Below are 115343 nucleotides of genomic sequence, written 5' to 3'. Positions count from 1 at the left end.
TCTCAGGGGTTAACCCCCGAGAAGGTGGGTTGCCCGCTCGGATTCTGGCTAGGCAACCCACCGACTGGGGGGTTAACCCCTCAAACGCCGGTACTCCGCTCCGTCAGGCGGCGAGGCCGACCGCTGCCCCGCCGTCGACGAGCAACTGGCTGCCGGTGATCCATTCCGCCTGGTCGGAGACCAGGAAGCCGACCGCCTCGGCGATGTCGGTCGGGATGCCGGCGCGACCCAGCGGCGTACCGGCGGTCATCGCCTCGACCGGGATGCCGAACCCGTCCGCGAGATCCTGGCGGACCTTGTCGCCACCCGGCGTCGCCACGTTCCCGGGGATGACCACGTTGAGCCGAACGCCCTGCGGCGCCAGCTCGGCGGCCAGGGTCAGGCTGTACCTCTCCAGGGCCGCCTTGGCCGCCGCATAGTGCGCGAGCGGCGGAACGACATCGAGCGTGACAGCTGACGAGATGTTGACGATCGCGCCCTTCGCCGTGACCAGGTTCGCCAGCAACCGCTGGGTGACCCAGACCGAGCTCAGGAACGAGGTGTTCAGCGAGCTCTGCCACGCCTCGTCGGGGATGGTCGCCGTGCCCGCCGGGTACGCCTGCCCCGAGGCCACGTTGTTGACCAAGATGTCGAGCTTGCCGTCGAAGTGCGTCAGCGTCTCCTCGGCGGCGACGGTCGCGCCTTCCGGCGTACCGAGGTCTGCCTGGACGTAGTGCACGCCGGCCGGGAGGTTGTCGACGGGCGTACGGGAGGTGGTGACGACGGTCGCGCCAGCGGCGAGCAGCTTGGCGACGATCGCCGCGCCGATGCCGCGGGTGCCGCCGGTGACGAGTGCCGTCTTGCCTTGCAGTGAGTAATTGACCATACGGTCCAGTAGACTTCCTTCAGGACCGATCGGTCAAATAACTGGGTATGCTGGCGCCATGGGCAGGCCGAGGAAGTTCGACGAAGCGCAGGTACTGCGGGCGGCGCGGGACGAGTTCTGGCAGAAGGGGTACGCGGCCACCTCGCTCGACGACCTGATGAAGGCGACCGGGTTGGGCAAGGGCAGCCTCTACGGCGCGTTCGGCGACAAGCACCAACTCTTCCTCAAGGTGCTGAGCACCTATGCGCACGAGACGGCCGATGGGGTCTGCGAATCCGTCGGCAAGGGCGACCGCGCCATCGACATCCTGCGGAGCTTCTTCGTCCCCGGACCACCCGACCCCGTCTCCGAGCACGACGGGCCGGTCGCGACCAACCGGGGCTGCTTCCTGGCGAACAGCACGACCGAGCTGGCCGCCCGCGATCCCGAGGTGACGGGATGCGCGCGGGCGACGTACCAGGCGGTGGAGGACTGCTTCACGAACGCGGTCGCGCGGGCGGTCGCGGAGGGGGATCTGCCCGAGGACACGAATCCGCGCGAGCTGGGCCGGCTGCTGCTGACGATCCAGCAGGGGCTGCAGTTCTTGCTCAAGACGGAGATGACGCCGGAGGCGATGCGCGAGGTCGGCCGCGCGACCGCGGACCGGCTGCTGCCGCTACCCGCCAGGGTGAGCTGAGCCTAGGGGCCTGCACTGGTGGTCAGAGAGCCGAGGCCACGAAGAGGTAGCGGTTCAGGCTGAAGAAGTAGCTCTCGCCGAGGCCGCGGAGATCCTCCGCCCAGGCGGTGGCCTCCAGTTCGCTCACCTTGGCACGACCAGGCACGAACGCCTCGACGATGTCGATCAGCCCCGCGCTGTACGTCCGCGCGTCGTACCCGATGTTGAGCATCGGCACGACCTGCTGATGGGTGACGGTGAAGCCCGCCTTGTCCAGCGAGTCGCCGAGCGTCCGCGGCAGATGCGGATCCTCGAGATGCTCCTCGAAGGCGGTCAGCACGCGAGCCATCCGGGCGTCGTCCGTGGATCGCCAGACGGTCGAACCCCAGTCGGTGTCCAGCAGGACCACGCGCCCGGCGGGGCGTAGTACCCGGCGGATCTCGTTGAGAGCACCCGGTACGTCGTCCAGATACTCGAAGACCTGGGTGGAGACGACCACGTCGAAACTCTCGGCGCCGTGCGGGATCCGCGCGGCGGAGGCGAGCTCCAGCTCGATCGGGGGCCCGTCTGGCACCTTGGCGCGAGTAGCGGCGATCGCGAGCATGCTGTCGCTGATGTCGATACCGCAGACCCGCCCGTCCGGTCCGACCTCGGCCGCCATCTCCGCGGCCAGCAGCCCCGGCCCGACGCCGACATCCAGCACCCGGTCGCCCGCCCGCAACGCGAGCGCGGCCCGCACCACCCTGCGCTGCTCGATCACGTCCGGTGTCGTGTAGACCGACTCGATCTGCCGCGATACCTCCGGATCGAACTGCAGGCTACTCATTCCCACGCCTAACCGTTCCGCCCATGCTCCACATCATGGTCCGCCGAACCGGTAAACGGGGAGACCAGACACACACGAACTCACTACGGTTGGCCAAATGATCGAGCTGCCCGAGACCTTCCTGGCGATGCCCCGCTGGTGGACCGAAGGCCGCGAATGGCTGGCCGGACTCCCCGCGGCAGTCGACAAGCAGTGCGAAATCTGGGCCCTCACGATCGACGGCCCCGTCTCCCACGGGTCGAACGCGATCGCCCTCAGAGTCACCCGCAACGACGAACAACTGGTACTGCGCCTGTCGCCGCCCGGCCCCGACGTCGCCAAGCACGCCCGAGCATTGCGCTGGTGGGACGGCCGCGGCACGGTTCGCCTGCACGACGTCGACCTCCCGCATGGCGCCCTGCTGCTGGAGCGACTCGGCGATTCCTTGCTCGACCAGCCCGTCGGCGAGGCGATGGCCGTCCTCGGCCGCTTGATGCGCCGGCTCGCCGTTCCCGCGCCCGCCGACGCGTTGTCGACCGCAACCATAGTGAGCGCCCGCGCGCCTCAACTGCAGGCGGACTGGCAGCGGCTCGGCAGACCTTTCGCCCCGGCGCTGTTAAGCGAGGCCCTCGCAGTCGCCAAGCACCTGTCGAAGAGCACCTCCGAAGGCCTCGCCGCCAACGGAGACTTCCACTCCGACCAGGTACTACGAGGTGCCCGCGAACCGTGGATCGTGGTCGATCCGTTGCTCTACCGTGGCGACCCGGAGTTCGATCTGACCCGGATGCTCCTGACGCGCGTCCACGAGATGGCCGACGACGCAGAGATCCGCACGCACTTCGCCACGATCGTGCGGGAAGCCGAGCTCGACTCCGAGCGAGCGCGCGACTGGGTGGTCTTCCGAACGGTCGACTACTGGCTCTGGGCGCTCGGCGCCGGCCTGACCACAGACCCAGAACGCTGCCGCCGCATGCTGACCGCCTTCCTCTAGGACAATTCGACCCCCCGTACTCGTGTCGCGGGCTGGCGCGTGGTGTCCACCACTGAAGGATTGACGCGTGCGCTGACCAGCTCGTACGAGCGTCGGCCCGGACGCCTCGCCCCACCGCGAGCAACCCCTGGTGCGGAGCGGAGTAGCTGTACACAAGGGCAGGAAGTAGTCGGGCGTTCGGCCGGGCGCCACGCTCACGGAGGCGGTGCCCGGCCGCAGTACGGGCACTACTTCCTGTCGTTATGCACACTTCCCATTCCGCAACAGGCTCTGTACTGACCACTGCTGCCATTAACGCAGGGCAGGGGCGCAGCGGTGCGGGGTGGACACAACGCCCACCCCGCGACACGACCACGGGTGGGGCCACACCTCTAACCGCAGGTAGAGCGCTTCGGCGGCAGTTGCCCGTCGATCAGGTATGACGCCATCGCGGCCTGGGCGCAGTTCGCGTTGAAGAACGCGGTGTGGCCGTAGGCGTTGGCCACCAGCAGATGACTGCCCTCGATCTGACGAGCGAGTCCCTTGGCCTGGGACAGTGGCGTCGATCCGTCGGTCGTGGTGGACGTGATCAGGATCGGCGGAATGCCCTTCACCGGCGTCGGCTGCCACGGGTTGCTCGGCTTGATCGGCCAGCCGGCGCACGCGGCAGTGATCGCCCAGCCCTCGACGGCCGCACCGACGCGCGGTGCGATCTTCTTGGCCAGCGCGATCCGGGCCTTCGCATCGGCGTATCCCGTCAGCTGACCAGGGAAGTCCATGCACGACACCGCGGCGTACTCCGTGCCCGGATCGCCCATGTACGTGATCTCCGCGAACAGCGAGCCATCCCCCTTGGCCGCCAGTGCGAGCCCCTGGGCGAAGGCGCCCCAGACATCAGCGGCGCGATCCACTCGCGGCAGCAGGCTCGGCAGGGACACCCGCATCGTGTCGCCCGCGACCGGTGCGTGATCGGGCACCGGCAGCGGAGTCTTGTCGGCCTTGGCGACCACCTTGTCCCACAGAGCGCGGACGTCTTGCCCGTGCAGTGCGCAGTTGGAGTCCGTATCGCACCACTCGGCGAACTTGTCGAAGCTCTTCTCCATCTCCTTCGCCTCGGCCAGCATCAGGCGGGTCGGCCCCTGGGCGTGGTCGAGGATCCCGTCCAGCACCATTCGGCCGACCCGCTGCGGGAAGAGTTGCGCGTACGTCGTACCGAGGTAGGAACCGTACGAGACGCCGAGGTAGTTGAGCTTGTCGTCGCCGAGTGCGGCGCGGAAGGCCTCCATGTCGCGAGCGGCAGTGCGGGTGTCGAGGTTGCGCATCAACTCACCGTGCTGCGCGAGGCACTGCTCCCCCGTCGCGCGACTGGAGGCGACCATCGCGTCGTACTCGGCCTTGTTCTTCGGAAACACCGGTACTCCGGGCCGCAGGATCGGCCCACAATCCAGCTTGCTGCTACCGCCCGAGCCGCGAGGGTCGAAGCTGACCAGGTCGTAGCGATCCCGGTACTCCGCGAAGAACTCGTCAGCCGCACCCTGCGCGAAGGCCTCCGCACCGGGACCACCCGGCCCACCCGGGTTGAACATCAGCGACCCGAGCTTGTGCGCCTGATCCTTCGCCGGCACCCGCGCTACCGCGATGTCGATCTTGGCCCCACCCGGCTTCGACCAATCCAACGGGACAGTCAGCTTGCCGCACTGCTCCACACTGCCCGGCTTGCACTCACTCCAGCTGATCCCGGCCGGCTTGGCGGTCGCCGCTGCCGCAGTACCGGGGATCAGCGCACCGATGATGCCAACGGCAACCACTGCCGCCGGAAGTCCTTTTTTCCAACGTTTTTCCATACCCACGAACCTAGGCCGCGGGGTGGGTAACGGGGCATCCCCCATCAGACGGGCCACCGGCCCCGACGAAAGTCGTACGTGCCCCTGACCCACCCCTGAGTCCTAGTGGGCCGGGGCGAAGTCGAGGAAGCCGATGACCTCGCGGATCTTGCCGTCCTCGGTAAGGGTGATGACGTCGGTGCCGCCTGCGACGGGGTCTTGGCCGGGGGCGGTCAGGTGCCAGGTCCAGCGGAGGCGGTTGTGGTGCTCCTCGACCTGGCCGGTGAGCGAGAAGGCGTGGCCGGGGAACAACTGGTGTGCGGTCTCGACCATCTTGGTCAACCCCTCGTGGCCGCTGACCTCGAAGCTCGGGTCGACGAAAGCGCCGTCGGCGGACCAGGTCTTCTCGATGATGCCGGCCCTCGTGTCGGCGTCGGCTTCGTTCCACATCGCGAAGTACTGGGTGGCGAGCGTGCTGGCGTTCATGGGTTTCTCCTCGGTTCGGTCGTTGCGATGACCAGAAGCTTGCCGCCGGATCCGGCAGTGGTCGATGACGTCAGAGGTAATGAGGGTGACCACCTCAGCGGTTACCGTCGGGACATGACCGCGACGATCGAGGAGACGTTCCAGCGCCCGGTGGGTGAGCTGTTGCGCGGCTGGCGGGAGCGCCGCCGGCTCAGCCAGCTGGACCTGGCCAACCGGGTCGAGGTGTCCACCCGGCACGTGAGTTTCGTCGAGACCGGCCGCTCCAAGCCGAGTCGCGAGATGGTGCTGCGGCTGGCCGAGCATCTCGACGTACCGCTGCGGGATCGCAACCAGCTGTTGCTGGCGGGCGGCTACGCACCGATCTACAGCGAGGCGTCGCTGCACTCCCCGGCGATGCTGGCGATCAGGGAGGCGCTGCGGCGGTTGCTCAAGGCACACGAGCCGTATCCCGCGCTGGTCGTCGACCGCTGGTGGAACATCATCGAGGCGAACGCCGGCATCGCGTTGTTCACCGAAGGAGTCCCGGCCGAGCTACTCAAAGCGCCGATCAACGCGCTGCGCCTCACCCTGCACCCCGACGGCCTGGCGCCGCGGATCGGCAACCTCCCCGCGGTCCGCACGAGCGTCCTGGCCACCCTCCACCGCCAGATCGCCAGCACGGCGGACCCCGACCTCCAGGACCTGTACGACGAACTACGCGGGTACTCCGGTGGCGAGTGCACCGACCTCGCGACGGCGGCCGAGGTCGTAGTACCGATGAAACTCCGGCACGGCGATCACGACCTCTCGCTCCTCACCACCATCGCCACCTTCGGCACCCCACTCGACGTCACCGTCTCCGAGCTGATGATCGAGTCCTTCTTCCCCGCCGACGAGAAAACGGCCGAGTACCTCCGGGACCTGTGATGCTGCCCGACGACCAGCTCGGCGACACCCGCGAACTGCACCTCGCCTGGCTGGACTTCTACCGCGAGACGGTCGAGCGGAAGCTGGCCGGGCTGACCGATGCCGAGCTCCGGACCAGCCGGCTCCCATCCGGCTGGTCCCCACTGGAGCTGCTGAAGCATCTCGTCTACATGGAGCGCCGATGGTTGCGCTGGGGCTTCGCCGCCGAACCGTTCGGCCAACCCTTTGCCGACTCCGGCGGGATCGACGACGGGCCCTGGCAGCTGGAGCCTTCGGACACCCTCGACGAGCTGCTGACGGCGTTGCGGGCCGGCGGTCTGCGGGCCCGGGAGATCGTCACCGGAGACCTGACAGCCAAGGCTGCGATCGGTGGCCGGTTCGGGGTGGAGGGCGAGCGGCCGACGTTGAACTGGATCTTGTTTCACGTGCTGCAGGAGTACGCGCGGCATGTCGGGCAGCTCGACATCGCACGCGAGCTGGCCGATGGAGCCACCGGCGAGTAGAGGTCGATTCTCTCCACTCGCCGGTGACTCCGTCTCCCTTTTCGGGTGGAGGCCTACCGGTGGTGGGAGGGAGTACCGGTGGGCATGGTCGGGGTGGCCGGCCAGCTTGGCTTGGTGGTGGGCCAAGACGGCTTGGGGAACGTCGGCTTCGTGGTCGGTACCGGCGGGAGACTCGGCTTGCCCGGCAGCGACGGACTAGTCGTCGGTACAGGCGGCAAGGTCGGCTTACCCGGCTTCCCTGGCAGGGAAGGCGTGCTGACCGGCGGAACCGTCGGGAGCTGTGGCTTGCCGGGGATCGACGGCGTCTCGGTCGGCACCGGGACGGGGGCGTCGACGCAGGGCGGCAGTTGCGGCTTGCCTGGGATCGACGGGGTCGGGACCGGCGGCAGTGACGGCTTGCCCGGCAGAGTCGGCTTCGTCGTCGGTACCGGCGGCAGAGTCGGCTTCGTGGTCGGGACCGGCGGCACCTTCGGCAGGTTGGGCTTGCCCGGGAGCGAAGGGGTCGGCACGGGCGGCAGCGACGGCTTGCCCGGCAGAGTCGGCTTCGTAGTCGGTACCGGGGGCAGAGTTGGCTTCGTCGTCGGTACGGGCGGCAGACTCGGCTTCCCGGGGATCGACGGCTTCGGCAGGTTGGGCTTGCCCGGCAGGGACGGCTTCGTGGTCGGTACCGGCGGCAGACTCGGCTTGCCCGGCTTCCCCGGCAGCGTGTACGTCGTGGTCGGGGTCGGGACCGGCGGCAGGCTCGGCTTCTCCACCGGCGGTACCTTCGGCAGGCAGTTCGGGTCCACCGACGGGGTGTTGGTGGGGAGCTCGACCGGTACCGGCGGCTTGCCGCCACCGGCCAGCAGGTTCTTCACGTCGGTGGGTCCCCCGACCGCGGCGGACACTGTTGCGACAGTGCCGGCGAGGGCAGTCACGCCCGCCGCGGCCAGTCCTCGGCGGAGCCAGGCGAGCCGGCGGCCGCGACGCATCAGGTCGGCCGGGTCGGGCTGCCAGGGCTCCAGGTCGTACTCGAGCGCGCTGCGCACCCGCTGCTCGTCGGTCATGCTTGTCCTCCAACGTTGGTGTCGATCAGGTCGGGTGCCAGACGCAGCTTGGCCAGCGCCCGGGACGCAGTGCTCTTGACGGTCCCGGGGGCCATGCCGAGCAACTCGGCGGTCTCGGCCTCGGAGAGATCCTGCGAGTAGCGCAGCGCGACCACAGCTCGTTCCTTGACGGTGAGACCCGCAAGCGCCGCAAGTACGGCCTCCCTGGTCTGCACCTCCGCGGAGAAGTCGGCGACCTCGCGGTGATCCCAGTCGTTGTCGACCGGGTCACTCGGTACCTCGTTCGACCAGTGCCGGCGAGACGCGGACAAGAACCGGTTCACCAGCACCCGGCGTACGTAGCTAATTGGGTCACCATCGAGCCGGTGCCACTTCGGATAAGACCGCATCAACGCTTGTTGCACGAGATCCTCGGCCGTGTGCCGATCCCCGCACAGCATCTCCGCGAACCGGAGCAATCGGGTCGACTGGGCCTGTACGAACTGCTCGAAGTCGGCGTCCGCGGTCCGGGTCATCGATTCTCCTCAGCTTCTGCCTCTGTCACACCCGTAAGAACCCGCTGGGTCACCGGTTAGGTTCTGTTCGTCACCAACTAATCTTCAGAAATTTATTCACGAGCTGTACAGGGGTGCGGTTTGTTTGTCACATTGGGTGCACCGGGTGCTGCACCCGGTGACCTTCACCGCCCCGGAGGTATTTGTCATGCATCTCACCGCCAAGATGCGAGCGGCGGCCTGTCTGGCCGCCGCCGTCGCCATCGCTCCGCTCGCCCTCGCGGCCGGACCCAGCTCAGCAAGCCTCACCAATCCCGTCAACGTGGCTGCCCAGCCCGTGGACGGCTCGACCAACGTGCGCGTCGACGGGCAGCGGATCATCCTCGGCGACGCCGCTGCCTCGATGGGATCCGTCGAGGTGCGCCAACGCTCCGGCATCGCCAACCTTGCTCCGGTCCACTTCACCGAGGCAACCTCAGCAGTCCTCGTCGACTACACCGCCGGTACGCCGGACCAGTCGACGGCTGAGGTCGACGTACGGGCCCTGGTCAAGGACCGGTGGTCGGAATGGACCCCCGCGAAAGCAGGCCGGCCGACCGCGCTGCCTGCCGCCAGCGACCAGGTCCAGCTCAGGATCATCGTGATCGCGCCGCCGCAGGGTGGCGACCCGTGGATCGGCGACGTCAGCGTGCAGCCCACGGACAAGGCGGCCGCGGGCCGGATGACGATCCAGGCCGCGCCGCTCAAGTCGCACGTCTTCGCGACTCGCGAGGGTCTGGTCGGCGGTACTACGGCCAACGGGCACGTGATCGCCAGCCGGGACCACTTCGTCGCGCTGCCGTCTCGTCGCGGCCTGGCGAACAACGGCTCGGGCAGCTACAGCGTCAAGGTGTGCACCGCGAGCCGATGCGCGTTCGAGCCGGTGTGGGACGTCGGGCCGTGGAACACCAAGGACGACTACTGGAACCCGAGCGCCACCCGGGAGATGTGGAAGGACCTCGCGCAGGGCAAGCCCGAGTCGCAAGCGGCGTACCAGAACGGCTACAACGGCGGGAAGGACCAGTTCGGCCGTACGGTCGCGAACCCGGCCGGGATCGACCTGGCCGACGGCGTCTTCTGGGACGCGCTGAAGCTCACCGACAATGCGTGGGTCGACGCGACCTACCTGTGGACGGGTGACGGCGGCCGCGGGACGGTCTCGATCACCTCGGGTTATCTGAACATCCGCAACTCCGCGAGCTCCGCCGGCGCGGTCGTCGGGATGGCAGGGAAGTCAGCGCAGGTGACGGTCGAGTGCCAGACCACCGGGCAGAGCGTCACGGGCTCGCAGGGCACGACCAGCGTGTGGCTGCGCGTGCATGCGGGGATGTACGTCTCCAAGGCATGGATCTCGGCTGGCACCTTCTCCACCTGCTGACCGCCGACGACCAGTTGGGCAAGCCCGGTTAGCGGTGCTGGAGGTCCGCCGGGGTCGGGCGCGGGAGCGACGTCGTACCGGCTGGGTCGGGCAGGGTTCGCCGGGGAATGAGGTGGAGGTCGGCGGCCAGGCGGACCCGGTCTCGGCCGGCGGCCTTGGCGGCATACATGGCTCGGTCGGCGCGCAGCAGCAAGTCGTCGACCGTGCTGCCGTCGGCCGGGTAGACGGCGACTCCGATGGAGACAGTGAGGCGGAAGGGGTCCGGGTCGAGATCGGGGTCGTCCAGTACCCCGGCGCACATCGCCGCGAGCGGGCTGGCCGCAACCGCCGAGCGCAGCCGGTCAGCCGTCACGGTGGCGTCGTCGAGGCCGGTGTCGGGCAGCGCGATCACGAACTCCTCGCCACCGAACCGGCCGATCACGTCCTTGGTCCGGATCGCCGAGCGCAGGATCGTCGCCACCGCGCGCAGCGCCTCGTCGCCGACCAGGTGACCGTGCCGGTCGTTGACCTGCTTGAAGTGGTCGATGTCGATCAGCAGCACGGCCATCGGCTCACGGTGGGTGCGGGACGTCCGGAGCATCTCCTCGGTCCGCCGGCGCCACCACTCGACCCGCCCGAGGCTGGTCTTCGGATCGATCTGCGCCTCGGTCTCCAGCTGACCGAGCAGCAGCGCGCGCTGGGCGGTGAGCGTGATCGGGATCGCCACGAAGGCGAACCACGGACTGACCAGCGTCGCTGCGGCGAGCAGGCAGCCGAGCGTGCCGGCCGTCGCGTCGACGCACAGGTCGTCCTTGTCGCCGATCGCGTCCTGCCGGCTGCTGCCCGGCACGATGAGCGAGATCGCCAGCCCGCAGAGCAGGGTGTCGGTGACGAGATAGGCGAGCGCGCCACCCGCCATCGAGACGACCACACCGAGATCGCTGCCGCCGGTGAAGTCCAGGGCGGACCGATAGACGGAGTGCGCGACGCCGACGGCGAGCACGCAGACACCGGTCGAGAAAACCCAGCGATAGGGGATGCACTTGCCGGCCCGGATCCGCCACCAGCTCCGCAGCAGCACCACGACCAGGATCGCCAGCGCCGGATGCAAGATGAGCGCGGCCGCGATCATCCAGGCCGGGGCGAGGTCCTTGTGCAGTGGGCCACCGCGGCGGCGCCGGCTCTCCACCCGGCGCGCGCCCTCGACCGAGATCAGGGCCGATGCGGTCAGCGCGAAGACGACCGTGAGCCCGCGCCACGACGCCAGCTCGGAGAACGCGTCGACGCCGTACGCGATCGCGGCCAGCTCCACGAGCACGACCACTCCGAGCGCTGGGACCGACAGCGTCCACAGCGCCCAGGAACGTACCGCTCGCCTACTCTGCGCAACCATTACCCTCACGGTACGTCGAGTAAGGGTTCGGTCCCAATCGGCGACGGCGCGCTGTGGATAACCAGTTGGAAACGAAATTCAATCGTTGAGAATTCAGTCGTTTGATCAAGGATCAATGATCGACGCACGCACGGTGACTGTTCCATCACCGTCGAATAGTGAACCGGTGAGACTCGAAAAAGGCGTCGTTGCGGTGTGAGGCGCCGCCGAAGGAGCCACTGTTCGAGACCCGGCCGACCGACCAGCAGCTCGCGCAGATCGCGGCCGACGCGGAGGCGCAGGAGAAGGGGTGCGCGGCGGCAGGCGGCGGGCTCCGGAAGTACATCAGCACCGCCGGTCGCGTGGCCGGACGCGCCGCCCGGCTTCCCGGAGATCGACGGGAACTGGTTCGACATCATCCTCGGCGGTTCGGGGTACCGGCCGGAGTGGGCGGTGAGTGGTGAGCTGATCGGGAAGATTCGCGACGCGGCGAACAGTCCCGGCAAGTTGCCCGCGCTGGGCACTGACGCGAGCAAGGCGCTGGCGGTGCTCTACGGGACGATCAAGGACGACTACAACGGTGTCTTCCCCGCCGTCACGTGTGAGGCGGACTGGCCGAAGGATCCGAAGGTCTACGAGGAGCAGTTGCGGCTTTTCCGGACGAAGTATCCGTACGGTCCGGGCGCGATGCAGGCCGGGCAGACCAACTGCACCTACCGCTCGTTCACCCCACCGGAGAAGTTGGTCGGGGATCCTGCCCGGCTCCCGCAGTAGCTGCGCGGGGGCGCCGCGTCCCGACGTACCGGCTGACGGTCAGCCGGGTGCCAAGACCAAGCAGACCGGCTCACTCGAGCAGCAGGCCAAGGCAATAGCCACCGCAGGCAAGCTGAAGAGAGGCTTCTAAAAGCAGTAGAGCGCGTCGCGGCCTAGTTGCCGCGACGCGCTTTGCTTCAGCGTTTGCGGCGGGCTGCGCCGAAGAGGCCTCGGACGATTTCGCGGCCGGCGGTGCGGGCGAATTGCTTGAAGGCCGACGAGCCGACGACCTGCTCGACCATGGACTTCTCCTGCTTCTGGGCGCGCGGAGCTGCCTTGGGCTCGGGGGCCGGCTTGTTCTTCGCCTCGGCTTCCGCTTGTTCGGCGCCGGCCTGGACCCGGGCGGCGAGCTTCTCGTACGCCGATTCGCGGTCGAGGACCTCGGTGTACTTCGCGTTACCCGCCGATGCCTGCACCGTTGCCGTCAGCTGCTCGGCCGACGCGGGCGCCATCAACGACTGCGGGGCCCGCAACCGGGTCCACGCAACCGGTGTCGGCGCACCCTTCTCGTTCATCACCGTGACGATCGCCTCGCCGATACCGAGCTGGGTCAGCACCTCGCCAAGGTCGTACGACGAGTTCGGGAAGGTCGAGACGGTGGCCTTGAGCGCCTTCGCGTCATTCGGCGTGTGCGCACGCAGCTGGTGCTGGACCCGCGACCCGAGCTGCGCCAGGACGTCGTCCGGCACATCCTTCGGCGTCTGGGTGACGAAGAAGACGCCGACCCCCTTCGACCGGATCAGCCGGACGGTCTGCGCGATCGAGCTCAGGAACGCCTTCGACGCGTCCGCGAACAGCAGGTGCGCCTCGTCGAAGAAGAAGACCAGCTTCGGCTTGTCCACGTCGCCGACCTCGGGCAGGTCGTGGTACAGGTCGGCCAACAGCCACATCAGGAAGGTGGAGAACAGTGCCGGCCGGTCCTGCAGGTTGGGCAGCTCCAGCAGGGAGATGACGCCCTTGCCGTCCTTGACCTGCAGCAGATCGGCGGTGTCGAACTCCGGCTCACCGAAGAACGCCTCGGCCCCTTGATCGGCGAACCCGATCAAGGATCGCAGGATCACGCCCGCAGTCGCAGCGGACAGCCCGCCGAGCTCCTTCAGATCGTCCTTGCCCTCATCGCCGGCCAGGTGCGTGATGACCGCGCGCAGGTCCTTGAGGTCGAGCAGCGTCAGGCCCTGGGAGTCGGCGTAGTGGAAGATCAGCCCGAGCGACGACTCCTGGACGTCGTTCAGCCCGAGCACCTTCGACAACAGCACCGGCCCGAACGACGTGATGGTCGCCCGGATCGGTACGCCGGTGCCCTGCCCGCCGAGCGCGTAGAACTCGGTCGGGAAGCCGGTCCCGGTCCATTCCTGGCCGATCGTCTTGGTCCGGGCCAGCAGCTTCTCGTTCGACTCACCTGGCTGCGAGATGCCGGACAGGTCGCCCTTGATGTCGGCCGCGAAGACCGCGACCCCCGCTGACGACAGCTGCTCGGCCATCAGCTGCAGGGTCTTGGTCTTACCGGTACCCGTGGCACCCGCGACCAGACCGTGCCGGTTCACCATCGACAGCGGGATCCGGACCGCCGCCTCGGGATTCGGAGTGCCGTCAACCAGAAGCGCGCCCAGCTCGATCGCCGGCCCCTCGAACGCGTACCCCTGCTTGACGGTCTCCACGACGTCGGCTGTCTCGGCCATCTCAACGTGCCTCTCGAACGAACGAAGGGAACATCTCCCCGTGCGTTCGAGATGCTAGTGCCCGACTCAGCGGATAACGACTACGTACACGGAACTCGCCGCGAAGGACCAGATCGTGGCCGACATCGCGGCCGAGACCCGGATGCAGCCGTGCGAGGCCTTGGCATTCGTGCCGAGCAGCCAGTCCGCGTGGATCTGGGCACCGTTCTTCTTGTACGTCGGGATCTGGTGGAAGCCGATCCCGCACGGCGCGAACCGGACGAAGTTGTTCAGGTAGAGGCTGCCGCCGTCGGTGTTCTTCTTGATCCGGGCCGCGCGACCGCACTTGGCGCCGCTCTTGTACGTCCCCGCCTTCAGGTACGTCGGGTTGTCGATGATGCCGCCCTGGCGCACCACCTTGCCCTTGGCATCGACCAGCCAGACCCAGTTCTGGCCCTGACTGATCACGATCCGGCGACCGGAGCCGGTCCCGGCCGGTACCGCCCGGACGTCACAGCGCTTGGCACTGGCCGCCAGCAGCCGCGAGTACGTCGTACTGGTGATCGTGCCGGTCTGGCTGAGCTTGTTGGCGGCCTGGAACCGCACTGTGGCCGCACTCGTCATCGCGCCGGCCTTGCCGTCGACGGGTCCCGGGGTACAGCCGAGCTTGGTCAGACGGGTCTGGGCCGCCTTGGTCTGGCTGACGGTGAGCGCGTCGGCCGGGATCGTCGTCCCGGCGACAGCCACGACAAGCGCGGCCGCTCCGACGGACAATCGGGTCAGAATCCTCATTTTTCTCCCCCTCTTTCTCCTTAACTCCATGAGACGCCCGAACACCCCTCGAGGTTGAGTCCTCAGCCCAACTTTTCCGGTGACATTCCTGACCTCTCACCGACCCCCATCCCCGGCTAGACTCCGGTGGGTGATCTTCAAGCGCGTCGGCGAGGAACGGCCTTACCCGGACCACGGGTACAAGCCGAAGGACTGGTCTGTGCTGCCACCGAGGCAGGTGCGGCTCGACCAGCTCGTGACCACCAAGGGCACTCTCGACCTCAACGCGCTGCTCGACGAGGACTCGACCTTCTACGGCGACCTGTTCGCCCACGTGGTGGAGTTCAAGGGCGAGATGTATCTCGAGGACGGTCTGCACCGCGCCCTGCGCGCGGCCCTGCAGCAGCGCCTCGTCCTGCACGCCCGGGTTCTGGTCGTGGACTGAATCAATGAGTCGGGGGACTGTCAGATGAGCGCACTCCAGGCGCAGCCACGGCCGCACTCGCGGATCCATTGGCGGACGCCGATCACGATGGTGGTGCTCCTTGGGGTGCTGGTCGGCGGTGGCTGGTGGGGCTGGAACTCGCTGACCCAGAGCAGCGCGGAGCCGACCTGTGTCGACACCCAGATGGCGAACGACCGGCTGACGCCCAAGCAGGTCTCGGTGAACGTCTACAACGGCGGCGCCAAGGCCGGTACGGCGGCAGCGGTGGCCAAGGTGCTGACGAAGCGCGGGTTCCACGTCAACAAGATCGCGAACGAGCCGAAGGGCGACAAGGTCGTCGGCGTCGTCCTGCGCGGAACGACGGTGAACGCGCCCGAGATGAACCTCATCGCCGGTCAGGTGAAGGGCAAGGTCAAGGCCGCCGCGGACGCCCGCTCCGACCACACCGTCGACCTCGTCGTCGGCGTCGGCTACCCAGGCCTGCGGGACGTCGGGATCCCCTCGATCGCCCTCCCCAAGAACAGCACGCTCTGCCTGCCAAGCATCCGCCCCACCCAGCCGATCCCCTCCGGCCAAAACCCGAACTGACCCCTCACGCATTTCGGGGGTCAGTGCTGTTCGCGGCCTCGTTCGCCGAACCAGCCGGCCAGGCGGCCGGCCCGGCTGACGGCGCGGAGGCGGCGGACCGTCTGGTCTCGTAAGGCGGTGGGGGCGACGACCAGGACGGCGTCGCCGGCACGTAGCACGGTCCGGCGCTCGGGTACGAACGCCTTGTTCGCCCTGATCACCAGCGAGATCGACACCCCCGGCGGCAGCCTCAGCTCGGCTACCTCGACGCCGGCCAGGCGTGACTCGCTCGGGATCTGCACCTGCAGCATGTCCGCGCCCAGCGACTCCAGCGGCGCGACGTCGATGTCCACCTCGTACGCCGCGTTGTCGTCGAGCACCCCCAGCCGCTTCGCCAGCCACGGCAGCGACGGCCCCTGCAGCAGCGTGAAGAACAGCACGAGCACGAACACCACGTCGAACACCCGGGTCGCCTGTGGCACCTCCTCCGCGAGCGGGATCGTCGCGAGCACGATCGGTACCGCGCCACGAAGCCCGGCCCAGGCGACGAACGTCTGCTCCCGCCACGGGATCCGGAACCACGACACCGACGCCGCGACGGCCGCGAACCGTCCGACCACGGTGACCGCGATCCCAATCACCAGCGCGAGCAGTACGTCGTTGAGCCCGATCCGCCCCGGCGAGGCCAGCAGGCCGAGCATCACGAACAGCCCGATCTGGGCCAGCCAGGCGAACCCGTCGACGAACGACCTGGTCGCGATCCGGTGCGGCAACTCCGCCCGGCCGAGGATCAGGCTGGTCACGTAGACGGCGGCGAACCCGGATACGTGGAGAAGAACGGTGCCACCGGCGTACGAGACGAAGCAGAGCGAGACGATCGCCAGCGGGTACAGACCGGCCGACCCGAGCGCCACCCGGCGGATCAGGCCGACGGCCGCCCAGCCGATCACGAAGCCGAACAGAGCGCCGACCACGAGCTCGTAGACGACCAGGCCGGCGAAGTACGGCAGGCCGTGCTCCTTGAGGCCGCCGGTGCTCACCAGAGTCACCAGGAGGACCGTGGGGGCGTCGTTGAGGCCTGACTCGGCCTCGAGCATCCCCCGGAGCCGCGGACGGACGTTGACCCGGCGCAGTACGGAGAAGACGGCCGCGGCGTCTGTGGGCGACGTGACGGCGCCCAGGAGCACCGAGATCTGCCAGTCGAGGCCGAGGACGTAGTGGGCGACGCAGGCGACCACACCGACGCTGACGGCCACGCCGAGAGTCGCCAGGACGACACCCATCGGCATCACCGGGCGGACCTCGTTCCACCGGGTGGTCAGACCGCCCTCGATCAGGATGATCACCAGCGCGGCGAACCCGAGCGCGTGCGCGAGCTGCGCGTCCTCGAACTGGATCCCGGCGCCGGACTCACCCAGCAGCAGCCCCATCGCGAGGTAGATCAGCAGCGACGGGAGCCCGAGCCGCCCGGACAACCGGACGGCGATGATCGCCACCAGCAGAACAGCAGCGCCGGCGAGCAGAATCCGGTCGAGCTCGGTGACATCCACAGCGGCCCTCTACTTCTCGGGTCGGGGTTGCAGCTTAGTGGAGCCATGCCTCCGGCAACGAATCAAAAGCAAGAACAAAAGCAAAGGCAGGAGGTGGGGAGGCGGAGATCGAGAACACGGGAGAAAGAAACGAGGACCCTGACGCATCACACAGCATCAGGGTCCTCGGCGTTGCTACCACCCGGGGGTGGTTGGCGGTGGCGGAGGGATTTGAACCCTCGGAAGGGGGGTACCCTTCACGCGCTTTCGAGGCGCGCTCCTTCGGCCGCTCGGACACGCCACCGCCGAAGAGGCTATCAAGACCTGTGCCCTGTGAAGAAATCGCGTAGCCGCGCACCCGCTTCGTCGGCCATCACGCCGCCGATCACCTCGGGCCGGTGGTTCAGTCTGCGGTCCCTGACGACGTCCCAGAGCGACCCCACCGCACCCGCTTTCTCGTCGTACGCAGCGAACACCAGCCGGTCCAGCCGGGACAGCACGATCGCGCCCGCGCACATCGTGCAGGGCTCCAGCGTGACGATCAGGGTGCAGCCGGTCAGGCGCCACTCGCCGACGTGCTGGGCCGCCTCGCGGATCGCGAGCACCTCGGCGTGCGCGGTCGGGTCGCCGGTCAGTTCGCGTTCGTTGTGCCCGCGGCCGATCACCTGGGCGTCGGCGTCCACGACGATCGCGCCGATCGGTACGTCGGCACTGGCGTGCGCCTTCTCGGCCTCTTCCAGCGCGAGGCCCATCAGCCGGGCGTACGCGCGGTGGGCGGGGTTAGCCAATGGCTTCGATCGCCTCGTGGAACTGGTCGCCGAAGCCGAGCGCCTCGGCGATCTCCTCGAGCATCTCCTCGGGGTACAGGTCGACGTCGTCGATCAGCGCGCCGAGATCCATCGCGCTCATCCCCAGGTCGGCGACGATGCCGAGGTCGCCGGCCGGCACCTGCTCGTCGTCGTCATCGGCCAGCGGGATGTCGAGCTCGTCGACGACCTGCTTGGCCAGCGGCCACTCGGTGGCGGCGGTGACGTCGGAGATCAGCAGCCGGGCCCGCCCGCCGACCACCCGGAGCAGGATGAAGAAGTCCTCGTCGACCGAGATCATCCCGACCACGCCACCGTCGCCGGGATACCGCCGCAGCGCCGAGACGAGCGCCGACAGATCCGGTTCACCCCGTAGTACCAGGGGTGCGACCAGCCAGTCCCCGTCCTCGGAGTAGGCAGCGACCGCGAAGTCGAGCTCGGTGGTGGTCATCGGCCCAGCCGTGGGATCAGACACCTCTGCATGGTCGCAGACTCCCGCCCGCCAGACGAGACAATTCCCCCACTCGACACAAATCGGCACCTCCCCGAGATCCCCACCTCACCCCGAACACTGTGAGGGGTTAACCCCCCAGACGGCGGGTTGCCCCCTCAGACTCTGGCTAGGCAACCCGCACTGTGGAGGGTTAACCCCTCACAGTGTTCGGGTCTGGACGGCGGGTCAGTGGTGGTACGTCGCGCGGCGCATGGCGGCCCGGATCTGCCGGACCCGGGTCCGGCGCGGGGTCACCCGGGCGCGGAGGGCGCGGGCTTCGTCCAGTTCGCGGAGGAAGGCCGCCCGGCGGCGGAGGCGGTCGAGCTGTTCGGGCGACTTACCGCCCTTGTCTGGCACGGTCTCGGGCACGGGCGGCACCGTCCTCGTCGGTTCGGCTCTACCCTTACCAGGGGCGCCCCGGGGCGGGGGCGGCTGACCTAAATCGACTGCCTTTCCATCCTAAAAGGGCACTAACTTCCCTGCGGCGAATCGCCGGACGGTAGCGTTCGCGGCATGCAGATCCTCGTCGTGGACCACCCACTCGTCGCCCACAAGCTCACCGCCCTGCGGGACGAGCGGACAGACTCGCCGACCTTCCGGCGGCTGACCGAGGAACTCGTCACGCTGCTCGCCTACGAGGCCACCCGGGACGTCCGGACCGGCCCGATCACCGTCACCACCCCGGTCGCGGAGGCGAAGGGCATCAAGCTCACCTCCCCCAAACCGCTGGTCGTACCGATCCTGCGCGCCGGTCTGGGCATGCTGGAGGGGATGACCCGGCTGCTCCCGACGGCCGAGGTCGGCTTCCTCGGGATGATCCGCAACGAGGAGACGCTGGCCGCCTCGACGTACGCCGAACGGCTACCGGAAGACCTGCACGGCCGGCAGTGCTACGTGCTCGACCCGATGCTGGCGACCGGTGGCACCCTGGCCGCGGCGATCCAGTTCCTGGTCGACCGCGGCGCCGACCACATCACCGCGATCTGCATCCTGGCCGCCCCCGAAGGCGTCGAGCGGATCGAGCGCGAGCTGGCCGACCTGCACATCCCTTGCACCCTCGTCATCGCGGGCATGGACTCCCACCTGAACGAGAAGGGCTACATCGTGCCCGGCCTGGGCGACGCCGGTGACCGCCTGTACGGCGTCGCCCAGTAGTCCCTGCTAGACGAGGTCGTTGCGGTAGAAGAGGTTGGCCCGGCGGTCGCCGGTGACGCCGGACGCGAAGCCGAAGTACAGGCGAGCGGTCGCGTCGGTCGAGCCGTAGACCGCCATCCCTTCGGCCTCGCGGTAGGTCAGGCTCTTCCCGGCCAGGGTCAGGAACGAGTCGACGAGCTTCCCGGCGTTGATGTCGTAGCACCACAGCTTCGAGTTGGCCTTGGTCTCGTCGGGCGCGCCCGGGTAGGCCTCGCCCTCCCAGAAGTACGCGTACGAGCCGTAGAGCGCCCAGCCCTGGAAGTCGATCCCGGACGTCAAAGCCGGCTGCTTGAACGACGCCAGCACCGTCGAGTAGTCGCCGGCCGCCGCGGCGGCGAGGCTGTAGACATTGATGTGCATCCCGTCAGACAGCGAGTAGCGCACCCCGAGCTTCCCGTACCGCTGGTCGACCGCGGGCGTGAAGACGCTCCCGTTGGAGACCGGCTTCCACTTGGTCACCGAGGATGCGCTGAGCGTCGCGCCGTTCTGCCACGGAAAACGGCAGAGCTGCCGCCCGCGCCCGTTCGCGGTGTCCACGTCGGTCTCGGTCCAGATGTACGACGTACTGCCGACGGCCTGGGCGCCGATCGAGACGGCATGGCCGAAGCCGTTGAGGTACATGTGGCCGAGCACGGTCCCGGAGAAGTTCAGCTGGCTCAGCGTGAGATCACCGCTGTTGGCCGGCGTTCCCGATCTGAGCTGGCCGGTGAACAGCCGGTTGTTCGGGGTGTCGAAGGCGAACGACTGCATCACCGTCGGACCCCACAGCGGCTTGCTGCGGAAGAACTCGTTGGTCGTCGCGCTCATCTTGAACCGTTTGGTCGGGGTGAGCGCGTCGGTACGGACAGGGCGGGCGGAGGCGATGGGGATTCCGACGGTGCCGGCGGCGAAAATCGCGCCGGCCCCGGTGAGCAGCCCACGGCGGGTGAGGTCGTCCATAGCCATTGACGGTAAGAGACTTACCGGCAACTGTCAGTAGTTCGAACAAATATTTCCGAGAACTGTTCAGGAATTCGCGGTGTAGTCGATCGGAAGGTCCGCCGCCTCGAGAGACACGAGCTGATCCGGCGTCGGCGCGGTAATCGTGGCCAACCGGTACGCCTGGCGTTCGGTCATCTGCTGGAAGATCTGCCGCGCCGACCGCCCGTTGCCGAAGCCCTCGCCCCGTGGCAGTACCTGGAACATCTCCGACAGCGCCGTCCGGGCGTCCACGGACAGCTCGTACTGATGCTCGCCCGCGTGGTACTCGAAGATGTCGACCAACTCGGCCGGCGTGTAGTCGTCGAACAGCAGCGTCCGGGTGAACCGCGACGACAATCCCGGGTTCGACCCGATGAAGCGGCCCATGTCGTTGACGTAGCCGGCCACGATCACGACCAGGTCCTCGCGGTTGTCCTCCATCATCTTGACCAGCGTCGCGATCGCCTCGGCGCCGAAGTCGTTGCCGATCCCGATCGGGGCCAGCGAATACGCCTCGTCGATGAACAGCACCCCGCCGAGCGCCTGGTTGACCGCGGCCTGGGTCTTCGGGCCGGTATGACCGACGTACTCGCCGACCAGCGCTGTCCGGTCCACCTCGACCAGGTGGCCCTTGCGGAGCAGGCCGAGCGCTTTCAGCACCCGGCCGTAAAGCCGCGCGACCGTCGTCTTGCCCGTTCCCGGGTTGCCGGCGAACACCAGGTGCCGGCTCAGCGGCGGCGCCGGCAGACCGGCCTCCTGCCGCATCCGGACCGCCTGCATCAGGTTCACCATCGACTGGACGTCGCGCTTCACCCGGCCGAGGCCGATCTGCTCCTCGAGCTCGGCCAGGACGTCCTCGAGCTTCTCGTCCTCGGGCGGCATGCTCTCTTCCAGCGTGCCCACCGGCCCGACCGGCGCCGCCTGCGCTCCCCCTGTACCGGCCGCCGAAGCAGGAGTAGCGGGCGCCATCGGAGCGCCGTCGACCGTGCAGTCCTCGAACACCGGGTTCGCGCCCTCGTCCTTCCCGACCGCGCCATCACAGTTCCGGATCCGCACATGCCGCAGCAGCGGAGTACAGGCCCTGCTCAGATGCAGTGCCGGGTACTTCGTACCGACGACGTCGCAATCCGCATACGTCCCAGCAGCCTTCTCGGCCAGGTAGATCCCGTTCTTGGCCACCCCGTTGACCCGCAACCCGGTCACCGTCGGAGCCACGCCGGACCAAACCACCAGGCCCGACCCTTCGCACTTCTCGATCGAGCTGCCGATGATCTCCGCGCTCGCGCCGGTCCCGATGACGATCCCGGCCGCCTTCGTCTTGCTGACCCGGACGGCGTTCAGCTGGACGTACCCGGATCCGGACAGCTCGATCCCGGTCCCGGTCGTCGCGGCCACCGAACACGTCTCCAGGCTGGTCGCGGCCGTCGACTCCAAGTGGACACCGATCGTGCCACCCGTGATCCGGCAGTCCTCCGCCTGCACCGTCGCCTCGTCCACGATCGACAACGCGGTCAGCCCGATATCGGTGATGCCACACGCGTCCAGCTCGACCTTCGACGTACCGGTCGCGTGGATTCCGTGCTCGGCGCCACCCCGGATCAAACAGTCGTCCAGCCGCACCGACGCCGAACCCGTCAGATGAAAGGCGCTGTACTTCGATCTGTCGACCCGGCAGTCGGTCATCGTCGCCTGGGCCCCGTCGGAGATCAGCAGCCCGTTCGCCCCGGAGTCGGAGACCACGCAACCCTTGGCGATCAGCTGAGCCTGATCCTGGACCACGAGCCCACTGGCCTGGGCGTCACGCAACCGGCAGTCGATCAGCTCGATGCGCGCCGACCCGCCGGCCTGGATGGCGGCTGCCCCGGCCTTGTCGATCGACAGCTCGGTCAGCAGGCCGGTCGAGCCGTCCTCGAGCAACAGGCCGGCCATCCCCGTCTGGCGCAGTACGGAGTCCGTGATTTTCACCCGGCTATCGCCCCGCAGCCGGAAGCCGTAGCCGGCGGTGTCGGTCATCCGAAGGCGGTTCGCCTCGAGGTAGGCGCCGCCGGACAGGACGACGCCGATGCCGTCGATCTTCTCGATCGTGGAGTCCTCGATCTGCGCCCGGACCCGGCCGGACAGGTGCATCGCGGCCAGCCGGCCACTGCCCAGCTTGGACCGGCGGACCAGTACCGAGGTCACGCCGTACCCGCTCAGGTCCGAGCCCTGACCCGCTTCGTTGCCTCTGGCATGGATCCGGCTACCGGTGACGACACAGTCCTCGATCAGCAGCCCGGCGCCGCCGGAGATCCCGATCGCCGGGGTGTCGCTGTCGTCGGCGGCGCGGATCAGCAGGCCGCGCAGGGCGCACTCGAGTCCTTCTACGACGATCGTCGGGTGGCCGCTGCCGGTGATGCCGACCAGGTCGACGCTGCCCTGTCCCTGCTCGGCGACGATCACCACCGAGCGGTCGAGGACCAGTTGCTCGGTGTAGGTGCCGGCCGCGACCACGACGGCGTCACCGGGGCTGGCGGCCTTGACCGCGTCAGAGATCCGGCGGAACGTCCCGCGGCCGCCCTTGGGGGCGACATACCTCGTCGTCACTGGCTCTCCATCAGTTCGTTCCCGGTCACGGCGCCCCGGTCTGGGGAGCAGTGGTCGGCGGCACCTGGACACCAGGCGGCAGAATCACTCCGCCGCTGGTCACCTGCGGCTGTGGCACGTTAACACTGGGCGGCAGGATCAGCGGCTGCGGATTCGGCCGCGACCACTCCGGGTTCATCGACGCCCGCAACACCGGGGCGAGCAACGACGCCATCCCCTTCTCGAAGAACTTGAGCCCGAAGCCGATTCCCATGTCGGCGATGCCGCCCTTCTGGAAGTACCGGCCGACGCTGAGCCCCATCCCGATCGTCCGCAGCATGCCGATGCTGTTGGCCACCGCGTAGCCGGTCGCGACCGACATCCCGCCCTCGGCCAGCGCCTGCCAGCCGGTCAGCTGCACGGTCTTGCCGTCCGGACCCTTGACGCCGAAGATCGCCGCGTTCATCGTGCCGTTCACGAACGCGGTGAGCGGCAGCATCATCATGCCGAAGCCGTAGTCGAAGGTGCCGCCGCGCCACTTGGCCGCGCTGGTGTTGCCGGCCCACTCGACCCCCCAGGACGCGCTGTTGTTGTTCGGCCGGTTGGTAGCCAGCTTGCCGCCGTCGAGGTTGCCCATCGTCTGCTTCAGGTCCCGCAGCCCGCCGCCGAGCCGGGTCTCGGTCAGGGCGGTACCAGCGACGGTCTTCAGGACCGTGCCGACCGCCGCGTTCATCAGCGCCTTGAGCGCGTCGTTGCCGGTGAACGGCTTGTTGTTCGCCTCGGCGATGATCGCCAGGATGATCACGCTGGCCGCGTAGTCGAGGATGAACTCGCTCGTGGCGGTGAGCAGCATCTTCTGGGTCAGCAAGCGCCCGTACGAGACGTAGTTGGACTCGATCCGCAGCGGACTGCCGCCCGGCTGCAGGGTCTTCGCGTCGAAGGTCCAGTCCGAGTGCAGGTGCCACGGCTGCCGCTGGGCGTCACCGATCCGGGAGTTCCAGCCGCGGAACTCGGTCATCGAGCCGCGGAAGTCGAACTCGTTCCCGGTCAGCGTGAGCCGCCCGTCGCGCAGCTCGAAGACCAGCCCGGTGTCGGACCGCTCGCCGACCACGCGGCCGTTGTTGTCCCAGATCTTCCACTGACCGTGCAGCTTGTCGGTCTCCAGATAATTCGCGCCCGACGCCGCACGTTCGCGGATGATCTTGTCGAAGTCGAACTCCTTCCACTGCGCCAGGTCGTTCTGCCCGTTGGCGCCCACGTGGTACTCGCGGACCCGGACCGGCCGGCCGTCACCGATGTGCTGCGGCGTCTCGAACCGCACCTCGTTCGGGTGCGCGGCGCCGTTCGGCGTGACATCGCGGAAGTGCGTCGATTGCGCGTTCCACTGGTCCGACCAGTTCGCGGTGCCGTTGCTCCAGCGCCGGTCGAAGGTCATCGCGGCGTCGGCCCGCTGGCCGAGCTTGTCGAACTCGGCGCTGTGCCAGTTGTCGCCCGACTTCCACGACTCGACGTACCGGCCCTCGTCCAGCAGGTTGCGATCGCGGACAAGGTTGCCTCTGGCATCGAAATCGCGGAACGAGTTGTCCCACGCGATCGACTGGTCGCGCGAGCCCTTGAAGTGGAACCGCTCGCCACCGACGCCGGTGGCGTTGCCGTTGACGTCCAGCTCGCGCCAGGCCCAGCGCGACCCGTCAGCCGGCCCGGTCGCCTCGATGTAGCGGATCGGCGGGTTGTTGCCGTGCGGCGGAACCTGGTGCGAGGAGCCGACCAGGTTGCCGTGCGCGTCGCGTTGCACCCAGACGTTGTTGTTCCGCAGTTCGGGGAACTCACGGACCTCGCCACCCGGCCGGCTCTGCCGGACCAGCACGAAGTCCGGCGCCTCGCCCTGCCGGTACGGGCCGGGCAGCTGCCGGTAGTCGCTCCAGGAGTTGTTGGTGTTGTCGAACACCCGCCAGCCCTTGGCGTCCCCGGCCTCCCACGGCAGCTGCGGGTTGGCGCTCGGGTGCGCCGTGGTCGGCGGCTCGACCTGGTCACCGACCTTCAGCTTCGTGCCGTCGTGCAGCTTGCCCTCGAACCGGACGAACCGGCCGTCCAGCCCGACGTCGACGATGGACTCGTCGCCCGCGACGTACCGAACGCCGTGACCCGGGTTGTTCGTGCCCGTGGCCTCCCAGCGGTAGATCTGGTACCGGGCGTCGTTGGCGACGTGCGACACGTTGCCTTCCGGCACCGGGTTGCGCTGGATGTAGTCGCGGAACCAGACCGGCGGCCGCTGCTCCCCGACCCGATGCGCGCTGAGGATGTCGTCGTTGAAGAGCTTGGTACCACTGCCGACCGGCTTGCCGGCCTTGCCCTGGATCTCCCAGCTGCCCGGCCGCTCCAGCCCGTTCGCACCGTTCTCGAGCTTGAACTCCTGGTACTGGTCGGCGTTGTCGACCTTGTTCCAGGTACCCCACTTCTGCTGCGCGATCTCATCGGTGGTCTGGCCGGGGAGCCTGACCCGGTCGGTGAAGCCGTCGCCGACCTTCTCCCAGGTGCGCTGACCCGAGCCGATCAGGGTGCCGTCGGCGTCGAACCGGTTCCAGGTCCAGTTGCCGTCGGCGCCGCGAGTGGCGATCACGTGGCCGGTGATCTCCTTCTCCGCCTTGCCCATCGGGCCGATCTGCTCGGCGATCGGGTTGTCGTACTTCTGCAGGCCCTGCTGGTAGTGGTGCACGTCCCGGCCGTTGTGGTCGATGTCGCGCCAGGAGAAGCCGCTGGTGTCGAACTCCCGCTTGCCCCAGTTGCTGAGCCCGCCGGCGTTGTCGTACGTCGCCCAGGTGGTGCGCCGGTTGAAGGTACCGAAGCTGAGCGTGTCCGTCTTGCGGAAGCTGTCCAGGATCTCGCCGCCCGGCAGCCACCGGCGCTCGAAGACCTGCACCTCCTTGGCGGACGAGCTGACCAGCTTGATCTGCCCGTTGCCAACCCCGGTCACCTCGACCTTGCCGCTGTGGAAGACGCCGTCCACCTGCGTTCCACCGGATCGCGTCCAGGTGCTGTTGAGCCGGTCGACGACATACCGGTACGGCGTCGCCTGACCGTTGTTGAGCACCGGGAAGCCCTGCTCGGTGAGCTGGCCGCCACGGTTGTACTGGTGGTACTCGCCGTTGCGCGGGCTGCCGTTCAACTGGATCTCGACCCTTGTGTTGCCCTGGGCATCGACCGTGGCGTGGTACCGGTTCGGCATCGCCGTACCGTGCGGGTCGACGAAGGTGACGACGCCGTTCTGGTCCCGGGTGACCCGGCCGCCGAGCTGGTTCGCTCCCAGCCCGTCGAGGTCGGTGACCTGGCGGACCGGAACGCCTTGCAGGTCGAAGATGTCCTGGCCGCCGGCCCGACCGACCGTGATCTCGCCGCGGACCGCGTCGAAGTCCACCTGGCGGCCGGCGATCGGCGCGTATTGCGCGTCCACCCGCTGCGCCCCGGCGGCTCCGATCTCGAGGAACCCGTCCTCGCCCGGCAGCCTGACCGCGACCCCGTGCGCCTGGTGCGCGCCGTCGCCGTCGTACACGTGGTAGTTGCCGTTGTCGAGCGCCCGGTAGCCGCCGCCCCCGCCGACCAGCTCGACCGTGCCGGGACCAGGCGCGTCCGCACGCGTCACCAGGCTCACGTTGCCGTGGACGTCGTGAACGACGATCAACTGCTGGTTCGCCTGGACACCCGGCTGATGCAGCGGGATCCGCCGGTTGATCGCCAGCCCGGCGTCGTCGAAGGTCCGCGCGATCCCGTTGGCCGGATCGGTGACCCGGACGCCGACACCCTGGACCACCTCGACCTGGTGCGGCAGCCGGGTGCCGAGGTCGTCGACGAGGGACAGTCCGCCGCCTTCCGCGCGATACGTGAAGACCGGTCCCGCGAAGTCGTCGTGCGCGACCCGGACTCCACTGCCCTCCAGGTGTCCGCCATTGCCGAACCAGCGGACGTCACCGACCGCGCCGTCGGTGACGACGATCTGGTCGTTCCCGAGCCGCGTGGCGTGCGTGTTCGGGATCGGGGTGCCCTGCAGGTCGACGAGCCGCGCACCGCCGGCTCCGTCGAACTCGATGAACCGGTCACCGCGGAAGCGGTTGCCATCGACAAGCGATCGGCCATCGCCCAGGTGCACGCCGTCGGCGCCGTACCGCTGCGCCTGGCCGTCGGCCCCGTAGACCCGGAAGCCACCGTCGTCGAGCCCCCGGACGACGAAGTCATCCGCCCCGTCGCCGATCAGCTCGAGCCCGCCATCAGGATCGCGGACGACGAACCGGTCGGGTGAACCGGCCAGGCCGAAGTGCTCCTCGATCAACTGGCCTTGGCCGTCGAAGTGGCTCGTCCGGTTGCCCACGGTGACCTGGTGGCCGGCTGGAGGCTGCGGTGAGGACCAGGCGCTCCCGCCGCCGACCAGGCGCGGCCGCTCGGCGATCGAGGCGGTCAGCAGGTCGTCCAACTGCTGCTGCAGACCGTCGAACTGCACGCCGTGCTTGGCGTCGAAGGCCTGCTTCGCGATGTCGAGGTTGTGCTGCGCGGTCTGCAGGTCGATCCGCGCCTGGTGGCCGACCGACAGTCCGCTCGACGGTCCGTCGGTGCGCGCTCCCAGTTCGTCGTACTTCGCCAGCGCGGCGCGGTAGTCGTTCTGGGCCTTCTGTACCGAGGTGAAGTCATCGATCCGCACGGTGAGCGCCGCGTCGGTGTCGCCGGGCCGGCGCAGTACGTCGATCCGGGCCATCGCGTCGGCTTCCCAGGTCTGGCTCATCGACTGAGCCGCCGGAGCGCCCTTCCAGGAAGTCGGCTCCATCCGCCCGGCGAACAGATCGCTGTTGTGCAGCACATTGCCGCGCAGGTCGGTGGCGAGGTGCTTGAAGTCGGTCTTGCTCCAGGTCTGGTCGAACGTGTTCATCCCGTCCGAGGCGACCGTGACGCGAACCGAGTCGGCGTCCGCGTCGCGCAGGACGGTGATCGTCAGGTCGTCGGCGTAGCCCGCCTTGCTGACGGTGATCGTGCTGGTCAGGCCGTCGGTGCTGAGAACGGACTTCGAGGTGACGTTCTCCAGCCCAGCGAACTTGCGCAGGTTGGCCGGCTCGAAGGACTTCGCGAAGTCCCCGAAGGCCGACTCCGACGACATCCCCGGCCACTTGGCGGTGATCATGGTGTCGTACGCCGACACCGGGATCTGCTCGGCCTTGACCGGGATGATCGTCATCCCGTTCTCGAACCGGTTCGGGTTGGTCCGCACCAGGTTGGTCGGTGCGAGGGTGACCTCCCACTGACTCTGGTTCCAGGCCCGGGCCTCGTCCGGCAGGGCCTGGTAGCCCGGCGGGTAGGACATCGACAGCTTGCCGTGCCCGGCCGGTACCTCGATCTCGAAGACGAACCGGTTGCTGGCGACGCCGTTCTTGGCCCACTCCTCCTGGAACTTGATGTTGTTCGAGGTCGAGCTGGGCAGCCGGTCGAGGAACTCGTCGGCCTGCGCGCTGACCGGGTCCATCGAGACACCCCGGTACAACGTGACGTCGGCGTCCGGGCCGCGCAGTCGCAGGTCGCTGGTGACGTCGGCGAAGTTCTTCGCCTTGCCGATCAGGGTGCCGTCCTCCAGCGCGAGCGGGTTCACGTACCCCTCGAAACCGCGCTTGGAGGTGAAGGAGCCGCCCATCACGTCCTTCATCAGGTTCTCGACGGCCTTGTTCTCAGCGGCCGCAGTGAGGTGCGTGCGCGACAGGTCGACCTGGTTGGTCCAGTGGACCGGGTTGCCGTGCACATTCGCCGGCAGTGTCGGGGCCGGCAGATGCGAAGTACTGGTCGGCGCCGGGCCGTGGAAGGAGCCGTCGCGGCCGTACCGGATCGGGCCGCCCGGGGTACCGACGAACAGCTCGTCACCGACGACCTTCATCGGCCAGACGCCACCGTCGTTGAGGCTGCCGTCCAGCTGACCCATCAGGCCCTTGAGGTTGGCGACCTCGCCGGCCAGCGGACCGTCGGCCAGGTGGATGCTGTGACCTACCAGGTTCGGCCGGCCGAAGCCCTTCGTGAACGTCCAGCTCGCCACCGTGTCGCCACTCGCGGCCAGCTGGGTGACGGTGATCTCCCGGCCGCTCACCGACCCGGTGAACTCACCAGCCCGGGTGCCGGTGAACTGGACCGTTCCGTTCTCGATCTGGTAGCTGACGCCACCACCCGGTACGTCGAACTGCCGGCCGGCGCCGGCCAGCTTCGGCTTCTTCGCCACCTGGCCGAGGTCGTCCATCAGCTGGTCGGGGTCCATCGAGTACTTGCGCTTGAACCCGAGCTTCGAGCCGTCCAGATCGGCCTGCGCCGCGTTCAGGTCCATCCGGACCTGGTCGCCCACCGAGATCCCGCCGCCGGAGGAGCTCCCGTCGGGGCGGGCGCCGTGCAGATCGGCGTTCAGCTCCGCCTGCTTCAGGTTGAACTCGTTCTGCCGGATCCGGGAGAAGTCCTCCATCTTGACGGCGATCGTCGCCTCGGTGTCGCCGGCCTGGCGGAAGACGTTCGCGTGGGCGGCGATGTCGGCGTTCCACTCCGCGCTGAACGGCTGCTTGTTCCACTCGGCCGGTTTCGACATCCCGACGAAAAGGTCGTTGTCGTGCAGCGTTCCGGCCCGCAGGTCGGTCGCGATGTTGCTGAACTCGGTCTGGCTCCAAGTCCGGTTCAGGCTGGTCTTGCCGTCGGCGGTGACGGTGACGTGAACCGAGTCGGCGTGCGGGTCCCGGGTGATCGTGATGGTCATGTCGTGCCCGGACATCCCCGGTTTGCTCACAACGATCTCGTGGACCAGGTTGTCGGTCGTCTTCGCCGTCGCCGTCACATCGGCCATGTTGCTGAACTTCTGCAGGTTCACCTGATCGAACGCCCGGCCGAAGTCGTCGAACGCGTCCGCCGAGGACATCCCGGCCCAGCGCTCGGCGATCAGATTGTCCAGCTGGCCGGCCGGGATCTGCTGCGCCCGGACCGGGATGACCGTCATCCCGTCCTTCACGAACGAGTCGCCGGTCCGCTCCAGCACGGTCGGCGACAACGTCACCTCGAACTGACCCTGGTTCCAGGCGGGAGCATCCCGCAGCCCCTGCTGGTAGCCCTCCGGGTAGGACATCGACAACTTGCCATGGGCCGGCGGTACGTCGATCTGGAACACGACCCGCTTGCCCGGGTCGGCGCCCTTGGCCCAGGTCTTCTGGAAGTCCCAGTTGCTCGATGTCGACAGCGGCAGCCGCTCGACGAACTTGTTGCCCTGGGCACTGACCGAGTCGATCGCGAGCCCGCGGTAGACCGTGGTGGGAGCGATCGGGCCGTCGAACAGCAGCCCCTCGGCCACCTCGTTGAAGGCACGCACGTCCTTCGTCAGGCCCTTGACCCCGGTCTCCAGCACAAAGGGGTCGACGAACCCGCCGTAGCCCTTCTGCGAAGTGAACCGCCCCTCGGAGACCAGCTGCATCATGTCGCCGATGTCGTCGAACTTGTCTGCGGCCGCCAGGTGCGTACGGGACAGGTCCGCCTGCGCCGTCCACCGGGCGAGGTCGTCGCCCTCCAAGTGGATCGGCGCGATGGCGTCGGCGATCTTGCCCTTCGCGCCGACGTCGACGCGAAGGAAGTTCCCCGTCCGGTCGTAGACCTGCGTCCCGTATGTTGACGGCACGCTGTACTCGCCGTCGCCGGAGCTGTACCTCACCGGCACGTCACCGCTGAGATCGTCGACCGCCCCCTGCCCGAACGAGCCGCCACGCCACTCGCCAGTGAGAGTCCGGCCGTCGAAGACGTCACCACCACCGCGCAGTACCAGCTGGTCGGTCTTCAGCATCGGCCAGCCGAGGTCGTTGAGCTCGTAGTTCAAGGTCCGAAGGACGTTGCCCTCGGCATCGACCTTGGTGACCTGCAGTGCCCTGCCGTCCAGCACGCTGCGGAAGTCGCCCGCGCTGTCGCCGAGGAAGTTGACCGAGTTGCCCTCGATCTTGAACATCGCGTCGCCGTCGGGGATCGGCAACGGCCGGCGCATCCCCGCACCGGGCAGCCGCGGCCGGTCCTTCAGCGAGTCGAGCAGCAGGTTGTCCAGCTGCTGCTGGATGCTGTCCACCTTCAGGCCGTGCTTACCCTCGAAGACAGCCTTCGCGTTGGCCAGATCGGTCTCAGCCGCGCGCAGCTCGAGGTGGACCTGCTCGCCGATCTCGGGCCGGGTGGAGGCGCCGTCCAGCCGGCCGCCATGGTGGGAGATGTCGTCGAGTGCCGCCCGAATGTTGCCCTGGGCATGCTCGACCTGGCCGTAGTCGACCATCCGGGCGTTGACGATCGCGTCGGTGTCGCCGGGCTTGCGGAAAACGTTCGCCTTCGCCGCCAGATCGTCTTCCCAGCCCTGGTGGAGTGCGCCCAGATCCTTCTCCCAGGCCTGGTTGAGGGCGGCCACGTCATTGTCCCAGGACCGGTTGAGCGAGGCCAGGTCGTTGCCCAGGCCCTGGTCGACCGCCTTGCCCTTGCCCTTGACATCGATGTGGACCGGCGGCGCTGCCTCCTCCGACCAGCGCGCGGGCTGCGGCAGGTTGGTGAACTGCTCGTTGTTGTGCAGCACACCGCCGCGCAGATCCGTTGCCAGGTTGGAGAACTGCTGACCGCTCCAGGTCTTGTCGAACTTGGTCAGGTTGTCGACGGCAACAGTCACCTGGACCGAGTCGGCCTCGGCGTTGCGGGTCACCGTGATGGTCATGTCGTGCCCGTCGAGGCCCGGCTTGCTGACGGTGATCTTGTTGACCATGCCGTCGGCACTGAGCACCGACTTCGAGGTGACGTTCTCCAGGTCCGGGAACTGCCGCAGCGCGTTCAGTTCGAACGACTTGGCGAAGTCGTCGAAGGCCGTCGCGGACGACAGCCCAGACCACTTCTGGTTGATCACGTCGTTGTACGCCGACGGCGGGATCATCTCGGCCTTGACCGGGATCACGGTGATCCCGTTGTCCAGCGTGCGGCTCGGCCCGGTCCGGACCAGGTTGGTCGGCGCGAGGGTGACCTCGAACTGGTCCTGGTTCCACGCCTTCGCCTCGCCGGCGCCCGGCTTGTACCCCTCGGGGTACGACATCGACAGCTTGTTGTGCGCGGGCGGTACGTCGATCTCGAAGACGACCCGGTTGCTGTTCACCCCGTTCTTGGCCCACTCGTCCTGGAACTTCACCGTGCTCGACGTGGACAGCGGCAGCCGCTCGGTGAACAGGTCTGCCTTCGCGGCCGCCGGGTCCATCGCCACCCCGCGGTACAGGGTGATGTTGTCGGCCGGGCCCTTGGTGAGCAGATCCTGGGTGACGGTGTGGAAGTTCTGCATCTTGCCGAGCAGCGTGCCGTCCTCCAGCGCCGTCGGGTTGACGAAGCCGCCGTAGCCCTTCTTGGAGGTGAAGCTGCCGCCTGCGACGTCCTTCATCAGGTTCTCGACCGGCTTGTTCGTCCCCGCCTCGCCGAGGTGCGTCCGGGACAGGTCCACCTGCGCATTCCAGCGGTTCGCGCCGTCGCCGGCCAGGCCCGGCGGCAGTTCCGGCCTGCCGAGCTGGTCGCCCTGGTGCACGCCGGGTCCCTGGAAGAGGCCCTCCCGGTCGTACTTGAAGACGCCACCCGGCGCGGCCACGACGATGCCGTCGCTGTCCGCCTTGACCGGCAGGCCGCCGCGGACGTCGTCGATGACGCCGTCGAGCTTGCCCGCGGTCCCTTGCAGGTCGAGGAACTTGCCCGCCAGCGGGCCGTCGCCGAGCGTCAGCGTCTCGGCGATCACACTCGGCCGGAAACCCGGCCGCAGCGTCCACGAGTGCACGACGTCACCCGTCGTACCGAGCTTCTCGACGTGCATGTTGCCGTCGGCACCGGTCTGCAGCCGGAATCCGTCGGAGCCTTCGCCCAGCTTGTAGGCCCGGCCGTCGCGGACCAGCTGGACGCCGTCGGTGCCCGGCAGGTCGATACCCCTGCCGGGCCGGCCGCTGGCTCCCAGCAGACCCGGGTTCAGTTTGAGATCCGACTGCTTGAGCGCGGCCAGCCAATCAGCCGTCGCGTCCGCGTCCAGGTTGTGCAGCTGGGTGAAGGTGGCCTTCGCCTCGACCAACTGCTGCTCGGCGAGCTGGATCTCGAGCCTCGCCTGGTCACCGACCGACGGCGCCTTCGACGAACCGTCCACCCGGCCGGTCTGCGGCCCGAAGTCGCGTTTGATCGAGTCGAGCTCGATCTGCGCCTTCTCGACGCCGGCCCAGTCGTCCATCCGCTGCAGTACCTGGGCGTCGCTGAGCCCGTCGGCGCGGAACGGCGTCGCCTTCTCCCAGGCCCACGGCTTCGGGAAGTTGGTGAACTTCTCGTTGTTGTGCAGGACGCCGCCGCGCAGGTCGGTGGCGATGTTGCTGAAGTCGGTCTTGGTCCAGGTCTGGTCGAACTTGTTCGCGCCGTCCGAGGCGATGGTGACCCGGACCGTGTCGGCCTTCGGGTCGCGCATCACGGTGATGGTCAGGTCGTGGCCCTCGAAGCCCGGCTTGCTCGCCGTGACCGTATGGGTCAGCCCGTCGGTGCTCTGGACGGCCTTCGCGGTGACGTTCTCCAGATCGGGGAACTGCTTGAGCGCGGACAGCTCGAACGACTTCACGAAGTCGCCGAACGCCGTCTCCGACGACATCCCCGGCCACTTGGCGTGGATGACCGACTCGTACATCGACGGCGGGATCTGCTCGGCCTTGACCGGGATGATCGTCATCCCGTTGTCCAGTGTCCGGTTCGGGCCGGTCCGGATGAACGTGGTCGGCGCGAGCGTCACCTCGAACTGGCTCGCGTTCACGGCCGGCGCGTCACCCTTCACCGGCTTGTAGCCCTCGGGGTACGCCATCGACAACTTGCTGTGGCCGGGCGGTACGTCGATCTCGAAGACGACCCGGTTGCTGTTCACTCCGTTCTTGGCCCAGTCGTCCTGGAACTTCATCGTGTTCGAGGTCGAGATCGGCAGCCGCTCGGTGAACGAGCCCGCCTTCGCGCTGCCCGGGTCCATCGACACCCCGCGGTACAGGGTGATGTTGTCCTCGGGCCCCTTGAAGGCCAGATCCTTGGCGACGGTCTCGAAGGTGTGCACCTTGCCGACCAGAGTGCCGTCCGACAGCGCGGTCGGGTTGACGTACCCGTCGAAGCCCTTCTTCGAGGTGAAGGAGCCGCCCGCGACGTCCTTCATCAGCAGGTCGACGGTCTTGTTCTCGGCCGCGACCGTGAGGTGCGTCCGGGAGATGTCGGCCTGCGCGTTCCAGCGGATCAGGTCGTCGCCGGCCAGGTGCGGCGGCGGGACAGCCTTCGGCAGGCCACCGGCCGCCGACGGGTCGAGCGCCCGGAACGTACCGGCCTTGTCGTAGGCCATCGGGCCTTGCGGCGAGGGGACGGTGAAGCCGTCGTCAGCGACCTTGACCGGCAGCTGGTTGCCCTTCAGGTCCTGGACCATCGCCTTGTCGAAGTTCCCGAGCTTGCCTTCCAGGCTGATCGGTTGCCCGTCGAACAAGCCGCCGTTCAGCGGGAAGGACTCGCCGATCTGGTTCGCCCGGCCGCCGAAGCCCAGCGAGTACGTCCAGGTGTGCGCGGCCTTGCCGCCGGCCCCGGTCTCGACGATGGTCAGCACCCGGCCGTTCATCGAGCTGCTGAACGCGTCCGCCTTCGGGCCGGAGAAGCTGACCTGGCCGCCGTTCAGCTCGAACTTCATGCCGGTACCGCCCGGCAGGTCGAAGCTGCGGCCGACGCCCCCGACCAGGCGCGGCCGCTCCTTGAGCGAGTCGAGCAGCAGGTTGTCCAGCTGCTGCTGGATGCCGTCGGGGCTGAGACCGTGCTTACCCTCGAAGGTCGTCTTCGCGGCGCTCAGATCGGCCTCGGCCGCCCGCAGGTCGAGGTGCACCTGGTCGCCGACCGCCGGACCGGTCGAGGGCCCATCGGCTCGGTGCCCGTGCACCGCGACGTTGTCCAGCGCGGTGTCGTAGTGGGCCTGCGCGCGCTGGACCTGACCGAAGTCGGTCATCTTGGCATTGACCATCGCGTCGGTGTCGCCGGGCTTGTGGAAGACCCCGGCCTTCGCCGCGAGGTCCTTGTCCCAGGCCGCGCTGAGCGGCTGGTTCTCCAGCTTGCCCTGCGCGTTGTAGTGGAAGGTGACGCCCTTCTCGTCGACCAGCTGCACGCCACCGTTGTCGAGCTTGCTGATCTTGACATCCGGCGCGATCTCCCCGGTCAGCGTGGTGGCCCGGAACTCGCCGCCCTTGGCGACCATGATGTGGTCGCCCGGCCGCAGTACGCCGTCGGTCTTGGTCAGCCGCAGACCCTGGTCGAGCACGATGCCGCCGCTGTCGAAGCGGGTGCTCTGGCCGGTCGCGGTGTCGGTGAAACGAAGGTTGCCACCGGCAAGGACATCCATCCGGCCGTCGGGACCGCCGCCGTACAGGTTGTAGCTGGTCATCCCCCCTTCGGTGCGCTCGACCTTGACGTAGACGCCGGGCCGGTCGGTCAGGCCGCTGAGCGGGATGTCGACCTTGCTGGCGATCGTGTTCGTGCCGATGCCGGAGTTGCCGATGTCGGCGCCCTTGGCCAGCGAGTAACCGGGGTTGTGCACTCCTGGGTTGTGGACTCCCAGGTCGCCCAGGTTGTTCGCTGCCGGGGCGGGCTGCGGGTGCAGCGGGACCAGCTGGGCGTCGGGCAGCCCGGCGTGCGGGTTCAGACCGTGCCCAGGGACACCCACATTGCCCGGGATGGCGGTGTTCACGGTGGTCGGCTGGAGCTGCAGGTCGGCGGCGCGGCTCGGCAGTGCGACCTGCTGGAGGTTCACGTTCGGCACGTTCGGCAGGTTCTGGACGCCGGCCAGGCTCGGGTTGTCGACCTTGACCGGGTTCAGCGCCGGGGTCTTGAGATCCCCGGCGCCGGCCAGGTGGACGTTGACGTTGACGTCGGTACCAGCGGGCTTGGCGGTGTGGATCGCCGGCGGCGTGACGCCCTGCGTGCTCGCGCCCGGGTTGTGGACCAGGTCGAGCGCGGCGTTGATCCGGTCGACGGCCGGCGGGTTCAGCGCATGCAGGCCGTTGAAGTTGACGTTGACCGGCGCGTTCAGGATCTCGTCGATGCTGACCTTGAAGTGATTGGCCTGGAAGCCGTTCGTGACCCCGTCGCCGATCGTGGAGCCGAAGTGTGGCGAGACGGCCGGCTGGTTGTTCCGGATCGCGGAGCCGGCCAGGTCGCTCAGGCCCGCGGAGTTCGCCGACGGGTTCGGGATGTGCAGGTTACCGATGTTGTTCAGCCCGGTCGACTGCACGTTGATGCCGTTCAGGTGCAGGGACGAGCCGAACTCCGGCGCACCGACGTGCGGCAACGGCACGTTGGCGACGATGCCGTTGGCGCCCAGCTGCGGGTTCTGCACATGCACCGGCGGCGGGGTCGCGCCGGTGGCGATGTGGATCGGCAGTACCGGCGTACCGACCTGGGGCTGGACCAGGTTGCCGACGATGTTGGCGGGCATCTGCGGCGTACCGATGTGCGGCGACGGGATGTTCGCGGCGATCGGGACGGTCGGGATGTTCGTCCCCGCGTTGGCCGGTATGTGGATGCCGTTCGGGCTCACCGTGGTCGGGGTGTGGATGCTGACCCCGAGGTCGCCGTTCTTGATCGCGCCCAGGTTGCCGATGTTGATGTCGTCGATCGCGGTGAACGCGTGGCCCGCGTTGAAGCCGGCCCCGGAGGCGTCGCCGATGCCCTTCACGTTGATCAGCGGGATCCTGATCTCGGGGGTGGTCAGCTGGCTCACGAACTTGGACCAGCCACTCCCGGCGCCCGCCCCGGTGTCGATCGGGATCGCGCTGATGCCCTTGCCGATGGCACCCGTCATCGGCATCCCGAAGAGGTTCTTGCCCTGGATGCCACGGCCGATCACGCCGACCTTGAGCGCCTGGGTGAAGGCCTGGAAGTTGGTCAGCCCGAGCGCCCTGAAGGCGCGGATCTCGTCCGCCGCGACCGGCAGGAAGATCCGGGTCCACTGCAGGTTGCCGAAGTGCGCGGTGACGAACTTCCAGGTGTTGGCGGCCCCGGTGGCGAACCCCTTGCCGAGGTTGCCCAGCCCGCGGAACAGCGTGCCGGGCAGGTTGGCGAACCCGGTACCGAGGCCCTTGATCCCGTTCAGCGCGATCTTGCCGAAGTTGCTGCCGAAGTTCCCCGCCGCGATCGGGAAGTTCCGCAGGTTCTTCACCACGAACAGGCCGGTCTCGCGGATCGCGATGTTGGCCAGCATCGGCATGCTCTTCAAACCGGCCAGCAGGCCGTTGAAGAGGAAGTCCTTGCTGAAGATCTGCTTGAAGGTCTGCGCGATGCCCTTCACGCCGGCCCCGATGCCCTTGCCGATCGCCTTCACGATGCTGAAGATCGGCAGCGCCTTGGTGGTCGGCGCGATCAGGCCGAGACCGGCCAGGAACAGGTCGAGGAAGCCCGCGTCACCCTTGGCGACATCGACGATGGTCTTGATGAACAGGGCCAGGTTGACCGCCAGTGCGAGCAGCGCGATCGGGCCGCCGAAGATCAGTGCCGGGATGATCAGGATGATCGCGAGCCACTTGAAGGCCTCCCAGAACGCGTCACACTCCGAGATCGGCAACTGGATGTCGGAGACGCCGTTGATCCGGCCGGCGTAGGTCGAGGCTTGCTCGGACTGGTACTCACCGGCCGACTTGGCGGCGTTCTTCTGGTTCTCCCGCTCCGGGTCGTCCTCGGCCAGGCCCCGGCCGGCGTTGAGCGCGGCGTCTGCCTTGGCCTGCTGCTCCACGACGACGCCACGCCACTCCCGCAGGGCGGTCGCGGAGGTCTCGAAGGCGGCCGCGACGTCCTCGACATGACCGCGCAGCCGGCCGTCGACCTTGCCGCGCAGCGCTTCGGCGGTCTGACCGACGAACACGGAGTCGTCGTTCTTGTTCATCACGGCCTCGATCGCGGTGAGGATCTCCCGCGCCTTGCCGCCCATCTTCTGGAAGCCTTCGGCCAGCGCATTGATCCGTTCGGGGTCGCCCGGAGTGGGGTCGCTCCCCAAACCGATCGAGTCCCAGTCACCTGGCCGCGGCATCCGAAACCTCCCTCACGCCGAAGTGGTCCCTCCGGAGAGTCCACGCGTGAGAGCGCTCCGAGGTTCAGATCCGGGCCCCGGCGGGCGCCGGAAACTTTTTCTGAACCTGATCGCCGCCCAGCACGTGGACTGGGTGGAACTGTTTGGACAGCGGAGGTGCCCGTGCCGGACAAACTGAAGATGAACTACAACCTGCTGAACGACGCCAAGCGCGATCTTCACCAGCTGGCCGACGACCTGATCCCGTCGATGGACGACGACGCCTTCCAGGGCCTCGGCGACGGCACCAGCGACGACATCCTGGGCAGCAGTGACATCTCCTACGCCGTCTACACACTGCATTCCAACGCGAGCTACACGATGGGCAAGGCGAAGGACGGCCTGACCAAGCTGGGCGACTCGTTCGGCTCGGTCGGTGAGGCGTTCCTGCAGTTCGACGCCGAGATCGCCCAGGGCATGAACGCCACCAACAGCAGCCTGGCGCTCTCGAACTGGCAGCGCAACAAGGACCAGTGGGACCACCGCCAGTCGCACCTGGACGAGTGCGTCGGCGACAAGCAGCCCGAGTTCTGCAGCGCGACGGACCCCGGCGCCGCCCCGCTCGACCAGACCATCGTCACCGACCGCGGCAACATCCACACCCACCTCACCCTCGATGACAAGGGCAACGTCATCAAGGAGGAGACGACCGTCACCTACGACGGCAAGACCTACAGCTCGGTGACCACCTACGGCGACGACCGCAGCCACATCGTCACCGACAGCACCTACCCCGACGGCAGCACGGTGCACAACGACACGAAGATCAATCCGGACGGTGGCTCGCACAGCAGCTCCACCAGCACCGACACCGACCACAAGGTGGACACCACCACCACCGACCTCAACAAGGACGGGAGTGGCACCCAGACGGTGACCAACTCCGACGGCACCAAACACGTCTTCACCCGCACGCCCGACGACTGGCGCGGTACCAGCCAGGAGTGGGTGGAGACACCGGAGAGCATCGAGGACAACAAGCCGCCGGAAGAGGACTACACCTACACCGGCGGTTACTAACTGTTCGCAGTATCCGTTCACCCCACCCCAGAAAGTGAGCACCGCCATGGCGTACGACGGCATCAACCTCGACTACGGCAAGATCGTCGAAGTCTGCAACCTGATGACGAACGCCCACGACCAGATCTCGCCGATGATCGAGAACCTGCGTACCCGGGTGAACACCCTGGTCGACGACGGCATGGTCTTCAAGCAGTCGTCCGAGGTCATCCGCAACACCTACAACAACTTCGACACCAGCCTCAAGGCCGCGGTCAAGGGCATCCAGGACTTCTCCGACATGTTCAAGTCCATCAAGGAGAACGCCGAACAGTTCGACCAGGGCATCAGCGCCAGCCTCAACCAGTCGAAGTAACACCCCGCACCACCCGAAGGACCCCAGGAATCCCTGGGGTCCTTCGCGCTGTCTGACAGCTGATCAGGCCCGCAACGTGGTGAGTGGGATCTGTACTGCGACTGGGGTCGAGCCTGGGCCGGTGATCCAGGCTCGGCCGAGTTTGGGGGTGGCCCGGGTGATGTTGTGGGAGAGGCGGACGCCGATCAGGTCGCCGTCGCCGATGGAGCGGGGCTCGATGACCAGGCCCCGGCGGGCCCGCCGGGCTGCGGTGGGCCAGCCGCCCATCCCGGATTGGAAGCCGTCGGTGGAGGCGGCGAAGACCAGGCCGATGCCGGTGTCCCGGCCGGAGATGATGATCTCCTTGAGGAGTTTGTCAGCGGCGGCCATCATCACCAGGTCGGCGTCGTCGATCATCACAACCTTGGGGCCGGCGATGCCGTCCAGGGTCGAGCGGAGCGTGTCCTCGCCTGGGTCGGCGTGGCTCATCAAGACCACCTGGGGATGGCGTTCCAGCGTGCGGAGCGGGGTTTCCCGTGGCGTGATCAGGACCAGGGTCGTACCGCCTGCCAGCAGCGAGACCGCCAACGCGGACAGGGTGTTGCTGCGACCCGACCCGGGCGGGCCCAGTACTGCGAACGACGACGCGACCCCAGTCAGGTCAACGCCCAGCGGCCCAGCCTCGTCGCCGCCGAGTCCGATGAGACCCCAGTGCGGCCGCCGGTTCTCGGCCGGGACCAGCTCGTACGCCGCCGAAAACTCCACCGACGAAGGCAACTCGGCGACGGCGAACGGACGACGATCGGCCGGCACCTTCGCATCGCGCTTGCGCGCCTCGGCCGCGATGTCGCGAATCGCGTCGACCTGCGCAGCGCCACCGCCCTCGGCCAGTACTGCGATATGCGTCTCGGTCCCGGTCAGCACATGCCAGCCGCGCCCGGGAATGACGTTCGCCGGCACCTTCGTCAGCCGCAGCCCGGCCGCCTGGTAGTCGGTCCGATCGGCCTGCCGGAGCAGCAGTTTGTGGTCGTTGTGCGACGACAACCGGCCGCCCAGCAGCGACCGCTCAGAGGTCGCGACCACATGGACGCCGACGCCGGCACCTTCGCGCAGCAGCCGCATGACGTCCTGCAGCACCTGCCCCTGGTCGTGATCGTCCAGCATCGAAGCCAGCGCGTCCCAGCCGTCGATCAGGACCAGGATGTGCGCCGGCCGCGAAGCCTTGGGCAGCAGGTTGCGCAGCTCGGTCAGCCCGGTCGCGTTGTGCTTGCCGGCCAGCTCCTGCCGCTCGGTGATCTCCTGTCCCAGCCGGCGCAGGATCCGGCTCATCCGCTCCATGTCGTGCCGCGAGACAACCGCTCCGCAGTGCGGCAGCGTCTCGATCACGGCGAGACCACCACCGGCAGCGTCGATGCCGTAGATGTGCAGGTCCGCGGAACTGATGTTCTTGGCCGCGGATCCGGCCAGCGTCCGCAGCATCTGCGTCCGCCCCGACCGTGGCGCCCCGATCACATACAGGTGCCCGAAAGTCTCGAAGTCGACACCGGCGACCCGCTGCTGCTGCAACGCGGGCAGATCCTCCAACGCGTACGGCGCGAACAGCTTCTTGTGCGAAGTCTCCGGCAGGTCCGACAACAACAACTGCGCGGTCAACGCCGGCTGCCAGGGCTTCGGCTGTACGGCGAAGTCATCCAGCTGATCGACCGCCTGCCGAACGGCCTCCACCAGCGCCATCAAGTCGGTCACCGCCAAGGTCGCGGGAGTGTCATCCTCCACGACCGGCGCATCGTCCTTGGCGACAGCCTTGCCGAGCGACTCCCAGTCGAGGTCCAGCACCCGGACGCTCGTGGGCTCCGGCGGCGCCTGCTCGATCAGGTCGTCGGCAACGTTGCGCTCGGCACCGACCCAGGCGGTCTGGAACAGGTCGGCCAGGCGCGGCCCTCGCCGGATCAACGCACGGCCAGGAATGGCCGCCGTGATCGAGGCGGCCTCGTTGACGTCGACGATGTCTTGCGATTCGGCCTGATCGGTCACCCGCAGCGCGATCCGCAGGTTCGTGTTGGCCCGGATGTCACCGGTCACCACGCCCGCCGGCCGCTGCGTCGCGAGGATCAGGTGAATCCCCAGCGACCGCCCGCGCTGAGCGATGCTGATCAGCCCGGGAACGAAGTCCGGGATCTCCCGTACCATCGCCGCGAACTCATCGATGACCAGTACCAATCGGGGCAACCGTCCCAGCGACGGATCGACCAGCCGCTTGGCCTGGTAGTCGACCAGGTCCTTGGCGTCCGCAGCGGCCAGAATCCTTTCCCGGCGACGCAACTCGGCTTCCAGCGACTCCAGCACCCGCTCGACCAGGTGCGAGTCCAGGTCGGTCACCATGCCAAGGGTGTGCGGCAGTCCGGCGCATTCCTTGAACGCACTACCGCCCTTGTAGTCGACCAGCACGAAGGTCAACTCGTCCGGCCGATTGACCGCTGCCAGCGACGCGACCATCGTCTGCAACAACTCGGATTTGCCCGAGCCCGTGGTACCGGCGATCAGTCCGTGCGGCCCATCGGTCACCAGGTCGAGGGAGAACCGTCCGTCGAAGTCGGCACCGAGGACGAACGACGTACTGGCGGGCCGGCGCTGCCAACGGCTCAGCAGCTCCGCGGGCATCGGCGGTTCGAGGTCGAGCTCCTCGAGCAGCTTCACCATCTTCGGCAGACCGGCGTCATGATCCGGGCTGACATCGCGGACCGGCGCCAGCGCCCGGGCGATCTGCTCGCTCCACTGCGGCGTGACCAGATCCGCCCGCACGTTCTTCTGGTCCGGCAACCCGGGCCGCTTCACGGTCAGCGTCTCGAGCCCGGTCGCGATCACCGCGCCACACTCCTCGGGCAGCAGCCGCTCGTCGCGATCCAGGCAGATGCTGTAGACCCCGACCGACGGGCCGTCGGTCAGTACCTGGATGAATCCCGGTACGTCGCGCAGCCGCCGGGCGCCGTCCGCGATCACGACGACCTCCGGATCGCTCAACGGCTCCTGTTTGTTGCTGGAGGCCTCGATCCGCCGCTGCCGCCCCTGGACCTGCGAAATCAGCTCGGTCACCCGGGCAACGGTCGTCGAGTCGTCATTGGCGATCAGTACCGCGGCCTGCGAGCCCTCCGGCCGCAGGTGCGGCAACCACCGCACCCAGGCCCAGTCGTCCATTCGATCCGGCTCAGCCAGTACGACGATGCGCAACTGCCGCGGCGAGTGGAGTACCGCCGCCTGGATCACCATCCAGCGAGCCAGCGATCGCGACTCCGCATAGTGCCCGGCGATACCGATGACGCCATGCCCACGCAGCGGTACTGCGACCGGCGCATCCGGGATGGTCCACCGAATCGTCCGGTGGTTCTCCTCACGCCCCTGGTCGTCGAGCTCCTTCAGCGACGCCTGATCCGCGGTACCGAGCCGAAGCAACAAGTAGTCGGGGTCGGTCCGGCGGCGCTCCCACAACCTGCTCCCCGGCCGCATCGCCAACTGGGCAACGCGAACGGGGTCCGGCGCGGTCACATTGCGGATCAATCGCTCGCGGGTGACCGCGACGTGGATCTCCTCTTCGAGGGCCGCCCGCCGCGCGTTGTACCGGCGGATCGCCTCCAGGTGCTCGGCGCGGTTGCTCTTCCGGCCGCTGAAGTAGTTCATGCCCATCATCAACGGGCTCAGCATCGTGAAGACCAGGAAGTAGTACGAGTTGAACAGCCCGACCATCACCATGCCGAGCACGACCGGTGCGAGCACGACCGGCCACGGGAACGGCCGTTTCGCCGGCGGCGGCGGCGGGTTGGGCAGCCGCAGCTTGTTGTCGTCCAGGTGCGGCGCGATCCGTGGCGGCCGGTTGTAGTCGAGGCCGAAGCCGTCGTCGGCGGCCCTGATCGCGGCGACCGGCTCCAGCGAGCCGCTGCAGCGCAGTAGTACCGAGCCAACCGAGAGGTCCTCCTCCGGCGGCCACTCGTTGACCTGACCGATCGGCACCTCGCCCGGGTCGCTCGCCGGTGACGCGTCATTCTGCGGGTTCTCCACGTCCTCGACGCGGATCGCGCTGGTCGCGGCATCGTCCTCGGGCGGACCGACCCGGCGGCTCATCACCTTGCCGGGCATCGTCTCGGTCTGGTGCCAGTACGTCTCGCCGGCCGGGCCGACCGTGACCCACAGACCGCTGGGCGGTACGCCGCTGCCGCTGAGCCGGATCGAGCACAACGGATCCGACCCGATCTCGTGGCTGCCCGGTCCGATCCGCCACACCCGGCCGGCTTCGGGTCCCGACACGGCGTGCAGCTCGACGACAACGGGAGCCTGCCCGGCCGAGCTCTGCACGAGGTTCGGCATCTCGGCGGGCGATCCGACGCCCAGCACTCCGCCGTCGCGCACACCCGAGCCGGCCAGCGGCGCACCCGCGTCGAGCTTCCTGGTCCCGACGAACAACGACAGGCCAGGCCGTCCGAGCCCTTCGGCGAAGCCACCGACGGAGAGTCCCCGAGGAAGTTTCACGATCCGGTCGGTACGCCGTTCGCCGCGCTGCTCGACGGTCGTGAGGTTCAGTTCCACGATGCCGCCTTGCCACTGGACGCATCGCTCGGCCGGCCCGCATCAGCACCGAGGACAGACACTCCAGCTACTCCTACCGGCAACTCCAGGTCGCCCAAGTCATCTGCACCGATGGCCGGGCCGCCCGGTCCACGCGTCTCGAAGTCGTGCGGCGGCATTCGTAGTACCGAACGGGCCACCGCGCGGGCCAGCGGCAGCGGATCGATCTCCAGCCACGACGCCGCGCCATGCAAAAGCAGACCACGGTCCGGAGTCGCCTCCATCAGGCGGGAGCTGCCCCGGCCGACGCCGAGGCTGACCAGCCGTACCCCGCTTGGAACGGGCTTGTCCAGCCGCTCCGCGCCGATCACGAACCAGGCGCCAGGACGCTGGATCGCATCGGCCAGTGGCATTCCGTCGTGCTTGCCGTGGATCCCGTCGGCCACCTCGACGGCACCGGCCGGGAGCCGGACGTCGAGTTGTGCGGCCAGCGCCTGGGCAACGGCCCGCGAGGTTCGCGGTTCGCCGTACACGGACAGTGAGGGCGGTCCGGCCAGCAGGTCGATCATGATCGCGTTCTTGCCGCTGCTGTCCGTGCCGAGGCAGGCCAGCAAAGGCGTCTGCTGCGGGACGTGGCCGGCCGGCACCGAGTAGTCGGCGAGATCGCGCCGCTCGATCCACCACAACCGGGGATCGACGTCGTCCTTCGACCAGGGCTCGGGCAATGGCCGCTCAGCGGCGATCCCGACGACCAGTACGCCGATGCGCTGCTTCGCCAACGCGAGCGCGTACGGCGCCATCCCCGGGCTCACCGCTGCCGCATAGCCCATCGCCTGCTCGGCCTGGGCCCAGCCGGCTCTGTTGCGCAGAATACGACTCAGGAACCGCACCCGCAGGCGATACCGGATCCGGGCCGCGATCGGGTCGACGAAAGCGTGGACCGTCCGGCTGGTCTCGCGCTTGATCCAGCGAAACAGGCGGCGCCAGCCACCGAGCCGCCGGACCAGCAGGTTGAGCAGGACAAGGCCCAGTAACACCAGGCCGGCGTATCCGAGCATCTGGCGGACCCCACCGCCCCCTTGCATTGCCGTCATGCAGCGGCCTCGCCCCATCCGCGACGCAACAGATCCCCCCGCAAGGTGCGGACGGCCGTGTGAGTACGCGACTTGACGGTCCCGAGCGGAACGTCCAGGGCCAGGGCGACGTCCTCACCGGGATGACCGCAGAGATGAACTCTGGTGACCACCTCCCGGTGCGCGGGCGACAGCCGGCCCAGAGCCTCCACCAGGACGGTGCGCTCGGTCACCCGCTCGGCCGGGTCGGGCTCGCTGCGGTCCGACTCGAACTCGGTCTGGCACAGCCCGACCGGGATCGCCTTGTTCTCCCGGCGGTGCAGATCGATCACCAGGTTGCGGGCGACCCGGAACAACCACATCCGGATCGGCCGGCTCTCCCAGTCGAGGCTCTCGGCCTGGATCCAGGCCCGCAGCAATGTCTCCTGGATCACATCCTCGACGGCAAACGTATTCCAGCCGAGGAGTCCTTTGACATAGCGGCGCAGGGTTTCACGTTCGGCCAGACAAAGCTCGATGGCTTTCATCCGGCTCGCGCTGATCTCGTCGATGGCGGGACCTCTTTTTGGGGGCGGAGGGCCTTTGGAATTCAGATAGTGAACTTAGTGGAGGAATGCAACCAATAGTGCTGACTGTAGGTGAACACTCAGCAACAATCCAGTCTCTGACTGTAATGAGAGCGTGACTCACGGATCCGTTGACTCTGGCCCCCGGTTCGGGAGATTCTCGTGGTGGCCATGCCCGAGCCAGAGGTACGGCCATTCTCCGCCCCCACCTCTGGAGATGACGTGCCGCCCTTCCGATTGCCCGGCTTCCGCCGGCCCGGCCAGCAGAACTCGGCCCGTTTCGCCAAGACCTTCGCCCGCCGGCCGCTGCTCCCGCGGGTGGCGCCGATGCCCGACCGGCGAGCCTGGACCACGACGGCGTTCGTCGCCACCTTCGTGGCCGGCGCAGCGGTCGCCGTACCGCTGCTGACCCATCTGGGCGGCGGGGAGAAGTCGGACACGGTCGTCGCAGTGGACGCCCCGCTAGCCCTGCGGACACCGGCCGGTACGCCGACCAAGGTGCCGACGGCAACTACTACGGCCACCGCCACCACGACCACCAGAACCACCGTGACCAGCGCGCCACGCGTCTCGGTAGCCACCGCGACGGTGACGATGACCGCTCCAGGCGGCCAGGTGACCGTTATCCAGCCGGGCACCACCGTGACGCTGCCGGCGGTCACGATCACCGCACCGCCGCCGGCCGCGCTGAAACCGGCCACTGTGACGGCCACCACAACCGCGACGGTCACCAACAAGGTGACCGAGCCCGGCAAACAGCAGAACGGCATGGTCCCCGAGGGCCAGGCGTTGCAGCCCAAGCCGCAGACTCCCACCACGATGCAGAGCGAAGGCTCGAAACGCTGTATCGACGTCAAGGACGGCCGCGCAGGCGCCGGCAACGACGGCACCCCGCTGCAGGTGTGGGACTGCGCCAAGGGCGCGAACCAGACCTGGGCGTTCAACTCCGACGGCACCATCCGGTCCCTGGGTCAGTGCATGGACCTGGCCTGGGGCTCGATCGCCGAGAACACCCCGGTCCAGCTGGTCGCCTGCAACGGCAACGCTGCCCAGCAGTTCCGGGTCACCCAGAAGAACGAACTGATCAACCCGGCCGCCGAGGGCAAGTGCGTCACCGCGGACAAGGGCGACAACGGCGGCCGGCTGTTCCTGCGCCGCTGCACCGGCGGCGCCGAGCAGCACTGGAAGCAGAGCTGATTCCCTTACCTGCAAGGGTTTTCTAGAAAGCGTACGGATAGTCCGACCAGTCGGCGGGCCGCTTCTCCAGGAAGGAGTCGCGGCCCTCTGCTGCTTCATCGGTGCCGTAGGCCAGCCGGGTCGCCTCGCCGGCGAAGATCTGCTGGCCGACCAAACCGTCGTCAATCAAATTGAACGAGTATTTCAGCATTCGCTGCGCGGTGGGTGACTTTGCGCAAACCTTCTTTCCCCACTCGAGCGCGACCGTTTCCAGTTCCGCATGCGGCACGACTTTGTTCACCATGCCCATCCGGTAAGCATCTTCCGCGGAGTACTCGTCGCCCAGGAAAAAGATTTCCCGCGCGAACTTCTGGCCGACCTGCCGGGCCAGGTACGCCGAACCGAATCCGCCGTCGAACGAAGCCACATCCGCGTCGGTCTGCTTGAACCGCGCGTGCTCGGCCGAGGCGATGGTGAGGTCGCAGACGACGTGCAGGCTGTGCCCGCCACCGGCCGCCCACCCCGGTACGACGCAGATGACGACCTTCGACATGAACCGGATCAGCCGCTGCACCTCGAGGATGTGCAGCCGCCCGGCCTTGGCCGGGTCGATCGTGTCGGCGGTGGTGCCCTCGGCGTACTTGTACCCGTCCTTGCCACGGATCCGCTGGTCGCCGCCGGAGCAGAAGGCCCAGCCACCGTCGCGCGGGGACGGCCCGTTGCCGGTGATCAGCACGCAGCCGACGTCGCTCGACATCCGCGCGTGGTCGAGCACCCGGTACAGCTCGTCGACGGTCTTCGGCCGGAACGCGTTGCGCACCTCGGGCCGGTTGAACGCGATCCGCACCACACCCGCGTCGATCGCCCGGTGGTACGTGATGTCGGTCAGGTCGAACCCGTCCACCTGCTTCCACAGCGACGGGTCGAAAATCTCGGAGATCTGCGCGGGGTCAGTCACCCAGCGAGCATATTCAGCCCTGGCAACGCTCAGCGCTGCCGGGTGCTCTCCCGAAGTACGACCTCGGCCTTGAAGGTCTCGGTCACCGGCTCGCCGCCCTCGACGGCCAGCTCCAGCGCCCGGCGGCCCATCGCCTCCAGCGGCAGCCGAACAGTGGTCAGCCCTGGCCAGACGTCCCGCAGCGTGGCGATGTCGTCGAAGCCGGCCACACCGAGCTGCCCTGGCACGTCGACACCCTGCGCCCGCAGCGCCGACATCGCACCGACCGCCATCACGTCGTTGACCGCGAACAGGCAGTCGAGATCCGCCTTGCTTGCAAGGAGTTCCAGCGCGGCCGCATGGCCACCATCACGAGTGAACTCACCGGCCTGTACTGCGACCGGCTGCAGCCCCGACTCGGCCAGCCCTTCGACGAACCCGTCCCGCCGATCCCGCGCCGTCGCCAGCACCTCCGGCCCGGCCAGTACGCCGAACTTGCGCAACCCGAGACCCACCAGCGAACGCGCCAGCTCGGCCGCGCCGGCCCGGTTGTCCGGCTCGATCGTGTGCGCGGGCATGCCCGACTGGCTGACCAGGGCGAGCCCGGCCCCGGAGTTGAGGAAGATGTCGACCTCCTTCGCCGTCCGGGCCAGCCCTTCGGCGTCGGTACGGCGCGAACCGATCATCACGGCGGCCCGGGCGCGCTGGGCGCGCAAAGAAGAGAGGTAAGCAATCTCACGGTCGGCGTCACGGAACGTGCTGGCCATCATCACCAACAGGCCGCGCTCGTCGGCGGCGCGCATCACGCCGTTCGCGATCGCCGCGAAGTACGGGTCCTCGATGTCGTGGACGAGGATGCCGACCACGTTGGTGGACGACTTCGCCAGCGCCTGCGCCTGCGCGTTCGGCGTGTAGCCGAGCGCCGAAGCAGCGTCGCGAACGCGCTCCTGCAGCTCCGGGCGCGGCACTCTGTCGCCGCCGTTCAGGACGCGGGACGCGGTCGCTACGGACACACCCGCCCGCTGCGCCACATCGAGCAGTGTGACCGGTGCTCGCAGGTTCATCGCCTTACCCACCTTCCGTACATCTCCCCCTGGGTGGCGGTCACACTATCGGAAGTGGTGCCACCATCACGCTGTGTACCTGACCTGTGTCGGCGCCAGGGACTGGGCAATGTCTCCAGAGCCTGGCATTGCAGCCGTGGAATGACTAGCCTTCCAAGCCATGACGACCGTCCGCGCCAGGGTCCTGCTGCTGGCTTCGTCCACCGCCCTGCTGTGTCTGGGTACCGTCACGGGTACCGCAGTCGCCGCACCGGCACCGGACGGAGCAGGCGAGGGGTTCACCGCCTCCCAGACCCCGGAGCAGGACAACTCCGCGCAGGGCGCCCAGTTCGCTCCGGCCGGAGCTCAGCCCGAGGTTGCCGGAGCGCCGTCGAACATCGACCAGCGCACGCACAGTACGAAGCCGGTCTATGACTACGCCAACGCGATCCGCGAGTCCGTCTACGTCGATACGAAGATGGACACCGACTCCGACGGCACCGACGACGTGATCGCCGTCGACATCGTCCGGCCGCGTGAAACCGCCGCGGCCGGCCGCAAGATCCCGGTCATCATGGACGCCTCGCCGTACTACTCCTGCTGCGGACGCGGCAACGAGAGCGAGAAGAAGACCTACGACGAGAACGGCGTCATCCAGAAGATGCCGCTGTTCTACGACAACTACTTCGTCCCGCTCGGGTACGCCATGGTCGGCGTCGACGCGGTCGGGACCAACCGTTCCACCGGGTGCGGTGACGTCGGCGGCAAGGACGAGATCGAGTCGGTCGTCGCGGTGATCGACTGGCTGAACGGCCGCAACACCGCCCATACCGGCGACGGCGACCCGGTCCGGGCGACCTGGACCACCGGCTCGGTCGGGATGATCGGCAAGTCGTACGACGGCACGCTGGCCAACGGCGTGGCCGCGACCGGCGTCCGCGGGCTGAAGACGATCGTGCCGATCTCGGCGATCTCCTCGTGGTACGACTACTCCCGCTCCGGCGGCGTGCCGTACTCGATCGACTACATGCCCTGGCTGGGTGGCTACGTGGGCCACGACTCGGCGGCCTGTGACGCCGTCCGGGCCGACCTGGGCGAGCAGGACGCCGACGAGACCGGCGACTACACCAACTTCTGGGCCGATCGCGACTACCTCAAGGACGCGCGCAAGGTGAAGGCCTCGGTCTTCATCACCCATGGCCTGAGCGATTACAACGTGCAGACCAACCACTTCGCCCAGTGGTGGGACGCACTGGCCAAGAACGGCGTGCAGCGCAAGATCTGGCTCGGCCTGGAAGACCACGTCGACCCGTTTGAGTTCCGCCGTACCGAGTGGGTGGCCGAGCTGCACAAGTGGTTCGACTACTGGCTGCAAGGCCTGCAGAACAACGTGATGCGCGAGCCGATGGCGGCCGTCGAGACGGCTCCGGACGTGTGGAAGAACTACAGCACCTGGCCTGCCACCCAGAAGACCGTGCCGGTCCCGCTGGCGGCCGGCAAGCTCGGCACCTTCGCCAAGGGCACGGTCAGCATCACCGACGAGCCGACGCTCACCGAGGACGACATCGTGACCGCGCCGTCGGAGGTGCTCGCCGGGCGGCAGATGTTCCTGTCCGCGCCGCTGCCTGCCGCGATCCGGGTCAGCGGTACGCCGACGGTGACGCTGCGGATCAAGTCCGACTCGGTCACCACGCCGGTGACCGCACGCCTGGTCGAGTACGGCGACGCCGAGCGGTACTCCGGCATCCGGCGGACCGGGGTCGACACCTGCGAGGGTTCGAGCGTCAGCTACGACGACGCCTGCTACTTCACGGTCGAGAAGCTGACCGAGGAGAGCGACCACGGCATCGTCAGCCGGGGCTGGATCGACGCGGCGCACAGCGGCTCGCTGAGCAGGCCCAGGCCGCTCACCCCGGGCAAGTGGACGACCGTCACCGTGCCGCTGCGGGCGCAGGACGAGGTGATCCCGAAGGGCCGCATCCTCGGCCTCGCGGTGACCTTGAGCGACACCGAGTGGACCACGCCGAACGACACCGGCGCGACGATCGACATCGACCTGGCCAACAGCAAGCTGAACCTGCCGATCACCGTCGGCAAGGTCAACCCGCCGACCGCCAAGGCCGCGCCGCTCGAGGTCACCATCACCACCCCGAGTGAGCGTCCCGACCTGCACGATCCCACCCACTGACCTCATAGTTACCTTCGTGAAGTAATTCCGCCTAGTGTTGGGGCCATGCTTGAACACGAGGCAGTTCAGCCGCAGCCGTCCGCCGCGTTCGTAGGCGGCCGGCTCTGGTACAGCCGTCCCGCGGAGCGCTGGTTCGAGGCGCTGCCGATCGGGAACGGGCGACTGGGCGGCATGGTCTACTCGGGCGACCTGGTCGAGCGCATCCAGCTCTCCGAGTCGACCGCCTGGTCGGGCGCGGTCGGTGATACCGACGTCAGCCCGACGGCGCTGGAGAACCTGCCCACGATCCGCGAGCTCCTCCTGTCCGGCGAGTACGCCGCCGCGCAGGCCCTGGCCGCCGAGCACCTGCCCGGCCGGCCGTCCTCCTTCGGCACGAACGTCCAACTGCCTTCGCTTCTCGTGGACTTCGACCTCCCAGGATTGACCACTGGGTACGAGCGGTCGCTCGACCTGACCGACGCGATCGTGCGGACCCGGTTCGAATCCGCAGGTGTGGTCTTCGAGCGCGAGGTCTTCGCCTCGCACGCCGACGACGGGATCGTCGTCCGGCTGACGAGCAGCGCTCCGGCGACCTTCCGGGTCTCCTTCAGCGAAGCCTCGGCGACAGTGGAAGGTGACACCCTTCAGCTGACCTACCAGGCCCACGAAGACCTGCACAGCAACGGGAAAGTCGGCGCCACCGTCGACCTCCGGACCCGAGCGACCACCGACGGCACGATCATTGCCCCCGACAACTGTTTGCTGATCGAGAACGCCACCGCCACCACGCTTTTGGTTGCTGTTGGCACCGACTGGCTCGGCGCCGATCCCACCGAGCGACCTGCCCGGTCGGTACGCAACGAGGCTTCCTGCGAGACTCTGAGACAAGCGCATCTCGACGACTACACGCCGCTGATCAGCCGGGTCGCGCTCGACGTCGGTCGCAGCAGCGACGCAGTACGGTACCTGCCGACGGACGAGCGACGGGCCTTGCTCGCCAAGGGTGGCGACGATCCCGAGTTGCTCGCGCTGTACTTCCAGTACGGGCGGTACCTGACCGTCGCCGGCTCGCGCGCGGACTCGCCGCTTCCGCTTGCCCTGCAGGGATTGTGGAACGACGGCCTCGCGTCGGGCGGCCCGTGGACGAACGACTTCCACCTCGACATCAACACCCAGCAGAACTACTGGGCCGCCGAGATCACCGCCCTCGGCGAATGCCAGCTCCCACTCTTCAGCTGGATCGACACGCTCCGCGCGAGCGGGCAGAAGACGGCACGCGAGCTGTACGGCGTACCGGGCTGGGTCTCGCACACGGTCAGCAACGCCTGGGGCTACTCCGCCCCCGGCTGGGGCCTCGGCTGGGGCATGCACGTGACGAGCGGGATCTGGATCTCCCTGCAACTGTGGGAACACTACGAATACAACCAGGACCTCGGATTCCTGCGGGACCGCGCCTACCCCGTACTCCGTGACGCAGCCGAGTTCTTCCTGGCCTACCTGACCGAAGACCCCGCGACCGGACAGCTGCTGAGCGGCCCGTCCGACTCGCCGGAGAACTGGTACCTCACGCCCGACGGCGACCAGTGCTCCCTCTCCATGGGCGCCACCTGCGACACCGTCCTGATCGAAGCCCTCTTCCGCATCTGCGCCGAAGCCTCAACCTTGCTGGACACCGACGACACCTTCCGCGGCCGCCTCGAAGCCGCCCGGACGAAGCTCCCGCCGTTCCAGATCGGCCACCACGGCCAGCTCCAGGAATGGCTCCACGACCACGAAGAAGCCGTTCCCAGCCACCGCCACACCAGCCACCTGATAGCGCTCTACCCCGAACGCCAGATCACCCCACGCGACCACCCCGCACTGGCCGCGGCCTGCGAAACCACCATCGACCTCCGCCAGTCCGCCGAAGGCTGGGAACAGACCGAGTGGGTTGAAGCCAACCTGATGGCCTACTACGCCCGCCTACTGAACGGCGACAAGGCGGTATCCCACCTCCGGGCCCTGATCTCCGACGCCAGCGAGTCCAACCTCCTCTCCTACTCAGTAGGCGGAATCGCCGGCGCCACCGAAAACATCTACGCCACCGACGGCAACACCGGCGCCACCGGAGCCTTGGCCGAGCTCTTCATCCAATCAACCGCCGACGAAATCGACCTCCTCCCAGCCCTACCTGCTTGCTGGCCAGACGGCGAAGTCCGCGGCCTCCGTGCCCGCGGCGGCTTCTCCGTAGACATCACCTGGCGCGAGGGCCACCTGACCGCAGCCCGAATCACAGCCCACACCGCCCAGCAATCAATCCGAGTCCGCTACCACAACGAAGTACAAGAACTCCTCGTAAACGGCACCGTAGAACTCACCCCGGGAAGGTAACCCCACCGACCTCCTACGATTGCGGGATGGCGGATGCGGCGGAGCACGACGTGGAGAGCGCGGTTCCGTGGCAGGGGCAGTCGCTTGATGAGCCGTTCTCGGGTGACCTTGTCGCGCTTGTCGAGCAGATCGCCGGGATCAACGCGCAGACGGCTCGCGCGATCCCGGTGGCGATCTGGGCGCGCTGCGGTGGGAAGAGCGATCCTGGCGAGCTGACCGACCGCATGCAGTCGTACGAGCTGGTGAAGTCGAACGTGATGCGGGGCACCGTCCACCTGCTCACCCTGCGCCAGTACTGGATGTGGCGTACCGCCCTCGAGCCGACTCTCAAGCGGCTCGTCGCCGGGTTCTGCCGCGGAATCTGGGATGCGGCCGACTACGACAAGCTGCGCGAATTCGGCCGCGACCTGATGTCCGACGGCCGTCCACGGACCCGGGCAGAGCTCGGATCAGAAGCCTCCAAGCACTTTGCGGATGCCGAAGCCCGACACCTCGGCTTCGCCCTGCGAATGATCCTTCCGATCGTCGAACTGGCGCCAGAAGATGCCTGGCGACCAGGCCCGACCACATATCGTCAGGCGCCCGACGTACCGGACTTGGTGGACGGCAGCGCCGGCTTACGTGACCTTGCCCGCTCGTTCGCGGCAGCCTTCGGCCCGGCGAGCGTGGACGACTTCGCCTACTGGTCGGGGATCAAGAAGACAGAGGCCCGAACCGTCGCCGATTGCCTCGAACAGACGGGAACGACGCGACTGCCGACCCAAGATCGAACTCAGGTCCACGTGCTACCGGAGTTCGACAATCTCTACTACTGCAGGCGATCGACGACCGGCGACTTGTACGAGGCGAAGCGGGATCCTCGCTTCAACCCCCAACGCATGCCAGGCAGTCTGATCCAAGGCGACCGAGTTGTCGGCCACTGGACCTACCGCAAGGACGCGCTGCCGACCCTCTCACCGTGGGAACCCCTCGACGAAAGCGCAGAAGCCTCATGGTCAAGCTTCACCGACTGGTGGACCCGGTGCGATACCTAGCGAGGAGCGCCATCAGCGACGAAGTGCATGGGGTCACCGAAGCCGAGATCGGTGATCCCGGCGCTGTGGAAGGCGCCGACCAGCAACGACCTGCGGTGGGCGGCAAAGGTCAGAACGTGCGCGACCATCCCGCCGTAGGTGAAGACGCGCGGCGGCTCACAGGTGGTGTCGACGAAGCTGTCGTCGAAGCGGCCCTCTTCGTTCAACCGATTCACCAGTGCCACGAATCGCGAGCCGGCCTCCGCATGCCGGCTGCGTAACTCAGCGATCGGCGTGGTCACCTCGCGCCCGCACTCCGGCACCTGAAACGGCCGGTCCTCCACGGACGCCAGCCACATCTCCTCCTGCCAGACCAACCGATCCAGCAGATACCGGATCGACACGTCATCGTCGATCCCCTCGACCGACAACTCGATCGCCTTGTCCAACGCCGCGGCGTCCAAGCGCGCACCACGCTCGATCAGCTCACCAGTGAGCCAGACGTGATGCTCAACCATCCTGACCAGTACATCCATCCCTCTCGTCTCCTTCTGTGCGGGCAGGCGCAAACCTGCCGGTGGCTGAAAATGAACTCCGCTAGGCGCCGCCAAAAAGAACCGCCGCGACGGCACCCGCCGCCACTCCCGCGGCGACATCCCGAACGCCCGACCGAAGGCCCGCGTAAACGCCTCATGCGACCCATACCCCGCCTCAACCGCCAACTCGAGCACCCCCGAGTCGCCCGCCAACAGCCGGTACGCCGCCCGCTCGAGCAACACCCGCCGCCGAAAAGCAGCCGGCAGCTCACCCGCCAAGGCCGCGATCACGCGATCGCAATGCGACCGAGACAGATGCACCCGCTTAGCCAGGTCGCACCCACTCGTACCGGCCTCATCAAGACTGTCCGCAACCGCAACCACGAAGCCGGCAAACACATCCGTGGAGTTCATGCCTCCACTGTGCCAGCGAACAACCCCGCAGAACTTGATCGGTTTCCCCGAACCAGTCGCCGTCAAACAGTATTGCGGAGTACTGTGCGATGTGTAGTAGTGTGGTCGGCAGAGCACCGCGAGATCGGTCTGAGGGGGCCGGTTTCGCGGTGCACCTAGCGGAGGTGGTGGAAGCGATGGATCCGAGTCAGCTGCTCAAAGGCGTGCTCGATCTGGCCGTCCTGGCAGTGCTGCGCGAGGCGGACGGCTACGGGTACGACGTACTGCGCCGGTTACGCGCCGCCGGGCTCGAGGACGTCGCGGACGCCTCGGTGTACGGGACGTTGCGGCGGCTGTTCGCGGCCGGTGCGCTGACGTCGTACGTGCAGCCCAGCGAGGAAGGCCCGCACCGCAAGTACTACGGGCTGAACAAGACCGGCCTGGACCTGCTCGCCCAGTCCACCAAGACGTGGAACCACTTCGCCGACACGATGTCGGTGTTGCTGCTCGAGGAGGCGGCTGCGTGAACAGCACTCTGACCGGACCGGTCGCGACCTACCTGGCGCAAGTCAAGGCCGAGCTGCGCGACCTGCCCCCGGGCGAACTGGCCGACGTGCTCGACGACGTCACCGGCCACCTGAGCGAGGTCGCCGCCGAGTTCGAGGAGGAGCCGACAGCCGCCGCGCTGCAGGACCGCCTCGGCACTCCCCGGCAGTACGCCGATGAGCTGCGCACCGCAGCCGGCTATCCACCCCCGACAGCGTCGCCGAAGCAGAAGTCCGGCGCCGAGACCGCCCTGCGCTGGGGAATCGTCGCCGCGATCGTCGGGCCGTTCTTCCTGGTCATCGGCCTGTCCAACGGCGGCGAGGAGACGTTGTTCTTCGGCGTGATCGGCCTGATCCTGTTGATCGGTGCCGCCTACCTGGGCGTGCGTGCGCTGCACGGAAACGCCCCGGACGCCGTGCTGGACACGAAGCGCGGCAGCCAGGGCGCGGAGTTCGTCGCCGGCGCGATCGATCAGATCCCGCCGGACCTCCGGCGTGAGCTCGTCTCGATCGGCCAGCCGGTCTGGTGGGTGGCCCGTGGGATCGTCGGTGGCGGCGCGATCTTCGCCCTGTCCGGCGCCACTGCCGTGGCAGTGGTCGGCGCGCTGGTCGGCGCCGTCGTGTCGGTCTGGATCGGGCGCAAGACGCAGCAGGACCGGCGCTGGCTCTGGTACATCGTTCCGCTGAACGTGGTCGCGGCGATCATCGTGCCGGTCTGGCTGGCCTTCAGCTTCTTCGGCAGCTCGTACGGCATCTTCGCCAACCACCAGAACGGCAACGACTACGTCAGCTCGAACGGGACGTCGAGCTACAACAGCCAACAAGGCCTGCTCCTCGACGGCAATCAGGTCGGCAACATCTACCCGTTCGACGCGCAGGGCCGCCAGGTGCCGGTCCGGCTCTACGACCAGGACGGCAAGCCGATCAACCTGCCGCTGCAGAACTGCGCCGTCAACAACGGCACGATCGGCGGCGGTGAGCAGATCAGCAACCTGTTCCCGCAGACCACCGTGGTGCCGGACGTGGACGGCAACATCGACCCCGAGAACTGCAAGGAGTCCGACAAGGCGCCGTTCGTACCACCGCCGGCCCCCGCCACCACACCGACGGCCACGACACCTCCGGCGACGCCGTCAGCGAACCAGCCGACACCGGCCACGACGAGCAAGCCCAGCGCCACACCGCCACCTACTACAGGCAAGCCGGGCGTCACGCTGACGATCACCCCGACCCGCTGACTCCGAAGCTGGAATCCTGAAGCTGGGCTACATCTGCGCCGCGGCAACCGCGCGGTACGTGTAGCCCAGTTTTCGGTAGACGGAGACCGCGATCTCGTTCGCGCCATGCACCATCAGCGCCGCCTGCCCGTGCCGCTTCACCAACTCGGCCGTCACGAACGCACAGACCTGCCGTGACAACCCCTGCCCCCGCGCGTCGGGCCTGGTCGCCACCCCGGCGATGAACCCGATCTCCGGAGCGCTCCAAGCGTCAGCCGCGACGCTCAGCAATTCGCCCGCCTCGCCCGTGACGGCCGCCCACCGCAGTACGCCGGAATCCCCGGGCTGTGCATACGACTCCGGCGACGCCTCGCTCAGCAACGCCTCGACCCCGGCGTCACCATCCAGCCAGGCCGCAGTGGTCGCGTGGGACGGTACGACCGTCGTCTCCATCCACCCGAAGGTCGCGCGAAGCGACAACTCAGGCACCCGGTCGACCAGCTCGCGAATCACCGGCTCCTCGCCGAACGGCCGGAAGCTCGGGCCCAACTCGGCGAGGGCCTGCGAGACGAGCGGCGCCAGGTCATCCATCGGCCCACGAACCACCAGCCGATCATGCTTCGACAGATCAGGTATGCCCACCGCGACCGCGTCACCAGCGTACCAGGCTCTGGCTCGACGACCGAGCTCACCCTGCCCGGCCCACACCAGCAATGCGTCCCCATCAGCTACCGACGCCAGCTCCCCAGCGGTTGAAATCTCGCGCACTCCGCCATTGTCCCTGACGGGTCACTTGCTCGCAGAGGCGCGCTGCAATGCGTACGGCGTGAGGTGGTGATAGCCACGAACAGAAACCCGGCGCAGTCTGCGGAGCCGGTACGCCGGATGGCCGTCGAGCGCGGCGGCCAGCTCCCGGTCGGCGAGGACGCGACCGGGCTTGGCCTCCGAGGTCAGCCGGGAGGCGAGGTTGACCACCTCGCCATAAACATCACCCAGCCGGATCAGGATGCTGCCGTAGGCCAGACCGATCCTGAGCTCGGGCATGTCGCCGGCCTCGGTCACCTTGTCCTGCAGGGCGAGTGCGAGCGCGGCGCCCTGCGCGGGGGTGTCGGTGACGAAGAGGACCTCGTCGCCGATCGACTTGATCACCCGGCCGCCGTTCAGCGCGACGACATCGGCGGCCAGACCTTCGAAGCGTTCGATCAGTTGGCCCAGCTCGACGACGGGCAGCCGCCGGGTCAGCCTGGTGTAGCTGACGATATCGGCAAAGCCCACCACCCGGACCCCGCGAGACAGCTCGTCGGAACCGGCCATCGCCCGCCCGGCCGCGGCTGCCAGGTGGCGGCGCCAGACATAGGTCTGCAGCCGTTCCATTGCTGGAAGCAACAATGACGCCACCTCGATGGCCTCGTCGGCGGGCAGCTTGGCGCCTTCCAGCAGCTCCAGGAACATCGCCGACTGCCAGGACGCCAGCCGGGACTGGGTCTGGCCGAGCTTGCGCGCGAGCGACGACTCCACCGCGGGCTCGATGAAACCGTCGTCCTCCAGCGCGGCGACCAGCCGGAGCGCCTCGAGATCGCCGTCGGTGAAGGCGATCTCGTCGTCCGGTACGGTCGCGAACCCGAGCGCATGCCACATCTGCTCGGCGCGCTCGATCGAGATCCCGGCCCGCTCGGAGACCTGGATCCGGGTGAACTTGCGCTCACCGCCGAGCAGCGCCTGCTCGAACTCCTGCTGGATCGACACCAGATCCGGCTCGGGCACCGGCTCCGTGGCAGCAGCGGAGGTGGGCCGGGCCGGCGGCTGGTCAGTCGGGCTGGGGGCCACGGCGTTCGGTGATGGTGGCGTCGATGGCGTCGCGGAAGTTCGGCAGCCGGTTGGTCAGGTCGTCGAACTTCTCCCGGGTGAAGTGCAGCAGCTGCAGCCGCGACTTCGCCGTCACCGTTGCCGTCCGCAACCGGTTCTGCCGGACCGCGACCTCACCGGCGATATCGCCCGGGCCGAGCACGGCGATCTCCTCGCCCTTGACCCGGACCGCCGCCGTACCGCTCAGGATCAGGTACGCCGCGTCGGGTGGCGTCTGCTCCAGGATCAGCGACCAGCCGGCCGGAACCGAGACCTCTTCGCCGGCCCGGAAGATGTCCTTGATCTCCCGGCCGGACAGCTCCGCGAACAGCGGCAGGTCCCGCGGGGACGTCCTACCCAGTGCCACAACGATCCTCCGAGCCCGCCGGGCGTTGACCCAGCGATAGCAGGCCGATGTTTCCAGTCAGTAACTCTAACGCTTGAGCTCGCCGGAGGTCACCGTGAGGGCCGACCCGAGTACCTGCGGCGACGCTCGGGACCGGGGATCGGGCAGGAGGGCGACGGATGTGGGGTCGGCCGCTAGCATCGGGGTCCGTACGCCGGTTCTGCGGCATACCAGGCTCAGGGGTGGGCGCGATGCGGATAGTCATGATGGGGATGGGAACTCGGGGAGACGCGCAACCGATGGCCGTCCTCGCGGCGGAGCTGGCCGCGCGTGGGCACGAGGTCACGCTCGGCTTGTGTTCCGACCTGGTCTGGGTCGGGCAGGCGCTCGGCGTCCACACGGTCGACCTGCTGGCGAGCGCCAAGGACTTCCTGGAGTCGGAGGAGGGCCGGCAGTGGCTGGCCGCCGGTGACTTCAAGTCCTACGTGCGGTGGTTGCTCGATTACAAGCACCAGACCGCGGACCAGCTGCACACGAAGCTGATCGAGCTGGCCGGCGGCGCGGACGTCATCATCTCCGGTACCGCGACCGAGCTCGAGGCCGTCATCATCGCCGAGGCCGCCGGCATCCCCTCGGTCTCCGTCTACCACGCGCCGATCCGCAGCAACAGCGCGTTCCCGCACCTGCTCGTCTCGACCGACATCTTCTCGCCGGAGAAGAACCTCGAGACCTACGCCGAGGTCAACAAGTCGAACTGGCCGGTCTTCGAGCCCTTCATCAACAAGCTCCGCGCCCGCGTCGGCCTGGCACCGACCTCGGAGACGACCGGCGCCCGGCTCGAACGCTTCGGCGCGCTGGAGATCCAGGCCTACAGCCGGCACGTCGTACCGGAGCTGATCGACTGGGACGTACGCCGGCCGCTGACCGGGTTCCTCGGGCCGTCGGACGCGCAGCGCAGGGTGCTCGACGACCTGGTCGATCCCGAGCTGGACGCATGGCTCGACGCCGGCGATCCGCCCGTGTACTTCGGCTTCGGCAGCATGCCCGTCCTCGAACCGGACGCCGCGCTGGCCATGATCGAGAAGGTCGCGGACACCCTCGGCGTCCGCGCCCTCGTCAACCTCGAGGCCAGTACTGCGAACGACAGCGCGGTCCGCGTCGTCGGCAACCTCAACCACGACGCCGTCCTCCCCCGCTGCCGGGCAGCCGTCCATCACGGCGGCGCCGGTACGTCGGCCACCTCATTGCGCGCCGGTCTCCCGACGGTGGTCTGCGCCGTCTTCGCCGACCAGCCGTTCTGGGGCGCCCAGCTCCAACGGATGGGCGTCGGCAGCACCTTGCGATTCACCGACCTGAGCGAACCCACCCTGTTCGCGGCCCTCGAACCGATGCTTGCCGACGGCCCCCGTCAGCGCGCGGCCGAGCTCGCCACCCTGCTCCGCGAGGAGGACGCCATCGTCCAGACGGCGGACGCCTTCGAGCAGTCACTGCGCGGCTGACCCAACGGATCATCCGTTGCCCACAGCACGTAACCATCCGGGCGAACCAGCACCCGGGCGGCAGCGGGATAGCCGGCCAAGTCGAGCAACAGCGGCCGACCGGGCGCGAGCAGCTCGGCAACGCTCGCTCCGTCATCAGGTCATGGCGGTTGCAGCTGTGTCCCGAACGACAGGACATAGTCCGCGACGCGGCCTCCGGCGCGGGTGGTTCACGCTCAGGCGGTCGAGCTGACCGGCACTATGTCCTGTCCTTCGGGACGGCCAAACCCTTTTGACGGTGAGCTAGCCAGCGCGCCTGGTTCGGCGGGAGCGGTGGGAGCGGGAGCGTTCGGTGCGGCGGCGGATGGGGCGGCGGGGGCCGACCAGGCGCGGGCCGGCCAGCCGGTCTTCCAGCCGTCGGGCCTCGCGGCGGATCGGTTGGGCGACGTACTCGCCGAGGATCACGCCCGATGCGAGGGCGACGCCGATGGCGACCGCGGTGGCCAGGGAGACGATGCCGGTGAGGTTGCCGAGGCTCATCAGTTCGAGCAAGCCCTTGTAGATGGTGAGTCCGGGCAGCAAGGGGACTGTGCCGGAGACTACGACCACCAGGGGCGGGACGCCGGAGCGGCGGCCCAGGGAGTAGCCAGTGAGGCCGACGGCGAAGGCGGCGGCCGCGGTTGACCAGGCGGGACCGAACTCGGCGCGCGACATCAAGGTGAAGACGAGTGAGCCCAGTGCGCCGACGACGGCGATCGGCAGCAGGGAACGCAGCGGCGCGTACGACGCGTAGGCGAACGCGACGGCCATCAGGGCGCCCGATCCGACCATGATCGGGAGGTTGCTGAGCTGGATCGTCTGCGCCTCGATCGCGACCGGGAGACCGAGTTTGATACCGAGGGTGAGGCCCAGCGAGACGCCGGCGATGATGCCGCCGGTGAGGAGCATCGCCTCCAGACTGCGGGCGGCAGCGGTCACGTAGTACCCGGTGATCGCGTCCTGGACGGCGCCGGTGAGGGCGATCCCGGCCAGCAGCATGATGATGCCGGCGGCAACTACCAGTGAGGGTTTCACCGGCGCGTCGACGGCGTACAGGATCAGGGCGACGGCGGTGGCGACGAAGGCGCCGGCCACCTGCTGGTAGAAGGCGGGGAGGCGCTGGCGGTTGAACCAGCGGTTGCTGACCTCGATCAGGACCGCGGTGACGACGGCGACGAGGGTGATCAGCCAGCCACCACCGAGCAGCAGCGTGGCGCCACCGGCCATCACGCCCCAGGCGAGCACCGAGCTCCACCGCGGGAAGGGTGGCCCTGCGGACACCATCCGGGAGAGCTCGCGGCTGGCCTCCTCACGGGTCAGCTCACCCTGCGCGAACCGGCGGACGAGCCGGTCGACGTCGGTCAGGCGGGAGAAGTCCTGGCCGCGATACCGGACGATGCGCATATGCGTCTCGGGCGCGACATCGGGCGCGGCCTGGTAGGAGATCGCGATCGAGGTGAAGGTGATGTCGACCTCACAACCGCGCAGCCCGGCCGATCCGGTCACGCTCAGGATGGTGGCGGTCGCGTCCGCAGTACCGGCGCCGCTGGACAGCACGACCTCGCCGACCCGGAGGGCCAGGTCCAGCGTGCGATATAGCTCACGCTGCTCATCCCGCGCCCGCTCACCCGCAGCCTGCAGCTCCGCCGACAACTCGTCCACCGACAACTCACCGGTCGTCGGCTCCAGATCCGTCTGCCGGCGATCCGCTCCCCGCCGGCGCGCAGCCTGACGCCGATCGGCACCGCGCCGCTCACCGCGCCGCAACTCCTCCGGCCGATCGCCATCCGGCCCACCGACAGCCTCGCCGCCTTCGCCCACCGTGCTCCTTCCGTCCCCACGACGCTAACGCCCAGAGCCCCGCCAGACCGCATCCGGACCGCCGCCCCGTCAATCCAGCCCCACCGCGCCCCCGGTCGCCTCGGCTGCAATCGCTTTCCACCGACTTTCGCGACAGGTTGACTCGCCGTGACCGCCCACCTAAGGTTGCGATCACGAGCCTTGGAAAGCCCTTTCCAAGGCTCGTGCGAGGGAGGCGACATGTGCGAGTTCGGCCCGGCCGCGGCGCTGCCCGGCGGTATCGGCATCTCGCGGCTGACGGTGTACGACATCGAGGCCCCCGACGGACTCGTCGGCGGTACGCCGCACGTCCACCTCGCCTGCTCCGAGGGGTACTACGTGATCGCCGGCTCCGGCGCGGTCCAGACCCTCAACCCGAAGGGCTTCACCGAGACCCCGCTGCAGGCGGGCACGGTGGTCTGGTTCGACCCCGGCACGATCCACCGGCTGATCAACGGCGGTGAGCTCCAGATCCTCACCCTGATGTCGAACTCCGGCCTCCCCGAGGCAGGCGACGCCGTCCTCACCCTGCCGCCCGAGCACCTGATCGACCGCGAGACCTACCTGAAGGCGACCACCCTCACCGGCGAAGGCGAAGCCCGCACGCCGTCCGCGATGACTCGCCGCAACCTCGCTCTCGAAGGCTTCGCCGTACTACGTGACGCGTACGCCGCCGACGGCCCGGCAGCCCTCGACGCGTTCTACGAATCCGCCATCCGCATCGTCCAGCCCCAACTCGCCGACTGGCGCAAACGCTGGGAAGAGGGCGCCCGCCGGCTGGCGGACGAAACCGGCGCTGCCCTGGAGGCGCTGGAGGCGGGCAAGGCCCCGCATCTGCAAACCGCAGAGCTGCACGAACTCCCCGCACCCACCGAGCACGGCCGCCACGGCATGTGCGGCCGCCTGGACGTCTACGACGTAGGTGAACGCCCGTGAGCCCCGCCCCACACCCTGCGCAACTGCTGCGCCGAAGAGAGGTAGCACAGTGAACGATCGACACGTCGGCATCGTGATGAACGGCGTCACCGGCCGGATGGGCCTGCGCCAGCACCTGGAGCGCTCCATCGTGGCGATCCGCGAGCAGGGTGGGATCCCGGCCGCGGACGGGTCGATGATCATCCCCGAGCCGATCCTGGTCGGCCGCAATGAGCTCAAGCTGAAGAACATCGCCGACAAGTACGGTCTGAGCCGCTGGACCACCGACCTGTCCGAGGCGCTGGCCGAGCCGGACGTCGAGATCTACTTCGACTCCCAGCTCACCCAGCTCCGCGAGAAGGGCGTTCGCGCCGCGGTCGAGGCCGGTAAGGCGATCTACTGCGAGAAGCCGATCGCCGAGGGTCTCGAAGCGGCCGTCGACCTGGCCCGGCTGGTCCGCGACTCCGGGCTGAAGAACGGCGTCGTCCAGGACAAGTTGTCGCTGCCCGGCCTGCGCAAGCTGAAGCGGCTCGTCGACGGCGGCTTCTTCGGCGAGATCCTCTCGGTCCGCGGCGAGTTCGGCTACTGGGTCTTCGAGGGTGACTGGCAGGAGGCGCAGCGGCCGGCCTGGAACTACAAGACCGAGGAGGGCGGCGGCATCGTCGTCGACATGTTCTGCCACTGGCGGTACGTGCTCGACCAGATCTTCGCCCCGGTGAAGTCGGTGTACTGCCAGGGCGCCACCCACATCCCGACCCGGTACGACGAGCAGGGGCAGCCCTACAAGGCGACGGCCGAGGACGCGGCGTACGGCGTCTTCGAGCTCGAGGGCGGCATCATCGCGCAGCTGAACTCGTCCTGGACGACGCGCGTGTTCCGCGACGAGCTGGTCGAGTTCCAGGTCGACGGGACCGAGGGCAGCGCGGTCGCCGGCCTACGCAATTGTCACGCCCAGCACCGCTCCGCGACGCCGAAGCCCGTTTGGAACCCCGACCTCCCGGCCGCGTACTCGTTCCGCGACCAGTGGTCCGAGGTGCCGGACAACGAGGTCTTCGACAACGGCTTCAAGGTGCAGTGGGAGATGTTCCTGCGGCACATCGTCGACGACGCGCCGTTTACCTGGGACTTCGTCGAGGGCGCCAAGGGCGTCCAGCTCGCGGAGCTCGGCCTGCAGTCGTGGCGCGAAGGTCGCAAACTGGAGGTCCCGGCCCTCGACATCGAGGCGCGGGCATGAGCCTGTCCCTTCGACTACCTCTGGATGGCGGGCTGGAGACCTACCAGCTCACCGGTACGCCGGTTGCCGCCGGCACCTATGAGCCCGCGCGCAGCCGGTTGGCCTTCGCCGCCGCGCATGTGGTCTCGGACCCGCTCGCGGACAACTCACCAGGCGCGCCCGCGGCCATCGACTGGGACCACACACTCGGCTTCCGCCGACACCTGTGGTCGCTGGGCCTGTCGGTAGCCGAAGCAATGGACACAGCCCAACGCGGCATGGGGTTGGACTGGCCCGCCACGCAGGAGCTGATCAGGCGATCCGCACGCGAGGCCCCGACTCACACCGTTGCTACGGAGAAGCGGATTGCGGTTGGGGTGGGCACAGACCAGCTTTCGCCCGGGGTGCATCCGTTGGAGGTGGTGATCGCTGCCTATGAGGAGCAGCTTGCGTTGGCTGAGGAGGTTGGTGCTCAGCCGATCCTGATGGCGAGCCGGGCCTTGTGCGCGGCGGCGAACTCGCCCGATGACTACCGCAAGGTGTACGACCGGCTGCTCAGCCAGTCGTCCCGGCCGGTCATCCTGCACTGGCTCGGCTCGATGTTCGACCCGGCGCTGGACGGCTACTGGGGCAGCGACTCGCTCGATACCGCCGCCGATGTGGTCGTCGACCTGATCAACGAGAACACCGCGCAGGTCGACGGCATCAAGATCTCGTTGCTGGACGCAAGCAAAGAGATTGCCCTGCGCAAGCGCCTCCCTGCGGGCGTCCGGCTCTACACCGGCGACGACTTCAACTACCCGGAGCTGATCCGCGGCGACGACGAGCACTACAGCGATGCGCTGCTCGGGATCTTCGCCGCGATCGCACCCGCCGCCGCGGCCGCGTTGAAGGCGCTCGACGACGGCGAGCTGACGAAGTACGAGGAGATCTTCGCGCCGACCGTGCCACTGGCGCGGCAGATCTTCTCGGCGCCGACGTACTACTACAAGACCGGAATCGCCTTCCTGGCTTGGCTGAACGGCCACCAGCCCGGCTTCGGCATGGTCGGCGGCCTGCAGACCGGCCGTTCACTGCCACACTTGGCCGACACGTTCCGCCTGGCCGACGCGGCCGGCGTACTGACGTCACCCGAGCTGGCAGTCGACCGCTTCCGCAAGCTTCTGACAGTCGGCGGGATCGACGCATGAACCGCTACAGCCTCAACCAGGCAACGACGAAGTACTGGCCGCTGGAGGAAGTAGTTGCCGCCAGCGCCAAAGCCGAGCTGGAATGGATCGGCCTGTGGCGCGAGCCGATCCAGGAGTACGGCGTCGAGCGGTCGGCGAAGCTCGTCGCCGATGCCGGCCTGCGCGTTTCCTCCTTGTGCAGAAGCGGATTCTTCACCGCCACCGACGCGGCCGAGCGCCAGGCGAAGATCGAGGACAACCGCCGCGCGATCGACGAGGCGGCCACCCTCGGTACCGACGTGCTGGTGCTCGTCAGCGGTGGCCTGCCACCCGGTTCGCGCGACCTCGACGGCGCCCGCGGGATGATCCGCGACGGCCTCGCCGAGCTGGCGCCGTACGCCGGTGAGCGCGGCGTCCGCCTCGCGGTCGAGGCCCTGCACCCGATGTTCTGCTCCGATCGCTGCGTCGTCTCGTCGCTCAGCGGCGCGCTCGACCTCGCCGAGCAGTTCCCGGTGGAGCAGGTCGGCGTGATCGTCGACGCCTACCACCTGTGGTGGGATGCCGAGGTCTACCAGCAGATCGAGCGCGCCGGCGACCGGATCTGCTCGTACCAGGTGAGCGACTGGACCACGCCGTTGCCGGCCGACAACCTGCTCGGCCGCGGCATGATGGGCGACGGCGCGATCGAGCTGCGCCGGTTGCGCGAGGCCTGTGACGCCGCGGGATACACCGGCCCGGTCGAGGTCGAGATCTTCAACCAGCAACTGTGGGACGCGCCCGGCCAGGAGGTCTTCGACCTCGCCCTGGCGCGCTATCTCGAGCACGTCGCCTAACCGAATCCAGTACTCGAAGGAGCCATCTCCCCATGAGCAACCGGACCATTCCCACCGACGGCATCGGCATGCACCTCTACACGATGCGCGAGGCGCTGACCGCGGACTACCCGGGCACCCTCCAGCGACTCGCCGAGATCGGCTACCAGACCGTCGGCGTGAGCGGCCGGTTCGGGCACTCGACTGAAGAGATCCGCTCGTACGCCGACGCCGCCGGCCTGAAGATCGTGCTGGAGCACGTCGGCTATCCCCGGCTGACCGACAACTGGGAGAGCGCGCTCGCGGACGTCCAGACGCTCGGCGGCCAATGGATCGTCGTACCGTCGCTGCCGGTCGAGCTGCGGACGCCTGACGGGTTCCGTGAAGCTGCCGCCGCGTTCAACACCGCGGGACAGCTGGCCAAGAAGGAGGGGTTGAAGCTCCTCTTCCACAACCACGGGCACGACTTCGACGAGGTCGACGGGCGGGTGCTGTTCGACATCCTGCTCGACGAGGTCGAGGCCGACCTGCTCGGCTTCGAGCTCGATCTCTATTGGGTGGTCAACGGCGGCAAGGACCCGATCGACTACTTCCGCGGTCACCCCGGCCGGTTCCCCGCCCTGCACGTCAAGGACATGGCCACGGACGGCTCGTTCGCGGACGTCGGCACCGGCACGCTCGACTTCGCCGCGATCTTCGCCGAGGCGGAGTCCGGGGGCGTCCAGCAGTGGCTCGTCGAACACGACGCCCCCACCGACGAGTGGGAGTCGGCGCAGACGTCGTACCGATCCTTGACGGAGCTCAGGTACTGAACCGGGTAGTCCCGGCCGCCGCGCAGTACCAACGTTTGATTCACGACGGTACGTGTCAGTAGGCGTATTCTCGTCACTGACTGCAGGCGGTCGGCTCCCGTCCGGCATAATGGGTCGCCCGTGTCGCGCTGGAGAACGGCTTCCGCTGCGGCCGGTCTGTCACCCTGTAAGAGGGCCCTCACCACGGCGGGGTCCCGTGAGGCCGCCAACGCCGTGATGCCGGAGAGATCGCACCGTGCACAACGAGCCCACTGTCCGGATGACGGCCGTCCGCCGTCTGTACGAGGTGAGCGCCCGGATGGGTGCCGGGCGAAGCCTGGCCGAAACCCTGCAGACGGTCGTCGACGGCGTCGTGGACGGCCTCGGTTTCGGTATCGCCGTGCTGAACCTGCGCCAGGCCGACGGCAAGTTCGAGGTGATCGCCGTGGCCGGATCGCCGGAGGCCAGGGAGGCGCTGCTCGGCACGATCAGCGCCGCGGACATCTTCGACGCCGAGTTCGCGATCGCGGACAAGTGGGGCGGGCTGCGATTCGTTCCGCACGAGCGGCTGCCCGAGGGCGGCGAGATCGTCGGCTGGGTGCCCGAGATCCCGGTTCCCTCAGGGGCCGACGCGTGGCATCCGCTGGACGCGCTGTTCGCGCCACTGCACTCCTCCGACGGCGAGCTGGTCGGGATGCTCTCGGTCGACCTGCCCGAGGACCAGCGCCGGCCCGGCCAGATCCACCGTGAACTGCTGGAGATCTTCGCGACCCAGGCCGGCCTGGCGATCGACAAGGCCCGGCTGACCGACCAGTTGCTCGCCGAGAAGGCCCGGCTGGAAGCGAGCGAGACGACCTTCCGGCTGGTCTTCGAGGGCGCCGGCAACGGGATGGCGACGATCGCCTTCGACGGGCCGGAGGCAGGCCGCATCCTGCGCGTCAACGACGCCTTCTGCCACATCACCGGCTACACCCCGGCGCAGCTGGTCGGCACCACCTTCGTCGACTACCTGCGCGACGAGAACACGGGCCAGACCAAGCGGGAGATCGAGCAGCTCGCCACCGGGCGCGGACCGTACCGGTTCGAGCGCACCTTCCGGCGTACCGACGGGAACGACATCTGGCTGGGCGGGACGGCGGCCATCGTCAACCAGGGCAAGGACCAGCCGCGGATCATCCTGATCCAGATCGACGATGTGACGGCGCGCAAGGACGAGGAGCGCGAGCTGCGGCACCACGCGGCACACGACCCCCTGACCGGGCTGCCGAATCGGCGGCTGCTCCAGCATCGGTTCAACGCGGCGCTGCAGCGGTCGCGGCAGACCGGGCGGCGTGGGGTGCTGCTGTTCTGCGACCTGAACCACTTCAAGCAGGTGAACGACGAGTACGGTCACGAGGCCGGCGACAAGGCGCTCCGCGAGATCGCCGACCGGCTGCTGACGGAGGTCAGGCACGGCGACACGGTGGCCCGGCTGGGCGGCGACGAGTTCGCAGTACTGGCCGAGGACATCGACGGTGACGACCTGGACATGCTGATGCGCCGGATCGACGAGTCCATCAGCCAGCCACTCGAAGGCATCGACGTACCGGTCACGGCCAGCATCGGCCTCGCCGTCGTCAGCCCGTACGCCGCCGACCTCGACGAACTCCTCCGCACCGCCGACAACGCCATGTACGAAGCAAAACGCGCCTACCGCGCCAGCCGCTGACGTTGATGCTGGCGCTGGCGCTGGCGACCCACGGCTAGCGAGTCGGCCGCTGACGCCGCTTCTTCTTCGGCGGCTCGGGACGCTTGTCCGCCAGCCAGTTCTGCAGGATCGAGATCGCGGCCTCGTTGTGGCGCTCGACGAACGGGACGACCCGGCCGGGGTTGGCGAAGGCGAAGATCGGCGTCCAGTGCGACTTCCCGTCCACCGTCTTCCAGCGGACCGCCGGGAAGTTGGTGATCGCGACGATCGCATCCCGCGGGATCCGCCGGCTGCGCAGCAGCCCGTGGACCTCGATCCCCTCACCATCACAGACGACCCCCAGCCGCCACCCCAGAAATGCCAGGTAGACAGCAGCCGCCACGCACACGACCGCCCCCGCGATCACCGCCACCAGCGGTAAGTCGTCTCGCAACGCGATCACGATCACACCCACCAGAACAGGCCAGACCGACGCATTGCAGACACGAGTGATCAACAGGGGTTTCAGTTCCACCCCGCCATTCTCGCTCAGCCGTCGAGCGGCGCGAAGGCGACCTTGGCGAGGGCCTCGTCGGTGAGGCGGTAGGTGGGCCATTCGGTCTGGGGGGTGGCGCCGAGGGACTTGTAGAAGTCGATGGCGGGGGTGTTCCAGTCGAGGACCGACCACTCGAGGCGTTCGTAGTCGTTGGTGACGCACTCCTGCGCCAGGGCGGTCAGGAGGGCTTTACCCAGACCTGAACCGCGTTGGCTGGGGCGGACGAAGAGGTCTTCGAGGTAGATGCCGTGGACTCCGCGCCAGGTGGAGAAGCTGAGGAACCAGATCGCGCAGCCGACGATCTCCTCGTCGGCCAGGGCGACATGGCAGAAGACGGCGGACGTACTACCGAAGAGGGCCGTCGTCAGCTGGTCGGCCGTCAGGTGGCATTCCTCCGACGCTCGCTCATACTCCGCGAGGCCGTGGACGAGGTCGACGATCGCCGGTACGTCGGCCGGCCGGGCGCGGCGGATTCGGTCATCAGTCTGCATGAGCCCATCCTGCGCCTTCTGACGATTCAGCAGGCCAGCTACTGACTCTCAGTGGTATCTACTGTTTGAAAGATGAGTCGGCCTGCGGGAGGTTGGGGGTATGACTTCTGATACCCCCACCACCCGCAGGATCGGCGATGTCCAGGTCAGTGCGATCGGCCTCGGCGGGATGCCGCTGTCGATCGAAGGACGACCGGACGACGAGAGCCGGTCGATCGCCACCATCCACGCCGCGCTCGACGCCGGCGTCACGCTGATCGACACCGCCGACGCCTATCACCTCGACTCGTCTGATGTCGGACACAACGAGACGCTGATCGCGAAGGCGCTCAGCTCGTACGGCGGTGACACGTCCGGGGTGCTCGTCGCGACCAAGGGCGGGCACCTGCGCCCGGGTGACGGCGCGTGGACGCTGGACGGTTCGCCCAAGCACCTGAAGCAGGCCGCCGAGGACTCGCTCAAGCGGCTCGGGGTGGACGCGATCGGGCTCTACCAGTTCCACCGGCCGGACCCGAAGACGCCGTACGAGGACTCGATCGGCGCGATCCGCGATCTCCTCGACGCGGGCAAGATCCGGCAGGCCGGTATCTCCAACGCGAACCCGGCCCAGATCCGCCAGGCCAACGAGATCCTCGGCGGCCGGCTCGTCTCGGTCCAGAACCAGTTCTCACCGGCCTTCCGCTCCAGCGAACCCGAGCTGGACCTCTGCGACGAACTCGGCATCGCGTTCCTGCCGTGGTCCCCGCTCGGCGGCATCTCCAACGCCCCCGGCCTCGGCGACAAGCACCCCGCCTTCCACACCCTGGCCGCGGAACTGGGCGTCAGCCCGCAGAAGCTGACCCTCGCCTGGATGCTCGCCAAGTCCCCGGTCGTCATCCCGATCCCCGGTTCCAGCCGCCCGGAGACCATCCGCGACTCGTACTCCGCGATCGACCTGACCCTCACCCCCGACCAGGTCGCCACTCTCGACGCGGCCTGAGTCCTTCCGCCCGCACCCGATCGTGAAGGTGCGGGCGGAATAGCCCCTGTACTGCGGGAAGCCGCCGTGCTGGCAAGTAACACGGCGGTCATATCACGGGGCTGATTTGACACCTTGCGTTCATCTGCGCGCTAAGAGTCAGGAATTACTGGATTCCGGCCGGAGTGGCTGTTAGAGTCCTGCTCGTATCTCCGGCGATGTACTTCTTTGGTGGAAGAGACTTCGTCGGCACATCAATCTGTTGCGGTCAGAAGTGCGCAATTTGTGGGGAATGCGCGCGGCTTCTACCTGCTCGCCGGTTTGATCACAGTCGCTCGAGCCGGCCCTGCCCCGAGTAGACAGGCCTGCCCATCAATCCACCCTCCGATCGGTCGCCCGCGGCTTGACCGCTTGAGCTGACCTCGCGCTCCATCCCTTCAGTCCAAGGCTGTTGCCCGCCCGGCCGCCGCCGCGGATTCGCTGTGTGCTGCCCATTTCCGGTGAGGCCAACATGCGTACCCTGCTGCTTTTCGACGGGCTCGGCGGCCACCAGGCCGGCCTGATCCCCGCCCTCCGGGAGTTGTTCACGCACCCGGCGAACCAGGCGTATTTCCAGCGCGTATTCAGCACCGTCGACGAGACGCTGGAATACGCTGGCGCCGACTTGGTATCCGCTTTCCTGCCCGCCGGATTACCATTGAAACAATGGCTTGAACCAGCTCGTGAATTATCCGAGACCGATTGGTCCGAATCCGTCCTGGCGGGAATTCTCGTACACGCCTACCAGGTCTGCCGGCTGCAGCCGACCGAGTGTGGCGCCGACCCGAGTGTGGTCGCGGCGCTGGGCCACAGCATCGGCCTGCAGGCAGCGGTGATCGCCGGGCTCCGAATCCGCCGGCTGGACCAGTTCCTCGCCGTCGCCTCGAGTTCGCTGAAGCTGGTCCTGCTGAGCCTGCTTCGAGCCCGTCAACTCACTGCGACCGGACAGCCCGACCAGGCTGCCGTCGACCGCTACCTGGCCACCAGCAGCAAGGCCCGTACTCCGAGCCCGATGGCGTCCGTCACCGGCTTGTCGCGAGCAGACCTGGAGCAACTCGTCGCCGGCTACAACGCCGATGCGGCCCGGCAGCCGATCTCGGTGAGCCTGGCGAACACCCCCACGGCGCAGGTCCTGAGCGGCACCTCCGCCGACCTCCTCGACCTGTACTTCGCGGACTTCGCGGACTCTCAAGCGCAGTGGGCGTTCCTGCCGAACACGATCCCCTTCCACAGTGACCAACTGGGTCCCGCCATCCAGCAGGTCCGCGACGAGGACCTGGACTTCATCGGCCCGCTACCGAGCCCCGATGACCTGGCCATCCCCGTCTACGCGACCGATGCGCCGCGCAACCTGCAGGAGTCCACCGACCTGGTGGACGAGTACCTGGAGCAGGTGTTCGTCCGGCCGATCCACTGGGAAACAGCCGCCAGACATGCGATCAGCGATGCCAAGGCGGAGCTGGTGGTCGACTGCGGTCCAGGCGCCGCCGCCCGCCGCTTCACCCGCGAGTGCCTGGGCGCCGACGCCCGCACCCTTCGTTTCGAGTCCGTCCAGCAGTTCTCGCGTCGAGTCCGATAAGGAGCACCGCCATGCGTTGTCTGCTTTTTCCCGGTCAGGGTGTCCAGAAGAAGGGGATGGGCGCCGAGCTGTTCGATGAGTTCCCCACCGAGACCGCGCTCGCGGACCAGATCCTCGGCTACTCGATCGAGGAGCTGTGTCTACGGGATCCGGACCGCCGGCTGCGCGACACCCGGTACGTGCAACCGGCTGTCTTCTTCGTCAACGCCCTGCTCGGGGTGGAGCGGATCGCCGACGAGCCAGGCGGATACCAGTACTTCGCCGGCCACAGCCTCGGCGAGTACAACGCGCTGGTCGCCGCCGGCGTGCTCGAGCTGGCCGACGGGTTGCGGTTGGTGAAGCGACGGGCCGAGGTGATGTCCGCGATCACTGGCGGCGGGATGTCCGCAGTACAAGGGCTTCCGGTGTCGTTCGTACGGCGCGCGCTGACCGAGACGGGTCTGGGCAAGGTGTTCATCGCGAACCTGAACGCCGACGTCCAGACCACGATCGCCGGTGACCGCGCCGAGATCGCCGTTGCGGGCAAGGCGATCTCGGCGATCCCCGGCGCGCGGGTGATCCCGATCAACGTCAGTGGACCGTTCCACACCCCGCTGATGGCGCCGGCCGAGCGGGAGTTCCGCGAAGTACTGGCCGCGGTGGAGTTCGGCCCGGCCAAGACCCCGGTGGTCTCGGGCGTGACCGGCGAGCTGTTCGACCCGGCGGAGGGCGCCGAACTACTCGGGCGGCAGCTGTCCGCGCCGGTCGAGTGGGTCAAGGCGATCACCACGTTGCGGGCCCAGGGCGTGACGCAGTTCGACGAGGTCAACGGCCAGACGTTGAGCTCGCTGCTGACCAGGATCAACTGAGGAGATCGGCGACCATGACCCAGACCGTGAACACCGACATCGCGATCGTCGGCCTGTCCGTGGATGTACCAGGGGCCCAGGATCTCGACGCCTTCTGGCAGCTCATCAGCTCCGGGACCAGCCTGACCCGGCCGTTCCCGGTCGAACGGCGGGAGAAGCTGCGCGAGTACATCCGCTACCTGCGCGCGACCAGCGTCGACCCGGTCGAGGACACCGAGATCGAGTACCACAACGGCAGCTTCCTGGACACCGTCGACACCTTCGACTACTCGGTGTTCGGGATGAACCCGCGACAGGCCACGCTGACCGACCCGCACCACCGGATGGTGCTGCGGGCGATGTTCCTCGCCTTCGAGGACGCCGGCTACTCGATCGACCGGCTGCGCGGTACGAGTACCGGGGTCTTCGTCGGCTTCGCGGTCAACCCGGGTTCGACGTACCTGGACTACATCTGCCGGATCGACCCGTCGGTCGGCCAGCAGGCGATCACCGGCAACATCCCGACCATGCTGGCCAACCGGCTGTCGCACTTCCTCGACCTGCGCGGTCCCAGCCTGGTCGTGGACACCGCCTGCTCGGCCACCTTGGTCGCCGTCCACCAGGCCAAGAACGCGCTGCTGGCCGGCGACTGCGAGATGGCCGTCGTCGGCGGCGCCCGGATCGTCTTCGCCCCGGTCAAGCACCCGCACTCCAACATCGGGATCGAGTCGTCCGACGGCGTCACCCGGACGTTCGACGAGGCCGCCGACGGTACCGGCTTCGGCGAGGGCTCGGGCGCGGTCGTGCTGAAGCGAGTGGACCAGGCCGTTGCCGACGGCGACCAGATCTACGCCGTGATCAAGGGGAGCGCGGTCAACCACGACGGCAACACCGAGGGCATCACCAACCCGGACTCGGACTCGCAGGCCGACCTGCTGATCCGCGCGTGGCGCAACGCCGACGTCGATCCCCGCAGCATCGGCTACCTGGAGGCCCACGGTACGGCGACGCGCGTCGGCGACCCGATCGAGCACGAGGGGATGAAGCGCGCCTTCGCCAAACACACCACCGACAAGAACTTCTGCGCGGTCGGCACGGTCAAGGCGAACGTCGGCCACCTCTTCGAGGGTTCCGGCGTGATCGGCCTGATCAAAGCCGTCGCCGTCCTGCGGAACCAGCAGATCCCGCCGCAGGCGAACTTCCACAACCCGAACCCGAAGCTCGACTTCGCCGCCGGCCCCCTCTACGTCTCCACCGGCCTGCAGCCGTGGGAGTCGCCGGACGGACCGCGCCGAGCAGGTGTCAGCGCCTTCGGCCTCGGCGGCACCAACGCGCACGTCGTCGTCGAGGAGCACTTCGACGCGGCTCAGCGGCCGGCCTCCATCGAAGGCGAGTTCCTGTTCACTCTCAGCGGGGCGACGGTCGCCTCGGTGACCCGCCTGGTGGAGCGGTACGTCCGGTTCATCGATGGTGGCGGTCTGGACGGCGTGGACATCGCCGATGTCTGCTACACCAGCCAGGTCTCGCGCAGCTCGCACCGGCTGCGGATCGCGATGGTGGTCAAGGACGTCGCCGACCTGCGCAGGCAACTGCCCAAGCCGGATCCGATCGCGCCGGACAGCCCACTCGCCGCGCAAGCTCAGGCCTACCTGGGCGGTCAGGCTGTCGACTGGAAAGCGCTCAGCAGTGAGCGTCAGCCCCGAGTGGTCCGGCTGCCGGGCTACGCCTTCGACGAATCCGTTGCCTGGGTTGAGTTCCCGGACACCTGGCGTTCGCAGCTGTCGCTGACGAGCACCGAGGTCCGTCACCCGGTCACGCACGACATCGAGTTCCAGCCGGCGCCGGCACTGCCGATCGCGGCCGTTCCGACCGGTACGAAGGCCGTCGTCCTGATCGACCCCGATACCGACGCCGAGGAGATCCTGGCAGCCGCCCAGCTCGGCGAGGCCAAGGTGATCCGCCTCTGCGAGCCTGTACGGCCCGGCGGTGAACTGTTCGCCGCGGACAATGCGAAGGCCTTCGAACAACTCGCCCAGCTGATCAGCGACGAGGAGGTCACCCACGTCGTCCACGCTCTGGCCTTCGAGTCCACCGCGGCTACGGGGATCGACGAGGTCGAGCGCCGGACCAGCAAGAACCTCGGCAGCCTCTTCCTGCTGTCCAAGGCGCTGATGGCAGCCGGGGTGAAGGTCGAGCTGACCGTACTCACCCAGTACGCCGTCGCTGCCGCGGATGGTGACGCCGACGTCGTCACCGAGAACTCCGCGCTGGTCGGCTTCGGCAAGGTGATCAGCCGGGAGTATCCGTACATCAAGGTCAAGCACCTCGACATCGACCTGGCCGTACCACCCACGGCTCTGCGGGCCGAGGTGTTCGCCGCCGACCACGGAGTCTTCCTGCTCCGTGGCGACCAGCGGCTGCACGAAGTGTTCGTCGAGGTACCGGAGCTCGTTGCCGATGGCCCCCAGGACTATCTGAAGCCCGGCGGCACGTACCTGATCACCGGCGGAACCGGCGCGCTCGGGATGGCCGTTGCGAAGTCGTTCGCCGTCGCGCAACCCGACCTGCGGCTGGTACTCCTGAGCCGCTCCGGCCTGCCTGGCAAGGAGGACTGGACCGAGTTGCTGGCCTCCGGCGACGCTCTGGCCGGTCGGATCCGCGCAGTACAGGAGCTGGAAGAACTGGGGGCGACCGTGGTCGTCCGGGCCGCCGATGCCGGCGATCCGAAATCACTGGCCGATGCCGTCGGGTGGATCCAGGGCGAGTACGGCCGGATCGACGGGATCGTGCACGCGGCCGGACTGCCCGGTGGCAGCACGGTGATGTTCCGTCAGCCCGAGGACTTCGACGCCGTGGTCCGGGTCAAGCTGCAGGCCGCCTTCATGCTCGACCTGCTGACCAAGGACGACCGCCCCGACTTCATCGTGCACTTCTCGTCGGTGGCCTCGGTCTTCCCCGCTCCCGGCCAGGCCGACTACGCGGCCGGCAACTACTACCTCGACAACCTCGCCCGGGCTCAGGCTGGTGGGTCCTGCCGGGTGATCGCGCTCGACTGGGTCGCCTGGAAGGAGATCGGGATGGCCGTCGACCACGGCACCAACGGCGACACCATGTTCAAGGCACTGCCGACCGCGGTCGGGCTGGACATCCTGGACGGCGGGCTGCGTTCGGGCCGGTCGCGGCTGTTCGCCGGTGAGTTGCACTACCGCGGCGAACTGATCCATCTGCTGAAGTCGTACGACGTCCGGCTGTCGGCCGACATCGAGGCGAAGGTCGAGCTGGAGCTGCTCGCGCTGGACGAGCGGCTGCGGCAAGCCGCGGACAAGATCAAGGGCAACGTCGCCGCGGTCGAGGTCGAAATGGAGGGCCGGCCGGACGGCGAGTACACCGAGGTCGAGCGGACCGTCGCGCAGTGCCTGGCCTTCGCGTTCGGCTACCCGTCCCTCGACGTCGAGGCGGACTTCTTCGACCTCGGCGGCGACTCGATCATGGCCGCGTCGGTGGCGAGCAACCTCGCCGTCGTCCACGGCGTGCAGTACGAGATCGCCGATCTGCTGGCGGACCGGACGATCGCGGAGATCGCCTACCACCTGGAGTCGCTGATCGAGTTCGAGGCGGAAGTGGCCTGATGTCCGACCTGACGACCGGCCCACCGCTGCGGCGGATCGTGGGCTTCGCGCTCCCGCTGACCGCGGCCAACCTGGTCGGGCAGAGCTATGTTCTGATCGACAGCATCGTGGTGGGCCGGTACGTCGGGATCGAGGGCCTCGCCGCGGTCGGCGCGTCCGGGCCGCTGTTCTACCTGCTGAACGCGATGTTCATCGGTCTCGGCACCGCCTTCACCATCCGGCTGGCCCACCTGCGAGGGGCCCAGCAGGACGGTGAGCGGCGTGGGGTGGTGCTGTCGCTGGTCCTGGTCACCGTGGTCTGGTCGGTCGGCTGCATCATCCTGGCGACCGTGCTGGCCCGGCCGGTATTGGGGTTGATGGGCATCCACGGCGAGCTGGCCGACGCTTGTGCCACCTTCATCGGCACGCTGTCGATCGGTTTCCCGGCGATCTTCGGCGGCGCGGCGGTCAGCGCGTACTTCCGTGGCCTGGGCGACTCGCGCTCGGCGATGTGGGTCGCGGGCTTCGGCAGCGTGCTCAACATCGTGCTCGTCTGGTGGTTCGTGTCCCCGCTGCAGATGGGGATCAGAGGAGCCGCGCTGGCGACTGTGGTGGCCAGTACGGCGGCGCTGGTCGCGGGGCTCGCCTATGCGGCCAGGCGATATCCGTTGGCGCCCGGCGATGGGCGGCCCGCCGTACGGCGGGAGCTCGTCGACGCCGTCCGGCTCGGGTTCCCGCTCGCCAGCCAGCACATCATCCTTGCCCTCGGCATCATGATCCTGGTCTGGATCATCCAGGGGTACGGCGAAGTGGTGCTGGCCGCGTTCACGGTGGTGTCCCGGATCGAGCTGTTCACTGCGATGGTCTTCCTCGACTTCTCCGGTGGGGTCACCGCGTTCGTCGCGCAGAACCTGGGCGGCGAACACCGGGCCCGGGCCCGCCAAGGGCTGCTGCAGACGATCGCCCTCACCATCGGGATCTCCCTGGCCGTCTCCGCGGTGGTGCTGCTGGCCCGGGCACCGATCGCCGGAGTGTTCACCGACGACGTCGCCGCCCGGGAGCTGACCGAGCGTTACCTGCTGATCATCTACCCGTTCCTGATCCTATACACCGTGATGGTCGTTGCCCACGGCTACCTCAACGGCTCCCGCCGGACCACGGCGCCGCTGATCTGCACGGTGATCGCCTTCGTCTGCGTCCAGCTCCCGTTCGCCTACTTCCTGAACGGGCCGTTCGGGATCGACGCCGTCATGTGGGCGGTGGTGGCGAGCTGGACCGCCGGACTCACCTATACGACCTTCTGCCTGCGCGGGGTGCTGTTCGACCGGACCGCCCTGGCGCTGCCCGTGCCCGCTGACCCCTTGGAGACGAGCAAATCGTGATCACCGAGAACACCGCCCAGGTCGAGTTCTTCGGCGGCCGGTCCCGCGTCGCCCCGCTGGCCTGGGGCCAACAGAGCAGCTGGGACGTCATGCGCGACTGGCTGCTCCAGGACAAGCCGTTCTTCGTCGTCACCCGGTGGCAGTCGATCCCGCTGCTGCTCGGCCTGCCCGACGTACAGGCCGTCCTCGGCGAACTGATGAACCGGCACGAGTCGCTTCGCACGCTGTACCACGCGACCGAGCGTGGTGACGCCCAGCAGGAGGTGCTCGCCACGGGTTCGGTCTCCATCACGGTGTTCGACCGGCCGGCCGATGATCCGGTCGAGTTCTCCACCATCGTGGCGGACTGCCTGGTCCGGGCCGAGGCGGAGAACTTCGACCACGCCACCGAAGTACCGGTGCGGTTCTATGTCGCCATGCACCAAGGGATTCCGGTGCTCGTCGTCTTCGGAATCTCGCATCTGTCAGCCGACTACACCAGTGCGGATGTGATCTCAGCCGATCTGGCCGCCTTGCTCCAGGCCCGCGCCGATGGCGCCGTAGTACCGGCAGTCAGGCCTGCTTTGCAGCCGGCGGACCTGGCTGCCGTCGAGAACTCGCCGGAGGGCCAACTGCTCAATGTGGAGGCGTTGGGTCATCTGCGCGAGCAACTGCGGCTGATCCCGGCAACGCCGCTGCCCGCGCGCCATGAGCCTGCCTCACCCCGGTACTTCCGTGGCGAACTGGAATCGGAGTCGATCCCGGTCGCAGTCCGCGCCGCAGCCCGCCGGCACCGTACGACGACTTCTGTCGTGCTGTTGTCGATCAGTACCGCCCTGGTTCGCTGTTTCGCGCCCGGGCCGGTCGTCGGCGTCGACCTCATGCAGGGCAATCGCGGGTCGGTCGAGTCGATGCATAGCGTCAGCAGCCTGAACCAGGCCGTGCGCACCGCCATCGGGCTGACCAGCGAATCCTTCGAGGAGCTCCTCCGCCAGTCCGAGTCGGTGACCGCTGCCGCACGGCGCCACAGCCGGTACGACGCCCGCGCCGCCGCCGAGGTCTTCAGGGTCGAGGCGGCCCGCCGAGGCGTCGAGCCCGAGCCGGGCTGTCAGTTCAACGACATGTGGTCGACCTTGCCGCGCCCATCCGGTCGCGCGGACTCGTCGCCGGCCGAGCTCGAGCGACTGAGCCGGGCCTCGTCGTTCGACTGGCCGCAGAAGTCGGACACCGAGGGAATGGCTCTGTTCCTGGACACCAGAGGGACAGCCGAACGCATCAAGCTGTCCCTCCTGGCCGATACCGCGCTGCTCTCCCCCGGCGAGATCCAGGGCTTCCTGTTCGCCTTCGAGCAGACCGCGGTCCTGCTGGCCGAAGCGGTCCCTTCGCTCGACCAGATCTCAGCGCTCTTCGAGGGCTACAGCGCAGACGCTAACGCCGCCGCTGGGCGGAGTACAGGTCGGTGATCGATGGACGGGATGCCAGCTGAAAGGTGCCGTTCTCGAGGTCGCCGGGGAAGTCTCGGGGGAGACCGCTGCCGGCTGAAGCGAGCCCTTGGAGGCCGACGGTGATGCTGCGCGGAGCTACGTCGGCCAGGTCGATCGCGTAGGGAACACCGGTGGTTATACGGACGTTCCAATGCGCGATGCGGGCACCGAAGAGAGGGCCCGAGGCTGCCGAGCCACCGACGCGGCCGTTGTTGGTCAACGTGATGTCGGTACGGGCGTTCTCGAACGGCATGGCTCGATGGGTGTCGAAGGTGCCTTCGGCCATCGTGCCGCGGCGCCAGACGTTGCCGGCTGACAGGCCTTCCAGGTTGAGGCCGTGGTGGAGAGAGCCGTTGGGGAGGGGAACTTTGAACTCCTCGATGGTGAAGCCGTCGACGAGGTTGTCGTGGGACTGCATTCGGCAGGCGAAGCTGTGATGGGCCGAGCGGCCGCCGACGGCGACGTCGGTGAGGGTGACTGCCTTCGTGGTGGTGAAGCCGAAGCCAAGGTCGCAGTTCTCGACCCGCACATCGTCGGCCCAGCAGTCGTGAACCGCCTGGAAACAAAGGCCGTTCGATCCGGGGTGCCGATTGTGGATCGTCATCGGGCGCAGCTCGTTGCGGATCGTCAGCGACTCCACGCCGACGTCATGCACGGTCGGGCCGAGCGCCCTGATCCGCGACGGCCAGCTCGGTCGCAGGTCGTAGCGCAGCGGCTGGGCCAACCTCACCAGGCGGTCCCCCAGCACTGCTTCGATCCGGACCGGCCACTGCAGCGTCGCGTACTGGATGTACTGCCCACCAGATCCAGTCGTCAGCTGCGGCGCCTTCACTGCCCAGTCATAGGCGCTGGTCCCGGCGACATCGCCCGCTACGTGCCGCAGTACGCCGGCATCAGCAGGATTGTCTGTCTCCAGTACTACGAGGTCGCCCGCGGCAAGGCGACTCGTGTCGGACACGAGCAGCGTCCGTTGACCCCGCGACGCCGACCCGACTGAAGCCAGCGTGTCGCCGAGCAGCCAACCCTCCGACGCGGCGAAGTCCTCCGCCTCCGACTTGGCCTTCCGCTCGGGCGCGATCACCCAGATCTGCCCACCGGTCCACGACCAGCGACTCTGCAGACTCGGCTGCAGATTGGGCCGATACGACTCGTCCAAGGGCTTGGTGAAGTGCAGGATCGTGTCGTCGGAGCCCGATCCCTTGAGCACGACATTCGACCAGTGGATCCAGATCGGCGAGTCGAGGCGATAGGTGCCCCGCGGTACGGCGACAGTGCCGCCGCCGCGCTCACCGGCGTACCGGACGGCGGCGTTGAATGCTGCGGCGGAGTCGGTCGCAAGGCCGGGAAGCGCGCCGAAGTCGGTGACGCGTGCGACGACGCGAGGGCGGCGTGGGCTCTCGCCGCCGCGATAACCGGCGTGGGAGATGTCCGGGATCAGCGGATGCGTCCCGCCCGCCTCAGCCCACTGATCGAGCAGCTCGGCAGAAATGTCTTTTGCCCCGCGGTCACTAGTTCCGCCTGATGGGACTGCGGAAGCTGCTGCGGGGAACGCAGCCGCGGCCGGGATGGCGGCCGCACTCCCCAGGAGCAGGCGGCGAGTGAGCTGAGGTCGGTCCTGTCGCATGGGGTGCTCCTCGGGCGGTGAGGTTTCGCATGGCGGGACCTAGTTTCACTGGACGGGACCGATCTGACAAGACCTCGGAAAGCCCTATCCGTTGAGCCCTCCGGGCGATGATGGAATGCGCCGACGGTCGCTGGTGTTCGGAGGGATGGATAGTTTAAAGTTTAATAGTCAGTAAGCGAGACCAAGGAGCCCAGATGCAGTTCGGTGTGTTCTCCGTCGGCGACGTCACCCAGGATCCGGTCACCGGCCGGACGCTGAGCGAGGCCGAGCGGATCAAGGCGATGGTCACCATCGCACTGAAGGCCGAAGAGGTCGGTCTCGACGTCTTCGCGACCGGCGAGCACCACAACCCGCCGTTCGTGCCGTCCTCACCGACCACGATGCTGGGCTTCATCGCCGCGCAGACGTCGAAGCTGATCCTGTCGACCTCGACAACGCTGATCACCACGAACGACCCGGTGAAGATCGCCGAGGACTTCGCGATGTTGCAGCACCTGGCCGACGGCCGGGTCGACCTGATGATGGGCCGCGGCAACACCGGCCCGGTCTACCCGTGGTTCGGCCAGGACATCCGCAACGGGATCGCGCTGGCCGTCGAGAACTACGCGCTGCTGCGCCGGTTGTGGCGCGAGGACGTGGTCGACTGGGAGGGCAAGTTCCGGACGCCGCTCCAGGGCTTCACCTCGACGCCGCGCCCCCTGGACGGCGTACCGCCGTTCGTCTGGCACGGCTCGATCCGCAGCCCCGAGATCGCCGAGCAGGCGGCGTACTACGGCGATGGGTTCTTCCACAACAACATCTTCTGGCCGATCTCACACACCCAGCAGATGATCGACCTGTACCGTCGCCGCTTCGAGCACTACGGCCACGGCGCCGCCGACCAGGCGATCGTCGGCCTCGGTGGCCAGGTGTTCATGCGGAAGAACTCGCAGGACGCCGTGAAGGAGTTCCGGCCGTACTTCGACAACGCCCCGGTCTACGGGCACGGGCCGTCGCTGGAGGACTTCACCCGGGAGACGCCGCTGACCGTGGGCAGCCCGCAGGAAGTGATCGAGCGGACCCTGACGTTCCGCGAGCACTTCGGCGACTACCAGCGACAATTGTTCCTGATGGACCACGCCGGCCTGCCACTGAAGACCGTGCTGGAGCAGCTGGACATCCTCGGCGAGGAGGTCGTTCCGGTACTACGCAAGGAGTTCGACTCGTTGCGGCCGGCGCATGTCCCTTCGGCGCCGACGCACGCGTCGCTGAAGGCCGCGGCCGAGCGGGCGCATGAGCTGGAGACGGTGAGCCCGGAGGTCGTCGGGCTGGACGGGAACTCGCGATGACCGAACGCACGATCGCCGTGGTGAGCGCGGGCCTGACGACGCCGTCGTCGACCCGCCTGCTCGCCGACCGGTTGTCCGCCGCCGTCCGAGACCAGCTGGACGGCCGCGGCACGACGTACAAGCTCGAGATCATCGAACTGCGAGACCTCGCCCACGACCTCACCAACAACCTGCTGACCGGCTTTCCGTCACAGGAACTCGGCAAGGTGCTGGAGACGGTCGTCGCGGCTGACGGCCTGATCGCGGTGACCCCGACGTTCAGCGCCTCCTACAGCGGCCTCTTCAAAATGTTCTTCGACGTCCTGAACGACCAGGCGCTGGCCGGCAAGCCGGTCCTGATCGCCGCCACGGGCGGTACCGAACGCCACTCCCTGGTCTTGGACTTCGCTCTACGCCCACTCTTCTCGTACTTGAAGGCGATCGTGATGCCGACGGGCGTCTACGCGGCCTCCTCCGACTGGGGAACCGGCGCGACCCAACTCCACACCCGGATCGAGCGAGCAGCCGCGGAACTGGTAGATGCCATGGGCAACGAGAAGCGCGCGACCGTGGACCCGTTCGCCAACCCCACGTCCTTCGAGGATCTCCTCAACAGCTGATCCCCGCCGGCCCCGGTTGTGCGGAAACTTCTGGTCGCCAGGTGCAAGTTTTGTTCCACCCAGCTCGAAACTACGTCCGGTCGGCCACTAGGAGGGCCGTGCCGTCGAGGATTCTGGTGAGGCCGAAGGTCAAGGCGTGGGCCGGGTCCATGATGGCTTGGTGTTCCTGGCCTGCCGACGTACCGACGCGGCCGGCTAGCGGGAAGCGGTCGGCTACGGCTGACATATAGCGCTCGAGCACCGGGCTCGTGGTCAGCCACCACTCCTCATCAGACATCCCCGACTCCTGCTGAGTGCGCGCCTGCTCCGCGCCAGCCCGCGCAGTGCCCAGAATATGGGTGAGCACCAGCGTCAACGTCGAGTCCATCTCGACATCCGTCAAGCCGATCCCGTCCAGCGGCCGAAGCTCCGCCTCGTACTTCAGCGTGATGTTCGGCCCGAGCGTATTCCGCCCGGTCGGCACCTCATGCAGCCAAGGATGGCGAGTCAGCACATCCCAGTTCCGCCGGGCGATGAACTCGAGCGCCCCGCGCCACCCGCCAGGCTGACGAGCGGGCTCGTCCACATCGGCGTACAGATCGCCGTACACACTGTCGAACATCAGGTCGGTCAGCTCGCCTTTGCCCGGTACGTGCGTGTAGAGCGACATCGTGCCGACCTTCAACTGCTCGGCGATCAGCCGCATCGAGACGGCCTCCAGCCCGGTCGCGTCGGCGAGCTCGACGGCTGCCCCCACGATTGCGCGCACCGTCAGCCCGGAGCGGCCCGGCTTGCTGTGGCTGCCCCAGAGCAGGGCCAAACTGCGCGCCGGATCGGCAGGCGCGGCCTTCTTTCCACTCACAGGCTTTCCAGGCACGGGAACAAACTCCAGCCGGTCGTCGTTGACCTGATCGTACCCGAGCCGTACGATGTACGGTACAGTCTACGGCTTACGCCGGGCGAGAGGTGGGAAGTGACGACGGAACGTGTGATCGAGGCGTTCGAAGTGCGCAAGAACTACGCCGGAGGCACCGAGGGGGCAGGGCTGAACGGTTTCGACCTGGAAGTGAGCGCCGGCACGGTGACCGGCCTGCTGGGGCCGAACGGCGCCGGCAAGACCACGGCGGTACGGATCCTGGCGACCCTGCTCAGGATGGATTCCGGCGAGGTGAGGATCGCCGGGTACGACGTCAGTCGCGACGGCGCGGAGGTCAGGCGCAGGATCGGCCTGGTCGGCCAGTACGCCGCCGTCGACGAGGTCCTCACCGGGCGGCAGAACCTGGTGATGTTCGGCCGGCTCAACCATCTCGGCCACCCGAAGGCAGTGAGCCGGGCCGACGAACTGCTCGAGCGGTTCGGCCTGACCGAGTCGGCGGCGCTGCCGGCCTCGAAGTACTCCGGCGGCATGCGCCGGCGACTCGACCTGGCCGCGAGCCTCATCGTCGCGCCCAGCGTGCTGTTCGTCGACGAGCCGACCACCGGCCTCGACCCGGGCGGCCGGGCCGAGGTCTGGGCCGCCGTACGAGAACTCGTCAAACAGGGAACGACGGTGCTCCTGACCACGCAGTACCTGGACGAAGCCGATCAACTCGCCGACCGGATCTCGATGCTCAAGGCAGGCAAAGTCGTTGCCGAGGGCACGCCTGACGACCTGAAGTCCCAACTGGGCGCGGACTGGCTGGATCTGGTGCTGACGGCAACAACCGACGTACCGCGCGTCCTGCAGCTGGTCGGCAGGCTGGCCGATGGCGAGATCCACACCGACGAACTGAAGGTGAGCATCCCGGTCAAGGACCGCACCCGAGCCCTCATCGAGGTCGCCACTTTGTTGCAGGAGGCAAAGATCGAGCCGGCCGACATCACCTTGCGCAGACCCACTCTGGACGAAGTGTTCCTGCACCTGACCGGAAAGGAGGCATCGGTATGACCGCATTCGGCTGGGCCCTCGCCGACGGCTGGACGATCGCGCGCCGCGCCTTGCTGCATTGGCGGATGCAGCCCGGGCCGGTGATCTTCGGCTGGCTCTTCCCGGTGCTGATGATGCTGATGTTCGGCGCCCTGCTCGGCGGCGCGATGGAGACGCCGTCCGGAGACTCGTACTACGACCTGCTGGTGCCGGGCATCTTCGCGCTGTCGATGCTGTTCGGGCTGGAAGCGACGATGACCGCCGTCACCACCGACGTGGCCAAGGGGGTCACCGACCGGTTCCGCTCGCTGCCGATGAGCTCGTCGGCGGTCGTTCTGGGCCGGTGCATCGCGGATCTGCTCGACTCTGCCGTCACCCTGCTCGTACTGGCCGGGGCCGGCCTCGCGCTCGGCTGGCGGTGGCATGAGGGCGCACTCCAAGCGCTGGCCGCGTTCGGGCTGCTCCTGCTGCTGCGGTTCGCGCTGCTCTGGCTGGGGATCTTCATCGGGCTCACGGTGAAGAACGCGCAGAGCATCGTCGCCGTCCAGATCGTCGTCTGGCCGATCGGGTTCCTGTCCAGCGCGTTCGTCGCCACCTCGACGATGCCCGGCTGGCTCGGCACGATCGCCCAGTGGAACCCGTTGTCGGCGACGGCGACCGCGGCCAGGTCGCTGTTCGGCAACCCGGACCCGTCGGCGGCATCGTGGATCGGCGAGCACGCGCTCGGGGCGGCGCTGATCGGACCGCTGCTACTCACCGCGATCTTCCTGCCACTGTCGGCCGTACGTTTCCGGCGACTGTCGAGCTGAAACGGTCGAAATAACGATCTTTCACTGATCCTTACGTACTCAAGCGAGTGATCCTGCCCGGAAACGGGTAACGATGGGGAATGGAGTATCGCGATGGAGCCGTCCGCCGGGCGGCGTGGGAGATTCCCCGCGCCGTCGGGCGGTCGATCAGCGTCGATGCCGCGCGCCGGTTAGCGCGGGTCGTCGGGTCCGCCGAGGGGCTGACCGAAGCGGGAACCAAGCGTGTCGCGCACCGGATCTCGCCACGCCTCGCCGACCAGAACCCGCGCCTGGTCAAGATCTCGCCGGAGTGGGCGACGACCGACATCGCAGTACGACGGCAGGGGCTGCACTGGCGACTCGACCTGCGGGACAACCTGCAGGCGGTCCTGTACTACGCAGGGCGGTACGAGCCGGCCGTCACCCGATTCCTGCGCGCCGAGCTGAAGCCTGGCGACGTAGTACTGGACATCGGGGCGAACATCGGGCTGCACAGTCTCGGTGCTGCCAGGCAACTGCGGGAGCTCGGTGGCGGGCGGGTCATCGCCTTCGAGCCCGCGGCCGACTCGCTCGACAAATTGCGCGCCGCGGCGGAGTGCAACAACCTGGCGGACCTCATCACGTTGGTGCCGGCAGCGCTCGGCGAGCGAAAGCATCAGGCGGCGTTGCACGCGGATACGCGCTATGACCCGGCCGACTCGGGCGTGCGGTCGTTGAACGCCGACGGCGAGGTCGTCCAGGACGTACCGGTGATCCGCCTGGACGACTGGGCTCGGGAGCAGTCGCTGGACCGGGTGGACATCGTCAAGCTCGACGTGGAGGGCTCCGAGGCCGCGGCGCTGGGTGGCGCGACCAGGACGCTCGTCCGGCTGCAGCCGCGCGCAGTACTGGTCGAAGACAAGCGCCCCGACCTCAGACGCCAGCTGCACGCAGTACTGGACGAGCTCGGCTACCGCTCAACCGGAGTCACCTTCGACCACAACACCCTCTTCCGCCCAGACCGCCGGGAGTCGGAAGTAACCCGACGGCACTCCCTCCGCTGATCCCTCTGCCGATCCATCTGCTGATCACCGGGGCCGCCGGAGCGACCCACCCCGAGTCGGCAGCCGGACCGGCTTCAGCGGCGGTACTGCGGCTGCCAGCGCGCGCTGGTGATCGAGGTCGGCCTGCGCAGCCTTCTTCGAGGGGTAGCGCGTTTTCCAAGACACGCCCCCGGCCGACACCCAGATCGTCCAGCCGCCGCGGAAGATCACGAAATGGGTGAAGAGGTTCACCACAAAGGTCACCGGGACGAGGAGCAGCACCAGCAGGAAGACCATGATCTCGCCGCCGTCACCGCCTCCGAAGAAGTCCCAGTCGAGCCAGCCGGAGCGGTCCAGCTGAACCAGCTCGGTGTCGTCCATGGGCCCCATTGTGCTTACGGCATCAGCTGGCCGCCATTGACTTCGATGATCTGGCCGGTGACGTAGCCGACATCCGAACCCTATGGTGAGGCCGTCGCTCGTCAGAGGGTTGTCAGTACGCGCCGACGTCGCGTTTGCGGTGTGGAGGGCGGCGGTAGCCTCGGTGGATGGGCTATGACGTGGCGAGGCTTGATCTGCGGCGATGGCGCGTGGCTGATGCGTTGCGGTTGACCGACGCCCATCGGGAGCCCGACATGGCCAACCAGGGCGGCATCCGGGACACCGCGAGCGCGGTCGACTGGATCGGCCGGGTGGCGGACCTCGACAACGGGCACGTGTACGCCGTTGCGGATGCGGACGACCACCCGATCGGCTGCGTAGCGGTGACCAACATCGACCGCCACCAGGTCGGCTGGACGTGGTACTGGACCATCGCCGACGTCCGCGGGCAAGGGGTCGCCCGGGACGCCGTCCGCGCGCTCGTCGACTGGGCCCACCACGACGCCGGTCTCTACCGGCTGGAGCTCGGCCACCGCACCAACAACCCGGTCTCCTGCGGAGTGGCCGCCAGCGCGGGCTTCCTCTTCGAAGGCCTGGAGCGCCAGCGCCTCGCCTACGACGGCGCCCGCTACGACGTGGAACGGCACGCCCGGCTAGCCTCCGACCCGCTCAAACACCCCCAGCGCCCGGTCACCATCAGCACCTGAATCCTCTACGGTGACGGCATGGCGAAAAGCAGTAAGAGCGAGACGTTCCTGTCGGTGGTGATCGGCGGGGCCGCCGCCTTCGGGCTGATCGTGATGACCCGGCGCGCCTGGGACGTCTGCCACGTCGTCCTGAACGGCGTCGGCAACGGCCCGACCCTGTTCTTCGTCGGCATCCCGGTCTCGTTCGTGGTCAACATCGGGCTCTTCAACCTGACCTTCCGCTTCATGCGCCGCGGCAAGGGTGGCAAGTGGATGATGCCGCTGCTGGCCGCCCTGATCGCCATCGCCATCGCCGACCTGGCTCTGTTCTCCTGGGCCGGCACCCCCGAAACGCTGCCCGGCACCTGCCCGGGCAACATCCCCCCGTGGTGGCCGAAGGGCATCCCCAGCTGATCAGCCTTTTCCACCTCGGTCAGGAGTCGGCCGGTGCCGCGTAGCTACGCCAGCGTGTACGGATAGTCAGCCCAGTTTGCGCAGCAAAGGTAGTACGTCCGAGGTGAACTGGGTCAGGAAGCGTTCCTGGTCGTGGCCCGGACCGTGCATCACCAGGTGGTTGAAGCCCGCGTCGAGGTACGGCTGCAGCTGGGCGATCGCTTCTTCGGGGTCGGAGGCGACGATCCAGCGCTGGGCGACCTGCTCGATCGGCAGCTCGTCGGCCAGCCGCTCCATCTCGGTCGCGCTCTGCACGCTGTGCTTCTGCTCCGGCGTCAGCGACAGCGGCGCCCAGAACCGGGTGTTCTCCAGCGCTTGCGCCGGGTCGCGGTCGTACGAGATCTTCACCTCGAGCATCCGGTCGATGTCGTCGAAGGACCGCTCGGCCTTCTCGGCGCCTTCCTTGACGGCCGGGATCAGCTTCTCGGTGTAGAGGTCCATGCCCTTGCCCGAGGTCGCGATGAACCCGTCGGCGGTGCGCCCGGCGTACCGCGCGACCACTGGGCCGCCGGCCGCGACGTACACCTTGACCGGGGTCTCCGGGCGGTCGTAGATCGACGCGTCGACAAGCTTGTAGAACGGTCCGTCCGAGCTGACGCCCTCCTGCGTCCACAGGTTGCGGATCACCTCGACCGCCTCCCGCAGCCGCGCGAACCGCTCCTTGAACTCCGGCCACTCACGCCCCGAGACGGCGATCTCGTTCAGCGCCTCACCGGTACCGACGCCGAGCATGATCCGGTCGGGGTAGAGCAGCCCCATCGTGGCGAATGCCTGTGCGATCACGGCCGGGTTGTACCGGAAGGTCGGCGTCAGCACCGAAGTACCGATCTGCACCCGCTCGGTCCGCTCCCCGACGGCCGCCATCCAGGCGAGCGCGAACGGCGCATGCCCACCCTCATGCCGCCACGGCAGGAAGTGGTCCGACACCGTCACACTGTCGAGCCCCAACTCCTCGGCCCGCACCGCGTACTCCACCAGATCCCGCGGCCCGAACTGCTCGGCAGACGCCTTGTACCCGACCCGAATGCTCACCTGTGCTCCCAACTCGTCACGTACCTGAACCCCACTCTGCCACCCAACCCGATCAGACCCCAGGATGTTCCACCCCGCCTCACCGAAGGCGAGTTTTGCGTTGTGCGCCGGATAGGAGCATCGTGGGAATCACGCAGGGCACCTGGGCTTCCTTGGATTCGTCGCCCCGGTGCCCTGCTGCTATTGCCGATGACGACCACCACGGGCCCGTGATCAGATGACGGGCATGTACTTCCCCAGCGCGGAGTTTGTTGCAAGAAACAACCTTCTCGCCCATGACCCGGAGCAAGATCGCTCAGGGGCTGCGCGAGGCGGGCGTAGTCAGCTTCACCGCCGTCGGTCCCGCGGCCTCCCGCCTGCTGTCAGCTCCCGACGACATCGACCCGTGGGGCGAGGCCGGCCCGCTCGGCCAACTGACCGAGGCCGACGGCCAAGTCCTGCTGCTGGGCGCGCCACTCGACACCCTGACGCTCTGCCACCACGCCGAAGCCATCGCCGACGTCCCCGGCAAACGCCGGCGCGGGAACCCACTCGAGGATCGGCCGCGCGGACGTCCACCTCTTCGCCGCCCACCCCACCGTCGACGCCGTCACGAAGTACCTCAAAAGCCACTTCTAAGGGTCCTCTCGCCACAGCTACGGGACACCCGTAATCCTGTTGCCTGGCGCAAGCGGTGTTGAGAGGGTCGTGGCATGCCAACCTTCGCTGCATCCGACGGGACCAAGCTGGCCTACCACGTGTACGGATCCGGGTCGCCCGTCGTGTGCTTGCCAGGCGGGCCTATGCAGGCGTCCGAGTACCTCGGCGAGTTAGGTGGGCTGTCGGCGTACCGGGAGCTGGTGATGCTGGATCTCCGGGGTACGGGCGAATCCGCAGTACCGGAGGACAGTACGACGTACCGCTGTGATCGGCAGGTGGACGACGTCGAGGCACTGCGGGAGGCGCTCGGGCTAGAGCAGCTGGATCTGGTCGCGCACTCAGCCGGGGCGAACCTGGCCGTGCTCTACGCGATTCGCTACCCGTCGCGAGTCGGCAAGCTCGCGTTGATCACACCGAGCGTGTACGCCGCCGGGCTCACGATCACGGGCGAGACTCGGCTTTCGCAGGCTCGGCTTCGGGCTGGCGAGCCGTGGTTCGCTTCGGCGTACGGGGCGCTGGAGGCGATCACCGCGGGCGATCACAGCGCGGCGAACTGGGATGCTCTTGCGCCCTTCTCCTACGGCCGCTGGGACGACGCCGCGAAGGCGCACCAGGCCGCCGACGGCCCCCAACGCAACGACGAAGCCGCCGCGCTCTACGGCTCTGGGGGCGCCTATACGCCGCACTCCACCCGCGCTGCGCTTGCGACCTTCCCGGCGCCGGTCCTTCTGACCGCCGGCGAGTACGACCTGGGCGCGCCGCCCACCACGATCGCCGAATACGCGGCCCTGTGGGGGAATGCCACCTTCACCCAGCATCCGTCCGCAGGCCACTTCCCCTGGCTGGACGACGCCGCTGCGTTCACGGCTGTTTTGAAAGGCTTCCTCGGGTGACGTGGCCCGTTCTGGTCGGTTCTCGGGTGACGCTGAAGGTCCTCAGGCCGGCCGACGTCGACAGCTGGCTCGCCGGTGACGACGAGGAGCAGCAGCGCTGGTTCGAAGCGCCCGGGCCGGCGCCTCGGGAGAACGTTGTGCGACATGTGAGCGCGGTGCGCGAGGCATGGGCGACGGCAGGATCCAAGCGCCATTGGGGAATCTGGCTCGACGGCATCCTGGGAGGCGGGATCGACATCGAGGACCGCGGCCAGGGCAGCGCCTACCTGTCGTACGTCGTGTTCCCCGCGAGTCGACGCCGGGGCGCGGCCGCTGAGTCGATCTCCTTGGTCACCGCCTGGGCCTTTGAGAACTGGCCGGTCAACCGCGCGATCGCCATCATCGACGAGCTCAACCTCGCCTCCCGAGCCACCGCCGAACGCGCCGGCCTGCGTTTCGACGCCGTAGCCGACCCAACGGAGTACAGCGAATCAGGCCGAATGCTCCGCTACGTACTACCGCGCCCCTAGCGCAGTCGCTTGCTCAGCTGGATGCACACCGTCTCGTACCGAGCAACCGATCCATCAGACTCCTGCTGATCCCAGGCCTCGAGCCGCTCGTCATACGCGACATACCCCAACCGCTCGTACAACGCCAAGGCCCGAGGATTACTCACCTCGACCCCGATCTCGGCCCGGTCCAGCCCCCTCGCAAGGATCCGCTGCTCAGCGGCCCCGATCAGCACGGTCCCGATCCCCCGCGACTGCAACTCCGGCCGCACAGACAACTGCCACAACGACCCGGCACCCGGATGAGGCACGTAGTCAACCCCACCGATACCAACAGGCAGCCCGTCCTCCCCACAAACGGCAAGGTAGTCAACCTCCCCACGCCCCACCCGCCCAAGCTCCTTGCCAACCTGCACCAGATGGAACGCAGTACCAGCAAACCCACAAACAGCCAGATCCCCTTCAACCAAATCCCGCACCCTCAACCCAAGCACCACTACCTCCTAGCCCCACGCCCCGATACCGCCAACGTACGACCTCACCCCCTACCCCCGCACACCAATTACAACGCCCTGCAACGCCTTCACCGCAAAGACTTCACCAGAGAGCCTTCTCCAGAAGGTCGATATAGGCGTCAACCTGCACGGCCCGACAATAAGTGACATGCCTCAGATCACCGTTGAGTACTCGGAGACCCTGACCGACGCGTTCGACCGACGCGGATTCGCCCTGCGCCTTCACCCCGCCGCAGCCGAGCTGATCGGTAGCGCCCTGCCAGGCTTCAAGACCCGTTTCCATCCGATCACCGAAGCGGCCATCGGCACCGGCGACGCCCACGAGGCGATGATCCACGTCGATCTCGCGATCCTCCCCGGCCGCGCCCCCGCAACCAAAGCCCGCCTAGGCGACCTGACTCTCGAAATCCTCCGCAACCACCTCAACCCCACAGGCGCCCTGAACACCCAGCTCACCGTCGAAGTCCGAGACCTCGCGACCTACCACAAGCAACTCCTGCCACGCCTCGATTCGTAAGACCCGGCGGGTTTGTCTGTACGACCGGGCGCCGCTCCGCCTGCTACTGACAAACTGGATCGCGGCCAGTGCCGACAGCTTGCTTCACGCGGATCGCCAGCGATTGGCGCAGCTTTCGATCCATGCCGCCAGGTCGGGCTCGTGGTCAAAGGTGAGTAGCGAGTACGGCGGACATCCATTCAGGGGCGTGACCCCCGTGAATGCGTAATCAGGAGCGAACAGCAGTACCCGGCCGCTGGTCCGATGAGCGAGAGTGAGGTTCCCGTTGGCCTCGACCGCCACGGCGTAGTACTCCTCGGGCTGGATAGGAATCGTCAGTCGCTCGTCTTCCCAAAGCCACGAGTAGTCGGCAAGAACCTCAGCAACAGAAGCCCGCGAAACGGCTGCGGTAAGAACCTCGTCCTGGTTCATCCACCAGCTCTCGGGCTCCCCAAAGCGCTCGACAATCCCTCCGCAAACATTCCAGAAGCCCCTATGAACGGGGTGAACCTGCCCGGCGTCCCCACCCAGCGGCGGGAAACCAAGCCACCCTCGCCGACCACCCGGCGGACCCCACGCAAGCAGTTCGTAGTCAACACCCGAGATCGAAACAGCCGTGACAGTTGCGGAACCAAGCAAAGCCGTAAGCCCAGGCAGCCCATCAACCGCCGCCCGACTCCACGACCGCTCTTCCCCAACCAACTCAACATCTCCGGCCTGAAGAAACCACGGAGCCTGCTCAAGAAACCAATCCCAGTCACGCATGATGCGCCAGATGATGACATACGAGCGCTGTACCCTTCCCGCACTCGAAGTGCGTGGCAGACAGCACGGGTGGGTCAAGAGGCCGAACGAGTTCTCTCAGGCAGGGTCTGCGTGGAGTGGCAGGCGTTGGGTGAGCACCTCGGGGCCGTCTTCGGTGATGGCGATCGTGTGCTCGGAGTGAGCGGTACGCGAGCCGTCGGCCGAGCGGATGGTCCAGCCATCGGGGTCATAGACGATCTGGTCGGTGGTACGGGCGAACCAGGGCTCGAGTGCCAGGGTCATACCCGCTCGGAGCTTGAGGCCGCGGCCGGCGCGGCCCTTGTTGGAGACGTGGGGATCTTCGTGCATCGTCCGCCCGAGCCCGTGGCCGCCGAACTCCGTGTTGACCGGGTAGCCGTTCTCGGTCGCGACCGCCTCGATCGCCGCCGAGATGTCGCCCAGCCGGTTGCCCGGCCTCGCGGCTTCGATGCCGACGGCAAGCGCTTCTTCGGTCGCGCGGACGAGTTGCAGATCCTCATCGGCTGGCGTGCCCACGATGACGGTGCGGGCGGAGTCCGCGACCCAGCCGTCGATGCCGACCGCGAGGTCCATACTGAGAATGTCCCCGTCGCGCAGTGCGTAATCGTGGGGCATTCCGTGGAGCACCGCGTCGTTGACTGACAGGCAGACGACGTTGCGGAACGGGCCGTTGCCGAAGGACGGGGCGTAGTCCCAATAGCAGGATTGCGCGCCGCGTTGGCTGATCCGGCCGCGGACGTGGTGTTCCAGGTCGAGGAGATTGACGCCCACGTCGGCAAGCTCACCGAGCTCGGTCAGGATCTGGGCGATGAACTGCCCGGTGGTGCGCATCCGCCCGATCTCTGCGGGCGACTTCAACTCGATCACGGATACCCTCACTGTCGTACGCCGGTATATTAATACCAACCTAACGCTTGCGGTATTAAAATACCAACCGTACGCTTGCTCCCATGGTCCGCAATCCGCTCACGCCCGAACAGATCGAGGCCGGCAAGCGTCTCGGCAGGCTCCTGCGCGAAGCACGAGCAGACCGCGATCTCGCCGAGGTGGCACACGCGGCCGGCATGTCACCGGAGACGCTGCGCAAGATCGAGACCGGCCGCCTGCCGACCCCCGCCTTCGGCACGATCGCCTCCCTCAGCGAGGTGCTCAACCTGCCGATACAAGACCTGGCCGCCGCCTGGCGCACCGGCCCGCGGCTCGAGGCGGCCTCGTAATCACCTCCGCGCCCACGAGCCAATAATTGCGGCGCGGTGGAAACTCGGCGCCACTATGGTGGACCGATGGCATCGGTCAAGCAGTTCCAAGTCACCTTCGACTGCGCGGATCCTGAGCGCGTCGCTCGCTTCTGGTGCGAGGTGCTGGGGTACGTCGTACCGCCGCCACCGGAGGGTTTTGCCACTTGGGACGATTTCGATAGCTCATTGCCGCCTGAGCACCAGGGCTCAGCGTTCGCGTGCGTTGATCCCTCAGGCGTGGGCCCGCGACTGTTCTTCCAGCGCGTTCCCGAAGGCAAGGTCGTCAAGAACCGGGTGCATCTCGACGTACGGGCCGGTATCGGACTCGTGGGTGACGAGCGCCTCGCAACACTCGAAGCCGAGTGCACACGACTGCTCGCACTCGGCGCGACACTCGTGCTGGTACAACGTGCCGATGGCATCAACGAGTCCTGCATCACGATGCAGGACATCGAGGGCCACGAGTTCTGCCTCGACTGAGTTCGAGAGCCTGTCCTCCGTCGGGGTGATGGGCGGACCCGTAGGGCGTGACGATCACGAGCGCGCTGACCGTCGTACCGTCGGTCGCGGCTCGCGCCGGACGGAGACACCTGGCAAGGTGAACAGATGCTGAATCAGGTGGCCGACGGCGTCTGGGTCCGGCAGAGCGAGTGGGTCTGGAGCAACGCCATCGTGGTCCGCGGCGAGGCTGGGTTGATCCTGGTCGATCCCGGCATCGACGGTTCCGATCTGAACCAGCTCGCCGATGACGTGGACCGGCTCGGCATTCCGGTGATCGCCGGGTTCTCCACCCATCCCCACTGGGATCATCTGCTCTGGCATTCCCGGTACGGCGACGTGCCGCGCTATGCCACCGCCGACGGCGCCAACGCTGCCAGCGAAGCCCGAGAGCGGGCGCAGACGATGGCGGCGGAGAGCGCATCGGACATCCCTCTCGAGCTGATCGGACTCCTCACCCCGCTGCCCGCAGACCGGGGAGGACCCATGCCAGGCGAGATCGTCGAGCATCAGGCACACGCCATCGGCCACGCTGCAGTCCTCCTCGCCGACCGTGGCGTCCTACTCGCCGGCGATATGCTCTCGGACGTCCTGATCCCGCTCCTCGACCCCCGCCGCCCCGATCAGGTGACCGCCTACGAGACAGCACTCGACCGGCTCGATGAGGCCGCCCGGTACGCCGATGTCCTGGTCCCCGGCCACGGCGCCGTTGCCGAGGGCCCCCAGGTAGCGGCCCGCCTCGCCGCCGACCACACCTACATCGACGCACTGCGACGAGGAGAGGACCCACTCGACGCCCGCCTAGCTCAAGACTGGCTCTCCGGCCCCCACCAGTCGAACCTGGAACAGGCCCGACACTCATCCGCATGAACTCCGGCGTCAGCACGCTCATGCTCGCCACCCGGCAAGCCCGCGGCTATGCGGGGAAGGCCTTCCAGTGGTCGATGGCGTCGACCCATTCGCCTTGCCGGGTCAGCAGGCGTACGGATTGTCATGCCGCCTCTATCGTGACGACGACGACCGAATCGTCTCGGCCCCGACAGCGGACCAGTTGCGCGACGCGATCACCACGGTCGGCCGTTAGGGCAGGTGCCGGTCGATCCGGCGTAGCAGCCGCCCGATGACCGGTCAGTTGTGCCAGCCTCGGCTGATCACCAAATCGCGCGCTCCGCACACCGCACCTCTCCCCCTTGCAGCCGGTGACGGACGCAGCTCGTCCTCTCGTTCGGCGGCCCGCCGCTGCAGAAAGCGAGCGCACCCTAAACAGACACCGACCTCGGGATGCATCCCCAACCGCAGCAGGTCATGGTCTTCGAACTCACCGCCGCAGCACCAACACACCGGCGCTACCGGCCGGGACGTCTCATCCGCAACAGTCATGCCGCCATCATCACCCTCAAACCCCTCTGGGCTTCAGGCGCGGAGCTAGGCAATCTGGAGTTCGCCGACGAGTTTCTCGATGCGGCTGCGGATGTCGTCGCGGACCTGGCGGACGACTTCGATGGGCTGCCCGGCCGGGTCGGTGAGTTCCCAGTCTTCGTAGCGCTTGCCGGGGAAGACGGGGCAGGCGTCGCCGCAGCCCATGGTGACGATGACGTCGCTGGTCTTGGCCGTGTCGTACTCAAGCAGTTGCGGGGTGTTCCCCGTGATGTCAATGCCGACCTCGCGCATCGCCTCGACGGCGGTCGGGTTGATCTGGTCGCGGGGTTCGGATCCTGCCGAACGAACCTCGACGGTGTCTCCCGCCAGGTGGCGGAGCCAGCCGGCGGCCATCTGGGATCGGCCGGCGTTGTGGACGCAGACGAACAGAACGACTGGCTTGCTCACTTGGTTGCTCCGGTGGTTGTGGTGTCGGTGTGCGGGGTGACGATGTCGTTGGCAGCTTGGCCGGCGTCGGGATACAAGACGGCAAGCAAGCCGACACCGACGATGGCGCCAAGGAGCTGCGCGACGATGAACCCAGGGAGAGATCCGGGGGCGATTCCGGCGAAGGTGTCGCTGAAAGCGCGCCCGATGCTGACTGCCGGGTTGGCGAACGAGGTTGACGAGGTGAACCAGTACGCCGCTCCGATGTAGGCGCCGACGGCAGCGGGCGCGACGGCTGCTCGCCCAGACCAGCCAAGGGCGAAGATGAGGACGACGAGTCCCGCGGTGGCTACGACCTCGCCGAGCCACAGATGTCCGGTACTGCGGTCGGTGGTCGACCAGGACACCGCAGCCTTGGCATACATCAGGTTTGCCAGCACAGCTCCGGCTATCGCACCGACGACCTGGGCGGGAATGTAGGCGACCAGCTCGCGCGGAGTCAGGCCGGTACCAGTGCGGCGCCCGAGCCACCAGTCGACAGCAGACACAACGGGGTTGAAGTGCGCTCCGGACACCGGCCCCAGCATCAGGATCAGTACTGCGAGACCGAGTGCTGTAGCGAACGCGTTCTCCAGCAACTGCAAGCCGATGTCACTCGGAGACAAGGCAGATGCTGCGATCCCGGAGCCGATGACGACGGTCACCAGCAGCCCGGTACCGACCGCCTCGGCGACCGCCCGTCGCCACAGCGGTGCAGCGCTGCTCACTGGCGGCCCAGGTGTGCAGCGGGGACGGAAAGCTCGTCCAGGAGCACCCGAACGCGGCGCTCAATCTCGTCGCACAGGTCTTCTCGGTGGTGCCGAACAACTTCGGTCATGGTCAACTCCTGGGCATTTCGGCCGGCGAAAGGACGGGGGCCAGCCGGTCGATGCGGTCGGCGATCTCGCTGTAGGCAGCCTCAAATGCCGCGTCGGTGTCGACAGCCGCCGGATCCGGTATCGACCAGTGCAGCCGCGGCCTGGTACCGGTTGGGAGGTGCTCGTAGGCGATGTCGCACACCGCGATGACAAGGTCATCACGTTCCACTACGTCGCCGACATGAGCGGTATGCCAGGCGGCGGGGTCCAAACCGTGCTTGCGGGCGACTCGCACCGCTCGGGGATGTGGCTTGGCGGCGGGTTGAGTACCGGCCGACAGCGCGGGGATCTGACTGCGCCGCGACCAGATCGAGGCGGCCAGTTGAGAGCGGGCAGAGTTCTGCGTGCAGACGAACACCACCCGTGGAGCTGCGGTCAGCGAGGGCGTCACCGCCGAGGCCAATACCTCGGTCACCAGTCGCACGTACGTACGACGACGATCCCCTTCGGACCGGGACCGGGCAACCAGGCCGGCCTCCTCCAGCACCTTCAAGTGGTGAGCGATGAGGTTGGTCGGCAAGTCCAGCACCACGCTCAGCTCACCCGGAGCAGCGTCACCGGCGACGAGGGTGTCAACGATGGCCAGACGCGCTGGGTCCCCGAGCGCCGCGTGGATCCGGGCCCGTTCAGTCAAGGTCGATCGCTCAGGCTTCATTGACTCAATGATTACTGAGTGAATGATCAGAAGTCAACCCACACGAAACGCGCCGAGCGCCCGGGGATCCGGGGATCCGGGGATCCGGGGATCCGGGGAACTCGGCGCCAGGCCCGCAGCTCAGGCCAGTAGCGACTTCTCCGGCACGGCGAGCAGGGCAGAGATCCACTGCAACCGCTCACGCACGGGCCAGTAGTAGACCCAGGTCCCGCGCCGCTCGCAGTCGACCAGGCCGGCCTCGCGCAGGACGCGCAGGTGATGGGAGATGGTCGGCCCACTCACGTCGAAGTGCCCGGTCAGATCGCACACGCAAATCTCGCCGTCGGCGGACGCAATCATCGACATCAGCCGGAGCCGGGTCGGATCGGCGAGCGCCTTGAAGACCGCCGCGCCCTCGGCCGCGCCGGCGGAATCAAGGACAGCCTCAGAGATCGGCGCGCAGCAACCACCGACAGCCTGAATGGCGATCTTCTGTTTCGACATACGTCTATCTTGACTCTTATCGAATCACGAGGCAAGGTGGAGATCGCTGATTAGATGAACTTCGAGATAGTGGGGATAGGGAGATCGATCGTGAGCGAGCAGAACACCGCCGCTGTCGCGGCACCGGCGGGACCGGTCGTGGTCATCGGAGCGGGACCGGTCGGCTTGGCCGCCGCAGCCCACCTGGCCGAGCGTGGCGTGGACTTCCTGGTACTGGAATCCGGCCCCGGCGTCGCGGCGGCGATTGAGGAATGGCGACACGTGAAGCTGTTCAGCCCGTGGCGCTACAACATCGACAGCGCCGCCCGCAAGCTGCTTGAGCATGCCGACTGGGTAGAACCCGACCTCGGCAAGCTGCCGACCGGTGGTGACCTGATCGACTCCTACCTCGAACCGCTGACAAAGACTCCCGAACTGAACGACCGGATCCGCTACAACTCGCCGGTCTCCGCAGTGACTCGGGTCGGATTCGACCGCGTCCGTACTACGGCCCGCGAGCTGGCCCCGTTCCTGATCCGGCTGGCCGACGGCACCGAGATCCTCGCCTCAGCCGTCATCGATGCCGCTGGGACTTGGCGGCGTCCGAATGTGCTCGGTGGCTCTGGCATCCCCGCACGCGGCGAGACCGACATTGCCGACGGCATCGCCCACGCACTGCCCGACGTACTCGGACGCGATCGCGACCGGTACGCAGGACGCCGTACTGCCGTCGTCGGCGCCGGCCATTCCGCGTCCACGACCCTGCTGGACCTCGGCACCTTGGCCAAAGAGGTCCCCGGCACCGAGATCGTCTGGGTAGTCCGCGGTACCGACCAGGCACGCACCTACGGCGGTGGCGACGCCGACGAACTGCCCGCACGTGGAGCACTCGGCAGCCGCTTGAAGAAGCTCGTCCAGTCCGGACAGGTTGAGCTCGTGAGCAGCTTCCACATCGAAGCCGCCTCCCGGACGGCTGACGGCCGAGTCGAGCTGGCCTCCGGTGAACAGCGCGTCATCGCCGACACCGTGGTCAACTCCACCGGCTTCCGGCCCGATCACGACATGGTCGGCGAACTGCGCCTCGACCTGGACTCCATCATGGGATCCACGCGAGCCCTCGCACCGCTGATCGACCCGAACCAGCACTCCTGTGGCACGGTCCCTCCGCACGGTGCCGACGAGTTGGCACACCCTGAGCCCGGGTACTACGCGATCGGCGCGAAGTCCTACGGGCGAGCCCCGACGTTCCTGCTCGCCACCGGATACGAGCAGGCCCGTTCGGTCGTCGCCGCACTCGCCGGCGACTGGGAAGCCGCGCGCGACGTACAACTCGACCTGCCGGAAACCGGCGTCTGCTCCTCGAACCTCGCCTACGGTGACGCCAGCGGAGAGACCGCCGGCGGATGCTGCGGACCTGCGCCGCAAGCCGTCGAGATCTCCGCACCGGCCGGTCGTGGCCTGGCCACCGGCATCAGCGGCGGCCTGCTGACGATCATTGACGACGCTCCGACGACGAACCAGTCGAGCTGCTGCAACTGATGAACCGCACCGTCGTCGCCGGGTTGGCTCTCGCACTCACCCGCCTCCTTTCCTCCCGACTACTGTGAGAGAAACAGGGAGGACTGTCATGGCACGGCAGATCATCACGACCGCGAACGCGCCGAGTTCGCCGCTCTACAGCCAGGGAGTCAAGGCCGGACCTCACGTGCTCGTCTCGGGCATCGTCGGCATCGACCCGAGCACCGGCAGTCTCGCCGAAAACACCATCCAGGCTCAGACCAGACAGGCGCTGACGAACTGCGAGGCGATCCTCCACGCCGGCGGCGCCAGCCTGGACGACGTCATCGAGGTGGGCATACTGCTCACAGACCCCGCCGACTTCGCCGGGATGAACGATGAGTACGCCCGGTGGTTCCCGTCCGACCCGCCGACTCGCTACGTCGCCAAGCTCGGCGTCGACCTACCTGGACTACTCGTCTCGATCCGAATGACAGCCTTCGTCGGGTAACACCCGGTCTGGTGCTTCTCGCGGCCGTGCCGGTCCTCATCACCGCCCTGGGCCTGGTCCCGCTTCGACCGCCGGAACCTGTCAGTCTGAGCAAGTTCGATTGGTCCTAGGTCCTCGCAGACGCTTGCTGGCAGCGGTCGTTGGGGTACGGCTGGGGTACAGATAATCGCCTCGTCAGTCCCCTACCAGACCTTGGCCGCGCCGAGACGCTGGGAAGCATCGGCGAAAGCGCACGCATCGAGTACCGCACAACCTTCGACTACCCATCACCTCCCCACCAGAGTTCCGCCGCAAGCTCACCGCCGTCCGATCCAGAACCTGACCCCAGAGCGGATCACAAATCAGTGGTGCGGAGTTCGAGTCCCTGGCGGCGCACCGCGTGAACGACCCACTGCCATCTCCCTTGCGTAGCAAGGATTGCTGGTGTCTACTCTTCGCTGCGAGCTAGTGGGGCCGCTGGGGATCTGGGGGAGTAGCCGAATGAGGCGTCGTTTTTCCGCGAAATTGCGTGGCCTGATAGTGGTATTTGCCGGCGCCGGCGCCCTGATCGGAGCTGTTCCGGCGGTAGCAGCCGCGGCGACTCCGCCGACCGTCTCGTGGGCCATTAGTTCCGTGGACGATCTCGGGATCGTGCAGATCGGCGCGAGCGCCGAGGCGGGCATCGATGGGCTGACCGCGCACATTCGGTCCTATGCCACCGGCGAGGAAGTCGCCGTCGTCAGCTCGTTCAGCCTGGTCAGCGGCACGACCCAGAATGGCGTGTTCAACTCGGACACGCGGGTTCACCTCGACCGGTTCGGCTCGTACCAAATAGATGTCGACGCCGTGGATACGCTGGGCCAGCGAACCTCTCGGCAGTCCGTCGGGACGCTCTCCTACGTCATCCAACCGATCTTCAGCGCGCTGTCCTTCGACCACACGTCGATCAACTACAGTCGACGCACGGTGAAGGTCAAAGGCACGGTGAGCGGCAAATGGCCGACGGACGGCCTGCTCCGGCCGATCTCGCGGATGCCGGTCAGAGTCGGCACCACTTTCGAACCGTTCGTGGACGTGCAGACCAGCCCGGCCGGACGCTTCACCGGCGAGGTGACGCTCGACCATGAAGACAACATCTACGCGAGGTTCACTGGCGACAGTGACTACGCATCCGCCGAGTCGCAGTTCCAGCACATCTCGGTGCAACCGTCGCCGACCCGATTCACGGTCAAGGTCAGCCCGGCGCAGGTCAAGCTGGGCGAGCCGGTCACCATCAGCGGCCAGCTGACCTGGAAGTCGCCGGACGGCTGGCAGCCGCTGGCGAACCGGAGGTTCGGATTGCTGGAATGCGATGCGCCCGAGCAGTGCCCGGTCATCGTCGACGTGCCGGAAACCGACGCCGACGGGCGGTTCTCAGTCACCTCAGTGCCCTTCGCCACTGGCTACTACCAGGTCGGATTCGCCGGATACGACGAGAACGGCCAGCCGGACCCGTTCCTGGCTCAGGTGCTGTCCACGGCACCAGTGAGCGTGCTGCAGCCGGCACAGTTCAGCGATTTCACCGCTGCCAGGGACGAATCGGGCCTGGTGGTCGCCAGCGGCCATCTGACTTTTGGCAACTACACGCCGGTGGCCATCCCGGCGCAGATCCAGTACCGAGCGCCCGGTGGCGCGAGTTCCTGGGTGACCGTGGCCAACATCGAGAACGCAGACTGGGACGGCGCCGGTTACGCGGTCTCCGCAACAGTCGACCAGCCGGCCGCCGGCCAGTGGCGAGCGTACTACCCCGGCCAGGCACAGCAGTTCCAGACCGCGGTGAGCGCCAAGGTCCAGGTCGCCGCCGCGACCTGACAGGGACCGAACGTCGAACTCGGCTGCCCTGCCTCGGACTCAGTTCGAGGCAGGGGCCCACTGCGCCATGTGAGGAAACTCGACCTCGATGCCGTAGGCATCGCGAGTCTCCAGATGTACTGAGCTGCGCTTGAACGTCTTCAGCAGCTCTTGGAACTCGTCGTCGATGACCTCTTCCACGGCTCCTACTTGAAGACTGGATCATGCGATCCGGAATCTCGACGGCGGTGTTGCTGGAAGTTACCCAAGCACATGTCGCCGAGTCCGTAGCCGACTCGGTTCGGCGCAGGTGAAGAGGGTCGGCCTCAGGCGTAGCGGTCGCTCGGTGAACGTCGGTTCGACTCACTTCGAGTTGCGGGCCGCTGAGCGCCCGGGTTGGGAGCTGGTCGGCCAATCACGAGACGAGAGATCCAGGGGGCTGTCGCCAAGCGGGCGCAGCCCGCGTCCCGGGGTGGGTGGGAGCGGCATGCGAAGCAGGCGACGGAGGAGCCGGCGTAGCTGGGCTGCGTGGGGGAACCACAGTTCCAGGAATGACAAAACCCCAGGTCATCCACCTGGTGACCTGGGGTTTTGCTGGCGCGCTCGGAGGGATTCGAACCCCCAACCTTCTGATCCGTAGGAGCCTGCAACTCCCGAGCCCCAACCTGCGGCCAGCAGTGGCGAGTGGGTCCTAGGTGCCCGCGGAGGCTCACCGGCAGCACTCGTTGGGGTACGACTGGGGTACAGAACACCGTTCGAATGAGTCGCGCCCCAAGCTCCGGGAGATGCCTGCCTCTACGAGCAACGTTGACGGGTGGCGCATCCCGGTAGGTTGCCGATCTGGGTTTCTCCGCGGCCGTATGCTGCATCTAGCCACGAACTCGTTAGTACAGCGTCAGGCCGGAGGTTCGATGCAGCGTCCTATCCCAACGGCCGTGATGCACTTCACGCGAGTCGAGCACGTCGCGGCGATGGTCCAGCACGGTCTCATGTCGGACAACGAAGCCCAAGCTCTGGGACTCCTCCGATTTGAGGTCGGGAACGTCGGGATCAAAGAGCGCAGACGGCGCCGCCCGGTGACGGTTCCACCCGGTGGTTTCGTGGCCGACTACGTGCCGTTCTACTACGCGCCACGGAGCCCCATGATGTCCGCAATCCACCATGGGGCGGTGCCGACGTACAAAGATGGATGCGATCGGATTGTCTACCTGGTGTCGAGCTTGGAACGTCTGGCATCGCATCGCCTCCATGTGATCATGACTGATCGAAACGCCGTCCTCGACCTAACGGACTTCAGGGACTTCGGTCGAGGCGTGGAGGATGAGTTCATCGATTGGGAGCTCATGCAGGCCACCTACTGGAACAACACCGACCAGTTTCCAGATCGCAAGGAGAGGCGCATGGCTGAGTGTTTGGTCTACCCACGCGCACCTTGGGGCGTAGTTGAATACATCGTGACCAAGTCACCGGCAGTGCGCGATGAGCTTGCGCAAGTGGTCGCAGGTAGCTGCAACACGCCAATAAATGTCGGACCTCGGTGGTACTTCTGAGGGATGGTGAACTCGATGATCACTGAGGCCCATGGGAACCTCCTTGCAGCCGACGCAGATGCCCTGATCAACACCGTGAACACAGTAGGTGTCATGGGCAAAGGCATCGCGCTGCAGTTCAGGCGCGCCTACCCGGCTATGTTCAAGGACTACGAGCAGGCCGCGAAGGCAGGGATGCTCCAGCTGGGCAAGATGCATGTCTGGCCAACCGGCCTAATGACTGGGCCTAGATTCATCATCAACTTCCCGACCAAGGGCCACTGGAAGGCACGTTCTCGGGTCGCCGACATATCGGCGGGCCTGGTTGACCTAGTGCAGGTCGTTCGCGATCTCGACATCCGCTCCATCGCGGTGCCGCCCCTGGGCTGCGGCAATGGTGGGTTGCGGTGGGAGGAAGTCGAGCCGATCATTCGCGGCGCATTCACTGAGATCCCAGACGTTGACGTCATCCTCTTCCCACCAGGGGAGAAGCCTCGCGCATCGGAGATGAAGTCTCGGGACACGACGCCGAAGATGACGCCAGGACGAGCAGCGCTTATCGCTCTCATCAAACGATATTCGGATCTCGCACTCGCTAACCCGTCGCTAATCGAGTCGCAGAAGCTGATGTACTTCCTGCAGGAGGCCGGCGAGCCGCTGCGACTCAACTATCAAAGGCATCACTACGGTCCATACGCCGACAATTTGCGTCACGTGCTGAAGGTGGTCGAAGGCCACTACCTCACAGGGTTCGGCGATGGATCCACACCCGTTCGTGCGGCGGAGCCAATTGAGGTCCTTCCCGGGGCCGATGCCGCTGCCCAGCCGGTCCTGGCCGAGCATCCTGAGACAGTGCGTCGGATCGAGCGGGTTGTCGAACTCACCGAGGGCTTCGAGACGCCGTACGGACTAGAACTACTGGCAACAGTCCATTGGGTGGCTAGAACAGTGGATGAAGCTCGCGATGACCCCTCTGTGGTGGCCCGGGAGGTCCGTGATTGGTCTCCGCGCAAAGGCCGAATGTTCACACCGAATCACATTCAGGTCGCCTTCCGAGCCCTTATCGATCGAGGATGGCTCGACCCGGATGAGCGGACATCCACAGCTGCCCCGTCCCCCTGATAGCTGCAAACCCAGGGCAGGGCGTCGTGGGTCAAGAGTCGGCTTGCCGATCCCGTAGGGACGCCGTAGGCGCTCTTGATGCGCGGCGGTCTGACCGGACAATTGAGCGGCCAGGGGGACGAGGCCAAACCGCCGGGCTCGACCAGGCGCCCGAACTGGAGCCGGACCGGCAGCCGCGGGAGACCTCTGGGGAATCCGGTACGCCGTTTTGGCTAGTCGGCGGGGGTGAGGGTGTCGGCCGTAGGTCGTAAGCCCGGCCCACGCCGCGCGCCGCTTGCGGCGCGCCTTGATTCTTAAGAGGTCAACTCGGCAGGGATGGCGGTCGGACGGGCCGGATGGTTCTGGACACTGGTCCCGCCGGACTACCTGCGACGGTGGTCCATCGGTCGGCCCAAAGGTAGGTCAGCTGTCGTCGGATCTGGTCGGCCGCTGGCCCGACTCACGATCTGCCGCCGACAATCGGTCAACGAAGTCCGCGTGCATCTCCGGGTGTGCGTAAGGAAGGATCACCCAGTGGAGATCTTGAAAGGAGTCCACTGGAGCGCCTTCGGGGGCGTCTTGCTGCCTGGTGTGGTCCTCGATTAGCTGCATTTCGATGGTCTGGGCGGCTTGTTCGATCATGTCTGCGACAGGTCCCGGTGGAATTGCTAGCGGTGTCGCCAATACGTCTCCGGCGCGGTCGACGTAGAGCCCGGCCTGCTTGTCGGTGTTCCGCTGCCTGGCTGCGGTGTCGAACGTCTCAAGGTCCGCAGGAAAGTAGTACTCAGGTCGACGTTCAGGATCCCAGAAGCCCCCTAGACCTGAGGCGAACTGTTCCGCCACCCGCAACTTCTCCAGGTGCGGACGACGTGTGCTTCGCAAGCCCTCCGGCACGATCACCGGGCCGGCTTCTCTTGGTGGCAATCCGTAGAGACCAAGAGGGCTGGTCCACTGTGCTGATGCAGCCGTGTATAGCCATCGCGCCTTAGCTAGCTCCTCCATCGCGAGGACGACTAGAGATTGCGCTCTGCCAGGGCTCCCGTGGCCAGCTAGTACAGCAGCATCCTCGATAAGACCGACAGCATTGGCCATCAACGCGAACCACCAACGCCGAGCGAAGGCGGCGCTAATCAAGTCGTCGTCCGTTTCCGTCACAACGACAGCATCACCGATGAGACCCAGTCCTGCGCAACTCGGTGACGGGTTCAGACGCGAGCTCTTCCATCCCGTGAGACTCGACTGAGGCGCCCTGAGAGACAGCGCGGACGAGACCGACGAAGAGCGACTCCGACTGTGAGGAGGTCAGCCGGGGTCGGTTGGTGGAAGGCAGGGCGGGCGCGGATGCAGGGGTCAACACGCACGCCCTGCCGGTTAGGGAGCGGCGACCCGTCGCGGGTGGAGGCTTCGCCACTCGAGTAGGCGATATGCGCGCGTCGACATTCGCGGCGTTCTCCGGTCACGCGCTAGGTACGCCTCGACGCACCAAGGGAGGACAAGGCTGACGTGGCGGGGGTCGTACCCGTCGAGCTCCACGCCGTTCCGGCGATCGACTGCTGTGGTGCGGTGTGACCAGCGGCGCAACTGACGGTCGCGGGCGGTCCGGCGCTTAGTCATCCAGCCACTCCGCGCCGGTGGTGTCGCGGTGGTAGCCCTGGTGGTCACCGTTGATGCAGGCGCGGCCAGTCATCGGGTTTTCGCCATCGCAACGGAAGGCCGGGCACAACATCGGCCATCCGAGCCCATCACCCTGGTGCTCGTCCGGCAGGCCACCCCACTCCACACCCATTCGGTTTGTGGTTCCTGCTGATGTCATGTCTCAACGCTATGGAGCGGAGTAGAGCATGGGCGAGGTTGTTGCGGTTAGTTGCTGCTGATCATTTCGTTTTGCGTGTTGATGAGAATTGCGCGGGCGTCCCTCCCGTAGACCGCCGATTGCCGCAGCAGCTCGAACATGCGGGCATACAGCGCGATTTCCTGCGGTTGGGATACCTCGATGCTGGCCGTGGGCGTTTCGAGTGTCACGAGCTTGTCGTCAAACATCCAGAAGCCTGCTGAACCGACTGCTTGGCGCTCGATCATCGACGGCACGATTCCAAGGGCAACGTTCGGGAGCGTCATCACGGTCAGCAGCCGGTCCAGTTGGCCGGCCATCGTCTCGGCGGTGCCGAACCAGGTCCGTAGTGCGTTCTCCTCCAGCACTACGGTGAACCTTCTTCTGCTCTCGTAGATGATGGTCTGACGTTCCAACCGGGCCGCGATGGCTGCATCGATGTCGTTGTCTGCTTCGAGAAACCGCATCCAGAAGGTGAGCATGGCGCGGATGTAGTCAGCGGTCTGGAACAGGCCGGGGATCACGTTGTGCTCATAGATCCTGAACTGTTCGGCGTGGTCGTAGGCGTCCTGGAAGGCGAGCATCAGGTGCTTCACGCCGGATCGGGTGCGGCGGCGGAACTCGACGTACATCGATTCGATCGCGCGCGCCTGGGCGACCAAGTCCGCGGCTTGATCCTCCGCGCCACAAGCCTCACACCAAGCGCGGATATCCCGATCGGTCGGTGTCTGGACGCCGTGCTCCAATTTGCTGATGCGGGTGAAATGCCAACCGGTCGCGGCAGCTAGCTCACGACCGGTCAGACCAGCATCTTTGCGCAGGTTGCGGAGACGAAGCCCAAGTGCTTCCTGGACCTTCCGCGCTGCGCTATTCGGGCTTGTACTCACTGTAGGGCGTCGCCAATAGCCAAATCTGATCGAATGCCTTGCGGCACATTTCGACCGTAGCCGGGTTAGTAGTGGTGGTCAGAGCGTTGTTCAGTCCTGCTCCGGAGTAGTGCAAGAACACCACTGTCTCGTCGTCGAACAGGTAGTAGTCGTTGCCAGGAAAGCAGAACTCCGAGACCTGGCGCCGTGGAATGAACCGCACCTCTTCGCCGGCCTCCACGATCGGATGACCGATCGCGAGCGTCCACCGCTGATAGTCACTGAGCGGCTCGGACACGATGCGAGCCCGCTTGACCGTCCGGCCCGCTGCCACGTGGCCACGAAGGGTTTTGCACCAGTCCTGAAGCCACTCAAGGTCATCCGGTTCACCCGCCGCCCACTGCGCCATGTGAGGCAACTCGACCTCGGTGCCGTAGGCATCACGGGTCTCCAGATGAATGGAGCTGCTCTTGAACGTCTTCAGCAGCTCTTGGAACTCGTCGTCGGTGATCTCTTCCACGGCTCCTACTTGAAGAACTGGATCATGCGGTCCGGGATCTCGACGGCGGTCTCGCCGTTGGGGAGGTTCAGCGTTGACAGCGCGTCGGGTCATCGACCACCCATCCCTGCACGATCCAGCTTCCGCGGTCGGTCTTGTAGAGGGTGGGTGAGTTGGTGGGCTGAGAGTCCGGGTCGCCTGCGACGAGAGTCAGCTTCATGATGTTCCCCTGCTTTCAATTGTTGCGTGACCTTGCTCTGCTGAGTCTGGGGTTACTCATTGTTGCCTGTCACCGATGTTGCTGGAAGTTGCGCAGTTGCACATGTCGCTGGGTCCGTAGCCGACTCGGTTTCGACGCAGGTGGAGATGGCCGGCGTCAGGCGTAGCGTGCGCTCGCTGAATGTGGGCTCTACTCGTCGGGATTTGCATGCCGTGCCAGCGCAGAGCGTCCCGGTCGGGAGTTGGTCACCCAGCCACGAGGCGACGGATCGAGGGTGCTCTGATAAGCGGGCGCAGCACGCGCCACAGGGTGGGCGGGAGCGGCATGCGGAGCGGGCGACGTAGGAGCTCGCGTAGTGGGGCCGCGTGGGGATGAACCACAGTCCCCGGGAATGACAAAACCCCAGGTCATCCACCTGGTGACCTGGGGTTTTGCTGGCGCGCTCGGAGGGATTCGAACCCCCAACCTTCTGATCCGTAGTCAGATGCTCTATCCGTTGAGCTACGAGCGCCGGACAACGAAGGGTAACGATACACGCGGGACCGGGGTGGGTGCCAATCGGCTCCCTGGTGGGCGTCAGTGCGGCGTACCGGGGCGGCTTTCGAGGTGGGTCGAGGGTCAGCTGAGGAGGGTTTTTACCGAGCCGCCGGACTCGGAGAGCTTGGTGCCCAGGCCGGCCAGGGCCTCGCCTACGGTGGCGAGGATGCCGGAGAGGTCCTGGAGGTTTCCGGCCAGGCTTTCGATCTCGGTGGCTACGCCGCCGATGCTGCCGCTGCCGTCGTTCAGGCGTTTGGCGGCTGCGTCGCCGATGCCGGGGATCTTGTCCAGTTCGCCCGCGAGGCCGGCCAGCATGCCGGCCGCGTCGTGGAGTTTGTCCTTGGCCGAGTTCATCGTGTCGGCGCTGCCGGTCAGGGCCTTGCGGGCGCCGCCTTCGCCGTCGTCGCCGACCAGGGCGCCGGCTGCCTTCGCTGCCTGTTCGCCGGCCTCCGCCAGGCCGGAGCCGATCGTCTTCATCAGGTCCGGCAGGCGGCCGATGAAGCCGAGCGCGTCGTCCGGCAGGTCCTTGACCAGCTTCAGCAGCTTCTCGAAGTCGTCGGAGTTGTCCATCACGAACCCGACGGCCTTCTTCACATCGCCGAGGTCACGTCCACCCAGCAAATCCCCAAGATCCATGCCCGGATGCTATTCCTCCGACCACCGAACGAACACCGAATCGGGTCAGAACTCCGCCGGTGTCGTCTGTTGCTCGGCCCGCAACGCGTTCAGCAGCTCGGGCGTGATCTCCACGCCGGCCGCAGCCGCCTCGGCGACCGCCCGGAAGTAATTCTCGTACCCGGCCGGCGTGAACAGCGTGGTCAGCCGAGCCGCCTCGTCCGTCGCGTTCCGGTAGCCGTGCGCCTGCCCCCGAGGGACTGAGACCGATCCACCCGCACCAACAGTCAGTACGCCGTCCGCCGTATCGAAGGTGACCTCTCCATCCGTCACCAGGAAGTACTCCTCATGACCGTGATGGATATGCGGTGCTGCACCGAGCGCTCCGGCGCCGAGCACGGAGTCGACGACCGACAGCGCACCGCCAGTCTGGTCGCCGGAGATCCGCACGGTGAAGACGCCGAACGGCAGCTGCAAGATTTCGCCATCGCCAGGAGCGCCGACGACGATGTCCGGGAAGGTAGTCACCGCCGCAGCATAGGCAGGAACCGAGCGCGGGGGTATGGCGTCCAAGCGTGGTGTGTCGGGGGCTGAAAATGTCGAGTACCAAGGGAGAACCTCTGCGTGGCTAGGGTCGCGGGCATCGACGGTCGACTGGTTCGGGGTACTGCGATCGCCTGCGGCGTCGCCGCGCTGGCCGGGCTGGGGATCGGGATCGCCGTCGGACAACCCGTCCAGCCCGAGGACGTCCAGTCCGCAAGGGTGCTTCCCGTGGATCTGTGTTCGCGGCTCGGCGACATCTCCACATTGTTGCCGAAGGCCACTACTGCCGAGTTGATCCAGACGGGCAACGGCGAGGTGATGTGCGCGGTCGACGTCCCCGAGCGCCGTCAGCCGACATTCAGCGGTGCGTCGCTGACGATCAGGATCACTCCGTACTCCGGCCGCCAGGCGGGTCAGGGCCGCTCGCCCTTCACGCCGGCCGAGTTGGCCAAGCAGGCGTTCGACCGTAAGCCGTGGCTGGTGGTGAAGGACCGGCCGTACCTGACCAAGGTCGACAAGCATGCTGGTACTGGCGGGCAGGACTCGCGGGTCGCGGTGCTCGTGCACCGCGCCGACCTGACCGTCCAGGTGGAGTACACCGCGCACCCGATCGAATTGGCCACGGCGCAGCAGGCTGCGCAGGTGATGGCCGACCGGGCCATCTGGGAGAGCAAGTGAACAGCACGCCGCAACTGCAGGAGTACGAGCTCGACCAGCGACTGCTGGAGCACCCACTGGCCGAGATCTGGCGTGGGCGGTCGTTCACGGGCATGGAGATCGTTGCGCTCATCCTCAGCCAGAGGGGCGCTGCTGATGCAGAGGTGCGGGAGAGACTCGGTCGAGCGAGCCGCACGGCTGCACTTGAGCCAGGGCGGCTGCAGACGCCGCTGTGGGCCGCCAACCTCACTGCTAGCCGGCCGTACGCCGTGACGCAGTTGGTGCCGGGGCAGTCCGGGGCGGAGCGACTGCTGGATCCGCTGGACGGGCTGCTGGGCAATGACGAGGAGTCATTGGGTGCAGTGCGCAGCCAGTTGGCGCAGTACGGCGCACTACCGATCCCGGCGGAGTATGGGGCGGGGGCTGAGCCCGCCGGTGGCGCCGAGTCGGAAGTCTGGGCTGGCTCCGGTACCGGCGCCGAAGTGAGAACCCTGGAGGCCGCGGACACTGGCCGCTCGGCGCAGGGTGGCTCGGGACAGGCCGGCTCAGGACACGCTGGCTCGGGGCAGGGCGACTCGGCGCATGCGGGCTCAGGGCAGCCGGACTCAGGGCAGGTGGGCCCAAAGCAGGCGGGGTTGGGGTGGGGGGTGAGGGTTGCTGTGGGGGTGGTTGTGCTTGTGGTGTTTTGTGTTTTTTACTCCGTTGGGGCCAAGGTCGGGGTGGAGGGCGAGGAGGGGCGGTCCGTGGCGGCGGCGTCTGGTGGGTTGGTCAGGCCTGGGGTGTTGCCGTCGCCGGGGTTGCTTCCGGGGATCGTCAAACCTAAGGCGGCCTCCTACATTCCGCCCGTGCCAGCGCCAGCTCTCGTCGGCGCGAGCTACACCCGCGGCGCCGATGTCCAGCAAGTGACAGGGCTCGGTCTGCCCTTCGTGTTTGGCTGGCCGCGCCCACCTTCGACGGTCGACCTGGGCACGTCGGCCACCACCCTCTACCGCCGGGTTCTGACGGAGAGCACATCCGGCGCGATCGCCATGGACACACACATCGCTCTACACCCCTGCGCGACTCTCGCAGCCTGCCTGGCTGACCGGCCGGCCTTCGACCGGGACTGGACGACCGCCTTCAAGGCGCCGACCCCAGCGACAACCAAAGACGCGAGCACCTGGATCACGGTGCAGCAGCGCACGCCGTACACGGTGACCATGACGCATGCGTTCGGCAGCGATACGCAGTACTGGCTGGTCGGTGTCAGCATCGCCGCGGCGCCTGGTGAGGAGCCGGCTGCCCAAAGAGTCCTCAACGACATCTGGCGGCAGACGCAGTAGATCCGCCGCAGCGGACCAGCGACAACCGCAAACCGGCCGTGCGACCACCGCACGGCCGGTCTTTTTTGCTGGGAAAGCCCTTCCAGGCGAAATTCTGTGACGGTCCTCACGTCTTTGCGGTTCTCAACACGCCATCCCTTCGCGTACCGTAGTACCACTTGCACACTGGTATGCGTCCACTGGACCGACTGGTATGCGACAGATCACACCGCCAGCCAGCTGAATCGAACCGCCGGAGACCCCGGCGGCCGACGTCGTACCCCCTCAGCGTCGAGGGACCGGGCCGTACGTCGGGACGATCGCGAGCGAGAGGGAATGAGCCGCCGATGACGACAACCGCCAGCCCTGCCCATACCGAGACCGCCCTCAGAGTCGAGAGCCCGCCGACAACGGCCTACGACCTGAGCGACGCCCCGACTGAGCACCAGGGCCTGCTGGCCTGGGTTGCCGAGGTTGCCGAACTCACCCAGCCCGACCGGATCCACTGGGTCGACGGCTCGGACGCGGAGTACCAGACCCTCACCGACGAGCTGATCGCCGGCGGCACGCTGGTCCGGCTCAACGACGAGAAGAAGCCGAACTCGTTCTGGGCTCGCACCGACCCGTCCGACGTCGCCCGGGTCGAGCAGCGCACGTTCATCTGTTCGGTCGACGAGGCCGACTCCGGCCCGACCAACAACTGGATGGCGCCGGCCGAGATGAAGGCGCTGATGACGGAGCTCTACCGCGGCAGTATGCGCGGCCGGACCCTGTATGTCGTGCCGTTCTGCATGGGCCCGCTGACGGCCGAGACGCCGATGTTCGGCGTCGAGATCACCGACTCGGCCTACGTCGTCGCGTCGATGCGGATCATGGCCCGCACGGGTTCCGAAGTACTGGCGAGGATGGGCACCGACGCGAAGTACGTGCCCTGCCTGCACTCCGTCGGCGCTCCCCTTCAGCCCGGGCAGAAGGATGTCATCTGGCCGTGCAACGACGAGAAGTACATCGTCCAGTTCCCCGAGGAGCGGACCATCTGGTCGTACGGCTCCGGCTACGGCGGCAACTCGCTACTCGGCAAGAAGTGCTACTCACTCCGGATCGCGAGTGCGATGGCGCGCGACGAGGGCTGGCTGGCCGAGCACATGCTGATCCTCAAGCTGATCTCGCCGGAGAAGAAGGTCCACTACGTCGCGGCCGCGTTCCCGAGCGCCTGCGGCAAGACCAACCTGGCGATGCTCGACCCGACGCTGGAGGGCTGGGAGGTCGAGACGCTGGGCGACGACATCGCCTGGATGCGCTTCGGCGAGGACGGCCGCCTGTACGCCGTGAACCCCGAGTTCGGGCTGTTCGGCGTCGCCCCCGGTACCGGCTGGAAGACCAACCCGAACGCGATGCGCACGATCGAGCAGGGCAACTCGCTCTTCACCAACGTCGCGCTGACCGATGACGGTGACGTCTGGTGGGAGGGCTACTCGCAGACCCCGCCGAACCACCTGATCGACTGGAAGGGCCGCGAGTGGACGCCGGGGTCCGGCGAGCTCTCGTCCCACCCGAACAGCCGGTTCTGTACTCCGATCAAGCAGTGCCCGATCATCGCCGACGAGTACGACGACCCCAACGGCGTACCGATCTCGGCGATCATCTTCGGTGGCCGCCGCGCGAGCACGATTCCGCTGGTGACCCAGTCGCGCGACTGGGACCACGGTGTCTTCATGGGCGCGACGCTCTCGTCCGAGACCACCGCGGCGGCCGTCGGCAAGGTCGGTGTCGTCCGTCGCGACCCGATGGCGATGCTGCCGTTCCTGGGCTACAACGCCGGTGACTACCTGAACCACTGGCTGACCGTCGGCAAGGACAACGACACCGACAAGCTGCCGAAGATCTTCTACGTCAACTGGTTCCGCAAGGACGAGGCCGGCAAGTTCGTCTGGCCGGGCTTCAGCGAGAACGGCCGGGTGCTCAAGTGGATCGTCGAGCGCCTCGAGGGCACGGCCGCCGCGGTCGAGACGCCGATCGGCCATGTGCCGACCGCCGACGCGATCGACGTCACCGGCCTGGACCTCAGCATCGAGGCCCTGCAGACCGCGCTGAATGTCGATGACGCCGAGTGGAAGGCCGAGCTGCCGCTGATCGAGGAGTGGTTCGCCAAGCTCGGCGACAAGGTGCCGGCCACCCTCAAGCTCGAGCTCGACAACCTGAAGGCCCGCCTCGGCTGAGGCTGACCTTCCCCGTACTCCGACCAGCTGACCCGGAAGCCAGCCGGTCGGACTGCAAAGCGAAGCGCCCCAACCCACGGCGGTTTCAAGGGGTCGTTGCAACACCGCCTTGGTTTCTAGGTGGTGAGTAGATCACGCAAGCGCTCGGCTGGGGTGTCCCAGTCGAGTGTTTTGCGTGGTCGGGCGTTGAGTTCTTGGGCGACGT

General features: G+C 67.5%; 99 protein-coding genes, 2 tRNA genes and 1 pseudogene. 53 read left to right on the top strand and 49 right to left on the bottom strand.

Going from position 1 to position 115343, the window contains the following annotated elements; translation table 11 throughout:
- Positions 1 to 103: 103 nt before the first annotated feature.
- Positions 104 to 865, bottom strand: coding sequence for an oxidoreductase (locus G3I17_RS27715; protein ID WP_164600547.1), 762 nt, complete (start codon positions 863 to 865; stop codon positions 104 to 106).
- Positions 866 to 923: 58 nt separating this feature from the next.
- On the opposite strand from G3I17_RS27715, the gene G3I17_RS27710 reads away from it, so the two are divergent.
- On the top strand, positions 924 to 1541 hold the full coding sequence (locus tag G3I17_RS27710; protein WP_164600546.1) for a TetR/AcrR family transcriptional regulator: 618 nt from the start codon (positions 924 to 926) through the stop codon (positions 1539 to 1541).
- 22 nt (positions 1542 to 1563) lie between these two features.
- Here G3I17_RS27710 and G3I17_RS27705 read toward each other — a convergent pair whose 3' ends face one another.
- Entirely contained in the window at positions 1564 to 2346 is a 783-nt protein-coding gene (locus G3I17_RS27705; protein ID WP_164600545.1) for a methyltransferase domain-containing protein, read from the bottom strand.
- Positions 2347 to 2443: 97 nt separating this feature from the next.
- Between G3I17_RS27705 and G3I17_RS27700 the strand changes: the two genes are divergently transcribed.
- A complete protein-coding gene (locus G3I17_RS27700) occupies positions 2444 to 3316 on the top strand; it encodes an aminoglycoside phosphotransferase family protein (protein ID WP_164600544.1) in 873 nt (290 codons plus the stop codon).
- 371 nt (positions 3317 to 3687) lie between these two features.
- Here G3I17_RS27700 and G3I17_RS27695 read toward each other — a convergent pair whose 3' ends face one another.
- The gene (locus G3I17_RS27695) at positions 3688 to 5139 is read right to left on the bottom strand and encodes an alpha/beta hydrolase (protein ID WP_164600543.1); all 1452 of its coding nucleotides are present in this window, start codon (positions 5137 to 5139) and stop codon (positions 3688 to 3690) included.
- Positions 5140 to 5241: 102 nt separating this feature from the next.
- Positions 5242 to 5604 (bottom strand): nuclear transport factor 2 family protein, encoded by a 363-nt coding sequence (locus G3I17_RS27690; protein WP_164600542.1) that lies wholly within the window; start codon positions 5602 to 5604, stop codon positions 5242 to 5244.
- 114 nt (positions 5605 to 5718) lie between these two features.
- Between G3I17_RS27690 and G3I17_RS27685 the strand changes: the two genes are divergently transcribed.
- Both G3I17_RS27685 and G3I17_RS27680 read left to right on the top strand, forming a co-directional pair.
- Positions 5719 to 6510 (top strand): helix-turn-helix transcriptional regulator, encoded by a 792-nt coding sequence (locus G3I17_RS27685; protein WP_164600541.1) that lies wholly within the window; start codon positions 5719 to 5721, stop codon positions 6508 to 6510.
- Positions 6510 to 7013, top strand: a complete 504-nt coding sequence (locus G3I17_RS27680) for a DinB family protein (protein ID WP_164600540.1) — start codon at positions 6510 to 6512, stop codon at positions 7011 to 7013. Before G3I17_RS27685 ends, G3I17_RS27680 begins: the two co-directional genes overlap by 1 nt.
- Positions 7014 to 7066: 53 nt before the next feature.
- On the opposite strand, the gene G3I17_RS27675 is transcribed toward G3I17_RS27680, so the two are convergent.
- Positions 7067 to 8059 (bottom strand): hypothetical protein, encoded by a 993-nt coding sequence (locus tag G3I17_RS27675; RefSeq protein WP_164600539.1) that lies wholly within the window; start codon positions 8057 to 8059, stop codon positions 7067 to 7069.
- Positions 8056 to 8574: a SigE family RNA polymerase sigma factor gene (locus G3I17_RS27670; protein WP_164600538.1), complete on the bottom strand. Its 519-nt coding sequence runs from the start codon at positions 8572 to 8574 to the stop codon at positions 8056 to 8058. The genes G3I17_RS27675 and G3I17_RS27670 overlap by 4 nt, the downstream gene beginning before the upstream one ends.
- 187 nt (positions 8575 to 8761) lie before the next feature.
- Between G3I17_RS27670 and G3I17_RS27665 the strand changes: the two genes are divergently transcribed.
- Positions 8762 to 9970: a hypothetical protein gene (locus G3I17_RS27665; protein WP_164600537.1), complete on the top strand. Its 1209-nt coding sequence runs from the start codon at positions 8762 to 8764 to the stop codon at positions 9968 to 9970.
- A 28-nt stretch (positions 9971 to 9998) separates the two neighbouring features.
- Here the strand turns inward: G3I17_RS27665 and G3I17_RS27660 are convergent, their stop codons facing one another.
- A complete protein-coding gene (locus tag G3I17_RS27660; protein ID WP_164600536.1) occupies positions 9999 to 11342 on the bottom strand; it encodes a GGDEF domain-containing protein in 1344 nt (447 codons plus the stop codon).
- Between the two features lie 188 nt (positions 11343 to 11530).
- Here G3I17_RS27660 and G3I17_RS27655 point away from each other — a divergent pair, with 188 nt between their 5' ends.
- Entirely contained in the window at positions 11531 to 11785 is a 255-nt protein-coding gene (locus G3I17_RS27655) for a hypothetical protein (protein ID WP_164600535.1), read from the top strand.
- Complete coding sequence (locus G3I17_RS27650; protein ID WP_164600534.1) at positions 11775 to 12095, top strand: hypothetical protein; 321 nt, start codon at positions 11775 to 11777, stop codon at positions 12093 to 12095. The genes G3I17_RS27655 and G3I17_RS27650 overlap by 11 nt, the downstream gene beginning before the upstream one ends.
- A 176-nt stretch (positions 12096 to 12271) precedes the next feature.
- Here G3I17_RS27650 and G3I17_RS27645 read toward each other — a convergent pair whose 3' ends face one another.
- Complete coding sequence (locus G3I17_RS27645) at positions 12272 to 13813, bottom strand: helicase HerA-like domain-containing protein (protein ID WP_164600533.1); 1542 nt, start codon at positions 13811 to 13813, stop codon at positions 12272 to 12274.
- Positions 13814 to 13879: 66 nt separating this feature from the next.
- Positions 13880 to 14584, bottom strand: a complete 705-nt coding sequence (locus G3I17_RS27640; protein WP_164600532.1) for a L,D-transpeptidase family protein — start codon at positions 14582 to 14584, stop codon at positions 13880 to 13882.
- Between the two features lie 130 nt (positions 14585 to 14714).
- Here G3I17_RS27640 and G3I17_RS27635 point away from each other — a divergent pair, with 130 nt between their 5' ends.
- Positions 14715 to 15008 carry a type II toxin-antitoxin system VapB family antitoxin gene (locus G3I17_RS27635; protein WP_020388608.1) on the top strand — a complete coding sequence of 98 codons (294 nt, stop codon included), beginning with the start codon at positions 14715 to 14717 and terminating at the stop codon, positions 15006 to 15008.
- A 24-nt stretch (positions 15009 to 15032) separates the two neighbouring features.
- Positions 15033 to 15596, top strand: coding sequence for a LytR C-terminal domain-containing protein (locus G3I17_RS27630; protein WP_164600531.1), 564 nt, complete (start codon positions 15033 to 15035; stop codon positions 15594 to 15596).
- Between the two features lie 20 nt (positions 15597 to 15616).
- Here the strand turns inward: G3I17_RS27630 and G3I17_RS27625 are convergent, their stop codons facing one another.
- The 5 genes from G3I17_RS27625 to G3I17_RS27605 form a co-directional block, all read right to left on the bottom strand.
- Positions 15617 to 17125: a potassium/proton antiporter gene (locus G3I17_RS27625; protein ID WP_164600530.1), complete on the bottom strand. Its 1509-nt coding sequence runs from the start codon at positions 17123 to 17125 to the stop codon at positions 15617 to 15619.
- A gap of 192 nt (positions 17126 to 17317) precedes the next feature.
- Positions 17318 to 17408: transfer RNA gene (locus G3I17_RS27620), tRNA-Ser, on the bottom strand.
- A 13-nt stretch (positions 17409 to 17421) separates the two neighbouring features.
- Positions 17422 to 17856, bottom strand: a complete 435-nt coding sequence (gene tadA, locus G3I17_RS27615) for a tRNA adenosine(34) deaminase TadA (RefSeq protein WP_164600642.1) — start codon at positions 17854 to 17856, stop codon at positions 17422 to 17424.
- 28 nt (positions 17857 to 17884) lie between these two features.
- Positions 17885 to 18385 carry a tRNA adenosine deaminase-associated protein gene (locus tag G3I17_RS27610; protein ID WP_203590835.1) on the bottom strand — a complete coding sequence of 167 codons (501 nt, stop codon included), beginning with the start codon at positions 18383 to 18385 and terminating at the stop codon, positions 17885 to 17887.
- 204 nt (positions 18386 to 18589) lie between these two features.
- On the bottom strand, positions 18590 to 18772 hold the full coding sequence (locus G3I17_RS27605) for a hypothetical protein (protein WP_164600529.1): 183 nt from the start codon (positions 18770 to 18772) through the stop codon (positions 18590 to 18592).
- 144 nt (positions 18773 to 18916) lie between these two features.
- Between G3I17_RS27605 and upp the strand changes: the two genes are divergently transcribed.
- Entirely contained in the window at positions 18917 to 19558 is a 642-nt protein-coding gene (upp, locus tag G3I17_RS27600; RefSeq protein WP_164600528.1) for a uracil phosphoribosyltransferase, read from the top strand.
- A 6-nt stretch (positions 19559 to 19564) separates the two neighbouring features.
- On the opposite strand, the gene G3I17_RS27595 is transcribed toward upp, so the two are convergent.
- From G3I17_RS27595 to G3I17_RS27585, 3 genes are all read right to left on the bottom strand, one after another.
- A complete protein-coding gene (locus G3I17_RS27595; RefSeq protein WP_203590834.1) occupies positions 19565 to 20536 on the bottom strand; it encodes a teichoic acid biosynthesis protein C in 972 nt (323 codons plus the stop codon).
- Between the two features lie 66 nt (positions 20537 to 20602).
- Positions 20603 to 23140, bottom strand: a complete 2538-nt coding sequence (locus tag G3I17_RS27590) for a right-handed parallel beta-helix repeat-containing protein (RefSeq protein WP_164600526.1) — start codon at positions 23138 to 23140, stop codon at positions 20603 to 20605.
- Between the two features lie 25 nt (positions 23141 to 23165).
- Positions 23166 to 38213, bottom strand: a complete 15048-nt coding sequence (locus G3I17_RS27585) for a hypothetical protein (protein ID WP_164600525.1) — start codon at positions 38211 to 38213, stop codon at positions 23166 to 23168.
- A 162-nt stretch (positions 38214 to 38375) separates the two neighbouring features.
- Between G3I17_RS27585 and G3I17_RS27580 the strand changes: the two genes are divergently transcribed.
- Positions 38376 to 39272, top strand: a complete 897-nt coding sequence (locus G3I17_RS27580) for a hypothetical protein (protein ID WP_164600524.1) — start codon at positions 38376 to 38378, stop codon at positions 39270 to 39272.
- 34 nt (positions 39273 to 39306) lie between these two features.
- A complete protein-coding gene (locus G3I17_RS27575; RefSeq protein WP_164600523.1) occupies positions 39307 to 39627 on the top strand; it encodes a hypothetical protein in 321 nt (106 codons plus the stop codon).
- Positions 39628 to 39690: 63 nt separating this feature from the next.
- On the opposite strand, the gene G3I17_RS27570 is transcribed toward G3I17_RS27575, so the two are convergent.
- Genes G3I17_RS27570 through G3I17_RS27560 form a run of 3 tightly spaced genes read right to left on the bottom strand, consistent with a single transcriptional unit; the run spans position 39691 to position 45763 of the window.
- Positions 39691 to 44184: an FtsK/SpoIIIE domain-containing protein gene (locus G3I17_RS27570; RefSeq protein ID WP_343238435.1), complete on the bottom strand. Its 4494-nt coding sequence runs from the start codon at positions 44182 to 44184 to the stop codon at positions 39691 to 39693.
- A complete protein-coding gene (locus tag G3I17_RS27565) occupies positions 44175 to 45257 on the bottom strand; it encodes a hypothetical protein (protein ID WP_164600522.1) in 1083 nt (360 codons plus the stop codon). Before G3I17_RS27565 ends, G3I17_RS27570 begins: the two co-directional genes overlap by 10 nt.
- A complete protein-coding gene (locus G3I17_RS27560) occupies positions 45254 to 45763 on the bottom strand; it encodes a sigma-70 family RNA polymerase sigma factor (protein WP_164600521.1) in 510 nt (169 codons plus the stop codon). The genes G3I17_RS27565 and G3I17_RS27560 overlap by 4 nt, the downstream gene beginning before the upstream one ends.
- Positions 45764 to 46024: 261 nt before the next feature.
- Between G3I17_RS27560 and G3I17_RS42260 the strand changes: the two genes are divergently transcribed.
- On the top strand, positions 46025 to 46999 hold the full coding sequence (locus tag G3I17_RS42260; RefSeq protein ID WP_164600520.1) for an RICIN domain-containing protein: 975 nt from the start codon (positions 46025 to 46027) through the stop codon (positions 46997 to 46999).
- A gap of 22 nt (positions 47000 to 47021) precedes the next feature.
- Here the strand turns inward: G3I17_RS42260 and G3I17_RS27550 are convergent, their stop codons facing one another.
- Positions 47022 to 47936 (bottom strand): 1,4-dihydroxy-2-naphthoyl-CoA synthase, encoded by a 915-nt coding sequence (locus G3I17_RS27550; RefSeq protein WP_164600519.1) that lies wholly within the window; start codon positions 47934 to 47936, stop codon positions 47022 to 47024.
- Between the two features lie 29 nt (positions 47937 to 47965).
- Positions 47966 to 48979, bottom strand: coding sequence for a LacI family DNA-binding transcriptional regulator (locus G3I17_RS27545; protein ID WP_164600518.1), 1014 nt, complete (start codon positions 48977 to 48979; stop codon positions 47966 to 47968).
- A gap of 160 nt (positions 48980 to 49139) precedes the next feature.
- Here G3I17_RS27545 and G3I17_RS27540 point away from each other — a divergent pair, with 160 nt between their 5' ends.
- Genes G3I17_RS27540 through G3I17_RS27530 form a run of 3 tightly spaced genes read left to right on the top strand, consistent with a single transcriptional unit; the run spans position 49140 to position 54529 of the window.
- The gene (locus G3I17_RS27540; RefSeq protein ID WP_164600517.1) at positions 49140 to 51146 is read left to right on the top strand and encodes a Xaa-Pro dipeptidyl-peptidase; all 2007 of its coding nucleotides are present in this window, start codon (positions 49140 to 49142) and stop codon (positions 51144 to 51146) included.
- Positions 51147 to 51191: 45 nt separating this feature from the next.
- Positions 51192 to 53495: a glycoside hydrolase family 95 protein gene (locus G3I17_RS27535; RefSeq protein ID WP_164600516.1), complete on the top strand. Its 2304-nt coding sequence runs from the start codon at positions 51192 to 51194 to the stop codon at positions 53493 to 53495.
- Between the two features lie 26 nt (positions 53496 to 53521).
- The gene (locus G3I17_RS27530; RefSeq protein WP_164600515.1) at positions 53522 to 54529 is read left to right on the top strand and encodes a crosslink repair DNA glycosylase YcaQ family protein; all 1008 of its coding nucleotides are present in this window, start codon (positions 53522 to 53524) and stop codon (positions 54527 to 54529) included.
- Here G3I17_RS27530 and G3I17_RS27525 read toward each other — a convergent pair.
- The gene (locus G3I17_RS27525) at positions 54526 to 55458 is read right to left on the bottom strand and encodes a helix-turn-helix domain-containing protein (protein ID WP_164600514.1); all 933 of its coding nucleotides are present in this window, start codon (positions 55456 to 55458) and stop codon (positions 54526 to 54528) included. The two genes, G3I17_RS27530 and G3I17_RS27525, sit on opposite strands and share 4 nt — an antisense overlap.
- Before the next feature lie 176 nt (positions 55459 to 55634).
- Here G3I17_RS27525 and G3I17_RS27520 point away from each other — a divergent pair, with 176 nt between their 5' ends.
- Both G3I17_RS27520 and G3I17_RS27515 read left to right on the top strand, forming a co-directional pair.
- Positions 55635 to 55964, top strand: a complete 330-nt coding sequence (locus G3I17_RS27520; protein WP_164600513.1) for a PadR family transcriptional regulator — start codon at positions 55635 to 55637, stop codon at positions 55962 to 55964.
- Positions 55961 to 57220 (top strand): hypothetical protein, encoded by a 1260-nt coding sequence (locus tag G3I17_RS27515; protein ID WP_164600512.1) that lies wholly within the window; start codon positions 55961 to 55963, stop codon positions 57218 to 57220. The genes G3I17_RS27520 and G3I17_RS27515 overlap by 4 nt, the downstream gene beginning before the upstream one ends.
- A 27-nt stretch (positions 57221 to 57247) precedes the next feature.
- Here the strand turns inward: G3I17_RS27515 and G3I17_RS27510 are convergent, their stop codons facing one another.
- The 3 genes from G3I17_RS27510 to G3I17_RS27500 are packed head-to-tail and all read right to left on the bottom strand — an operon-like array spanning position 57248 to position 59411.
- The gene (locus tag G3I17_RS27510) at positions 57248 to 57967 is read right to left on the bottom strand and encodes a GNAT family N-acetyltransferase (protein ID WP_343238434.1); all 720 of its coding nucleotides are present in this window, start codon (positions 57965 to 57967) and stop codon (positions 57248 to 57250) included.
- 21 nt (positions 57968 to 57988) lie between these two features.
- Positions 57989 to 58963 carry an adenylate/guanylate cyclase domain-containing protein gene (locus G3I17_RS27505; RefSeq protein ID WP_164600511.1) on the bottom strand — a complete coding sequence of 325 codons (975 nt, stop codon included), beginning with the start codon at positions 58961 to 58963 and terminating at the stop codon, positions 57989 to 57991.
- Positions 58964 to 59006: 43 nt separating this feature from the next.
- Positions 59007 to 59411, bottom strand: a complete 405-nt coding sequence (locus G3I17_RS27500) for a cyclic nucleotide-binding domain-containing protein (protein ID WP_164600510.1) — start codon at positions 59409 to 59411, stop codon at positions 59007 to 59009.
- 278 nt (positions 59412 to 59689) lie between these two features.
- On the opposite strand from G3I17_RS27500, the gene G3I17_RS27495 reads away from it, so the two are divergent.
- Positions 59690 to 60889, top strand: coding sequence for a glycosyltransferase (locus tag G3I17_RS27495; RefSeq protein ID WP_203590833.1), 1200 nt, complete (start codon positions 59690 to 59692; stop codon positions 60887 to 60889).
- 282 nt (positions 60890 to 61171) lie between these two features.
- On the opposite strand, the gene G3I17_RS27490 is transcribed toward G3I17_RS27495, so the two are convergent.
- On the bottom strand, positions 61172 to 62728 hold the full coding sequence (locus G3I17_RS27490) for a threonine/serine exporter family protein (protein WP_164600508.1): 1557 nt from the start codon (positions 62726 to 62728) through the stop codon (positions 61172 to 61174).
- A 219-nt stretch (positions 62729 to 62947) separates the two neighbouring features.
- Here G3I17_RS27490 and G3I17_RS27485 point away from each other — a divergent pair, with 219 nt between their 5' ends.
- The 6 genes from G3I17_RS27485 (at position 62948) to G3I17_RS27460 (ending at position 69354) form a co-directional block, all read left to right on the top strand.
- Complete coding sequence (locus tag G3I17_RS27485) at positions 62948 to 63682, top strand: cupin domain-containing protein (RefSeq protein ID WP_164600507.1); 735 nt, start codon at positions 62948 to 62950, stop codon at positions 63680 to 63682.
- A gap of 49 nt (positions 63683 to 63731) precedes the next feature.
- The gene (locus G3I17_RS27480) at positions 63732 to 64895 is read left to right on the top strand and encodes a Gfo/Idh/MocA family oxidoreductase (RefSeq protein WP_164600506.1); all 1164 of its coding nucleotides are present in this window, start codon (positions 63732 to 63734) and stop codon (positions 64893 to 64895) included.
- 2 nt (positions 64896 to 64897) lie between these two features.
- Positions 64898 to 66064 (top strand): dihydrodipicolinate synthase family protein, encoded by a 1167-nt coding sequence (locus tag G3I17_RS27475; protein WP_239062972.1) that lies wholly within the window; start codon positions 64898 to 64900, stop codon positions 66062 to 66064.
- Complete coding sequence (locus G3I17_RS27470) at positions 66061 to 66876, top strand: sugar phosphate isomerase/epimerase family protein (RefSeq protein WP_164600504.1); 816 nt, start codon at positions 66061 to 66063, stop codon at positions 66874 to 66876. The genes G3I17_RS27475 and G3I17_RS27470 overlap by 4 nt, the downstream gene beginning before the upstream one ends.
- A 32-nt stretch (positions 66877 to 66908) precedes the next feature.
- Positions 66909 to 67667 (top strand): sugar phosphate isomerase/epimerase, encoded by a 759-nt coding sequence (locus G3I17_RS27465; protein WP_164600503.1) that lies wholly within the window; start codon positions 66909 to 66911, stop codon positions 67665 to 67667.
- A 235-nt stretch (positions 67668 to 67902) separates the two neighbouring features.
- On the top strand, positions 67903 to 69354 hold the full coding sequence (locus G3I17_RS27460) for a diguanylate cyclase (protein WP_203590832.1): 1452 nt from the start codon (positions 67903 to 67905) through the stop codon (positions 69352 to 69354).
- Positions 69355 to 69388: 34 nt separating this feature from the next.
- On the opposite strand, the gene G3I17_RS27455 is transcribed toward G3I17_RS27460, so the two are convergent.
- Both G3I17_RS27455 and G3I17_RS27450 read right to left on the bottom strand, forming a co-directional pair.
- A complete protein-coding gene (locus G3I17_RS27455) occupies positions 69389 to 69787 on the bottom strand; it encodes a PH domain-containing protein (protein WP_203590831.1) in 399 nt (132 codons plus the stop codon).
- A gap of 74 nt (positions 69788 to 69861) precedes the next feature.
- Positions 69862 to 70359, bottom strand: coding sequence for a GNAT family N-acetyltransferase (locus G3I17_RS27450; RefSeq protein WP_164600500.1), 498 nt, complete (start codon positions 70357 to 70359; stop codon positions 69862 to 69864).
- A gap of 100 nt (positions 70360 to 70459) precedes the next feature.
- Between G3I17_RS27450 and G3I17_RS27445 the strand changes: the two genes are divergently transcribed.
- The 6 genes from G3I17_RS27445 to G3I17_RS27420 all read left to right on the top strand — a co-directional run bounded on the left by G3I17_RS27445 (position 70460) and on the right by G3I17_RS27420 (position 80194).
- Positions 70460 to 71338 (top strand): aldo/keto reductase, encoded by an 879-nt coding sequence (locus G3I17_RS27445; RefSeq protein WP_164600499.1) that lies wholly within the window; start codon positions 70460 to 70462, stop codon positions 71336 to 71338.
- A gap of 490 nt (positions 71339 to 71828) precedes the next feature.
- Positions 71829 to 72935 (top strand): ACP S-malonyltransferase, encoded by a 1107-nt coding sequence (locus G3I17_RS27440; protein ID WP_164600498.1) that lies wholly within the window; start codon positions 71829 to 71831, stop codon positions 72933 to 72935.
- 11 nt (positions 72936 to 72946) lie between these two features.
- Positions 72947 to 73783: an ACP S-malonyltransferase gene (locus G3I17_RS27435; RefSeq protein ID WP_164600497.1), complete on the top strand. Its 837-nt coding sequence runs from the start codon at positions 72947 to 72949 to the stop codon at positions 73781 to 73783.
- Between the two features lie 14 nt (positions 73784 to 73797).
- Positions 73798 to 77391: an SDR family NAD(P)-dependent oxidoreductase gene (locus tag G3I17_RS27430; RefSeq protein ID WP_164600496.1), complete on the top strand. Its 3594-nt coding sequence runs from the start codon at positions 73798 to 73800 to the stop codon at positions 77389 to 77391.
- Positions 77391 to 78752: an MATE family efflux transporter gene (locus G3I17_RS27425; RefSeq protein WP_164600495.1), complete on the top strand. Its 1362-nt coding sequence runs from the start codon at positions 77391 to 77393 to the stop codon at positions 78750 to 78752. Before G3I17_RS27430 ends, G3I17_RS27425 begins: the two co-directional genes overlap by 1 nt.
- On the top strand, positions 78749 to 80194 hold the full coding sequence (locus tag G3I17_RS27420; RefSeq protein ID WP_164600494.1) for a condensation domain-containing protein: 1446 nt from the start codon (positions 78749 to 78751) through the stop codon (positions 80192 to 80194). The genes G3I17_RS27425 and G3I17_RS27420 overlap by 4 nt, the downstream gene beginning before the upstream one ends.
- Here the strand turns inward: G3I17_RS27420 and G3I17_RS27415 are convergent.
- Positions 80160 to 81839: a glycosyl hydrolase family 28-related protein gene (locus tag G3I17_RS27415; RefSeq protein WP_164600493.1), complete on the bottom strand. Its 1680-nt coding sequence runs from the start codon at positions 81837 to 81839 to the stop codon at positions 80160 to 80162. The genes G3I17_RS27420 and G3I17_RS27415 overlap by 35 nt on opposite strands.
- Before the next feature lie 194 nt (positions 81840 to 82033).
- On the opposite strand from G3I17_RS27415, the gene G3I17_RS27410 reads away from it, so the two are divergent.
- Positions 82034 to 83167 carry an LLM class flavin-dependent oxidoreductase gene (locus tag G3I17_RS27410; RefSeq protein WP_164600492.1) on the top strand — a complete coding sequence of 378 codons (1134 nt, stop codon included), beginning with the start codon at positions 82034 to 82036 and terminating at the stop codon, positions 83165 to 83167.
- Positions 83164 to 83766 (top strand): FMN reductase, encoded by a 603-nt coding sequence (locus G3I17_RS27405; RefSeq protein WP_164600491.1) that lies wholly within the window; start codon positions 83164 to 83166, stop codon positions 83764 to 83766. The genes G3I17_RS27410 and G3I17_RS27405 overlap by 4 nt, the downstream gene beginning before the upstream one ends.
- A gap of 70 nt (positions 83767 to 83836) precedes the next feature.
- Here the strand turns inward: G3I17_RS27405 and G3I17_RS27400 are convergent, their stop codons facing one another.
- Positions 83837 to 84607: a TetR/AcrR family transcriptional regulator gene (locus G3I17_RS27400; RefSeq protein WP_164600490.1), complete on the bottom strand. Its 771-nt coding sequence runs from the start codon at positions 84605 to 84607 to the stop codon at positions 83837 to 83839.
- Positions 84608 to 84733: 126 nt separating this feature from the next.
- Between G3I17_RS27400 and G3I17_RS27395 the strand changes: the two genes are divergently transcribed.
- From G3I17_RS27395 to G3I17_RS27385, 3 genes are all read left to right on the top strand, one after another.
- On the top strand, positions 84734 to 85672 hold the full coding sequence (locus G3I17_RS27395) for an ATP-binding cassette domain-containing protein (RefSeq protein ID WP_164600639.1): 939 nt from the start codon (positions 84734 to 84736) through the stop codon (positions 85670 to 85672).
- Positions 85669 to 86460, top strand: coding sequence for an ABC transporter permease (locus G3I17_RS27390; RefSeq protein ID WP_164600489.1), 792 nt, complete (start codon positions 85669 to 85671; stop codon positions 86458 to 86460). Before G3I17_RS27395 ends, G3I17_RS27390 begins: the two co-directional genes overlap by 4 nt.
- A gap of 80 nt (positions 86461 to 86540) precedes the next feature.
- Positions 86541 to 87482 (top strand): FkbM family methyltransferase, encoded by a 942-nt coding sequence (locus G3I17_RS27385; protein WP_164600488.1) that lies wholly within the window; start codon positions 86541 to 86543, stop codon positions 87480 to 87482.
- Positions 87483 to 87506: 24 nt separating this feature from the next.
- On the opposite strand, the gene G3I17_RS27380 is transcribed toward G3I17_RS27385, so the two are convergent.
- On the bottom strand, positions 87507 to 87842 hold the full coding sequence (locus tag G3I17_RS27380) for a hypothetical protein (RefSeq protein WP_164600487.1): 336 nt from the start codon (positions 87840 to 87842) through the stop codon (positions 87507 to 87509).
- Positions 87843 to 88009: 167 nt separating this feature from the next.
- Here G3I17_RS27380 and G3I17_RS27375 point away from each other — a divergent pair, with 167 nt between their 5' ends.
- Both G3I17_RS27375 and G3I17_RS27370 read left to right on the top strand, forming a co-directional pair.
- Entirely contained in the window at positions 88010 to 88549 is a 540-nt protein-coding gene (locus G3I17_RS27375) for a GNAT family protein (protein WP_164600486.1), read from the top strand.
- Positions 88550 to 88567: 18 nt separating this feature from the next.
- Positions 88568 to 88942, top strand: a complete 375-nt coding sequence (locus G3I17_RS27370) for a hypothetical protein (protein WP_164600485.1) — start codon at positions 88568 to 88570, stop codon at positions 88940 to 88942.
- A gap of 66 nt (positions 88943 to 89008) precedes the next feature.
- Here G3I17_RS27370 and fgd read toward each other — a convergent pair whose 3' ends face one another.
- Positions 89009 to 90013 (bottom strand): glucose-6-phosphate dehydrogenase (coenzyme-F420), encoded by a 1005-nt coding sequence (gene fgd, locus G3I17_RS27365; RefSeq protein ID WP_164600484.1) that lies wholly within the window; start codon positions 90011 to 90013, stop codon positions 89009 to 89011.
- A gap of 323 nt (positions 90014 to 90336) precedes the next feature.
- On the opposite strand from fgd, the pseudogene G3I17_RS41115 reads away from it, so the two are divergent.
- The 3 genes and pseudogenes from G3I17_RS41115 to G3I17_RS27350 form a co-directional block, all read left to right on the top strand.
- Positions 90337 to 90528: pseudogene (locus G3I17_RS41115) on the top strand (AAC(3) family N-acetyltransferase); the annotation flags it as partial.
- Between the two features lie 177 nt (positions 90529 to 90705).
- Positions 90706 to 91545 (top strand): alpha/beta hydrolase, encoded by an 840-nt coding sequence (locus G3I17_RS27355; RefSeq protein WP_164600482.1) that lies wholly within the window; start codon positions 90706 to 90708, stop codon positions 91543 to 91545.
- The gene (locus G3I17_RS27350) at positions 91542 to 92054 is read left to right on the top strand and encodes a GNAT family protein (protein ID WP_164600481.1); all 513 of its coding nucleotides are present in this window, start codon (positions 91542 to 91544) and stop codon (positions 92052 to 92054) included. The genes G3I17_RS27355 and G3I17_RS27350 overlap by 4 nt, the downstream gene beginning before the upstream one ends.
- On the opposite strand, the gene G3I17_RS27345 is transcribed toward G3I17_RS27350, so the two are convergent.
- Positions 92051 to 92422 (bottom strand): GNAT family N-acetyltransferase, encoded by a 372-nt coding sequence (locus G3I17_RS27345; protein WP_343238433.1) that lies wholly within the window; start codon positions 92420 to 92422, stop codon positions 92051 to 92053. The genes G3I17_RS27350 and G3I17_RS27345 overlap by 4 nt on opposite strands.
- A gap of 274 nt (positions 92423 to 92696) precedes the next feature.
- On the opposite strand from G3I17_RS27345, the gene G3I17_RS27340 reads away from it, so the two are divergent.
- Positions 92697 to 93065 carry an isomerase gene (locus G3I17_RS27340; RefSeq protein WP_164600479.1) on the top strand — a complete coding sequence of 123 codons (369 nt, stop codon included), beginning with the start codon at positions 92697 to 92699 and terminating at the stop codon, positions 93063 to 93065.
- An 84-nt stretch (positions 93066 to 93149) separates the two neighbouring features.
- On the opposite strand, the gene G3I17_RS40045 is transcribed toward G3I17_RS27340, so the two are convergent.
- Entirely contained in the window at positions 93150 to 93476 is a 327-nt protein-coding gene (locus tag G3I17_RS40045) for a hypothetical protein (protein ID WP_203590829.1), read from the bottom strand.
- 429 nt (positions 93477 to 93905) lie between these two features.
- Positions 93906 to 94694, bottom strand: coding sequence for a type I methionyl aminopeptidase (gene map, locus G3I17_RS27330; protein WP_164600477.1), 789 nt, complete (start codon positions 94692 to 94694; stop codon positions 93906 to 93908).
- An 83-nt stretch (positions 94695 to 94777) separates the two neighbouring features.
- Here map and G3I17_RS27325 point away from each other — a divergent pair, with 83 nt between their 5' ends.
- The 3 genes from G3I17_RS27325 to G3I17_RS27315 all read left to right on the top strand — a co-directional run bounded on the left by G3I17_RS27325 (position 94778) and on the right by G3I17_RS27315 (position 96433).
- Positions 94778 to 95044, top strand: a complete 267-nt coding sequence (locus G3I17_RS27325; RefSeq protein WP_164600476.1) for a helix-turn-helix transcriptional regulator — start codon at positions 94778 to 94780, stop codon at positions 95042 to 95044.
- A gap of 66 nt (positions 95045 to 95110) precedes the next feature.
- Positions 95111 to 95545 carry a VOC family protein gene (locus G3I17_RS27320; protein WP_164600475.1) on the top strand — a complete coding sequence of 145 codons (435 nt, stop codon included), beginning with the start codon at positions 95111 to 95113 and terminating at the stop codon, positions 95543 to 95545.
- Positions 95546 to 95671: 126 nt separating this feature from the next.
- A complete protein-coding gene (locus G3I17_RS27315) occupies positions 95672 to 96433 on the top strand; it encodes an MBL fold metallo-hydrolase (RefSeq protein ID WP_164600474.1) in 762 nt (253 codons plus the stop codon).
- A gap of 555 nt (positions 96434 to 96988) precedes the next feature.
- On the opposite strand, the gene G3I17_RS27310 is transcribed toward G3I17_RS27315, so the two are convergent.
- From G3I17_RS27310 to G3I17_RS27295, 4 genes are all read right to left on the bottom strand, one after another.
- Positions 96989 to 97390, bottom strand: a complete 402-nt coding sequence (locus G3I17_RS27310) for an arsenate reductase ArsC (RefSeq protein ID WP_164600473.1) — start codon at positions 97388 to 97390, stop codon at positions 96989 to 96991.
- On the bottom strand, positions 97387 to 98136 hold the full coding sequence (locus G3I17_RS27305) for an MIP/aquaporin family protein (protein WP_164600472.1): 750 nt from the start codon (positions 98134 to 98136) through the stop codon (positions 97387 to 97389). The genes G3I17_RS27310 and G3I17_RS27305 overlap by 4 nt, the downstream gene beginning before the upstream one ends.
- Positions 98137 to 98248: 112 nt before the next feature.
- Positions 98249 to 98941, bottom strand: coding sequence for a helix-turn-helix domain-containing protein (locus G3I17_RS27300; protein ID WP_164600471.1), 693 nt, complete (start codon positions 98939 to 98941; stop codon positions 98249 to 98251).
- A 120-nt stretch (positions 98942 to 99061) separates the two neighbouring features.
- Complete coding sequence (locus G3I17_RS27295) at positions 99062 to 99424, bottom strand: metalloregulator ArsR/SmtB family transcription factor (RefSeq protein ID WP_164600470.1); 363 nt, start codon at positions 99422 to 99424, stop codon at positions 99062 to 99064.
- Between the two features lie 90 nt (positions 99425 to 99514).
- Between G3I17_RS27295 and G3I17_RS27290 the strand changes: the two genes are divergently transcribed.
- The 3 genes from G3I17_RS27290 to G3I17_RS27280 all read left to right on the top strand — a co-directional run bounded on the left by G3I17_RS27290 (position 99515) and on the right by G3I17_RS27280 (position 103241).
- On the top strand, positions 99515 to 100942 hold the full coding sequence (locus G3I17_RS27290) for an FAD-dependent oxidoreductase (RefSeq protein ID WP_343238432.1): 1428 nt from the start codon (positions 99515 to 99517) through the stop codon (positions 100940 to 100942).
- 88 nt (positions 100943 to 101030) lie between these two features.
- Positions 101031 to 101411 carry a Rid family hydrolase gene (locus G3I17_RS27285; RefSeq protein WP_164600468.1) on the top strand — a complete coding sequence of 127 codons (381 nt, stop codon included), beginning with the start codon at positions 101031 to 101033 and terminating at the stop codon, positions 101409 to 101411.
- Positions 101412 to 101891: 480 nt separating this feature from the next.
- Entirely contained in the window at positions 101892 to 103241 is a 1350-nt protein-coding gene (locus G3I17_RS27280) for a hypothetical protein (protein WP_164600467.1), read from the top strand.
- A gap of 39 nt (positions 103242 to 103280) precedes the next feature.
- Here G3I17_RS27280 and G3I17_RS27275 read toward each other — a convergent pair whose 3' ends face one another.
- On the bottom strand, positions 103281 to 103421 hold the full coding sequence (locus tag G3I17_RS27275) for a DUF6879 family protein (RefSeq protein WP_164600458.1): 141 nt from the start codon (positions 103419 to 103421) through the stop codon (positions 103281 to 103283).
- A gap of 710 nt (positions 103422 to 104131) precedes the next feature.
- Here G3I17_RS27275 and G3I17_RS27270 point away from each other — a divergent pair.
- Together G3I17_RS27270 and G3I17_RS27265 are read left to right on the top strand one after the other, a co-directional pair.
- Entirely contained in the window at positions 104132 to 104770 is a 639-nt protein-coding gene (locus tag G3I17_RS27270; protein WP_164600466.1) for a DUF4433 domain-containing protein, read from the top strand.
- Between the two features lie 15 nt (positions 104771 to 104785).
- A complete protein-coding gene (locus tag G3I17_RS27265) occupies positions 104786 to 105871 on the top strand; it encodes a macro domain-containing protein (RefSeq protein WP_164600465.1) in 1086 nt (361 codons plus the stop codon).
- A 402-nt stretch (positions 105872 to 106273) separates the two neighbouring features.
- Here the strand turns inward: G3I17_RS27265 and G3I17_RS27260 are convergent, their stop codons facing one another.
- The 8 genes from G3I17_RS27260 to G3I17_RS42250 form a co-directional block, all read right to left on the bottom strand.
- Complete coding sequence (locus tag G3I17_RS27260) at positions 106274 to 107005, bottom strand: AbiV family abortive infection protein (protein WP_164600464.1); 732 nt, start codon at positions 107003 to 107005, stop codon at positions 106274 to 106276.
- A gap of 451 nt (positions 107006 to 107456) precedes the next feature.
- Positions 107457 to 107663 (bottom strand): hypothetical protein, encoded by a 207-nt coding sequence (locus G3I17_RS27255; protein ID WP_203590828.1) that lies wholly within the window; start codon positions 107661 to 107663, stop codon positions 107457 to 107459.
- 47 nt (positions 107664 to 107710) lie between these two features.
- On the bottom strand, positions 107711 to 108568 hold the full coding sequence (locus G3I17_RS42255) for a helix-turn-helix transcriptional regulator (RefSeq protein WP_164600463.1): 858 nt from the start codon (positions 108566 to 108568) through the stop codon (positions 107711 to 107713).
- Positions 108549 to 109067: a DUF6879 family protein gene (locus G3I17_RS27245; RefSeq protein WP_164600462.1), complete on the bottom strand. Its 519-nt coding sequence runs from the start codon at positions 109065 to 109067 to the stop codon at positions 108549 to 108551. The genes G3I17_RS42255 and G3I17_RS27245 overlap by 20 nt, the downstream gene beginning before the upstream one ends.
- A gap of 67 nt (positions 109068 to 109134) precedes the next feature.
- Positions 109135 to 109266, bottom strand: coding sequence for a hypothetical protein (locus G3I17_RS41750; protein ID WP_275402552.1), 132 nt, complete (start codon positions 109264 to 109266; stop codon positions 109135 to 109137).
- 435 nt (positions 109267 to 109701) lie between these two features.
- Positions 109702 to 109777, bottom strand: a tRNA-Arg gene (locus G3I17_RS27235).
- Between the two features lie 107 nt (positions 109778 to 109884).
- A complete protein-coding gene (locus G3I17_RS27230) occupies positions 109885 to 110439 on the bottom strand; it encodes a hypothetical protein (protein ID WP_164600461.1) in 555 nt (184 codons plus the stop codon).
- Between the two features lie 45 nt (positions 110440 to 110484).
- Positions 110485 to 110946 (bottom strand): cupin domain-containing protein, encoded by a 462-nt coding sequence (locus tag G3I17_RS42250; RefSeq protein ID WP_164600460.1) that lies wholly within the window; start codon positions 110944 to 110946, stop codon positions 110485 to 110487.
- Between the two features lie 96 nt (positions 110947 to 111042).
- Between G3I17_RS42250 and G3I17_RS42245 the strand changes: the two genes are divergently transcribed.
- From G3I17_RS42245 to G3I17_RS27210, 3 genes are all read left to right on the top strand, one after another.
- Positions 111043 to 111639, top strand: a complete 597-nt coding sequence (locus G3I17_RS42245) for a hypothetical protein (protein WP_203590827.1) — start codon at positions 111043 to 111045, stop codon at positions 111637 to 111639.
- Positions 111636 to 112940, top strand: coding sequence for a hypothetical protein (locus G3I17_RS27215; RefSeq protein ID WP_164600459.1), 1305 nt, complete (start codon positions 111636 to 111638; stop codon positions 112938 to 112940). The genes G3I17_RS42245 and G3I17_RS27215 overlap by 4 nt, the downstream gene beginning before the upstream one ends.
- Before the next feature lie 326 nt (positions 112941 to 113266).
- Positions 113267 to 115138 (top strand): phosphoenolpyruvate carboxykinase (GTP), encoded by a 1872-nt coding sequence (locus tag G3I17_RS27210; RefSeq protein ID WP_203590826.1) that lies wholly within the window; start codon positions 113267 to 113269, stop codon positions 115136 to 115138.
- The last annotated feature ends 205 nt before the right edge of the window (positions 115139 to 115343 follow it).

Origin of the sequence: Streptomyces sp. SID13031 (assembly GCF_010548305.1) — a bacterium.
Classification (GTDB): domain Bacteria; phylum Actinomycetota; class Actinomycetes; order Propionibacteriales; family Kribbellaceae; genus Kribbella.
The sequence above is the reverse complement of the archived record's forward strand: the minus strand, read 5'-3'. Positions and strand labels throughout refer to the sequence as shown.

Excerpts from the sequence above, each read along its gene's own strand:
- G3I17_RS27375 (WP_164600486.1), top strand. The coding sequence starts at position 88,010 with ATGGGCTATGACGTGGCGAGGCTTGATCTGCGGCGATGGCGCGTGGCT.
- G3I17_RS27485 (WP_164600507.1), top strand. The coding sequence starts at position 62,948 with ATGTGCGAGTTCGGCCCGGCCGCGGCGCTGCCCGGCGGTATCGGCATC.
- G3I17_RS27280 (WP_164600467.1), top strand. The coding sequence starts at position 101,892 with ATGAGGCGTCGTTTTTCCGCGAAATTGCGTGGCCTGATAGTGGTATTT.
- G3I17_RS27585 (WP_164600525.1), bottom strand. The coding sequence starts at position 38,213 with ATGCCGCGGCCAGGTGACTGGGACTCGATCGGTTTGGGGAGCGACCCC.
- G3I17_RS27660 (WP_164600536.1), bottom strand. The coding sequence starts at position 11,342 with ATGGTTGCGCAGAGTAGGCGAGCGGTACGTTCCTGGGCGCTGTGGACG.
- G3I17_RS27530 (WP_164600515.1), top strand. The coding sequence starts at position 53,522 with ATGGCGGATGCGGCGGAGCACGACGTGGAGAGCGCGGTTCCGTGGCAG.
- G3I17_RS27255 (WP_203590828.1), bottom strand. The coding sequence starts at position 107,663 with ATGACATCAGCAGGAACCACAAACCGAATGGGTGTGGAGTGGGGTGGC.
- G3I17_RS27520 (WP_164600513.1), top strand. The coding sequence starts at position 55,635 with ATGGATCCGAGTCAGCTGCTCAAAGGCGTGCTCGATCTGGCCGTCCTG.
- G3I17_RS27710 (WP_164600546.1), top strand. The coding sequence starts at position 924 with ATGGGCAGGCCGAGGAAGTTCGACGAAGCGCAGGTACTGCGGGCGGCG.
- G3I17_RS27640 (WP_164600532.1), bottom strand. The coding sequence starts at position 14,584 with ATGAGGATTCTGACCCGATTGTCCGTCGGAGCGGCCGCGCTTGTCGTG.
- G3I17_RS27450 (WP_164600500.1), bottom strand. The coding sequence starts at position 70,359 with ATGCAGACTGATGACCGAATCCGCCGCGCCCGGCCGGCCGACGTACCG.
- G3I17_RS27385 (WP_164600488.1), top strand. The coding sequence starts at position 86,541 with ATGGAGTATCGCGATGGAGCCGTCCGCCGGGCGGCGTGGGAGATTCCC.
- G3I17_RS27645 (WP_164600533.1), bottom strand. The coding sequence starts at position 13,813 with ATGGCCGAGACAGCCGACGTCGTGGAGACCGTCAAGCAGGGGTACGCG.
- G3I17_RS27445 (WP_164600499.1), top strand. The coding sequence starts at position 70,460 with ATGACTTCTGATACCCCCACCACCCGCAGGATCGGCGATGTCCAGGTC.
- G3I17_RS27285 (WP_164600468.1), top strand. The coding sequence starts at position 101,031 with ATGGCACGGCAGATCATCACGACCGCGAACGCGCCGAGTTCGCCGCTC.
- G3I17_RS27320 (WP_164600475.1), top strand. The coding sequence starts at position 95,111 with ATGGCATCGGTCAAGCAGTTCCAAGTCACCTTCGACTGCGCGGATCCT.
- G3I17_RS27495 (WP_203590833.1), top strand. The coding sequence starts at position 59,690 with ATGGCCGTCCTCGCGGCGGAGCTGGCCGCGCGTGGGCACGAGGTCACG.
- G3I17_RS27370 (WP_164600485.1), top strand. The coding sequence starts at position 88,568 with ATGGCGAAAAGCAGTAAGAGCGAGACGTTCCTGTCGGTGGTGATCGGC.
- G3I17_RS41750 (WP_275402552.1), bottom strand. The coding sequence starts at position 109,266 with ATGAAGCTGACTCTCGTCGCAGGCGACCCGGACTCTCAGCCCACCAAC.
- G3I17_RS40045 (WP_203590829.1), bottom strand. The coding sequence starts at position 93,476 with ATGAACCAGGACGAGGTTCTTACCGCAGCCGTTTCGCGGGCTTCTGTT.
- G3I17_RS27700 (WP_164600544.1), top strand. The coding sequence starts at position 2,444 with ATGATCGAGCTGCCCGAGACCTTCCTGGCGATGCCCCGCTGGTGGACC.
- G3I17_RS27695 (WP_164600543.1), bottom strand. The coding sequence starts at position 5,139 with ATGGAAAAACGTTGGAAAAAAGGACTTCCGGCGGCAGTGGTTGCCGTT.
- G3I17_RS27230 (WP_164600461.1), bottom strand. The coding sequence starts at position 110,439 with ATGGATCTTGGGGATTTGCTGGGTGGACGTGACCTCGGCGATGTGAAG.
- G3I17_RS27270 (WP_164600466.1), top strand. The coding sequence starts at position 104,132 with ATGCAGCGTCCTATCCCAACGGCCGTGATGCACTTCACGCGAGTCGAG.
- G3I17_RS27680 (WP_164600540.1), top strand. The coding sequence starts at position 6,510 with ATGCTGCCCGACGACCAGCTCGGCGACACCCGCGAACTGCACCTCGCC.
- G3I17_RS27340 (WP_164600479.1), top strand. The coding sequence starts at position 92,697 with ATGCCTCAGATCACCGTTGAGTACTCGGAGACCCTGACCGACGCGTTC.
- G3I17_RS27595 (WP_203590834.1), bottom strand. The coding sequence starts at position 20,536 with ATGGACGACCTCACCCGCCGTGGGCTGCTCACCGGGGCCGGCGCGATT.
- G3I17_RS27315 (WP_164600474.1), top strand. The coding sequence starts at position 95,672 with ATGCTGAATCAGGTGGCCGACGGCGTCTGGGTCCGGCAGAGCGAGTGG.
- G3I17_RS27295 (WP_164600470.1), bottom strand. The coding sequence starts at position 99,424 with ATGTCGAAACAGAAGATCGCCATTCAGGCTGTCGGTGGTTGCTGCGCG.
- G3I17_RS27560 (WP_164600521.1), bottom strand. The coding sequence starts at position 45,763 with ATGAAAGCCATCGAGCTTTGTCTGGCCGAACGTGAAACCCTGCGCCGC.
- G3I17_RS27390 (WP_164600489.1), top strand. The coding sequence starts at position 85,669 with ATGACCGCATTCGGCTGGGCCCTCGCCGACGGCTGGACGATCGCGCGC.
- G3I17_RS27410 (WP_164600492.1), top strand. The coding sequence starts at position 82,034 with ATGCAGTTCGGTGTGTTCTCCGTCGGCGACGTCACCCAGGATCCGGTC.
- G3I17_RS27380 (WP_164600487.1), bottom strand. The coding sequence starts at position 87,842 with ATGGACGACACCGAGCTGGTTCAGCTGGACCGCTCCGGCTGGCTCGAC.
- G3I17_RS27435 (WP_164600497.1), top strand. The coding sequence starts at position 72,947 with ATGCGTTGTCTGCTTTTTCCCGGTCAGGGTGTCCAGAAGAAGGGGATG.
- G3I17_RS27630 (WP_164600531.1), top strand. The coding sequence starts at position 15,033 with ATGAGCGCACTCCAGGCGCAGCCACGGCCGCACTCGCGGATCCATTGG.
- G3I17_RS27415 (WP_164600493.1), bottom strand. The coding sequence starts at position 81,839 with ATGCGACAGGACCGACCTCAGCTCACTCGCCGCCTGCTCCTGGGGAGT.
- G3I17_RS27690 (WP_164600542.1), bottom strand. The coding sequence starts at position 5,604 with ATGAACGCCAGCACGCTCGCCACCCAGTACTTCGCGATGTGGAACGAA.
- G3I17_RS27325 (WP_164600476.1), top strand. The coding sequence starts at position 94,778 with ATGGTCCGCAATCCGCTCACGCCCGAACAGATCGAGGCCGGCAAGCGT.
- G3I17_RS27300 (WP_164600471.1), bottom strand. The coding sequence starts at position 98,941 with ATGAAGCCTGAGCGATCGACCTTGACTGAACGGGCCCGGATCCACGCG.
- G3I17_RS27430 (WP_164600496.1), top strand. The coding sequence starts at position 73,798 with ATGACCCAGACCGTGAACACCGACATCGCGATCGTCGGCCTGTCCGTG.
- G3I17_RS27525 (WP_164600514.1), bottom strand. The coding sequence starts at position 55,458 with ATGAACTCCACGGATGTGTTTGCCGGCTTCGTGGTTGCGGTTGCGGAC.
- G3I17_RS27265 (WP_164600465.1), top strand. The coding sequence starts at position 104,786 with ATGATCACTGAGGCCCATGGGAACCTCCTTGCAGCCGACGCAGATGCC.
- G3I17_RS27540 (WP_164600517.1), top strand. The coding sequence starts at position 49,140 with ATGACGACCGTCCGCGCCAGGGTCCTGCTGCTGGCTTCGTCCACCGCC.
- G3I17_RS27685 (WP_164600541.1), top strand. The coding sequence starts at position 5,719 with ATGACCGCGACGATCGAGGAGACGTTCCAGCGCCCGGTGGGTGAGCTG.
- G3I17_RS27670 (WP_164600538.1), bottom strand. The coding sequence starts at position 8,574 with ATGACCCGGACCGCGGACGCCGACTTCGAGCAGTTCGTACAGGCCCAG.
- G3I17_RS27545 (WP_164600518.1), bottom strand. The coding sequence starts at position 48,979 with ATGAACCTGCGAGCACCGGTCACACTGCTCGATGTGGCGCAGCGGGCG.
- G3I17_RS27465 (WP_164600503.1), top strand. The coding sequence starts at position 66,909 with ATGAGCAACCGGACCATTCCCACCGACGGCATCGGCATGCACCTCTAC.
- G3I17_RS27705 (WP_164600545.1), bottom strand. The coding sequence starts at position 2,346 with ATGAGTAGCCTGCAGTTCGATCCGGAGGTATCGCGGCAGATCGAGTCG.
- G3I17_RS27535 (WP_164600516.1), top strand. The coding sequence starts at position 51,192 with ATGCTTGAACACGAGGCAGTTCAGCCGCAGCCGTCCGCCGCGTTCGTA.
- tadA (WP_164600642.1), bottom strand. The coding sequence starts at position 17,856 with ATGGGCCTCGCGCTGGAAGAGGCCGAGAAGGCGCACGCCAGTGCCGAC.
- G3I17_RS27210 (WP_203590826.1), top strand. The coding sequence starts at position 113,267 with ATGACGACAACCGCCAGCCCTGCCCATACCGAGACCGCCCTCAGAGTC.
- G3I17_RS27355 (WP_164600482.1), top strand. The coding sequence starts at position 90,706 with ATGCCAACCTTCGCTGCATCCGACGGGACCAAGCTGGCCTACCACGTG.
- G3I17_RS27440 (WP_164600498.1), top strand. The coding sequence starts at position 71,829 with ATGCGTACCCTGCTGCTTTTCGACGGGCTCGGCGGCCACCAGGCCGGC.
- G3I17_RS27405 (WP_164600491.1), top strand. The coding sequence starts at position 83,164 with ATGACCGAACGCACGATCGCCGTGGTGAGCGCGGGCCTGACGACGCCG.
- G3I17_RS27565 (WP_164600522.1), bottom strand. The coding sequence starts at position 45,257 with ATGACGGCAATGCAAGGGGGCGGTGGGGTCCGCCAGATGCTCGGATAC.
- G3I17_RS27715 (WP_164600547.1), bottom strand. The coding sequence starts at position 865 with ATGGTCAATTACTCACTGCAAGGCAAGACGGCACTCGTCACCGGCGGC.
- upp (WP_164600528.1), top strand. The coding sequence starts at position 18,917 with ATGCAGATCCTCGTCGTGGACCACCCACTCGTCGCCCACAAGCTCACC.
- G3I17_RS27675 (WP_164600539.1), bottom strand. The coding sequence starts at position 8,059 with ATGACCGACGAGCAGCGGGTGCGCAGCGCGCTCGAGTACGACCTGGAG.
- G3I17_RS27425 (WP_164600495.1), top strand. The coding sequence starts at position 77,391 with ATGTCCGACCTGACGACCGGCCCACCGCTGCGGCGGATCGTGGGCTTC.
- G3I17_RS27665 (WP_164600537.1), top strand. The coding sequence starts at position 8,762 with ATGCATCTCACCGCCAAGATGCGAGCGGCGGCCTGTCTGGCCGCCGCC.
- G3I17_RS27470 (WP_164600504.1), top strand. The coding sequence starts at position 66,061 with ATGAACCGCTACAGCCTCAACCAGGCAACGACGAAGTACTGGCCGCTG.